Raw genomic sequence first — 115,343 nt, forward strand, 5'->3', positions numbered from 1 at the left:
ACTCCATGTCCAAAAAGTCATGAGACATGACAAAACGCAGCTAGACGATCAGGGGCGCGTTTGCCTCACGGTTGTTACGGGTTAAGCGACAAAAAGAAAGCCGCTGGGCGCGACTGCACCTAGCGGACATTCTCTTAATTACCGGATTTTAACCCGTCTTGTAAGAATCAACTGTATATATAGTTTTGTGCAGAAGCAAACTACATATTCGATTACGCGCGCTCTTTCTGACCCTCGCTTCAAAACTTACATACAGGCAGCCGGGGGCTCAGAAAAACAAGCACTTCTGCTCTACCTTTGGAATATCGAGATGGCGGGAGCTGTCGCTGCGACCACAGGTATGGTCGAAGTACAACTCAGAAACAGCATCAATTCACGCCTTCAAACTTGGAATGCATCCCAACCGGTTAATGATCCAAACCGTACTTGTGCGTACACAAGGGACTGGCTAAAGGATCCTGCACCTCGACTTCGCCAGATTATTTCGCCACCACGCAAAAGGCCACTTTGGCAAAAAGCGGAACCAGCCCTACGAGACGAACTTGGCAATTGTGCAAAGCCGAATCCTTCTCATGACGACCTTGTCGCGGCTTTGCCTTTCGGTTCATGGCTTTTCATCTTGCCTCAACCCCAGGTTTCTTCTCCTCAAAATCCCCGGATGCGGATTTGGGACGAGACTCTCAAGCATGCATTTACTGCTCGGAACGCTTCCGAATTCCAGAGCGCTAATCCCGCTGTCATTTACCAGTGGGCAAATGCAGTACGGCACGCACGAAATCGTGCAAGCCATCTAGAACCGCTGCTTGACCCTGGGCAATTGATCCGTGTTCATCGAATATCCGCACGCCTTATGCATTCAATGAACCCCGCTGCCGCATCCTGGCTAGCGGGGCAGCAATACATCCATTCAGTGCTTAAAAGGAAACCCGTGTAGCTACTCCCGCGCCGGGGAGGCGCTGCGGTCGTCGTTACGCACGGGCACCCACTTGAGCACGTAGGCGAGCACGACCACGCCCACGGCGACGGCGAAGGACACCCAGCCGAAGCCGGTGGTGAAGCCGGCGATGACGGCGATCGGTGCGAGGATGGTCATGCCGATCTCGAAGGGGGCGAAGCCGACGTAGGCCACGCCGTACTCGTTGAGGGTGCCGGACTTGAGTTTCGGGTCGACCATCTTGAGCAGCGCGATGCCGGTGGCCACGGCGGCGGTGGCCCAGCCCCAGCCGAACAGGCCACGCTCGAGCCACTTTTCGCCAAAGAAGGTCGGGCCGGCCCACAGCATCCAGACCACGCAGAACACGGTACCCAGGACGAACATGACAACCAGTGCCTGCCAGTAGCCGGCGAGTGCGGCGGGGACGATAGACGCGATGCCGAAGGCGATCATGTAGTCGGTGGCAGCGCCGGAGATGGAGTTGATGGTGGAGCCGTCGAGGTAGTTCGGGCGCCCGGCGAGTCGCAAGGCAAGACGGCCGACCAGACCGACCACGAACGACATGGCGAACAGCGGGATGGACACGTTTGGCCACTGCCCCTTGATCAGCGTGTTCAGCAGGTACGCGATGAGCACGGTGAACACGATGAAGCCGGCGTGCAGTGCGAGCGGTTCGATGGACGACGGGTTGGTGGTGGCTTTGCCGATGGAGGGGCGTTCTTCCTCGTTGCGGATGTAGCCGGTGCGCAGGTCGTCGGGAAGATCGCCCGCGAGCTGGGAGGCCTTTCCTTTGCGGATGCCCCAGTTGGCCATGATCACGCCGCCGACAATCGCCACGAGGGTGCCCACGGTGGCGGAGGTGAAGCCGAGGGAGGATGCGCCCTCGACACCGATCTCTTCAAGCGCGGAGCCGACGGCCGCTGCGGTGCCAAAGCCACCAACGAAGCCGACGGGCAGCATCATGCCGAACCAGGGTTCGGTGCCGAATACCGGTGCGAAGAGGTAGATGCCAAGCAGGATAAATAGGCCCCACTGGCCCATGAACATTGCGGTGGAGTAACCCCACATGTTGCGCGCACCGGTGGCCACGGAGCCGCCGAATTGCATCGAGTACGCCATCGACGCGAACACCACCGCGATGAGCAGCGTGGTGTACGTGCCCACCTGGTCGGACCAGTTAATCAGGCCGAGGACTTCCGGCCCGAGGATGAGCCCGATAAGGCCCGCGGTGATCGGTGCAGGCAGCAGCAATGCTTGCAGTACGCGCAGTCGGTTGCGCAGGACGTTGCCGACGATGAGGAGGAGGGAGATCCATCCGATGTCGGTAAGCAGCGTGTATGGGGTGAATTCCATCGCAGCACCTTCCTTTATCCACTTATCGCATATAAAACAGTCTGTACTCTAACCCAGTACGCTGTTTTCATGACTTTTCCGGAGTCCGTTGAGTTGTTGCGCACCCACGGATCGCGCGTGAGTGAGGTGTGGCGCGCGAAGTTCGTGGAGGCGTATCCACATGCGTCGATGATGCTTGCTCCTGGTGAGCGCATGCCGCAGATGCTTATCGACGCCACCACGTTCCTCCTCAGCCACTCCCCCACCGAAACCACCGACCGCCTGCGCGCGATCGCGCTGGACCTGCGCCGCACGGGCTTCCCCGCCGAGGAGTACCCCAACGCGATGCAGTTGCTTGGCGACGCCATCCGCACCGTCGCCGAAGAAACCGGCGCCGAGGTCGGTGCCGGTGCTGGCGGTGGCACCGAGGACCCCACTCCGGCGCTCGTGGCAGCGGGTGAGGTGATGCGCAAGGCAGCATCCCAAGCCGACTACGCGGGCGTGCCGGCGGCCTCAGCGGCGCAGGTCACCAGCGTGGACGTTCGAGACGGGGTGCAGATCGTGCGCCTCGAGGCAGGCACGCGCATCATCTATGCCCCCGGTGAAACGCTGCCCGTGATGTCGCCGGAAGCCCCCGGTGTGTGGACCGGGCTGATCCCGGCGCTGCCGTCGAACCCATTCGGACAAATGGAGTTTCACATCGGCGCGGGCACCGATCTTGCGGTTGCGCCCGGCGCGTGGTTGACATTGGGTGTGGCGCGCGGGGGTCTGCAGGGGTTCGTCGATAAGCAAGTGCTCTTGGTGGCCGCGGGGACGGGGTTGGCTGCGGCGAAGGCCCTGGTTTTTCACTGGTTGGAATGCGAGGAGCACCCCGATGTGCACCTGGTTTCGGATGTGACGTACGACCGGGCGGCGCTGGACGCGTTGGCTGGCGCGCAGGACTGGCTGGACGTGAGTTGGGTGGTGGAGTCGCGGCTGGGTGCGTCGCTGGAGCAGGTGGTGTCGGGCCCGGGAATGTGGTGGGGCCGCGACGTGATCGTGTGTGCGGACCAGGCGCGCGCGGCCGCGATCACGGCAGCGCTTCAGGAGGCCGGGGCCGAGGGCGTGCAGGTCATCGCCCACGACGCGACGCCGGAGTGGTTTAGCGCATCGTAGTGTCCGCGCGGATCTGGCCGAGCGGAAGGCGTTTGCGCTGCTTGGCGGCCTCTTCGGGGTCGATGTCCACGACCAACGTTTCGGGGCCGTAGCCGGCTTCGGCGATGCGCACGCCGGAAGGGTCGACCACGGTTGAGTGGCCCGCGCCGGTGGGACCGGACGGCTCGCCCGCTTTGGTTTCAAAATCCGGGCGCGACTGGCCAGCGGCCGCGATGAACACCCCGGCGTCGAGGGCGCGCGCGGCGGTTAAGATGCGCCACTGCTCCACCTTGCCGGGCCCGTCGGCCCAGCTTGTGGGTACGACAATGACTTGGGCGCCGCGGTCCGCAAGGGCCTGGAACTGCTCGGGGAAGCGAATGTCGAAGCAGGTGGCCACGCCCACCGTCACGCCGTCGTGTTCGAAGGTGACCAGGCGTTCGCCGGGGCGCACGGTGTCGGACTCGCGGTAGTTAAACGCGTCGTACGTGTGGATCTTGTCGTAGCCCTCATGCAGGCCATTTCCTGTGATCAGGGCGGTGTTGTAGACGCGGTTGATGGTTTTCTCGCCACGCTGAACGGTATCGGCGGGCCGGAACATGCCAGCCACGATGGTCACGCCGAGCTCGCCTGCAAGGTCGCGCATGTTGGTGGCAAACGCACCGTCGAAACCCTCCGCCTGGGTGTCCAGTCTGCCCTGCTCAAAGGCTTGACTGGACCCCTCTGGCAGCACGATCAGGCTCGCGCCTTGGGCGGCGGCGTCGCGCACCAAGGGCGCAAGGTGGGCAAAATTGTCCATTGTGTCACTGCCTGTGACGGTTTGCACCAACGCGATCTTCATGTGGATAACTTTAGGTGGATTTCGGGGCAGTTATCCACAGATTTTTCTTCGCCCCTTGTGGTTGCGTGTTGGTGCGCAGAGGATTCGGCGCATGACACTTGAAATCTCAACACGCACCGCACCCGTTGCCCGCGGCCTCACCCGAACGTTCACACCGTTACCGTTTGCGCAGGTGGGGGTGTCGCGGACGGCGGAAGCGTTGTCGTCGATACGCAACAGCACGCACATGCTTATCGACGACACCACCGCCCACCTCAACACCCACCTCGATTCCATCGCGCGCTTTGCCCGCGCGGTGGAGGGCGTGGATGCTGACCTGGAAGCGAGGCTTGCGCCATGAGTGTTGCCACGTACCGTCCGGCGCTGGACGCGGCGGAACTCTCGGCGGCAGCGGCCGCGTTGCGCCTCGCCTCTGATGCCGCCCGGGAGCGCGCCGAGCATGTGCCAACCTCACGCGAGGCGTTAGCGTCCACCGGGTTTCGGGGTGTGGCGGCGGATGCGGCGTACGCGCGGTTAGATGCGTTCGGGTCTATGTTTGCGCGCGGTGCCGACGACTTGGCCACGGCGGCGTCGTTGGTCGCCGCTGCGGCGGGTTTGCAACGGCAGTTGGACGAGGCCGCCATGTTTGCCACCCGCTACCTGCACTCGCGCACCGTGTTGTGGCTCAACGCGATGTCGATGGCGCTGGACCTGGAACTCGCACGGTCCTTGTTGCGCCTTGGCGGGCACGAGCAGGACTACGACCCGCTGTTCGCCCACCCGGATGAGTCGTTTCAGGACCTGCACGCGCGTCATGTGCCGACCTTGCCCGCGGCAACCCGCGAGGTGGTGGAGTCCGCCGGCGGGACCGTTCTCGAGGCCGGACCTGCTTCGACCACCGTTGTCGTCGGTGATGTTGTGGACCCGGCGCGGGTGATCACCATGGTGGCCGGCGCGACCACGGGCGCTCCTGCGAAGTTGGAGGGTGAGTTGGCAAAGGCGTCGCGGTTGGCCCAACAGACCGGTGCTGCGGTGGTGGTGTGGCAGGGCTATGCGCCGCCACGCTCGGTGCCGCGGGCGGTCTCTCCCCTGCGTGCTTCGGCCGGTGCGGATGATCTGGCGATGTTCCAGGCAGCACTTGAGGAGCGTTTCCCCAACGCGCAGAAGACCGTCGTCTCCCATAGTTACGGCACGCTGCTGGCCACCACGGCGGCGCGCGACCATGGACTTATAGCGGATGACTTATGGGTCCTCGGCAGCGCCGGCGTCGCAGGCCAGCACGTCTCCGAGCTCACACTTGCGGATGAGCACGCCACCGTTCACGTCGTCGATTCACCCCAGGACCCCATCCTGTTGCTGCGCTCTGGGCCGTCGGCGGTGCTCGGCGCGTCGCCGTCGTATGTAGGGTGGGGCGCACAGCGCGTGGAGGGCGTGCGCGGCGGGCACTCCGACTACTTCACAGACCCGGCCTTTGTGTCTGCTTTGCAACAGCGCGCAAGCACAACTTAAGAAATGGCGTTACCATGGCGAACGTTTAAAGAAACTACCTTTAGGAGTCTGATAAACCATGGCAAACTTTGCAGAGCAAGTCGTCGAGCGCCTCGAGGCCCTCGGCATTAAACGCATTTATGGTCTGGTGGGCGACTCGCTCAACCCGCTTTCGGACGCGGTGCGCGAAAGCGACATCGAGTGGGTCCACGTCCGCAACGAGGAAGCCGCAGCGTTTGCTGCCGGTGCAGACTCGCTAGCCACCGACGAACTCGCCGTCTGCGGCGCGTCCTGCGGCCCGGGCAACACCCACTTCGTCCAGGGTCTGTTCGAGTCCCACCGCAACGGCGCGAAGGTACTCGCCATTGCATCGCATATCCCGACGGCCGAGATCGGTTCCTCCTTCTTCCAGGAAACCCACCCGGAGATGCTGTTCCAGGAGTGCTCCTCCTACTGCGAGGTCGTCCACACCGCCGACCAGGGCATGCGCGTGCTGCACAACGCCCTGCAGAACACACTCGCCGGCAACGGCGTGTCCGTGATGGTCGTGCCTGGCGACGTGTTCGCCGCCGACGTTGCCGACGGTCCTCACACCGCCGACTCCGTCTACGCCACCGGCAAGGACAAGCGCGTCTACCCCGACCCCGCTGAGGCCGCACGGCTTGTCGAGGCCATCAACAACGCCGACAAGGTCACCCTGTTCTGCGGCTACGGTGCACGCGACGCCCGCGACGAAGTCTTCGCTTTGGCCGAGAAGATCAAGTCCCCGATCGGCCACTCCTTCCGCGGCAAGATGTACTTCGAGTACGACAACCCTTACGACGTCGGCATGTCCGGCCTCCTTGGCTACGGCGCCTGCCTCGACGCCATGGAAGAGTCCGACCTGTTCATCATGGTCGGCACCGACTTCCCCTACACCGACTGGCTCCCCGAGGAAAACGTCGCCCAGATCGACATCAACGGCACCCACATCGGCCGCCGCACCAAGGTCGACTACCCCGTCGTCGGCGACGTGAAGAGCGTCATCGAAAACATCCTCCCCCACGTCGAGGAGAAGAAGGACCGCAAGTTCCTGGACAAGATGCTCAAGCGCCACTACCAGCTGCTGGACCACGTGGTGAAGAGCTACACCGAGGAAGCCTTCGAATCGAAGAAGCCGATCCATCCCGAACTCGCAGCCTCCGTGCTGGACAAACTTGCCGACGACGACGCCTACTTCACCGTCGACACCGGCATGTGCAACGTGTGGTCCTCGCGCTACCTCACCCCGAACGGCAAGCGCGACGAAGGCGCATCCTTCCTCCACGGCACCATGGCCAATGCCCTACCCATGGCCATCGGCGTCCAGGCTGCACAGCCGGACCGCCAGGTCATCTCCTGGTCCGGCGACGGCGGCCTGGGCATGCTCATGGGCGAACTGCTCACCATCAAACTGCACCAACTGCCGGTGAAGGTGATCTGCTTCAACAACTCCTCCCTCGGCATGGTCAAACTCGAAATGATGGTCGCTGGCATGCCCTACTTCGGCACCGACCACGAACAGGTCAACTTCGCCGAGATCGCCAAGGGTGTCGGCATCAAGTCCTTCCGCATCGAGGAGCCAGAAGACCTCGAGCCGATGCTCGAGGAAGCACTTGCTTACGACGGCCCGGTGGTCGTCGACATCGTCACCGACCCCGAGGCTCTCTCCCTCCCACCGGGAATCACCTGGGACATGATGAAGGGCTTTGCCAAGTCCGGCGCCCGCACCGCCTTCCTCGAAGGTGGCGTCGGCCGACTGTTCAACCTGGCCAAGTCCAACCTCCGCCATATCGGTGGTGCTGCCGCCATCGAGTTCGGCGGGTAGGTCGCTGTAGTTTGCGACGAAGCGTTCGCCGTTACGGGTGTTAGAATCAAAACCGAAGGCGGGTGATTCAGAATGACACACGGAGAGATGTCAATCGGCGAACGCATCATCGCAGCTCGACATGCAGTTGGGATGACACAACGCGACCTTGCAGAGGTAAGCGGGCTTTCTCAACCAACAATTCAAAGGGTTGAGACAGGTGCAAGGGAGCCATCCCCGCTTCAACTCTCTGCTCTAGCGTTCGGATGCGGGGTCTCGCCAGAGGCACTTCGAGATTCAGATTCGGCCCGCGTGAGTGCATTAGTCGCCGGACGAACTGATGATGCTGGTTCTGAAGAGTTAGCCGACTACCTCCTCTTCGCACTGGAGATGGCGTGCGAGCTCGACAAACTAGGAGTTCCCGACCAACCATGAGCAACGAGTCAATTGGAAAGCGTGCAGCAGAGCACTGTCGCAATGAGTGGGGCCTAGGGGTCTCACCAGTCAGCAATCTCCCCAAGCTCATCGAAGAGAACACCGGGGTCGGAGTCGCACTTATCCGAAGCAAAGCACCCGGCCACGGTATGACCATGCGTCTATCCCGACACACCATCATGGCTGCTGCATGCACAGAACATCCGATGAGACTTCGGTCGACCCTTGCTCACGAACTCGGACACTTCCGGTTGGGCAGCGTGAATAGAAGGCTCAACGAAGGCAATTGGAACGACCGTTCGCCGGAGGAGATCCAAGCAGATGTTTTTGCCCGCCATTTCCTCCTTCCTTTGGGAGCCCTACAAGACACCGCATCGTCCTACGATCCAGGCCACTATGTGTCGCACCTTGTCCAAACTTTTGGGGTTTCACCGGCAATCGCAGCGATCCAGCTAAAAGAGGCCGGGTTCATCGACGATGACGCGTGTGCAAAATTCATGCAGCGAACGACCAAATCGATGGCCCTCCAATATGGGTGGCTGTCCGAGTACCGAACACTTGTCATTGGCTCGTCGACTCCTCGTGCGCCTCAAGCGCTCATGACTCGAGCGACAGAAGCGTACAGATGGCGCCAACTGAGCTATCCAGCCCTCGCACGTTTGCAAAGCGAGGAAAGCGCACCACGCTTTGCCGACCTCCTTTCAAAACAAGGCATTACACCTATTGACGACGACGAAGCTCCCGCTCGCCCAGTGCCCAAAAACGGAGGCCTTACCGCTGAGGAACTCCACGTTCTTATGAATGGGTAGGCTGCGTGCACATTCTGGATACTGGACCGATCTTTAAGTTTCTTGCCACTGATTCCGTTCCGCAACTGATCGCAGCCTTGGGAAACCATGCAATCCACGTACCAGAAGCGGTCGAGTACGAAATCATGGACACCCCGACGCGCAGGCCACAGTTTGCGAGGGCTGCAGAACTCTGGCCACGCTTACCCGAGCGTTTTAAGATCACCCTCCCCGACACACCGACCGACGAGTTACGGCAGCTTTGTCAGTCCATTCTGCGCCTTGGTTTCGATGAAATGTACAAGCAAACTCGTGACCGTGGAGAAAACATGGCCATCCTGCATGCCGTAGCACTCGCCCGAAGAGGTGAGCATGTCATCGTGGTGTGCGACGAAGAAGAAGGCACCGCGAGGATTCGTCGCGAATCCAACGCATTAAAAATGCAGCAGACGTTTGGGCGCCACACACCTGGTGGCCGAATCCAGCATGCAGACACTCTTACTTTGCTGCGCTGGGCTATCGAGGCCAATGCCTTCGACTCCCACGAGGCGTTCTTGAAGAAGTACCAGGCCATGGCGAACCTTGATGAAGCACTTCCAAAGGATGTAAAGGCGACCGGACTCACCGGTCGCCCACCATGGCCACCTCTCGACTAGAGGTTACAAACCAACCAACCCGACTAGTTGTCGGGGGTGAGGTTGCGGCGACGGCGTCGTCGTGAAGCAGCTGGCTCCCATGCAACGACCGCGGTGGAACGGGGCACGTGCACCAACTCGCCACCACGGCGAGAACCGTTGCGGAGTTTCTGGCGCAGCTCTTCGTTGTGACCGCGCTGGGCATCCAACTCGTCCTGCAGTTCCTCGATCTGCGCGGAGAGCTCAATGATCGTCTTGATGCCCGCCAGGTTCACGCCTTCCTCCTGGGAGAGGTACTGGATGCGGCGCAGCATCGAGATGTCGCGGCTGGAGTAGCGGCGACCGCCCCCCTTGGTACGCATCGGGGTGACCAGGCCGAGCCTGTCGTAGGTGCGCAGGGTCTGGGCGTGCATGCCGGTGAGCTCGGCGGCGACAGAGATGACGAAGTATTCCTTCTCTTCTGCCATGGTTACACCTCCTTTCGCCGTCTAGCGCTCGGACCAGCCGGCGCGCGGGTCGAAACCAGAATCCTTCTCGGCCTGGGCGTATGCGCGCAGCGCACTGGTCGCGGACGGGTCGAGATCCTTCGGCACCTTCACCTCAACCGTGACCAACAGGTCGCCGGCGTTGCCGGACTTCTTCGGGATACCACGGCCACGCACGCGCAAGGTGCGGCCGTTCGGGGTGCCAGCGGGGACCTTGACCTTCACCGGGTTGTCCAGAGTCGGCACCGCGATGGTGGCGCCGAGGGCGACCTCAGCAAAGGAGACGGGGACCGTGACTTCGAGGTCGTCGCCGGAGCGGGTGAAGGTGTCGTCGCTACGCACATGCACCATGACGAACAAGTCGCCGGCGGGAGTGCCGTTGGGACCTGCTTCGCCTTGGCCTGCAAGGCGCACCTTCTGACCATCGATGACGCCTGCGGGGATGCGGACCGTGATCGAACGGGTACGGCGGACGGTGCCTGTGCCGTTGCATGTGGTGCACGGATCCTCAATGACCTCGCCGGTGCCGCCGCAGTTCGTGCAGGGACGAGCCATGCCGAACGCGCCGGAGTTCTCCCGGATGTAACCGGAGCCGGAGCAGACCTCACACGTGTGCGTCTTGCCAGACTTCGAACCGGAACCGTGGCAGGTGGTGCACGGTGCGTCGCCGGTGAGCTCGACAGGGAACGTCGTGCCCTTGGCGGCTTCGCGGAAGTCGAGGGTTATTTCCGTTTCGACGTCGGCCCCCCGCGACGGCCGAGCGTTCCTGCCAGCACCGCCGCGGCCGCCAAAGAAGCCACCGAAGATATCACCAAGGCCGCCGTCTCCAGCTTGTCCACTAGCGGCTGATCCGAAGATGTCCGAGAGGTCGAATTCCGTTTCCGTGCCGCGAAACCCGCCCGGAAAACCGGACGCTCCTCCCCGCCCGAACCGGCCAAAGCCGCCCGAGCCGATCATGGACTTCAACTGGTCGTATTCTTTGCGCTTCTGCTCGTCGCCAATAACGTCGTAGGCTTCCGCGACCCGCTTGAACTTCTCCTCGGCCTTCTTGTTGCCGGGGTTCGAATCCGGGTGGTTTTCGCGTGCGAGCTTGCGGTACGCCTTCTTAATATCGGCCTGGCTTGCCGTCGACGACACACCTAAGTCGCCGTAATAATCCTTGTCGGCCCATTCCTGTTGCATAGCCATCTCGCACCCTCCTTTCGCTGTAAATCGGTGTGGAGTTGTTGTCTTCTAAATTTCGTTCACTAAATAATCTAAGTAAAAAGGCCGGGGATCAGGCCGCTTCTTGTTTGCGTGTACCCATTCCCCGGCCCTGCCACCAAGTTGTTGTTACTCGGTGGTATCGGCACTTTCGGCCGGATCGGCGATGATCACCATGGCGTTTCGCACCAAGCGGTCACCCACCGTGTAGCCCTTGCGCAGCACCGTTCCCAGAACCTTTTCATCGCCCTGGGACAGATCCTGCACGGCCTCGTGGACCTCCGGGTTGAACTCGTCGCCTTCGGCACCGAACTCCTTCACACCCTGGCCAGCGACGATGGAACGGAACTTATCCGCGAAAGCCTTCAGCGGGCCTTCTTCCAGGTCGCCGTGCTGCTGGGCGAGATCGAGATCGTCCAGCAGCGGCAGCAGTTCAGTGGCAAACTTTGCCTTCGCCGTGGTGGCAATTTCGCCACGCTCACGCTCGGTACGACGGCGGTAGTTGGCGTACTCGGCGCTCACACGCTGCAGGGACTCGGTGCGCTCTGCGAGCTGCAACTCGACGTCGCTGACCGTGCCGTCGCCATCGGCGTCCGGGTCTACCTCGCCCTCTGCAATCTGCGCTGCGCCTTCCAAGTCCTTCAACTCAGCTTCCGCGGCAACAAGGGGGTCCTCGTCCGTGGACAGTGCCTCGGACTCAGCCGCCTCGTCGGCCAGGGCTTCCGCCTGATCCGGGGAGACGTACTGTTCGTCCGTCGCCTCCGGATTACCCGGGTTGTCGGGCATCTGCTCGTTGTTCGGGTTCGTCATCAGACGTCGCCTCCTTACACGTACTGGGTTGGATTACTTGTTGTCGGCGTCGGTGTCGTCGTCCTCGACAACCTCGGCGTCCACAACGTTGTCGTCGCCAGCATCAGCCTGGGTAGCACCCTCGTTGGCCTGAGCCTCGTAGAGCGCGGTGCCCATTGCCTGGGACTCGGTGGTCAGCTTCTCCACTGCGGACTTGATGGCATCCAGGTCCTCGCCCTTGAGGGCCTCGTCGACAGCATCGGCAGCCTCGGTGACGCGGGTCTTGATGTCCTCGGAGAGCTTCTCGCCGTTCTCGTCCATGAACTTGCGGGTCTGGTACGCCATGGTCTCCGCGTTGTTGCGGGTCTCCTGCTCCTCGCGACGCTTCTTGTCCTCATCAGCGTGAGCCTCGGCGTCCTTGATCATGCGATCGATCTCTTCATCAGACAGACCAGAGCCGTCCTGGATCTTGATCGTGTTCTCCTTGCCGGTGGCCTTATCCTTCGCGGACACGGACACGATGCCGTTGGCGTCGATGTCGAAGGTGACCTCGATCTGCGGAACACCACGCGGTGCCGGAGCGATACCTGCCAGTTCGAAGGAGCCGAGCAGCTTGTTCGCGGAAGCAATCTCGCGCTCACCCTGGAAGACCTGGATCTGCACGGACGGCTGGTTGTCTTCAGCCGTGGTGAAGGTCTCCGAACGCTTCGTCGGGATGGTGGTGTTGCGCTCGATGAGCTTGGTCATCACACCACCCTTGGTTTCAATACCGAGGGACAGCGGGGTGACGTCCAGCAGGAGCACATCCTTGACGTCGCCACGCAGCACACCAGCCTGAAGCGCAGCACCCAGAGCCACAACCTCGTCCGGGTTCACGGACTTGTTCGGCTCCTTGCCAGTGAGCTCCTTGACCAGTTCGGTCACAGCCGGCATACGGGTCGAGCCACCAACCAGCACAACGTGATCGATGTCGCCGACAGACATGCCAGCATCCTTAATCACCTGGTTGAACGGAGTCTTGGTGCGATCCAGCAGGTCGGAGGTGATCTTCTGGAACTCGGTGCGGGTCAGGGTCTCGTCGAGGAACAGCGGGTTCTTCTCGGAGTCAACCGTGATGTACGGCAGGTTGATGGAAGCCTGCTGTGCAGACGAGAGCTCAATCTTGGCCTTCTCCGCAGCCTCGCGCAGACGCTGCATAGCCATCTTGTCCTTGGACAGGTCAACGCCGTTCTGGGACTTGAACTTGTCCACGAGCCACTCGACTACGCGGTTATCCCAGTCGTCGCCACCGAGCTCGTTGTCACCAGCGGTAGCCAGGACCTCAACGACACCGTCGCCGATCTCCAGCAGGGACACGTCGAAGGTGCCGCCACCGAGGTCGAAGACCAGGATGGTCTCTTCCTTCTCAGCCTTATCCAGGCCGTAAGCCAGAGCCGCAGCGGTCGGCTCGTTCACGATACGCAGGACGTTCAGGCCTGCGATCTGGCCAGCCTCCTTGGTGGCCTGACGCTGAGCGTCCTCGAAGTAAGCCGGGACAGTAATAACAGCCTCAGTGACCTCATCACCCAGGTAAGCCTCCGCGTCGCGCTTCAGCTTCTGCAGCGTACGAGCGGAAATCTCCTGCGGGGTGTACTTCTTGCCATCGATATCTACGGTCCAGTCCTCGCCCATGTGACGCTTCACGGAGCGGATCGTGCGATCGACGTTGGTCACCGCCTGGTTCTTTGCAGACTGACCAACAAGCACCTCGCCGTTCTTCGCAAACGCGACGACCGACGGGGTGGTGCGGGAACCCTCAGCGTTAGCGATAACTACCGGCTCGCCGCCCTCGAGGACGGAGACAACCGAGTTCGTGGTGCCAAGGTCAATACCAACTGCGCGTGCCATAAGAGTAATTCCTCCTGTTGAAATGTGGTTTATCAGTAAGTTGATGCGCTTCGACTCAACTTGACGGCCACCACTATAACACCGGCGGACACATCCTTGAGCCTGTTGCACTCAATCTATGTAACGGCACTGTACCCAAAGTTGTTCCCACTCGACGCAACTTTATTTATTTCCGCAGGTAGAAGCACGCAAAAACACCCTCACCGACCGGGAACATAAGTGGGCGGTGAGGGTGTCGTCGCTAAGCAAATGCTCTTAGAACAGGCCGGTTTCCTTCTCGGAGTAGGACCAGAGGAGGTTCTTAGTCTGCTGGTAGTGGTCGAGCATCATCAGGTGGGTTTCGCGGCCGATGCCGGACTTCTTGTAACCACCGAACGCCGCGTGAGCCGGGTAGGAGTGGTACTGGTTCACCCACACACGACCCGCTTGGATCGCGCGACCCGCCTTGTATGCGGTGGTGCCGGAGCGCGCCCAGACACCGGCGCCGAGACCATAGATGGTGTCGTTGGCAATGCGGATGGCCTCGTCGAAGTCCTTGAACGTGGTGACGGACATGACCGGGCCGAAGATCTCCTCCTGGAAGATACGCATGTCGTTGGTGCCCTTGAACACGGTCGGCTCGATGTACATGCCGTTTTCCAGGCCCTCAATCTTGTTCACGCCGCCGCCGGTGAGCACCTCAGCACCTTCCTGGGGCCCAAGCTCGAGGTAGGACTTAATCTTGTCCATCTGCTCGGTGGAGGCCTGCGCACCCATCATCGTTTCGGTGTCCAGCGGGTTGCCGGTCTTGATCTGCTTGACGCGCTGCACACCCAGCTCAAGGAACTCGTCCGCAATGGACTCATGCACCAGCGCACGGGACGGACAGGTGCAGACCTCCCCCTGGTTCAGAGCGAACATAGCGAAGCCCTCGATGGCCTTCTTCTTAAAGTCATCATCCTTGGCAAAGATGTCCTCGAAGAACAGTGCCGGGGACTTGCCACCAAGCTCGAGGGTGACCGGGATGATCTTGTCGGCCGCGGCCTTGTTAATGATCTTGCCCACCTCAGTCGAGCCGGTGAACGCAATCTTGGCAATGCGGTCAGAACCAGACAGTGCCGCGCCGGCCTCGTCGCCCATACCGTTGACAATGTTCAGCACACCCGCCGGAATGAGGTCGCCGATCAGATCCATCAGATACAGGATCGACGCCGGGGTCTGCTCCGCCGGCTTGAGCACGATCGCGTTACCTGCAGCCAGCGCCGGAGCAAGCTTCCAGGCCGCCATGAGCAGCGGGAAGTTCCACGGAATGATCTGTCCGACAACGCCGAGCGGCTCGTGGAAGTGGTAAGCGACGGTGTCGTCGTCAATCTGGCTCAAACGACCTTCCTGTGCACGCAGCGCGCCTGCGTAGTAACGGAAGTGGTCAATGGCCAGCGGGATATCGGCGGCGAGCGTCTCACGCACAGCCTTGCCGTTCTCCCACGTTTCCGCAACGGCGAGCTCCTCAAGGTGCTCCTCCATACGGTCCGCGATCTTCAGCAGGACGCCGGAACGCTCCTGCGGGGAGGTCTTGCCCCACGCGGGTGCGGCCTTGTGTGCAGCATCGAGTGCCAAGTTGATGTCGGCTTCCTTACCGCGCGCAACCTCGCAGAACACCTCGCCGGTGACCGGGGTGATGTTCTCGAAGTACTCGCCATCTACCGGCGGAACCCAGTCGCCACCGATGTAGTTGTCGTAGCGCTTACGGAACTTGACGTTCGAGCCCTCGGTACCAGGGTAGGGATACACTGTCATCGTCGTGGCCTTTCTCGGTCGTGGAATGAATTGTGGGCCACACTACACCCAAATCCCTTTGTGGTCTAGGACAACTTCCCCTTGCGCGCACTTTTCGACGACCCCACGCCCCTTCCCCTTATGCATAACCACACATCTCTGACACAATGACCACGTGAGTGAACGTAAAAAACCAAAATATGTGGGAGCTCTGGACACGGCTGTAGACCCGATCCAGACACTGCCCACCACGGCCGACGCCGCCCAAGACCTCTCCCGCGAGCCGGTTGACCGCGGCGAGGTCATCGCCTCCGACGGCCGCACCGCCGCCGCGTGGGCACTGCGCTTCATCATCGTTGTCGCAGCCACGGCCATCCTTCTCTACCTGCTCAAATGGGTCTGGATGGGCCTTCTGCCGATTCTTCTAGCACTGATTGTGTCCACCGTCCTGTGGCCACCGGTGCGCTGGATGCGCGACCACAAGGTCCCCGCATCCCTGGCCACGTTCATCACCCTGATCGGCTTCTTCGGCATCATCGGCGGCATCTTCGCCGCCATGGCCCCAACCGTGAAAAGCCAAGGCAGCGAGCTCGTACGTCAGACTGAGCAGGGCCTCAATCAGATCGTCGATTGGCTGAAACAGCGCGACCTGGCATTCCTTGAGCCGGAAAAGATCCAAGAAACCGTCGATCAAGTCACCGCCTTTGCCAAGGGCCAGGCCTCCAACATTGCGTCGGGAGTGTTCTCGGGCCTGGGCGCGATTGCGTCGGTAGGCACCACGCTCGCACTGACCCTGGTGCTCACCTTCTTCTTCCTCAAAGACGGCGACCGCTTCCTGCCATGGGTGCGCAAGTACACCGGCGTGCGCGCTGGTTGGCACCTCACCGAAGTGTGCAGCCGCTCCTGGAACACCCTGTCCGGATTCATCCGCACCCAGGCCATCGTGTCCGGTGTTGACGCCATCTTCATCGGTCTCGGCCTACTGTTCCTCGGCGTGCCACTGTGGCCGGTGCTCGCGGTGATCACGTTCTTCGCCGGCTTCATCCCGATCGTCGGTGCGATTTCTGCAGGCGCTCTGGCGGTGATCATCGCGTTGGTGTCCAACGGGTTCATGAACGCCGTGTTCGTGCTCATCCTCATCATCGCCGTACAGCAGCTGGAGAGCAACGTTCTCTCGCCGATCCTGCAGTCCCAGGCGATGGGCCTACACGCCGCCGTGGTCCTGCTCGCCGTCGCTGTCGGCGGCACCCTGTTCGGCATCGTCGGCGCGTTCCTCGCGGTTCCGGTTGCCGCTGTCGCCGCCGTGTGGCTGCGTTACTGGGCTGAAATGGTCTCGCTGCGCTCCGGCGAGATCACCGCCGACGAGATAGCCATGGCCACCCAACAAACTCAGACCATGGATTCCAAGGAATCCTTCCTCGCCGTGCGCGACCACATGATGCGCCTGGCCAAACGCGAGAAGGAGCCCGTGAAAGAGGGGCTTGGCTCCACGCGCGTCCCGCTTGACGACGACACCCCGTCCGACATCGACACCAACCCACCCGGACGCCTCCCCGGCGTGAACGACGAAGACTAGGTACGGTGGTGTGCCGCAATTGGTTATCGACGAAAGGAAATACCAATGGCCGATCTGAATAACAAGACCATCGCAATCCTCGCGACCGACGGCTTTGAAGATTCCGAACTGACCTCCCCGAAGGAGGCCGTCGAACAAGCCGGCGCAACCACCAAGGTCGTCTCCACCGAAACCGGTGAGATCGAGGGCAAGAAGGGCGCCAAGGTCGCCGTCGACGTCACCACCGCCGACGCCAAGGCTGCCGACTACGACGCCCTCATCCTCCCGGGGGGCACCCTCAACGCGGATGCCATCCGCGTTGATTCCGACGCCGTCGCCCTGGTCAAGGCGTTCAAGGACGCAGGCAAGCCGATCGGCGTGATCTGCCACGGTGGCTGGATCATGACGGATGCCGACATCTTGAAGGACGTGAAGATCACCTCCGTTGCCAACGTCAAGACCGACCTGGTCAACGCCGGTGCCGAGTGGGTCGACGAGGAAGTTGTCATCGACTCCGGCGTCATCTCGTCGCGCACCCCGGACGACCTGCCGGCCTTCAACGCCGCACTCGTCGAGGAGTTTGCAAAGTAACTTCTGCGAGGTAGCTGCTTTTAGCCCGCTGGCGCGTTTACGCCGGCGGGCTTTCTGCATGTCTGGGAGCTGTTCGGAGCGGATCGTCTAGCTCGCTTCTGACGCTGCTAGACGATTCGCCCCTAAATGAAAACCAGTTGCAACTTCACCTGGGGAAATTCAGCGCGGAATGCTTGATCGTCTAGTCCGGCAGAAGGTCTAGCTAGACGATCCGCCTGCCACGACCGATCATTCAACGCCGAGAGCCACTTTGACTAGGTGGGCAGCGAAAGCGGGCAAGGCAACACCCTCGGACCGGGCGTGCGATTCGAGCTCCTGCGCATCTTCCGGCAGTCCCAACTTCGCGGCCCCCTGCAGTGCCTTCTTGTCGAAGACCGGCGCCAACTCCGGCCACACCCCCTGCGCCTCGCGGGCGAACATGGTCGCGCAGGCGTAGCCGGCGGCGCCGAAGATGCGGATCAATTGCGAGCGCGGCGCTTCAACCAGTGCAGATGGTGAGGTCAGGCCGGCGTCGAACAGTCCGCGTGCGGCGTCGACGGCGGCGGTGGCGCGTATGGGCTTCGCTTGCAGCATGCACAGGACGAGGAGCTGGAAGAGGGACGTGGGGTCGTCGTCAAGCGAAATGCCCGCGTCTTCAGCGAAGGTGCTCACGCAGCGCCTGCTCGAGCTCCACGCGGGCGCGCTCGAGGGCGGCCTCCCAAACAGCGGAGGCGCCTTCGTCGGCGGAGTCCGAAACCTGCTTGAGCAGGGTCAGCGGGACGCCAAAGGTGGAGCATACGGCGGCAAGCGCGTAGCCCTCCATGTCGACGAGTTGGCACTCTTTGGCGAGCTCGTCGCGAAGATCGGAGCGGTTCACAAATGCGTCACCGGTGGCCAGCTTCGCCTTCGGCAGGTCGGTGAGGGGTTCGAAGTTGAACCAGCGTGGGTAGACAAAGTCGGTGATGTCGGAGGTGCCGCCGACTTTGAAGTCGTGCTTGACGGCGTCGGAAATTTCGTAGACGCCGGACTCGAGGTCGACGAGCGCGCCGGCGGTACCGACGTTGATGACGCGTGACGGCAGCGGGCCTTCGGAGAGGCGGCGGGTCAAGGCGATTGCGGCGGGCAGGGTGCCGATGCCGGTGATGAGTACCTCATGGTCGCCTCCGGACATGATGTCGGCGGCTTCTTCTTTCATGGCTGCAACGATGAGCAAATCAGACATAGTTGCTTATCGTATGCGGGCAGGCTGCGGCTCCACCACTGTTGCGCCTTCGCGCTCGGATGCGGCGCGGGAGTTGGCGCGGGCGCGTTGGATGCCTCGCCAGGAGAGGGCGGCTCCGATTGCAACGATAAGCAAGCGGACGACCCAGAGTCCGCTGGTCATGCCGGCATACGACAAGACGACGGGCAGGTTCAGCAACACGACCAGGGTGCCGACGACGCCGCCGAGCGCGATGGGGTTCATACGGCTGACCATCCACGCTCCGATGGGTGCTGCGATCACGCCGCCGATGAGCAGGGCCAGCACGCCCGCGAGATTTGCGACGAGGTCACGCCACATCCCAACCGCGAACCCGAGTGTTGCGGCGAGGGTGACCAAAAACTCGGCGGTGTTGACGGTGCCGACGATGCGGCGCGGCTCGGCACGCCCTGCGGTAAGCAACGTGGAGGTGGTCACGGGTCCCCAGCCTCCGCCGCCGGTAGCGTCGATAAACCCGCCGAAGAGCCCGAGGCCTGCGAGAAAGCCGCGCGAGTGAGGCTTCGCGGCGAGTTTGCGTTGGGTGAGCCCCCGGGCGAAGCGCAGCATGAGGTTCAGCCCGATTAGCGCGAGGATCAGCGACATCACCGGACGTGCCGCTTCGGTGGAAAGCCGCACGAGCACGGTTGCACCGAGGAAAGCGCCGATGGCGCCGGGGATGCCGATGGCGCAGGCGGTGCGCCAGTCCACGTTGCCGAAGCGCGTGTGCGCCACGCCGGAGGCCAGTGTCGTGCCCAGTTCCGCGGTGTGGACGACGGCGGACGCAGCGGCCGGGGTGATACCGGCGAGCGCGATAAGCATGGTGGATGAGGTGGCGCCGAAGCCCATGCCTAGGCCGCCATCGACAAGTTGTGCGGCGAGCCCGGCAACTGCGATGAGCAGCAGTGTTTCGAGTTTGTACATGTCAGGCGCCTTTCTCGGCGGCGCGGTATCGATTGGCGACGACCCGCGCGAGATCTGTAGTTAGCGGCCCGGATGCCGGCAGGTCGTCGGGGATCCGGTCGAGCAGGGTTCCGTGGGTGACAAACAGTGGGAGCACATGTGTATTGCCGAAGCGGCGCTGGCCTCGCGTCGCCGACACCACCGCCGTTTCCACCCCGGCGCGCCCGCCAACTTCGGCGGCGAGGCGGTCGTAGTTGGCGGCTTGTTCAGGGTTGGAGGTGCCGACTGGGAAGAGGGTTGCGTGGGTGGCGGTGGGGTCGTCGATACGCAAGCGGCGCGCGAGGACATCCGCGATGTCGCCGCCGGTGCCGAGCGGCTCGGCGAGCACGAGGTCGCAGTGCTGGCGGGCTTCGGCGAGGTGGCGCGGCACGTCGATTTTGGCGTGGAATGCGCGGGTGAACAGCAGCGGGACCACAATCGCGCGCGACGAGGATAAGCAGGCAGCTGCCTCTGCGAGTGTGGGTGTATCGAACTCCAGGTGGGCGTCGGCCCACTCCACGCCGAGTTGCGCGGCCGCGGCTTGGGTGAGCGCGCGGATGCCTTCTTTGGCGCGGGGGTGCCGCGAGCCGTGGGAGAGGGTGATCAGCGCGGTCATGGTGGTTACCGCAGGCGCTTTCCGACGAACCCAGCCGCCAACGTGTTCCCACTTGCCTGGTCGACGAGCAAGAAGTTGCCCACCGCACCGCGGGCTGCGTACTGCTCGACGGGCAGTTCGTCGGCGGTGTGGATGGTCACGTGCGCGATGTCGTTGAGCGCAACCGCTTCGGGTGCGGTGTTGTCGCCTTCGGCGCCGTCGATGTCTAAGACACGCTCGACGCTGGCCACGCGGGCGCGGACGAACGCGGTGCCGATGCGGAGCTTCACGGCCTGGCCTGCGCGCAGGTCCTTCTCGTTGAGGCCGACGACGGTGGCATCGAACTCGCGCACATCCTCGGGGCGTGAGCCGGAGGCCAGCAGGTCACCGCGGGTCAGGTCGATATCGTCGGTCAGTCGCAGCGCTACGGAGTCGCCGGCATGGGCGGTGTCCACGGGGCCGTCGGCGGTGTCGATGCCGGCAACGGTGGTGGTGCGGCCGTAGGGGGCGAGGATCTCGTCGCCAACCGTGATCGATCCGGCGTTGACGCGGCCCGCGTAGGCACGGTAGTCGGAGGCGTGTTCACGCAGCACGACCTGGATGTTGAAACGGAAGTCCAGGTCATCGGCGCGGCCGCGCTGTACCGGGATGCTCTCCAGCAGTTCGAGCACGGTCGGGCCGGTGTACCAGGGCGTCGCGTCGCTGCGCTCCGCGACGTTATCGCCGCGCAGCGCGGAAATCGGCACGACGTGCGGCTCCTCGATGCCGAGTTCGCCGGCCTTGGCGTCGAATTCGGCCTTGATCTCGTCGAAACGCTGCTGCGAGTAGTCAACGAGGTCGATCTTGTTCACCGCCAAGATCACGGTGCGCACGCCGAGGAGTTTGGCCACGGTGAGGTGGCGGATGGTTTGTTCGACGACGCCGTTGCGGGCGTCGACAAGCAGCACCACCACTTGCGACGTGGACATGCCGGTCACGGTGTTGCGCGTGTACTGCACGTGGCCTGGGGTATCGGCGAGGATGAACGTGCGCTTGTCGGTGGCGAAGTAGCGGTAGGCCACGTCGATAGTGATGCCCTGCTCACGCTCGGCGCGCAGGCCGTCGACCAGCAGCGACAGGTCGAGGCCCTCGAAACCGCGGTCGGCGGAGGTGCGCTCCACGGAGGCGAGCTGGTCGGCGAGCACCGACTTGGTGTCATGCAGCAGGCGGCCGACGAAGGTGGATTTGCCGTCGTCGACGGAGCCGGCGGTGCACAGGCGCAGCGTCTCGCGGGCGGACAGCGCGGCGGTGGCAGTTTCGGCAGCGCCGGTTTCAGGGGCGTTTTCGGAGGTAGTAGTGGGGACGATGGTTGGGGCGGTCATCAGAAGTAGCCTTCCTTCTTGCGGTCTTCCATGGCGGATTCGCTCAGGCGGTCGTCGGCACGAGTTGCGCCGCGTTCGGTCAGAGTGGAGTTGGCGATCTCGACGAGGACCTCGTCGATCGTTTCTGCGTCGGAGTCGACGGCGCCGGTGCAGGACATGTCGCCGACGGTGCGGTAGCGCACCCGGCGCGTTTGAAGCTGTTCGCCCTCGCGAGGGCCTCCCCATTCGCCGGGGGTGAGCCACATGCCGTCGCGGCCGAACACTTCGCGGTCGTGGGCGTAGTAGATGGATGGCAGTTCGATGCCTCGCGCGCCGATGTACTCCCACACGTCGGCTTCAGTCCAGTTGGAGATTGGGAAGACGCGGACGTTTTCGCCGGGCAGGGTTGCGCCGTTGTAGAGGTCCCACAGTTCGGGGCGTTGGCGGCGCGGATCCCATCCGCCGAAGGAGTCGCGGACGGAGAAGACGCGTTCTTTGGCGCGGGCACGTTCTTCGTCGCGACGCGCCCCGCCCAGCACGGCGTTGTATCCGACCTCGGCGATGGTTTCCACCAGCGGCACGGTTTGCAGCGGATTACGGGTGCCGTCGGGGCGTTCTTGCAGGTCACCGCGGTCGATCCAATCCTGCACGTGGGCGACTCGCAGACGGAACCCATGCTTATCGACGGCACCATCCCGGAACTCAATCACCTCCAGGAAGTTATGCCCCGTATCCACGTGCAGCAGCTCAATCGGCGGCTTGGCCGGGTAGAACGCGCGACGCGCGAGTTCCAGCACCACGCAGGAATCCTTCCCGCCGGAAAACAGCAGACCAATCTTGTCGAACTGCCCCGCCACCTCACGGATGATGTGGATCGACTCGTTTTCTAAATCCTTCAAGTGCGGCGACAGTTGCGTTGCCGTTGCCGTTGCTTGCGTCATTGTGTTGCTCCTTGTTGTCCGGTTGTTGCGCTTCTCGGCTATTCGTGCAGGCCGCACTCTGTCTTGGTGGCAAACGCCCAGCGCCCGGCGCGTGGGTCCTCCCCTTCTGCCACGGGCAGGGTGCAGGTGGCGCAGCCGATGGAGGGATAACCCTTCCGGGTCAGTGGGTGGATAATCAGGTCGTTGTCGCGCTCGAAGGCGGCGGTGTCCTCCAAGGACCAGGTGACCAGCGGGGAGATCTTCAACCGTCCGGTCGCATCGAGGCTGAGCGCGGGCGCGTCGGCGCGGGTGGGTCCGTCGGCGCGGCGCAGCCCCGTGATCCAGCCGGCGTACGGGCTCATATGCACCGCCAGCGGCTCGACCTTGCGCATGCGGCAGCACGCACCCGGGGCGCGCAGGTACAGGTTGGGCCCGTACGTCTCGTCCTGCTGTGCGCGGGTCAGTTGCGCCTTCGCCCGCACCAAGCGGTGCGAGGGGTAGCGCGCCTCCACCTGGTCGGCCACCTCCAGGGTTTCCGGGAAGTGGTACTCGGTGTCCAGGAACAGAAAGTCCGCGCCGGGAAGGTGGCGCTCGGCCAGTTCGGCGAGCACCGTGTTTTCCATAGACAGGGTCACGACGAGTGGGCCCGGCGCGTACTCGTTCGCCCACTGAAGAATCTCGGAGGCGGGGGCGTTGTGGAGTTTTGCGGCCCAGTCGTCGACAAGCAATGCGTTTTGCTGCGCCACCTCTTCGGACAACGGCGATGTCGTTGTCGGGCCGTCGGGGCTGATATCGGGGTCGCGGAAGTCGCTGGGCTGGTTGAGCAGGTTGATCATTGGTTGCCTTTCAATGCGCCGGTGTGGCCGTGGCGTGCGAGCGAGGCCTGCAGCGCTTCCTCCGTGGATGGCGCCTTCGACGGCGCACCTTGTGGGTCGTCCTGGCCGTGGAACTTCACTTCGAAGACGCGGAGGCATTCGCAGCACTTCCACGCGAATTCGGTCTGTTCGTTCGGCCACAGATCCTCGCCGCCGCAGTACGGGCAGAAGGTGGGAAAGTTGCGGTTCGGGTTTGGTTCGCGGCGAAAGCTCATCGCAGGTCCTCCTCGTCGGCGCGCGCGACCCAGTCGCGGAAGGTCTCAGCGCCTTCACGCTTATCGACGAAGCGCTGCACCACCCGGGCCACATACTCCGTCAACTCACTGGACAACACCTTGTGACCACGCAGCTTCCGGCCAAAGTTCGCGCCCTCGCCGATCGTGCCGCCAAGGTGTACCTGGAAGCCTTCGACCTTTTCGCCGTGGCCGTTATCCACCATCTGGCCCTTCAAACCGATGTCGGAGACTTGGTGGCGGGCGCAGGCGTTCGGGCAACCGTTGAGCGAAATGGTGATCGGCGAGTCGAGGTCCCCGAAGCGCTCCTCCAACTCATCGGCCAGCTCAATGGCGCGGGACTTGGTGGTCACGTGCGCCAACTTGCAGTACTCCAGGCCGGTGCACGACAGCAGGCCGCGGCGGAACTCGCTCGGCTTGGAGTACAGGCCCATCTCCTCCAGATCCGCCTGAAGGTTTTCCACGGCACCCGGCTCGACCCCAAGCAGCAACACCTCTTTGAACGGGGTGAAACGCAGATCCGTCACGCCGTACTTCTCCGCCAGGTCAGCCAGGGCGATGAGTTGCTCGCCCGACATGTGGCCAAGCGTCGGCTTCACACCGATGTACAGGTTGCCGTCCTTCTGCTCATGCACACCAATGTGGTCGCGGTCTACCAGGTTGTTCGGGGCGTGCGGGCCGTCCGGGAGCCTGTACCCCAAGTAGTCCTCCTCGAGGATCTGGCGGAACTTCTCCACACCCCACTCCGCAACCAGGAACTTCAGACGTGCACGGTTGCGCAGGCGACGGTAACCGTAATCGCGGAAGATGCGCACCACGTTCGCCCACACGTCCGGGACCTGCTCGAGGGTGACAAAGGCGCCGAGGGATTGTGCCAGCATCGGGTTCGTCGACAAGCCTCCGCCCACGTAGCACTCGAAGCCGGGGCCGAGTTCAGGGTGCTCGACGCCGATGAATGCGAGATCGTTGATCTCGTGGACCACGTCCTGGCGTGCGTTGCCGGAGATCGCGGACTTGAACTTGCGCGGCAGGTTTTGGAACTCCTCTGCGGTAACGATCTCCTGGATCTGCCGAATCGCGGGCGTGGCGTCGATGATCTCATCCTTGGCAATGCCGGCCACCGGCGAGCCTAGGATCACGCGCGGCACATCCCCGCAGGCATCCCAGGTGTTCAGGCCGTTCGCCTCCAGCTTCTCCCAGATCGCCGGGACGTCCTCGATGCGCACCCAGTGGAACTGGATGTTCTGCCGATCCGTCAGGTCCACCGTGGAGCGGGCGTAATCGCGGGACAACTCCCCGACGGCGCGGGCTTGCGCGGTGGAGCAGATGCCTCCGTCGAAACGGATGCGCATCATGAAGTACTTGTCCTCAAGCACCTTGTTGTCCTCGCCGGTGAACTCGCCACCCAGGTTCTGTTTGCGCTGGGTGTACAGGCCAAGCCACTTGAAGCGCGGGTACAGGTCCTCGCGATCGATCGAGTCGAAGCCGCCCTTGGAATAGGTATCGATCACACGCTGCTTCACGTCGAGGACCGGGGACGCCTGCTTGATTTCTTCATCGTGGTTGAGCGGCGCGGTGCCGTCGATAAGCCATTGCCCCTGCGGCTTCTTTGCGCGCGGTTTCGCGGTTTTCGTTGGTGCGGTCACGGGCCCTCCAAAAAGTAGACCGATCGGTTCGGCTATGCGGTTAGTTCTGGCGTTGGTGAGCAAGCATGCCGTACCACCCTGTCTAGCACAACCAAATCCACGAAACTGCCGGTTAATTGCGTGAATGCAATAGGTTGACCGTGTCTATCAAGGTCCGTTTTACTTGTCCCGCGAAACACGAATGTAAATCACTGAAACTTTAAGACCGCTCTGTCTATGCGCTATAGTGTCGGTCATCGAAAAAATTCCCCTTTTGCGAAAGGACCATCACCCATGAGCTTGCGCGTCGCCGTCATCGGCGCCGGCCCCGCCGGCATTTACGCCTCTGACCTGCTCATCCGCAACGAAGAGCACGATATTCACGTCGACCTTTTCGAGCAGATGCCCGCCCCGTTCGGCCTCATCCGCTACGGTGTTGCGCCCGACCACCCGCGCATCAAGGGCATTGTGAAATCCCTGCACAACGTGCTGGACAAGGACAAGCTGCGCCTCATCGCCAACGTGACCGTCGGCCGCGACATCACCATCGACGAGCTGCGCGACTACTACGACGCCGTCGTCCTCTCCACCGGCGCTGTACGCGACCGTGAACTGCTCATCCCGGGCGGCGATAAGTCCATCGGCGCTGGCGAGTTCGTCGGTTTCTACGACGGCAACCCGCGCTTCGAGCGCGATTGGAACCTCGAGGCCAAGGAAGTCGCCGTTATCGGCGTGGGCAACGTGGCCCTGGATATCTCCCGCGTGCTGGCCAAGACCGCCGACGAGCTCGCCGTCACCGAGATCCCGGACAACGTCTACGAGTCCCTGAAGAAGAACCAGGCCGAGACGGTCCACATGTTCGGCCGCCGCGGCCCCGCCCAGGCGAAGTTCACCCCGAAGGAACTGCGCGAACTCGACGAGTCCGACACCATCCAGGTGCTCGTCGACCCGGAGGACATCGACTACGACCAGCTCTCCGAAGAGGTCCGTCGCGCCGACAAATCCATCGACCTCAACTGCCAAGTGCTTGAGCAGTACGCCATGCGCGAGCCGGACGACTCCCCGCACAAGATCTACATCCACTTCTTCGAGGAACCGGTCGAGGTGCTTACCGACGACGCCGGCAACATCACCGGCCTACGCACCGAGCGCCAGGAACTCGACGGCGAAGGCGGCATCCGCGGCACCGGCAAGTTCACCGACTGGCCAGTCCAGCAGGTCTACCACGCCGTCGGCTACCGCTCCGAGCCTGTCGAGGGCGTGCCGTTCGACCTCGAGCGCCACGTCATTCCTAACGACGGCGGCCGCGTCCTCGTCACCGCCGAAGAGGGTGCCGCACCGGAGGAGAAGCTGTACGTCACCGGCTGGATCAAGCGTGGCCCGGTCGGCCTGATCGGCAACACCAAGTCGGACGCGAAGGAAACCACCGACATGCTCATCGCCGACGCCGACGCCGGCAAGCTCGCCGCACCGACCCACACCGGCAAGGACGAGATCCTCGACCTGCTTCGCGAGCGCGGCATCGACTACGCCACCTGGGCCGGCTGGTACAAGCTCGACGAGGCCGAGCGCGCCCTCGGCGCCGCCGACCCGACCTTCCCGCGCGAGCGCAAGAAGATCGTCGAGTGGGAAGACATGCTGGGTCACTCCCGCGCCGGCGAGTAACGCCGGCGCCCCGGCGCTCCGGCGCCCCCGTGGCGTGCGCCAGAAGCGCGCCTCGTCATGTACACCGAATCGACACGTCCACGCGACGTGTCGATTTTTTGTCGCACAATCGACATGACGCACCCCGCGCACCGTAGCGGCCCCCACAGCCAAAAAGGCGATATCGTCTTTTGCACCGATCGGCGAGACGCGACCTGGGGTTTTGCAACGGCGCACCCTGTAAAAGACGATATCGTCTTTTGGGCAGTCGCGGTGCCACAGCAGCACGGCAGGTCACAGCAGCGCAGCAGCACGCCACAGCAGCGCGAACCCGATATCGGGGTTTAGCGTCGGGTCAGTACCTCGAGCGCTGCCGTGTTCAGAAACACCTTCGACCGCCCCGCCTTCTGTTCTTCGAGGATGCCGGCCTCGACCAGCTGCGACAGCCACATCGATGCTGTCTGCCGCTTCGCCAGTCCCGCATCGATCACGTCCGTGATGCGGACATACGGCTGAACGAACAGCAGCTCCGCCAGTTCGGCTGCTGGCGAGATGCCGGCTTCGCGGACACGGGCGGTGGTGGTGTCCTGGAGGGTGCAGAGGTCGTCGATAAGCAAGCTTGTGCTCCGGGCCGACTCAGTCACCGCGTTGACCATGAACAGGATCCACTGCTCCCACCCACCGTCTGCGGTGACCGCGCGCAGCAGCCGGTAATACTCCGCTTTCCTATCGACGATCGTCCCTGACAGATACAGCACCGGCAGTGACAACACCTTCTCTTGCAGCAACAACAAGATGTTGAGGATGCGGCCGGTGCGGCCGTTGCCGTCGTAAAACGGGTGGATAGCTTCGAACTGGTAATGCGTCACCGCCATCAACACCAGCGGATCCAACCCGTGGTCCGAGTAGATGTAGCGTTCCCACGCCGAAAGGTGGCGTTGCAGCACGTCGAGGCCTTCGGGTGGGGTGTATGCGCGCGTGCCCGTGACCGGGTCGCCGATGTAGGTACCCGGTGTTGAGCGGAGCGTGGCCTGCCCACCCTGCAGGGTCGAGCACACCTCAACCGCAACCTTCTCCGACACCGGCCTATCCGCGATCAGGTCCACGCCGCGCCGCAGAGCATCGCGGTAGCGCAGCGCTTCCTTGGTTGCCGGCGTAGGCTCCAGATCGATGCTCCACTGAGCCCGGAACAGCTCATCGTTCGTGGTCACAATGTTTTCGATCTCTGTCGATGCCTGCGCCTCACGCAACGGGATAGTGGAGGTGATGATCTCCGGGTTCGGGACCAACCGGCATGCGGTGTTGAGGGCGGCCAGTTCGCTGCGAGCGTCGATAACAGCCTTGAGCACCTTTGCGGTCTCAAGCGTGTGCTGTGGTGGCAGCGGCGGAAGATCGTTGTACGGCTTCGCAGGGTCGAACGCCGCTGTGTTTCCAGTCATGTCGAAAGAATAAACACGTCCGCGCAATGTGTCGATTTTTTGTTACAAAATCGACATGACGCACCCCGCGGACCGCTGCTACAACCACAGCCCAAACGGCGATATCGTCTTTTACACCAACCACCGGACCGCGACCTGGGGTTTTGCAACGGCGCACCCTGTAAAAGGCGATATCGTCTTTTAGGCAGCAGCACGCCAGAAACGTCTACACTTGCCCGGTTACCTACAGAAAGGGCACCCACGTGGATCTCATCCGCTTAACCACGCGATTTGGAAAACGCTACGCGCCGACGATTGCGCTGGTTATCGTGCTGCAGCTGGTCACGACCCCGGCCACGCTGTACCTGCCGGATTTGAACGCGGACATCATCAACAACGGTGTCGCACAGGCTGACGTGCCGTACATCTGGCGGGTCGGCCGCACGATGCTGGTGGTGGCGCTGGTGCAGGTCGTGGCGGCTATCGGGGCGACGTGGTTCACATCCAAGGCCGCGATGGAAACGGGCCGCGATGTCCGCGCGGCGGTGTACGAGCGCGTGACGGGCTTTGACCACGAGGACATGTCACACTTCGGCACCGCCACCTTGGTCACGCGCGGGACGAACGACGTGCAGCAGGTGCAGATGACGTTCCTGCTGTTCATGAACTTTATGGTGGCAGCGCCGATCATGGCTATCGGCGGCATCATTATGGCGTTGCGCCAGGATGCGGGTATGTCGTGGCTGGTGGTCACGGCAGTGCTGGTGCTCACCGTGGTTGTCGGTATCACTGCAGCGCTGCCGACCCGACCTTCCCGCGTGAGCGCAAGAAGATCGTCGAGTGGGAAGACATGCTGGGTCACTCCACGCACAAGCGCGAGGGTTAATCAAGACGGCACCTTCTAGATCGACAACTCGTGGTCGGGGCGACGTCATTTCGAATCAACAGACATTTCGTTGCCTTCATGTCGATTTTTACGGTGAAAATCGACATGTCAGCTTCTGCGATCACGATTCGGGTAATAGGCATCCCAGCCCGCGTCGGGAATTCTGCTACTAGCTGCGCCCTTCTCAGGATCGGTTTTCGGATCTCAAACCCGAGGTCAGCTACGATAACCCAACCTGGGGGACCTGCACAAAGTAGCAGAAGTCCAGAGGCCGAGGAATGTGGATAGGGCCGCACTTCAGATAAGCTCAGCTTCCCTCACCAAGAGTGCCAGTTGAACGCGGTTACCGATTCCGAGTTCATCAAAAATCTTCGTCAAGTGGGTTTTGACCGTAGCGGTTGATAACAACATCGCTCTCGCGATCTCCTGATTAGTTAAGCTCTGTGCAACTAAGATCGCTATTTCCGTTTCCCTTTCGCTAAGGCCCGCTAGGGCCTGTTGAGCTTCAACCCGCCGATTAACCTGGCCGTCCCGGGTGTACGCGTCAAGCAGGATGCGAGTATGACGAGGGGAAAGAGTGACCTTGCCAGCGGAGGTGTCCCTAATTGCTTGGATTACGGATTCAGGAGGCGCGTCTTTCAATAGGAACCCGATAGCACCGGCCTCAAGGACCTCCATGACGGTCGATTCATTATCGAATGCAGTCATCATCAATATTGCTTGGCTATGCCCAGCCTTGAGAATCGATTCGGCAACTTGAAGGCCTCCAACGTTTGGCATCCGGACGTCCAGAACAACCACGTCGGGACGCAGACTCGGAAGCTGATCAATAGCCTCAGCACCGCTTCCTGCTTCGCCGACAACTTCGATATCGTCGGTCGCTTGGAGTATGAACTTCAAGCCCCGGCGAACCATCGGATCATCATCCACTAGGTACACACGTATCATCCGATGGTCTCCCTATGCGATCACCGATTTGGGCCAAGGGACTATAACGTGTAGTTCAAAGCGACCGGACCGCTCTCCAAACCGCACAACGCCACCGAACTTGCTTACTCGCCGTTCTACCCGTTTCAAACCCGTCCCACGGCGCTTCTTAACTAGATCTCCCGATTCAACCTCACGCACGGAGTTCTGGATATAGATTTGTAATTCGCCTCCTTCGCTGCCACTCAGTTCAATAGAAATCGGGCTTTGTGGAGCATGAACGCTGGCATTGGCTAGAGCCTCTTGAACTACTTGCGAGACGAGCTGGCGCATTTCCTGTGGCATTGCATCCAACTGGCGAAGCGATCTAGTGTTTAGCGTAATGTCGGCCCCGCTTCTCCGATTTTCAGCCACGATCGCAGCTAAATCTTCGGGGGCCTGGAAAGCCGACGCATCGTCCAAGCGGTCAATAAGAACTCTGAGGTCCGCTAACGTCTCTACCGCGGTCTCTCGTATCAATTGGGCGTTCTCCTTGATCACGTCGGGGCCAGCGTCGGCGTTGACCTCGAGGCCACCCGCTTGCAGTGACAACAGCGCTAACTTATGGCCAACATGATCGTGCGCTTCGTTGGCGATCCGGGCTCGCTCCCTGAGGACGGCCTCTGTAGCCACTCTTTGCCGCTCCAGCTCTTTATGCTGCGCAATCACCCGGTACGACTCAACCAGATTTCTATTGTAGGAAATAACCAGCCCAGCCAGGAACGGCGCAATGACGAGAACCGTGCCTTCAACCAGCCAGGCAATAGTTGGATCATTGGTTTCCCTCTCACCCGCCTGAACAGTGACGATCGTTTCCTTATCCGACCACCCGACTCGGCAGAGGACGAAAGCAGCGACCACAGCCGCGAAACTGCCCCATCCTCGCTTACGCAGTGCCAAGTTGAACACGGTCGGAAGAAAGAAGACGTTAGTTACAAAAAGAGCACAAACTGCTGGCGGAAAAAGAACCAGAAAAGGATATCGTTTGCGTTGAAATTGCAGCGCGATCATCAATGCGATTAGCGCTATTAACGCCACCCGACTTTGCTCGCTAGCTCCGCTCAGTGAGACGAAACCGATCAAGCAGATTGACGCAGGGTAGATGAGGTCGCTCCACGTCCGACCCCTAAAGGGATCGTCACCCGAATCTGAGACTACGCGCTCCAAAGTGACACCCCGTTTAGTCACAAAATCCTTGACCAGCAAAAAACAGGCGGAACATTGCGCAATTCTAGCTCGTCAACACACCCTCGGGCAACTGAGGATTCATAGCTACTTGGCCAAATTTAAATGTCCAGTTGGCTGATACCCGGATCGGACCCGGTAATTCAAACTGAGGATGGCGGTCAAACGGTCGCCCTCCCCACTGAAGTCATCGGAAATAGAAAGGAGTACACATTGGACAAGGAAAACGTTGCCCCGTTCGAAATGGAGCGGATCGACTACCCGGTAATCGAGGAAGACGCTCCAATGCCCCCATTGAGCCAGGAGATGGTCCGACAGGAAGCAAAACAGGGGCTTCTCGAGATCAGAGATTTTGTGACCGGGGACGAGTTTGTCGCGATGCTGCAAGAACTGTATGCGCTACCGGTTCAGGAACGAGACGAGTTCGTTCGAGGCACGATCCTCGACGAAGATGAGTTAGAAGATCGAGGTATCCATGTGCCCGAGGGCCTGAAGATCCAACGTTCACGGTTTGGCGACGGCCGACCCACTCTGTTTTGCGTGGCGAAACTCTTGTCAGACGGGGTCAGGAAAGTGACCTACACGTTCGACAGTGAGACGGCACTGGCTTAAGAGGTGCACCTGTGGAAGCGACTAAGAAATTCACGGATAGAGCCAGTTTTCACGGCGCAACTAAAACTGAGCTCGAGTCGAATGATGCTGGTCGACGACTGTTCGGGCTTGCGAATCAGGCGGCTCTTTTTCCGCACCAAGGCGAAATCTTTCTCAACGAGCAGGAATTGGTCCTTGGTGACTGGCTGACTCTGCGGCCCACTGATATCCAGGATGTTGACGTCGAGTTCACACCCGAGTATGGACGCTTCACAGCGGGCGGTAGCCGAGGCGGATTTCCCTCTCTCGGATTCGTTAGGGATCTTGGTAAGCCCCTGAACCTCTATCTCACTAACGGAGACAGAATCTCGCTTCTAGTGAACTTCAGACTGGTCAGTGGAACTAACGACAATAAGTCCTGGCTCGAGAAAATTCGCTCGTTCGCCAACATCGGATGACTCCCTTTGTTCACCCCAAGCAAATCATTGCAATACCAGAAAGGATTCACCATGTCCGTAAATACCACGTTCAACAAGATCGACAGCGAGATCGCCGAGGTAGAGCTTCGCATCAACAAGGAAACGATCACGAAGCAAATCGATGACTTCATCGAAGTTATCGCTTCTGATGGGTTCATCGGCTACATCAACGATGTCGCTCAGCTCCCCACCCCATGCGAAAAGGAAGGAGCTTACTACAAAGACCGCCAATCTCGAGACTTTGCGAGAGCGCGGAGTGCCAGTTCCTGACGGACTGCGATTCACAACGCGCGAATTCGAGCTACCCGAAGATGGTCGTGAGGCTGAGGGTCCCCTGCTCAAGGTTCGACCGGAACCTGATCCGCGAATGGGAGGCTGCATCAGCATCGGTTTCTACGTCTGCGCCAGCTACGGCAACTAGCTAAAGTTGCGCCCTAACCCTAGGTGGCAGGCTGGTTGTGGGCCAGAACCCGAAGGAGGTCCGCACCCATGTCCCCACACGATATTCCCCCGCTGATCCCCAAGCCACCAGAGAAGGATTGGGCCGATTACAACACCAACCCCGACCCCGGCAGGACTCGTAAACGTCGGCGTGCAAGCATGCTTTCTGCACGCGATGTGCTGGCGTTGCCGACTGTCACCCTTGCACCCGGTGCCACGCTTTCCGATAGTGAGTTGGTCATGCCGGATGCTGCGGCAGTCGTGTTTATCCCCAACACTGAATGCTCATGTACGGTAAAGAAGCAAGCAACCGAAAACAATAGATAGACCGCCAGCACTACACTATTCCGAACCAAAGACCAAAAGATAAGCATTTTGAGAAAATCTAAACTTTTGGATTTTCCTACAATGCCGACTACGGCGGAATCCCTCCCACTCCTTATATATTTCTTTCTGTATACATTGAATTTGTATTTAGTAAAATGCAGACAACACCACGGATCGGCTTTTGGCTGGACAATTCCAACCAAACACCGCAGCAGACAGTAGAAACCATTCTGAACGTTAGGAAGCCGGTATGATTGTTACATATAAGGGGAAGAAAAATTCCTTTTAGATACTTGTTTTCCTAAAACTGATGTGATATAATAATTCAATTCCAGAAAAGGAGTAAAAAATATGCGGCAAGGTATTCTTAAATAAAACTATAATCAAATAGTGGGAACAAAGGATTATGATAGTCCCTTTTGTAGGGGCTTAGTTTTTTGTACCCAATTTAAGAATACTTTTGCCTTATCAATTTTGACATATCCCCAAAAACAGCACTCACAAACAGGTGTATGCTGTATATGTGTATGTCCGCAAATTATCATCCCCAGTGGTAAAAGTATTTTACTGCTGGGGATTTTTATGCCCTTCGGGGCAGTAAAGGCAGGACAATCACATGAAAATAATCAATATTGGAATTCTTGCCCATGTAGACGCTGGAAAGACGACCTTGACGGAGAGCCTGCTATATGCCAGCGGAGCCATTTCAGAACCGGGGAGCGTCGAAAAAGGGACAACGAGGACGGACACCATGTTTTTGGAGCGGCAGCGTGGGATTACCATTCAAGCGGCAGTCACTTCCTTCCAGTGGCACAGATGTAAAGTCAACATTGTGGATACGCCCGGCCACATGGATTTTTTGGCGGAGGTGTACCGCTCTTTGGCTGTTTTAGATGGGGCCATCTTGGTGATCTCCGCTAAAGATGGCGTGCAGGCCCAGACCCGTATTCTGTTCCATGCCCTGCGGAAAATGAACATTCCCACCGTTATCTTTATCAACAAGATCGACCAGGCTGGCGTTGATTTGCAGAGCGTGGTTCAGTCTGTTCGGGATAAGCTCTCCGCCGATATTATCATCAAGCAGACGGTGTCGCTGTCCCCGGAAATAGTCCTGGAGGAAAATACCGACATAGAAGCATGGGATGCGGTCATCGAAAATAACGATAAATTATTGGAAAAGTATATCGCAGGAGAACCAATCAGCCGGGAAAAACTTGTGCGGGAGGAACAGCGGCGGGTTCAAGACGCCTCCCTGTTCCCGGTCTATTATGGCAGCGCCAAAAAGGGCCTTGGCATTCAACCGTTGATGGATGCGGTGACAGGGCTGTTCCAACCGATTGGGGAACAGGGGAGCGCCGCCCTATGCGGCAGCGTTTTCAAGGTGGAGTATACAGATTGCGGCCAGCGGCGTGTCTATCTACGGCTATACAGCGGAACGCTGCGCCTGCGGGATACGGTGGCCCTGGCCGGGAGAGAAAAGCTGAAAATCACAGAGATGCGTATTCCATCCAAAGGGGAAATTGTTCGGACAGACACCGCTTATCCGGGTGAAATTGTTATCCTTCCCAGCGACAGCGTGAGGTTAAACGATGTATTAGGGGACCCAACCCGGCTCCCTCGTAAAAGGTGGCGTGAGGACCCCCTCCCCATGCTGCGGACGTCGATTGCGCCGAAAACGGCAGCGCAAAGAGAACGGCTGCTGGACGCTCTTACGCAACTTGCGGATACTGACCCGCTTTTGCGCTGCGAGGTGGATTCCATCACCCATGAGATCATTCTTTCTTTTTTGGGCCGGGTGCAGTTGGAGGTTGTTTCCGCTTTGCTGTCGGAAAAATACAAGCTTGAAACAGTGGTAAAGGAACCCACCGTCATTTATATGGAGCGGCCGCTCAAAGCAGCCAGCCACACCATCCATATCGAGGTGCCGCCCAACCCGTTTTGGGCATCCATCGGACTGTCTGTTACACCACTCCCGCTTGGCTCCGGTGTACAATACGAGAGCCGGGTTTCGCTGGGATACTTGAACCAGAGTTTTCAAAACGCTGTCAGGGATGGTATCCGTTACGGGCTGGAGCAGGGCTTGTTCGGCTGGAACGTAACGGACTGTAAGATTTGCTTTGAATACGGGCTTTATTACAGTCCGGTCAGCACGCCGGCGGACTTCCGCTCATTGGCCCCGATTGTATTGGAACAGGCATTGAAGGAATCAGGGACGCAACTGCTGGAACCTTATCTCTCCTTCACCCTCTATGCGCCCCGGGAATATCTTTCCAGGGCTTATCATGATGCACCGAAATACTGTGCCACCATCGAAACGGTCCAGGTAAAAAAGGATGAAGTTGTCTTTACTGGCGAGATTCCCGCCCGCTGTATACAGGCATACCGTACTGATCTGGCCTTTTACACCAACGGGCAGAGCGTATGCCTTACAGAACTGAAAGGGTATCAGGCCGCTGTCGGCAAGCCAGTCATCCAGCCCCGCCGTCCAAACAGCCGCCTGGACAAGGTGCGCTATATGTTTCAGAAGATAATGTAACGTCTTGCGCAATGCAAGCGTTCATTGCTGGCTATTGCGAAATATCATTGCGTAACCACCTACGAAGTAGCCCCGATTACAAGCGGGGCTACTTGCCTACGAATGGTACTTAGATGAAAACACCTCAAGTCGCTGTAAAACTTTCTAATCTTAGCAAGAGGTATGGTTCGACTCTCGCACTCGATGACATCAATGTAGAGGTCCCCGCAGGGGACAGTAGTGGGTCTTGTGGGGTCGAACGGTAGCGGAAAGTCCACACTTCTACGCCTTATTGCCGGAGTCGAACGCCCTTCCCACGGGGAAATCGAGTTCTTCGGGAAAAACCTCGCCTCCAGCGAAACTATAGGGAGCGGGACTGGAGCTGCAATCGACGCAATGGCGCTTTGGCCGCGCTGGTCAGTCAAACGAACTTTGACATACCTTGGTCAACTGACTGGGCGAACGGACGAGGAAGTCAAGGACGTGATTAAATCCCTGTCGTTGGGTGAGTATTCGTCGAGAAAAGTTCGGACGCTATCGTTTGGAAACCGTCAACGGGTGCAAATTGGTGCCGCTTTGATTAATGGTTCACTCCTTACCATTCTTGACGAACCAATGAACGGTTTAGATCCCCAGGGGCGCCTGCTTATGCGAAACCTCATAGAGCAGTTACCAACTGACGAACGCACTGTCTTAATCTCAAGCCACGACCTCAATGAAATTCAAACCCTTTGCTCCCACATCATCCACCTGGAACGCGGAAGAATGATTTTTGCTGGTGAGCTCGCTAGCTACGTGGGGGAAGCGAAAACTTTCTTAGTACATTATCCGCCGGAACTGAGTGAGGCGATCAGTTCCATCATTGATCATCGACTTGTCCGAACTGGCTCACACAACCCTGGCGTGCTGGAGGTGGACGATCAGAATATCGAAACCCTACGGACCCTAATGGAGGAGCACTCCATTCCGGTCTTGAATCTGGAGACGAAGAAGCACACTTTGGAGGATCAGTTTCATGCACACGGCAGACCGTAAGACGGTGGTCAAAGTCGAAACCAGAAGGTGGTTACTTCATCCGGGAGTCTTTGCTCTACTCGTAGTTGTGTCGTTACTAACCGCACTGTTGTCATACGCCGCAGTCATGGCATCAAGCGGGGCCTCCTCAGATGCCGGTGCGGTCTCGATCGACACCACGGCAGCACTCGGGCCCGACTCAGAAGATCCGGAGAAGCTGGATCTCGCCGCAACCTCGATCTATCTACTAGCGCCACTTGCGGCTTCACTCCACGGCGTTCTTTTCGCTGGAAGCGAGCTCTCATCGGGCGCTCTGCTCAATATTGCGGTCGCGGCGCGGCGTTTGAGAACGATCTTCGCCGTTCGGGCGCTATCTCTAGTACTTTTGTCGTTAATAACCGGAGCAATCCTAACCGCATTATCGATCGCTGGGTTGACGGCAGGTTTGAGGCAAGCCGAAGTACCAAGCCTCACCCCCGAAGCGCCCCTTGGTACCGTCATCCTGGGCGGATCCATTCTCTACGCCACCGTTGCCGTGATCGCATTTGCGGCAGCAACACTGCTAAGACGGTGGGTCGTCGTTTTGGTTGCACTCGTAGCTTATTTCGTCGTTGCAGAACCCCTGTTAGCTTCAATGCTGTCCGAACATGCTTCGAAGTGGTTGCCTCACGTTTCGCTTGGAAAGTGGGTGGACTTTGAGCCCGAGAGACGATTCGCTTTCCCAACTATGGTTCTGGCACTTTTGGCTCTGGTCACTGCCGTGGTTGGCACGCAGCGTGATCGAGCTGCGAGGTAAGACCGTTTTTGTGAATTCAGGAGACTAGATGGATCTCATCCGCCTCACCGCGCGCTTTGGCAAGCGGTACAGCGGCAAGATCGCGCTGGTGATCGTGCTGCAGCTGGTCACGACGCTGGCAACGCTGTACTTGCCGGATTTGAACGCGGACATCATCAATAACGGTGTCGCGCAGGCCGACGTGCCGTATATCTGGCGGGTCGGCCGCACGATGCTGGTGGTGGCACTGGTGCAGATCGCCGCGGCGATCGCGGCGGTGTGGTTCGCCTCCCAGGTGGCCATGGACACCGGCCGTGACATCCGCGCGGCGGTGTACGAGCGCGTAACGGGCTTTGACCACGAGGACATGTCGCACTTCGGCACCGCCACCCTGGTCACGCGAGGCACGAACGACGTGCAGCAGGTACAGATGACGTTCCTGCTGTTCATGAACTTTATGGTGGCAGCGCCGATCATGGCTATCGGCGGCATCATTATGGCGTTGCGCCAGGATGCGGGTATGTCGTGGCTGGTGGTCACGGCAGTGCTGGTGCTCACCGTGGTTGTCGGTATCACTGCGGCGCTGTTGATGCCGATGTTCCGCAAGATGCAGTCGAAGCTGGACAACATCAACGGTCTGCTGCGTGAGCAGATCGCCGGCATCCGTGTGGTGCGTGCGTTCAGCCGCGAGGACTACGAGGCCGAGCGGTTCACGGAGGCGAACGAGGACATCTCCAAGCTGAGCCTGAACATCGGGCGGGTGTTTGTGACGATGTTCCCGGCGATCATGTTGATCCTGAACCTGGCCACGGCCGCGGTGCTGTGGTTTGGCGGGCATCGTGTGGACGAGGGCCTGGTGGAGGTCGGCTCGCTCACCGCGTTCATGCAGTACCTGATGCAGATCCTCATGGCGGTGATGATGGGTGTGTTCATGCTGATGATGCTGCCGCGCGCGATCGTGTGTGCCACCCGCATCGAAGAGGTGCTTGGGCATGAGGTGAAGGCGCCGGCGACGGTGGGGTCGTCGATAAGCAATGGCGTCGTGCGCTTCGAGGATGTCTCGTACACCTACCCCGGCGCGGAAAAGCCGGTGCTGGAGGAGATTTCGTTTGAGGCGCGTCCGGGCACGACCACGGCAATCATCGGCGCGATCGGCAGTGGCAAAACCACGCTGGTGGGGTTGCTGCCGCGGTTGTATTCGCCCACGTCAGGGCGTGTGCTTATCGACGACACCCCGGTGACCACCATGCCTCGCGCGGATCTCGTGCGGGCGGTGGCGATGGTGCCGCAGAAACCGTGGCTGTTTTCGGGAACGGTGGCCTCGAACCTGCGCATGGGCAACCCGGAGGCGACCGATGCGGAACTGTGGGCGGCGCTGCGGACCGCGCAGGCGTCGTTCGTGGAGGATCTGGACATGCCGATCTCCCAGGGAGGCACGAACGTTTCCGGTGGTCAGCGCCAGCGTCTGTGCATTGCGCGGATGCTGGTGGCGGATCCGAAGGTGTATGTGTTCGACGACTCGTTTAGCGCACTGGATGCCACCACCGAGGCAAACCTGAACGCCGCGATGCGCGAGACGGTTCAGGAGCGGACGGTGATTGTGGTGGCGCAGAAGGTGGCGTCGATACGCAATGCGGATCAGATCTTGGTCATGGAGGCCGGGCGCATCGTCGCCCGCGGCACGCATGAAGAACTGCTGGCGCAGTCCGAGACCTACCGTCAGATCGAACGTAGCCAGGCGGAGGTGGACGCATGAGTGAGATGACCGAGTTGTCTGACGAGCAACTCGCCGAATACGAAGCGAAAATGGCCGGCGACGACTACTCCGGCAAGGCGCCGCGCAAGGCGAAGAACTTCTGGCCGTCCGCGAAACGCCTCCTTGGGCTGCTCGCCCCCTACAAGGCGGCGCTGACGGCGGTGTTTGTCATGAACGCCCTGTCTGTCCTGTTGGGCGTGCTTGCACCTCGCGTGATGGGTCGTGCCATGGACGTGATCTTCTCCGGCGTGGTGTCCAAGCAACTCCCGCCCGGCTCCACCAAGGAACAAGCCGTCGAAGCGATGCGAGCGGCCGGGCAGGATCGGTTCGCGGACATGGCCGGCGCGATGGACCTCACCCCGGGCAGCGGCATCGACTTCGATCGTCTCCGCGACCTGATCTTGCTGGTCCTGGCGCTGTACTTGGCGTCTGCGGTGCTGATGTGGGCGCAGGGCGCGATCCTGAACAAACTATCCATCCGGGCGGTGTTCAGCCTGCGCGAACGGGTTGAAGCGAAGATCAACCGTCTGCCACTGTCCTACTTTGATACCCGTCAGCGTGGCGACGTCATGTCGCGCACAACCAACGACGTAGACAACGTCCAGCAAGCCCTACAGCAGTCGTTGTCCTCGCTGTTCAACGCGATCCTGACCGTCGTTGGCATCCTGGTCATGATGTTCGCCATCTCCTGGCAGTTGGCACTCGTCGCCCTGCTTGCCATTCCGCTGACCGGCCTGGCCATGGCGGTGGTAGGCACGCGAAGCCAGAAGCAGTTCACCACCCAGTGGAAGGCCACCGGCGACGTCAACGGGCATGTCGAGGAGTCCTTCTCCGGCCATGACGTGGCGGTCATCTTCGGCCGTACCGACCAGCTGCGCGCCCAGTTCGACGAACGCAACGAGGAACTCGCAGGTGCTGCCCAGAAGGCGCAGTTCCTAGCCAACTCGATGCACCCGATCATGCAGTTCGTCTCCTACCTGTCGTACGTGGCCATCGCGGTGCTCGGTGGTGTGAAGGTCGCCTCCGGCAGGCTCACGCTTGGCGATGCCCCCGCGTTCATCCAATACTCCCGCCAGTTCAACCAGCCGCTCGGCGAAATCGCCGGCATGATGCAGATGCTGCAATCCGGCGTCGCGTCCGCTGAGCGCGTCTTCGAGCTACTCGACGCAGAGGAGGAACCCGAAGACCAGGCCCCGGACCGCAAGGGCAAGCGCGTCGAAGGCCTGGTGGAGTTCGACGACGTCTCCTTTGGTTACGGGACGGATCGCAGCGACGCTCCCCCGCTCATCGAGCACCTGAACCTCCGCGTCGAGCCGGGCCAGACCGCCGCGATCGTCGGACCGACCGGCGCCGGCAAGACCACGCTGGTGAACCTGATCATGCGGTTCTACGACGTCGACGCGGGTGCGATCACCATCGACGGCACCGACATCCGAGACATGCCTCGCGCCGAGCTGCGTAGCCAGATCGGCATGGTGCTGCAAGACGCCGTGCTGTTCAAGGGCACGATCATGGAAAACATCCGCTACGGCCGCCTCGACGCCACCGACGAAGAGGTCATCGCCGCTGCGAAGGCCACCTACGTGGACCGTTTCGTGCGCGCGCTGCCAGAGGGCTACGACACCATCGTTGACCAAGACGGCGGCTCCATCTCCGCAGGTGAGCGCCAGCTGATCACCATCGCGCGTGCGTTCCTCTCCCAGCCCGCGCTGCTGATTCTCGACGAAGCCACCTCCTCCGTGGACACCCGCACCGAGGTCCTGGTCCAGCAGGCAATGAACGCGCTGCGCTCCAACCGCACCTCGTTCGTTATCGCGCACCGCTTGTCGACGATCCGCGGCGCCGACACCATCCTCGTCATGGAACACGGAACGATTGTGGAGCAGGGCAGCCACGCTGAGCTCGTCGCAAAGCAAGGCGCATATTGGAAACTGCACCAATCGCAATTCGGGGAGGACTAGGAAAGTTCTCCCAGCGTTCACCCAGATTTCACTCTGCGTGTGTACGGTCAGCGCGAACGACTGCCGTACACGAGTGATTGGGCGAGCATGAACACACACGCAGCGGGCGGGGGCACCGCGCTTAAGGAAGCAGCACCGGAAAACCCGGAGAACACCGCCACCCGGGAGGATGACGCTCCCAAGGATCCACTGGGCTTTTTGCCTCTCGACGGCGCCGCCAAGCAGGCCGCGAACTGGATCGCCGTAGCGCTCGGTGTTTGGCTGCTGCTCAACGGCGTGGGCATGATCGGCGACGGCTTCAAAATGGTTGCCGGCGACCAGGCCAAGGAACTGTTCTCGTTTGCTGAGAACCCGTTCGTTGGCCTTGCGATTGGTGTGGTGGCCACGGCGATTATTCAGTCGTCGTCGACAACCACCTCGATTGTGGTCGGCATGATCGCCGGTGGCCTACCGCTGAGCATTGCGGTGCCGATGCTGTTCGGCGCCAACATGGGTACCTCGGTGACCTCCACCCTGGTCGCGCTCGGCCTGGCGGGTAACAAGACCCAGTTCAAAAACGGTTTCTCCATGGCGACCGTGCACGACTTCTTCAACCTCATCGCCATCTTGATCTTCTTCCCGCTGGAGATCTTCACCGGGTTCCTGTCGCGCACCGCGTCGGCGATCGCGCCGTCGCTGAGTGGCCAGGGCGAAGGTGTTGTCGCCGGTGCCTTCGAGGCCATCGGCGACGGGCTGGATACCATCACTGAACCGCTCGTTGCCCTGGCCGGCAACCTGGTCGAACCGCTTGGCGACATGTGGGGCGGCTTCGTCCTGTCCATCATCGGCATCGCGCTGATCCTGTGGTCCATCCAGTTCATCGGCAACCTGCTCAACGCCCTGCTGGTGGGCAAGGCCCAGGAGATCCTCTACGCCGCGCTGGGTAAGAACTCGTTTGTTGGTCTGCTCTCCGGCGCGGTAATCACCACCCTGGTGCAGTCCTCCTCCACCACCACCGCACTGACGGTGCCGCTGGCGGCCTCCGGCAAGTTCGAGGTCCGCACGCTGTTCCCGTTCGTGGTCGGCGCGAACATCGGCACCACCGTCACCGGCCTGATCGCCGCGTTCGCTGTCTCCGGCGCGGACGCCGAAGCCGCCATGGCAGGCGCGCTGGTGCACACCCTATTCAACGTGTGCGCCGCAGCCGTCATCCTTGGCATCCCGTTCATGAGCAAACTGCCGCCGGCCGGTTCTGACTGGCTCGCCGGCCTCGCCGTAAAGAACAAGCTCTACGTCTTCCTCTGGATCGGCGGAGTGTTCTTCGCCATCCCGATCCTCGCCGTTTTCATCTCCAACGCGCTCACCTAAGGAGCAGCACCATGACCGACGCGAACCAGACGCCAGACCTGTCGCCCATGGCGCAGGAACTTATCCAGAACGAAGCCCCCGACAACGCGCTTGTGGCCCTGCTCAACGAGCTCGAGGAAACCGCCGCAGAACTTCGCGACGAGCTCGCCGCCCGCCACGCCACCAACCAAGCACTACTTAACGACGACACCGACGCCGACACCGACCACGTGCGCTACAAGAAGGTCAACCCGAACGTCACTCCGGAGCAGGAAGAAGAGTTGGAGAACTTCCCCGAGTACTGGGCCAACGCGAAGGGCTCCTGGTCGAGCTTGTTCAAACTGCTTCGCGAGTTCCGCGTCGAGATGCGAAAGGGCCACAACGATGCCAACGATGCGTAAAACCCTCACCGCCGCGCTCGCGGCCGCGACGGCGCTGACGCTGGGCGCTTGCGCCGGTTCCGGCTCTGGCACTGGCTCCGGTTCCGGTGCCGGCGAGGCGTTCACCATCACGGGCTCGTCGACAGTCGAGCCCATCACGCGCTACATGCTCAACCGCTACGACTTCGACGCCGAGGTCGAGGCAGTCGGTTCGACCGATGGCTTTGACAAGTTCTGCGCCGGCGACGCCGACATCAACGACGCCTCCGTCGCCATCCCCGGCAGCGAATCCTCCATCGACTACCAGGCACAATGCGCCGAGGCCGGCGTGGACTTCTTCGAGTTGCCGATAGGTCTGGACGCCATCACCATCGTTAAACACGCCGACAACGACTGGGCCGCCGACCTGACCGTCGAGCAACTCCACGACATCTGGGCGAAGGACTCCACCGTCACCACCTGGTCCGACATCGACCCATCTTGGCCGAACGAGAAAATCAACCTCTACGGGCGCCCCACCGGCTCCGGCACCCTCGGCGTGTTCGAGGACATGGTGCTTGGCAACGACACCATCCGCGACGACTACCAATCCACCGACGACATCCAAGAACTGTCCACGTGGGTCTCCGAAGACGTCAACGGCCTGAGCTTCATGGGCATCGGCAACTACCTAGCCACCGAGGGCACGGTGCGCAACAAGATCGACAACGTACTCGTCGACGGCATCGCCCCCACCGCCGACGAAGCCAAGAGCGGCAACTACCCCCTGTCGCGCCCGCTGTTCATCTACGTCAACGCGGAATCGGCGAAGAAGGACAACGTCGGCGAGTTTGTCACCACCTACCTCGACAACGCCGAAGCAGTCATGCCGCGCGTGTACTTCTACCAGCTGCCCGAGGAGGTCTACGACGCCACGAAGCAGCGCTTCGCCGACGGCACCACAGGTATCGACGAACAGTGGCACGCATTGAACTAACATCACGTCCATGAGCACCCCCTACGGCAACTTCCGCATCGGCGACCAAGAACGCATGGACGCCATGGACATCCTCGGCCGCGCGCTCGGCGAAGGCCGGTTGGACATGGCCGAGTTTGATAACCGGTGCCAAGCCGTCGCCGAGGCCCAAACGCAGCAGGACCTGCAGCCGATCTTGGGGGATTTGCCGACGGGCCGGGGCGGTGGGGTCGTCGATAAGCAAGTGTCCGACGATGCGGTCCTGTACAGCCAAGCCGAAATCATGCAGGCACGCCGCTCCGGGCGCCGCACCCGCGCCGGCGTGTTCTGGCTCGGCACCATCGGCTCCATCGGCCTGGTGAGCATCTTCGGAGCCGCGGGATCAACTGCGCTGTCCGGCCTGTCGCTACTGATCATCCCCACCCTGTTCATCCTGCTCTACGTAATGAAGGTTGGGCCCGACTCCTGGTACACCCCCAGCCTGCGCCAACTCGAACAACAGCGCCGCCAAGAAATCAAACGCCGCCAACTCGAAATCGAAGCCGCCCAGGTCCACCAGCAGGCCCTCATGCGCGCACAACGCAAAGACCAAATCAACCAAATGACCAACGACGCACTCAACATCGCGCAAGACACCGTCAATCGCTTCCGCCGGAAGTAGACCCGGCCTACAGTGGTAACCCATGAGCGAGCCACTGAAACCGCACCGCCACTTCGACCAGGCGGAAAAACTCAAGAACGTCTTCTACGACATCCGCGGCCCCGTCACCGCCACCGCCGAGCAGATGGAACGTGACGGGCACACCATTTTGAAACTCAACACCGGCAACCCCGCCGTGTTCGGTTTCGAGGCGCCCGACGTGATCATGCGCGACATGATCGCCAACCTGCCCACCTCCCAGGGCTACACCACCTCCAAAGGCATCACCTCCGCCCGCCGCGCAGTGGTCACCCGCTACGAAATGATCGAAGACTTCCCGCACTTCGACATCGACGACGTCTACCTCGGCAACGGTGTGTCCGAACTGATCAGCATGGTCACCCAAGCCCTGCTCAACGACGGCGACGAAATCCTTATCCCCGCCCCCGACTACCCGCTGTGGACCGCCGCCTCCACGCTCGCCGGCGGCAACGTCGTCCACTACCGCTGCGACGAAGAGGACAACTGGAACCCGTCCCTGGAAGACATTCGGGAGAAGGTCACGCCGCGCACCAAAGCGATCGTGGTCATCAACCCCAACAACCCCACCGGCGCCGTCTACTCCCGCGAGATCCTAGAAGGCATCGCCGACATCGCCCGCGAGCACGAGCTCATGGTCCTTGCCGACGAAATCTACGACCGCGTACTTTACGACGACGCCCAACACATCTCCATGGCCGAAGTCGCCCCCGACCTCCTCTGCATCACCTTCAACGGCCTGTCCAAAGCGTACCGCGTCTGCGGGTACCGCGCCGGATGGATGGTCGTAACCGGCCCGCGCCGCCGCGCCAAGGGATTCATCGAAGGGCTTGATCTATTGTCGGGTACCCGTCTGTGCGCCAACGTGCCCGGCCAACACGCCATCCAGGTCGCCTTGGGCGGCCGCCAGTCCATCTACGAACTCACCGGCGTCGGCGGCCGCCTGCGCAAACAGCGCGACATCGCCGTCCGGAAATTGCGAGAGATCCCCGGCATCTCCGTCGTCGAACCCAAGGGTGCGTTGTACTGCTTCCCCAAAATCGACGCCGAAATGTACAACATCCACGACGACGAACGATTCATGCTCGACCTCCTCAAATCCGAGAAGATCCTCATGGTCCAAGGCACCGGCTTCAACTACCCCACCCCCGACCACTTCCGCGTGGTCACCCTGCCGTGGGCGTCCCAGTTGGAAAACGCCATCGAGCGACTGGGCAACTTCCTGGTGGACTACCACCAGCACTAGGGGTTGTTGGCGGTTGGCGGTTGGCGGTTGGGCGCCGCTTCCTGCCGGTGCCTCCCCTTCCGGCGCCCCTGCGCGAAAATAGTTCCCGGCCGGGGAACTATTTGGGGGTTTCGACCCTTTCTCGCCGGCATTCCCCCAGGTCGGCACCTCGGAAAGGCAAAATAGTTCCCGGTTTCGCGCTGATGCTGGGAACTATTTTGCACGCCCGCCTGCTACGGGTGTTAAGGCCTCCTCCCTGACACATTCCACAAAATCTGTCAGGGCCAATTTCTGACCAGGCGCGATGCCGGTCGCTGACACATTCCGCCGCAATCTGTCAGCCACGAGGGGTTGTGAGTGGCCGACACCTACCCCGACTCACAGCAGCGCAAACCCCTTGACCCCCAACAGGCACTGCCATAGTATCGACGAGGAATTGTCCCCGGAGGAAGGAGTAGGCCGTGCTCATGTTCCGTGTTTCCGCCTAACACGAAACAGAAAGTTGAATGAGCATGCCTATTTCCCTAAATAACGTCTCCCTCGAGTGGCCTAACGGAACCTCCTGCTTCTCGGACTTGAATGCCATATTTTCAAGTCACCTGACCGGCTTAATCGGCGATAACGGTTCCGGAAAAACGACTCTGATCAGGGTCATTCTCGGCGAGCTACAGCCGAGCACGGGTTCGGTCGAACGCCCGTCGAAAGTCGCTTACCTACCTCAGGATCTTGGGCTGCAACCGGACACTACGGTTTCGGACGTCTTTGGGGTTACCGAAATCATCGAGGCAATCAACGCCGTCGAAGGTGGCCAGTTCAATCCCGAATTGTTCGAGCTCATTGGTGACCGGTGGGATGCTGCTGAAGAGACTCAGGCTGTGCTGTCCGCTCACGGCCTCCCGCTCAACTTGGACAGGCCGCTGTCCACCATGTCCGGTGGAGAGGCTGTTCGTGTTGCACTAGCTGCGCTCATGTCTGACAACCCCGATTTCATCGTGATGGACGAGCCAACAAACAACCTCGATTCGGAAGCAAAAGCCCAGCTGATCCATTCTCTTTCCAAATCCACTGTTCCTGCAATTGTGGTGAGCCACGATCGCGACTTGTTGGATTCCGTGGACGAAATTGCAGAACTTCACGACGGGAAGCTACGTCTTTTCCCCGGCAACTACTCCGCCTACCGCGAAACTCTGGCCAGCGAACAGGACGCAGCGATGCGGGAGGTGCGGGACAAGAAGGCGGTTCACAGTAGGCAGGTTCGGGAGCGTGAGGCGATGCAAACTCGCATTGCCCGGGACGCTCGTCGCGGAAAGAAGTTCGCGGCTAACAAACGCAAACCTGGCATGGCGATGGGGCTGGACAAGGATCGGTCGGAGAAGACTGCTGCTCGGCGTGGTGCGGCTCATGCCGAGTCTGTGGAGTCGTCTCTCGCTGCGTATCGTCACGCACAAGACAAGGTTCGCGACGATCAACATGTGTTCATTGAGCTTCCCGGTACGGCGCTTCCGAACGGAACCCGTGTTATGGAAATCCCAGGGCTCACTGTTGTGGGCCCCGAGCGTGTCCGGATCACTGGGCCGAACGGCAGCGGAAAGACGACCCTGCTCAACTCTGTTGCAGACGGTAGCGCCGGGTATGTGATTAGGAATGTGGGGTACCTCCGGCAACGCATTGTTCTTGACCCCAACCGGTCAGTTTTGGAGTTGGTCTCGGAGGCCAACGCGTCTGCTGACCCGCAGTATATTCGGGACCAACTCGCGCAACTGTTGTTTCAGAATGAGACTGTGCACGCGCCTATTGGAACGCTTTCGGGTGGTGAGCGTTTCCGCGTTGAGTTTGCCCGCGTTCTTCTTTCGTCGCCTGCTCCGCAGCTATTGCTTCTCGACGAGCCCACCAACAACATCGATATCTCAACCGTGAACTGGCTTGTCTCCGCTCTTGAGAGTTATGCAGGTGCGGTTCTTCTCGTCAGCCACGACGAAGACTTCTGTGAGCGTATGAACCTTGACAGGGAAGTTTCCATCGATGATCTGACCTGATGGCCCCTGCAGCTCCCGCAAAATAGTTCCCGGCCGGGGAACTTTTTGGGCGTTTGCACCCCACCGCGGCGGTGTTTCCCCAGGTCGGCATCCCGGCGGGGTAAGAAAGTTCCCGGTTTCGCACTGAACCCGGGAACTATTTTGCACGCCCGCCTGCTACGGGCGTAGCACCCCACCTACACCGGGCGGAAGGTATCCGGCGACGCGGCCTTCCACTCCTGTGCCCAGGATGACGGCGGGTCTTCGAGCAGCTGGCCCGGGCGCAGCCATTCGTAGATGGAGGCGTAGGAGCGGGACTCGGTTGGGGAGATGTTGCGGCGCAGCATCTCGGGGGTGAGATCCGCCGGGTCGGTGACTCCCATGGAGGCCATGAGGCGCACGGCGGTGTTGACGGTGGTCTTGTGGTAGTTGTACACCGCCTGGGACTTGTCCTTGACCACAACGGCGCGGTTGCGGCGCGGGTCTTGGGTGGCGACGCCAGTGGGGCATTCGCCGGTGTGGCAGCGTTGTGCCTGGATGCAGCCGACGGCCATCATCATGGCGCGGGCGGAGTTGGTGTAGTCGGCGCCTTGGATCATGCGCATGACGATGTCGGAGCCGCCGGCGACTTTGCCGGACGCGCCGAGTTTGATTTGGTCGCGCAGGCCGGTGCCGACGAGTGCGTTGTGCACGGTCATCAAGCCGTGGGTCAGTGGCATGCCCATGTGGTCTTCGAAGTCGATGGGGGCGGCACCGGTGCCGCCTTCGGATCCGTCGACGACGATGAAGTCGGGTGCGGTGCCGACCTCGCGGATGGCCTTGCAAATGGCAAGTACTTCTCGACGACTCGACACACACAACTTGAACCCCGCCGGTTTACCGCCGGCGAGTTCGCGCATCTTCGCGATGAACTCGATCAACTCGACAGGGGTGCTGAACACGCGGTGGGCTGCGGGGCTGATGCAGTCCTTGCCCATGGGCACGTCGCGGATTTCGGAGACTTCTTTGGTGATCTTGTCGGCTGGCAGCACGCCACCGATGCCTGGCTTGGCGCCCTGGCTGACTTTCAGTTCGACCATCTTGACCTGGTCGTCGGCGGCGCGGTCGCGGAACTTAGCGGGGTCGAAGTCGCCGTCGTGGGTGCGGGCGCCGAAGTAGCCGGTACCCATCTGCCAGACGAGGTCGCCGCCGAATTCCTTGTGGTACGGGGAGACGCCGCCTTCGCCGGTGTTGTGGGCGAAGCCGCCCATGGCCGCACCCTTGTTCAGTGCGCGCACGGCGTTTTTGGACAGGGAGCCGAAGCTCATGGAGGACACGTTCAGCATGGAGATGGAGTACGGCTGGGTGCAGTCCTTGCCGCCGATGAGGGTGCGGGGCGGTTCGGAGGGTTCGTCGACAGGCGCGAGCGTATGTACGAGGTGTTCGTGGTTGGTGGCGTAGACGTCCTGGACGGTGCCGAAGGACGTTTCGCTTTGCATGCCCTTTGCGCGTTCGTAAATTGCGTTGCGCTGATCGCGGTTGAAGGGGCGGCCGTCCCAGTCGCGTTCGATGAAGTATTGGCGCAGTTCGGGGCCGATGTCGGTGAGCAGGGTGCGCATGTGCCCGAGTACGGGGTAGTTGCGCAGGACCGGGTTTTTGGTCTGAGTGAGGTCGTGGATGGCCACGCCGCCCAACGCCGCTGCGACGCTGCCGAGGGCGACCTTGGCAAAGTTTCCTGACTTGTCCTTAGGCATGCGCCCCATCATGCCTTAATAATCTGTAGTTGTTGTCAGGCACGCGGTTTCGTCGACTAGAGGGTGCGTCCGAGCGCCCGCATTTCCCATCCGGCGTTGCGCCATTGTTGTACGTCCAGGACGTTTCGGGCGTCGATAAGCAATTGCTTTTCGACGACCCCAGCAACCCACTCCGGATCCATCTCCCTAAACTGCCCCCATTCGGTAGCCAGGATGGTCAGCTCCGCGCCGCGCAGCGCCTCTTCGAGCGTGTCGGCGTAGTCCAGGGTTGGGAAGACCTTGCGGGCGTTGTCCATCGCCTGCGGGTCGAAGACGGTGACGTTCGCGCCGGCCAGGGAGAGTTGGCCCGCGACGGCGAGGGCTGGCGAGTCGCGCACGTCGTCCGAGTTCGGCTTAAACGCCGCACCCAGCACTGTGATGTTGCGGCCGATCAGGCTGCCGAGTTCCTCGCGTGCCATGTCGACCACGCGCTGGCGGCGTCGCATGTTGATCGCGTCTACCTCGCGCAGGAAGGTCAGCGCCTGGTCCGCCCCGACCTCGCCGGCGCGCGCCATGAACGCACGGATGTCCTTCGGCAGGCAGCCCCCGCCGAAGCCGAGGCCGGCGCCGAGGAATTTACGGCCGATGCGGTCGTCGTAACCAATCGCGTCTGCGAGTTGGGTCACGTCTGCGCCGACGATCTCGCAGACCTCGCTCACCGCGTTGATAAACGAGATCTTCGTGGCCAAAAACGCGTTCGCCGACACCTTCACCAACTCCGCCGTCTGCAGGTCGGTGACGATATACGGGGTGCCGTTGGCCAGCGGCGTCGCGTACACCTCGCGGGCGATTTCCTCCGCGTGGGAGTTCTCGCTGCGGTGTCCTACTACGATCCGGTCGGGCTCGATGGTGTCCTTGACGGCGTATCCCTCGCGCAGGAACTCTGGGTTCCAGGCGATCTCCACGGTCGCGCCTCGGCCGGCGCGACGAGTCAGATCGTCGGCACGTTCCTGCAGTGCCGCTGCAGTGCCAACCGGGACCGTGGACTTGCCCAGGATGACGTGGTGGCCGTGCAGTTTGGGCACGAGGTCGTCGATAACCGCCTCAACGTAGCGGGTATCCGCGGCATACGACCCGCGCTGCTGCGGGGTGCCCACCCCGATGAAGTGCACGTTGGCGAAGGCGGCAGCCTCGTCGTAATTCGTCGTAAAGCTGAGGCGACCTGCGTCGATGTTGCGCTCCAGCACTTCGGGAAGGCCCGGCTCGTAGAACGGCACCGTGGAGTTCTTCAGCGCCTCAATCTTGTGCTCGTCCACGTCGACGCCAAGCACCTCGTGGCCCAACTCCGCCATGCACGCCGCGTGCGTCGCGCCAAGATAACCAGTGCCGATCACAGTCAGTCGCATGGTGGCCATTATGCCGTGGCGGTGTTGGCACTGCAGGGTGAGCGCGGTGGTGGGGTTGATCGTCTAGTTCCCTCGGCAGGCTGCTAGACGATTCACACCTTATTGCAAACCATCTTCAACATGACCTGGGGAAACGCAGACAAGGCGGGTGGATCGTCTAGCAGTTCGGACCGTCTAGCTAGACGATGCACCACCAGCCCTACTGAAAGTTCAGATACGCCTTCGACGGTGTCGGGCCGCGCTGGCCCTGGTACTTCGAGCCGAGCGCACCCGAGCCGTACGGAGTGTCAGCCGGGGAGGTCATCTTGAACAGCGCGAGTTGGCCGACCTTCATGCCGGGCCACAGCATGATCGGCAGGTTGGCCACGTTGGACAGTTCCAGCGTGATGTGCCCAGAGAAGCCCGGATCGATGAAACCCGCGGTGGAGTGGGTCAGCAATCCCAGACGGCCCAGCGAGGACTTGCCCTCGAGGCGACCGGCCAGGTCCGCGGGCAGCGTGAAGCACTCCAGGGTGGAGGCGAGGACGAACTCGCCGGGGTGAAGGACGAAGGCGTCGTCGTCGGAAACCTCGACGAGCGTTGTCAGGTCCGGCATCTCCTGCTTCGGATCAATGTGCGTGTACTTCGAGTTATTAAAGACTCGGAAGAACTTATCCAGGCGCACGTCAACCGAACTCGGTTGGACCATCGACGGATCGAAGGGGTCGATGCCGAGGTGGCCGGAGTCAATGGATTCGCGAATGTCGTGATCTGAAAGCAGCACGACACAGAGTGTACTTCCCCACCCCTTGCCCGGTTTTTGGAGCCGGTTCCTGCAGTGCTAAAGTCGTAAAAGCTGCCGGCGTAGTTTAGTGGTAGAACATCAGCTTCCCAAGCTGAGAGTGCGGGTTCGATTCCCGTCGCCGGCTCCAAGGCCAAACAGTATTTTCGGGGGATTCTGTCAAGCGGGCGCTGCACAAATGCATGCACTCGGACAAGGGGGACGATAAACCCCGCAGACAACCATGTCGAGCGGGGGTAAACCCCGTTGAGTGGGGAACATGCAGGGTTACACAGCGCACCACTCGGCTGTTTGAACTCCGTCACGGTCGGAGTGGTGTCGGCGCCGCCCGGCGGTAGGGGGTAAGGCTACTAGTCGGTCGGCCTTAAGGTCATGGACAAGAAGGGCGAGCCTTAGCGTTGCATTGTGCATCTTGCCAAATTCAGCTGAGACAGCGTAGCGGTTCTCCTGTTCTCATTAACTGACAGCAGAGTTATCCACAATCAACCTGTGGATAACTGGAAATAGCCGTGTCCTATCCAGCATCAACACGTCTTACTGCCATGTAATTCCACTTTTGTAGGCATCCATCAAAGCGGCTGGTAAGTTTATCGGCGACGGAGATCTTCGGATCGAAGTCACTTCCTCTCCTAGCGGTACGAAGTCCTTACCGCTAGTGCGGTGGGGACATGAACCGTTAGGGGAATGTCCACTCCGAGCTTCGAGAGGAGGATGGGACCATGCCTAGACCGATGCACGGCGACAAGCCAAGCAAGGGAAAGGCCCGGACGTTGATTGAACAAATCGTTGTCCGGGCCTTAGGTGACGTTGTAGGCGATTGGCTCCTCGAAGTGCTGCAACACTTCCGAGAGCACCTACAAGGTTAGTCCTGGAAGCCCTCGCGCTGCTTTTACGGCTCGCGGGGGTTTCCCTTTATTGGCGGACATGAAAGTGGTGGCTCCATGTCGTCCTTCACTTTAGTGTGGTTTGCAGTTTCTGCAAACACTTTGAGCGGCATGTCCCCCCGCAATTCCCCTGAATCGCCCGCATTTCCTCGAAGTTTTAACCGGACTCGCTACCCTCAACCCTGACTAAGGCTGAGGTGAAGAGTTTGGTTATGCGCCTAGCAACGAACGGGTGCAGTTCGAAGTGTGCCCCGCCGTCTTTGCGATTGCGGAAGTCGATTCGCACGATGTCGGCTGCGTCACCACTGAGGGTTGCGCTATCAGTACTGACCTCGATGCCAAAGATATCCCCTTCCGGCGTTCACTGGCGGACATGGGGTTGAGCAGCGCCACGACGGCTTAACGGAAGTACATCTGCGAGTAGTCGATGGCTCGGCCTGGATGACTCAAGCGGAAATTGCCGCGCTCTTCGATGTAACTACGGCTACTGTGAGCACTCACCTGAAGAACATTTACGCCGAAGGCGAGTTGAGCGGGGACCGAACTATTAAAGAAATTCAAACAGTTCGTTCAGAAGGGGGACCGTGACGTTCACCGGACACTACTTCACTACAACCTTGACGCGATTATCGCCGTCGGCTACCGGGTAAAGGGTCCGAGAGGCAACCAGTTCCGGAGATGGGCAAACGAAGTACTCCAGGAATACGTGCTAAAGGGCTTCGCACTCAACGCCGAAAAGCTTAAAGATCCTCGCGGTACGGACTACTTCATATGGCGGAGTGGCTGGAGAAGACCGATGCGTTCATCGAGTTCAACGGCTTCCTGCCGCTTGAAGACCGAGGGAGGATCACCCGCAAGGAGGCTAACCGCTTAGCCAAAGAACGGTACGAACGAGGAGTAACACACCAATCCTCAATTTTTACGCTTTCGTCGTGCACGCCGTGACGGGCTTATCCGACAGCAGGATGGCGCGGTAGCCGCCACCATCAACCGTGTAGCGCAGGATCTTCCAGTCTGGGTTGTATTCCTGCGCGAGTGCGAGGTCTTCGGGGTTGTGGTTGTGGGCGGTGATGGTGTCGTCGCCAAGTGGTGTGCTCACGCGGAATGTGAGCGTGGTGCCGTCGTGGGCGAGGATGTCGATGGGGAACCAGCCGTATTTTTGGTTCATGGCGCGCAGCACGGGAATGTAGTGCTGGTTGTGGCCGCGGGTGCGTTGGTCGCATTCGCGGTAGGTGCAGGTGCGGCGGGTGGCGGGGCGTTTGGGGAGTGGGACGGTGGCGTCGCCAACGCGTACGGCGGCGGCGCTTGGCGAGTAGTCGAATGTCGCGCCGGTGTTGGCGACGAATTCGTGGCCTTCTACAGCGCTATCAAACTTTGCGACGACCACCTCACCCGTCTCATCAAGCGTAAACGCAAAGGTCAGCCCGTCCATGCTGCTGAGGGTGGCTGGGGTCCAGTCGGTGGGCATGCCAAAAGACATGGTGCTCCTTGAAATATCGCTCTTCCGGCGCGGCGGTTGCGCGTGCCGGCGGATCTTCCCTCGGGAGCACCGTGCGCGATGAGCGCGGTTGCTAATCGACGAGCCGAGGGGCCTTATCCGTCAGATTTCTTGATCCAAAACGACACAATATAGACCAAGCGGTCTAGTGTCAAGTGGTGCGGCACCCGCTCCCCTACCCGCAGCGGACGATGGGCTGCGGGTCGTAGACGGTGGTCTGGGTTTCACGGGAGAGTTCGTTGCCGGCGAGGTCGTAGATAATGCGGGTATCCGAGGTGGTGAACCCGGGTGCGCCGCCGGACGGCGAGCAGTTCGGGCCGGACACGTTGACCGGCTGCGGGCTGGTCTGGGCCCAGCGGCCGCCGTTGATGGACTGCACGTTGACCGTATTCACGCCCATGAGGCTGACGGTGAGTTGGCCGCCGCCGACGTTGGTGGCGATGCGCACCGGGTAGGGGCTGTCGTTGCGGAACTGCAGGTCGATGGCGCCTTCGTACACGGTGGCTTCGCGGCCGGCCGGGTAGCGGGAGATGTAGTAGGAGTGCGGGGTGTGGGCGACGTCAGTCATGCCGGCGAAGTAGGCCGCGTTGTACAGGGTGGTGGCGAACTGGGAGATGCCGCCGCCGACGGCGGTGTCGGCACGCCCGTTGAGGATGATGCCGGATTCGACGTAGCCCTGGGCGGTGCCGCGGGGGCCGGTGTAGCCGTTGAGGGAGAACGTCTCCCCTGGGTTCACAATCGCGCCGTTGACCGTGTTGGCCACCAGGGCGATGTTGGTGCCGGAAGCACCCGAGTAGCCGCCGGTGGTAAACGAGCCGACCACTTCGTTGAAGGTGGCGTTGTTTGCCTCTTCGGTGGTGAAGTCCGCGGGCACCGGCTTGTAGTCGGCGTCCCAGGAACGCCCCTTGGATCCGAGGACGCGGTCGTTGAAGCCGGCGAGGGTTTTCTCCCAGTCCACAGCGGTGCCGTCGACGGAGGGTTCGACGCCGCCGCCGGTGAGCACGCGGGCGTTTTGCATCTCCACTTCGGTCTCGGCGAGCTGCTCGGCCAGGATGGCTTGCGCGGCTTCGACGTTCACTTTCGGGGCGATCTTGCCGTCGACGTTGGGGAAGCTAACCACCTCGCCAAGCCGCTCCTGTGGGATGGCGGCCTTGTGGTTGTCGGTGCCGGTGACGGTCAGCGGGCCGTCCAAGGCGGCGCGCACGGGGCCGTCCATGGCGGCGCTCATCACAGCGTCGTCGATGGCGGGCGGCACGGAGGTCGGATCCACATCGATGCCGTCCGGGTTGAGCCAGCCGGTGGTGGTCTCCTCGCGCAGCAGGTCGCGCTCCACCTTCTGGCCGTTGATCGGCTTGGTGGTCTCGGCCTTGCCGGCTTCGACGCGGATGGTGCCGTCGGTGGGGTCGAAGTGCAGTTCGTCGCTGATGCGGTCGAGGGTGCGGTTCAGGGCGGTGTCGTCGATACGCGGAACCGCGTCGACCTCGTGGGTGGTGAACAGGCCGCGCAGGCGCGTAATCGGGTTGGCGGTTTCGATGCCGGCGGCGTCCACGGTGGCCTGGTAGTCGATGTCCAGGCCGGACTTCGCGGGCACGAACGTGGCGGTCTTGTCGCCGGCGCGAACCTCGACGGTCTTGTCAGCAGCGCTGCCGAGTTCACCCTCGAGCTTCGCGCGAGCCTCGTCCGGCTTCATCGCACCGATGTTCACGCCGCCGACGGTGGTCCCGCGCGGGACGTTGCCGCGGTGCATCGCCAGATCCGCCAGGTACACAGCAAGCGCGATGGCGAGGATGCCGAGCAGCACACCGAGCGCGATCTTGCCGCCGCGTCCCTTGCTGCTCGCCTTGTGCGAGGTTGCCTTCACCGTAGTCACCCAAACAAGGGTAATGCAGATGTTTGAAAAAGCGGGTTAGAGGTTGTCGTCGATAAGCAATTGCTGCACGCGGGTGGCTGCCTCATCGATGCGGTCTTCGGCGATGTAGCCGTTGCGTACGCACCACACGACGTGGTCGATGATGGCGGGCAGATCCTTACCCGTGGACCACAGCGCCTGGTCGGCGCCGGAGGCGATGGCGCGGGCGACGGCGTCGCGGGTGGGCGCGTAATCGAGGATGCCGCGCATGCCGGATAAGTCATCGGTGACCACGACCCCGTTGAAGGGCACTCCGCCGGGGTAGTCGCCCTCGCGCAGCACGCGGTAGGCCTCGGGGTTCATGGAGCTGGGCACGCCGTCGGGGCCAAGGCCCGGCACGATCATGTGGCCCATCATGACGCTAGAGCGCGGGAACTGCTTCAGCAGCGGGCCGTAGGGGCGCATGTCTAGGTCGCGGACCTGGTTCAGCGGCGGAGTGACCGCGAGTTGGTGGTGCGTGTCGCCGGAGGCGCGCCCGTGGCCGGGGAAGTGTTTGAAGGTGGGGGTGACCTGGGCGTCGGTGAGCCCCTGGGAGAACAGCGTGGCCACCCGCACAACTTCGGCCGGGTCGCCGTGGAAGGCACGATCGCCCACAACGTCCAGGTCGGCCACGTCGAGGTCGAGCAGCGGCGCGTAGTCCACGTTGATGCCGTGCGCGCGCAGAGACCGGCCGATGTCCCAACCGGTGCCGCGGATGACCTCCGGCGGGGTGCCGGCCAGCGCGCGCGGCGGCATGAACTCGCCGAGCACGTTGGTGTGGCGCTGCACCCGGCCGCCCTCAAAATCGATGGCGACGGAAAACGGCCTCTCGTACTGTTCCCGCAGCGCATTGATGTTGCGGCCCGGTTCAGTGAGCAGCCGCGGGTCCGCCCAACTCGGAATGATCAGCCCGCCGACACCCTGGTCGAGCGCCACCCGCGCCTGCTCATAGTTCGCCACGCCAACCACCATCAGCGACGCCACCCGCGCCCGCAGATCCTCGGGCACGCGCTGTTGCGCGGGGCTTAACAGTGCAGGAGCTTCTTGCTTATCGACGACCCCACCCTCCCGCACCGTCGACGGCTCCGTCACCGCTTCTGGGGTCGGGGTGGCTTCCTCCGCGGGCTCGGGGGCGCTACACGCGGCAAGCGCAACGCACGCCGCGAGCGCAACGGCGCGCGTGGCGTGCGCTGCGCGTGCGCCGAAGGCTCGATTCCGCATGTGACTGACCCCTTTGTGGCCCCTTTGTGGCGTGTAAAAACGCCCCTACTCTACTCGCTGCTGGTAGCCTTTTCCGACATGTCCCATACCGTTGACCTCCCCGAGCCGCTGAAGCGCCACGCCGCGTCCCCTGTCGTGGCGAGCGCCGTCGTTGGCATTGTGCTCGGTGTGGTTGGTGTGCTGGGTATCGCGGCGGCGTCGGGCCAGTCGACGGTGCCGGAGAATACGGCTGTTTCCGCTGATGATGCGGTGCTTGGCGGGCCGGAGTACGGCTCGCGGAAGTAGGGCTGGGTGGGGTCGTCGAGAAGCGCCCATGTTCTTGGGTGGCTGGTCCTGACCCTGCTTGCGCTGGCGCAGCCGCCGGGACAGGTCGCGGCCGACACCAAGTTTGATCTCGTTGCCAACCCGGCGCGGTTTTTGGCGCGGGCGACGCAGGCGTACACGGATGAGTTTCCGCTAGGCCAGGTGCAAAACCAGGCGTACGGGTACCTGTTTCCGCAGGGCGCGTTTTTCTGGTTGTTTGGGTGGTTGCCGGACTGGTTGACGCAGCGTGCGTGGTGGGCGTTGTTGCTGGGTGTGGCGTATTCGGGCACGTTGGTGCTGGCGCGTCGCATCGGGATCACGGGTACGTGGCCGCCGGTGCTCGCGGCGTTGCTGTACGCGTTGAGCCCAAGGATTTTGACCACGCTGACGGCGATTTCTTCGGAGGCCTGGCCGGTGGCGTTGGTGCCGTGGACGTTGGTGCCGCTGGTGCAGCGTCGTCCCCAGGTGGCGCCGGCTGTGGTGGCGGTGGCGTGCATGGGTGCGGTCAACGCGACGGCGACCATCGCGGCGTGCCTGCCGGCGTTTGTGCTGCTGGTGGCGCTGCGCCGCTTCCGCGAGGCCGCACGCTTCACGCTGAGTGCGGTGTTGGTGTCGGCGTGGTGGATCGGCCCGCTTCTGGTGCTGGGCATGTATTCGCCGCCGTTTACAGACTTCATCGAGTCCGCGCATGTGACCACCGCGTGGCTCAACCCGGTGGAGATCCTGCGCGGCACCACCAGCTGGACCCCGTTCGTGGACACGGAGCGCGCCTCCGGCCACCTGTTGGTTGCGGAGCCGGTGTTCATCATCGCCACCTGCCTGATCGCCGCGTTCGGCCTGGCCGGCCTGGCCCGCCGCGACATGCCGTGGCGCGGGCCGCTCGTTGCGGTGTTTGTGGTGGGGTTTGTGGTGCTGGGGTCCTCGCCAATGCTTGCACCGCTTTACGACGACACCCTCGCCCCGCTGCGCAATCTCCACAAGTTCGACCCGCTGGTCCGGCTTCCGTTAGTGCTCGGGGTGGGGTTTGTGGCTTCGCACGTGCGTCGCCCGCAGGCGGTTGGGGTGGCGGTGGCGGCTGCGGTGGCGCTCGCGCCCGCCTGGTCGTTGCGCCTGCTGCCGGAGGGCACCTGGTCGGAGGTCTCCGAAGACTGGGTGGCGGCAGGTTCGTGGTTGGAGGAGCACGCTGCGGGCACGCGCACATTGGTGGTGCCTGCCTCGTCCTTTGCGCGCCAGCATTGGGGGTGGACGCGCGACGAGCCGATCCAGGCCCTGACCAGCACGCGCTTTGCCTTCCGCGATGCGGTGCCGCTGGTGGATCCGGAGGCGATTCGTGGGCTAGACGGGCAGGTGGCGGTCGCAGATCAGCAGGCGCTGCGCTCTATCGGCGTGGGCGCGGTGGTGGTGCGCCGCGACCTGGAGCGCCAGCCCGTCACGCCGAACCTGGGCGAGCCGGACGCGAGCTTTGGGGAGGTGGATATCTTCCTGCTGGACCCACACGCGGACATCATGGACACCGACCGCGCGCCGATTGCCGTCGACGGCGGCGGCGAGGTCCTCGCGCTGTTGTGGCGCGAACTCGGCTACTTCCCGGCGCGCCTGACCAGCGGGGACGCAAGCGCCCCCGCCGATATTGTTACGGATACCCCGGCGCTGGCGGTGCGCAACTACGGCACCATCCACGGGCAATCGGGCCACCTTGCCGACGAATCCGAGGACACCACCGTGCGCAACCGCGTGAAGGACTACCCGTCCGCCGGCACGCGTGTTGGGGTGGGCATGGACGGCTTCGCCCGCGCGTCGTCGTCGGCCGCGGACGCCGGTGCTTTCGGTGGGCCGGACCCTGCGAAGTCGATCACCGCCGCCTTCGACGGCTTGGATGAGACAGCCTGGTGGCCTGCGCCCGGCGACCGCGACGCCTGGATCGAATTTCAATCTCAGCAGGAGCACGTCACCATCACTTCCACCGCGGACACCACCGTGCAACTCTGCGACGGGCACGACAATTGCCGCGACGTCACCCTGGTCAAGGACCAGCCGCGCCGCCTGACCCGCGGCGACGCCACCCGCCTGGAACTGACCGAACCGGTGGGCATCCGCGAACTCGACGCCGGCATCCGTCGCATCGTGGAGGTCCCCGGCACCGCCGACCGCTACTTCTTCCAGCGCCGCTTCCCCGACACCGATGTCATCCAGCGCCGCTTCACTACCGCCGTGGACAGCGAGTGGGTGCTCTCTCAACCCGCGACGATCAACGGCGAGCGCCACGTCGGCCGCGTGTTCCTCGAGGCCGGCACGCATGAGATTGTCACCCGCGCCGAAACCGTGATGCTCTCGCGCGCGCCGCTGCCCAACCACACCGGCGAGCGCATGATCCTGACCACCCGCGCGTTCAACGAAGGCCTGCGCGCCACCCTCGGCGGCGTCCCACTGGAGCCAATGCGTATCGACGCCAACGCTCAGGCCTTCCGCGTCCCCGACAGCATTCCCGCCGACGTGTCCGCCGACGAGTTTGAAATGTTCTTCACCGGCGACGGCGCCTACCGGTACTCGCTCGTCGCCGGCACCCTGCTGAGCCTGCTGGTCACCGCCCGGTGCCTGTGGGTGCCGTGGCGCCGCTTCGAACGCTTCACGCCCCCGCCCGGCGCGAACTGGCTGCCGGGCCTGGCTGTCATCGCCGCCGCTCCCCTGCCCGGCGCGGCCGCCGTCGTACTCGCGTGGCTGGTGCGCCGCTTCACCGTGATCCCGATGCCGCACCTGGCCGCCGCCACCATGACCGTGTGTGGGCTCGTGCTTGCACGTGCGCCCTGGCCGGCGGCGAACTACGCCGGCTCGTCGACCTTCCTCATACTCGCCGCCTGCTTCGCCGTGGCCTGCCTGATCAGCCGCGCGCCGGGTACCTCCACCAGTTCGTAAGAGATGTAGGAAACGGCGGTGCTCAGCAGGGTGGTCGTCGCAAAGATCAGCAAGAAGTGCCCCGAAAACATGGGCACGCCGAGTATGGGGAACACGAAGTACAGCACCGCCATGTGCCACAAAAACACCGAGTAGGACCAGTGGCCGAGTGTGCGCATACTTTTCGACGACAACACCGTCCCCTCAAACCTCTGCCCCAGCGCAAAGGGCGCCACGAGCAGGGCGGCGAACACCGCGCCGAGTACCACCCGCACGTTAAATTCCAGCGGGCTCGGGTGCTCCAGGCCGCGCGGGCCGATCACGCCCGCCACCCACGCCACCGGCAGTGCCAACACCACGAACGGCCAGCGGGGTCCTGCGTAGCGCACCCCGGCGCGCTCCAGCTCGGCGAGCACCAACCCGACCCCGAACCACAGCGCGTAGGACGGCGGCCAGATCTGCAGGTTCAGCACCGCCGGGTCCGCTATACCCGAGACTGCCCACGGCCACACGAACCCGACCGCCGCGGCCAGCACCAGCGCCACGCGCCGCCCACGGGTGCCCAGCCGCAGGTACAGCGGCAACACGATGTAGAAGGCGACTTCGATGCACAGGGACCACATTTGGGTGAGGCCGTCGATAAGCGCATGCGGCACATAGACCTGCACCAACAGCACATTCGCCACCACCTGCGTTGCGCTGACCCCCGCGAGCGGCGGCAGCGCAAGCAGCACCACCGCCACGCACACCACATACGCCGGCACCAGGCGAGCAACACGCCGCGAGTAGTAGCCCGGCCGCATCCCACCGCGCGCCAGCAAAAACGCCGACAGCGCAAAGAACACCGCCACGAAGTAGTCAAAGCGCTCCAACACCGCCGAGCCAGTCCCCGTCTGAAAGGCGACGTGCGTGGCCACAATGCCGTACGCGGCCACGGCGCGCAGGCCGTCGAGCTCGGGCAACACAGCGGGTCTTGGATTCACGATGGGCAAAGTCTAGTCGCCCGGTAGGGTTAGGCGGGTGAACCTGCGTCGTCGATTAGCCATCTGCCTGGGCATCATTGTCGTCTGCGCCGCGCTCAACATCGCCTCCCCCATCTTGATTGCAAAGCAGCGCACCCTGCAGCCCGGCGAGAGCATCATGCTTTTCGACGACGCCCGCTCCCGCACCGTCACCCTGACCAAACAGCCCAAATCCTTGCTGGCCGAGGTGGCCATCGACGGCGATGTCGTAGACAGTTTTCTTATCGACCCCTCCACGACCTTCCCCGCCAAAGGCCGCGCCGGGCTCGGCCCGCTGCTGCCCTACCAGCCGGAACGGCGCACCTACCCACTGTTCGACACCACCTCCGGCCAAGACGTGCCGATGGATTATGTCGGCCCCGGCAACGTGCGTGGCATCCAGACCTATAAGTACACCGCTGCCCTGTCCAACGATTGCGTGCGCACCGTCGACGTCGAGCGCCGCACCGGGCGCATCCTGGATGAGGTCTGGGATTGTCCGCCTGAGCAGTGGGTGCTTGCGGAGGAGACCAAGGCCGCCGCAGTCGACGCCGCGCGCCGCGACGTGGCCTGGCTGCGCGGCCTGCAAGTCATGGCGGTGCTGACCCGGTTCATCGCGGCCGCAGCGTTCATCGTTGGCCTGGTGGCCTATGCGCGCCGCCGCTAGCAGGTGGTGGGCGCTTTTTTACGGCGCCCTTTTGGTTCTGGCGCTGACCTGGCCGTTTCTGGTCCCGGGGGAGGCATTCGCGCTGCGGGACATGATGGTCTTCGACTCGATGTCGCTGACCCGCGCGTCGTTGGGGTGGGGTGACCTGCCCGCCCGCAACGTCCCCCAAGACGCGTTGCTGGGCATCCTGCCCTACCCGGTGCTGTTCCTGCGCGTGGTTATGGTTTCCGCCGCCGCTGCCGCCGCGTGGTCGGGGTGGAAACTCGGCCACACCCCGCTCGGCCAAGCGGCGGCGATGACGGTAGCGGTGTGGAACCCGTTCGTCGTGGAACGGCTGCTGCAGGGCCAGTGGTCGCTCGCCGCCGCGGCCTGGCTGCTGCCACTGGTGGCGCTGGGCGTGCACCCACTGTCGGGGCTTGCGCACTGGTTGGCGTCACTGACACCGACCGGTGCGATCGCCGCCGCGTGCGTGGCCCGCAGCCCCCTGACCACCGTGCTGACCTGTGCTCCCTGGGTGGTCGCCGGCATCTTCGCCGGGACGGGCGGCACCTCCTCGGCTCTCTCCGCGGAGGTATTCGCCCCGCGCGCCGAAGGGCACACTGGCACCCTCGGCGCGATGCTGGGCCTTGGCGGGATCTGGAACGCCCACGCCGTGCCCGCCTCCCGCGAGGCCGGCTTCGCCCTGTTCGGCATCGCCCTGTTCGTGCTGCTTGTGCTGGCGTGGCGCGAGGTACCCCGCCGCCTCCTCGTGCTCGCCGGGATCGGCTTCTGCATCGCGCTCGCATCCTGGGCGGGCCTGCTGGGGCCGGTGGTCACGCACGTCCCCGGGGCCGGCCTGCTTCGCGACGGCCAAAAGTGGCTCATCCTCACCATCCCCGCCTTCGTCGCCGCCGCCGGCGCATTAAGCGCCCGCCGCGCCCTCGCCGGTCTCACCTTCGCGCTCCTGCAGGTCCCCGACGCGCCCGTCGCCGTCGTCGCGCTCACCCCCACCACCGTCGAGGTCCCCGCCATCAACCACCACGGCCGCGACGTCCTCTTTGAATCCCGCCCGACGCTGATGCTTATCGACGACCACCCCACCGTCGACCCCGCCCCCAAAGCCATGAACGTGGTCGAATCCGGCGCGCTTACCGTCGACGGCGTCGTCGTAGACCCTCCGTCACCGCGCTGGATCGCGGCCCAAGCGGCCATCGACGACACCGATGCGCTGCACGAGATGGGTATCGGGGTGGTTGTGCATTCGGATGGGCGGGTCGTCGATACGCAAGCGCCCGCGAACCCGCTGCCACCTGCGGGGATCGCACTGTTCGCGCTGTGGCTCGCGGTGCCAGCAACGCTGCGCCGCAACCGATAGTTGGAACCTCCCATGATTGAAAGCTTGCATGAATTGTGTTGTGCGGTTAAAGTGAACTCCAGATGAACAAAAGGTTACGCACCGCAGAATCAAGGAGGTATAGCCGTGGCCAACAACAACATCGATTTCAGCATCATCCGCGAGCGCGCCCTGCGTAACATCCGCGAGGACCTGCTCGTCGAGTTCGCCGGACAGTACGACGCACTCGAGATCAACGACGCCTTCGACGCCGTCGTCCGCGCACACAAGCGCACCGCAACCGTCGAAGACTTCATCCCCGTCCTCGTCGAAGCAGAAATGCGCGACCGACTCCGCGACGGCGAACTCTTCCCACAGGCCGCCGCATAACTCACAGCAAACCCCAACGCCCAACCCCTTTGCAGCGGTTGGGCATTTTGCTATGTTCGACACCTAACACTGTCGGTAGCGAAAGCACACCGGCACCCAGCGAACGTCAACCCCACGCGCCCGGGGAAAAGGGAGCACACACCGGCGCCTTGTGGCCGTATCAAGGCTGAAGCGGTTCGATTCCGCTCACACGCACAACGCATGCGGCCTGCACGACGCACACGGGCACAACCCCCACCACAGGGTTGCACCGAGCACCATTTACTACCGCGACGTTGGGGGTGACCCGGACACTTTCGTGAGGGTTGGGAACGGGGACAGAACTTTCAAGGAGGCACCCATGCTGCTCGCAGAAGCACTCGCACGCCGCGCCGAGGCGCAAGACCGCCTGAACAAACTGCAGGAACGCCTCGTCCAGGGCGCGATGATCCAAGAAGGCGACACGCCCGTCGAGGACCCCGCCGAACTGCTCAAAGAAGCCGCCGGGCTGCTCCAAGAGATTGAGACGCTAGTGCGCCGCATCAACCACACCAACGCGCAGACCGCCTTCGAAGGCGCCACGCTTACCGACGCCATCGCGCGCCGCGACGCCCTCCTGCGCTCCCGCCGCCTCTACGCCGCAGTTGCCGACGCCGGCACCATGACCAACGCCCGCTACTCCCGCTCCGAGGTGCGCTTCGTGCCCACCATCGACGTGAAATCGCTCCGCGAGATGGCCGACAACGCCTCCAAGGCCTACCGCGAACTGGACACCAAGATCCAACAGCTGAACTGGACCACCCAGCTCATCTAAGTTCTGCCAGTAACTCCCGCGAGCACGGCCGCGAACCTACGGCCGGTCTCCTCCCACGAAAAGCGCTGCGCCCACCGCCTGGCATTGCCCGCCAGCTCGGCGCGGCGCTCAAGTGTTTCTCGGGTTGCCTCGGCGAAGTCGTCCCCATCCTGGACGAGCCGGCCGGTTTCGCCGTCGCGGATCGAATCCGCCACCCCACCCGCCGACGCGTACGCCACCGTGGGCACACCATGCTGCGCGGCCTCAATCACCGCAATACCCCAGCCTTCCTTCCGCGACGGCAACAGATGCACGTCCGCGCGCTCCAGCAACGCGTGCTTGTACGGCTCAGACACATGCCCGTGGAACACCACGTCGCCACGCCCCTGCGCGTAGGCCCGCAGCTCGTCTTCCCACCAGCCCGAACCGACCACATCCAGCACCGCGCCCGGGATGCGCGCCGCCGCGTCGATCGCCTCCTCGATCCGCTTGTGCGGCACCAGCCGAGAGAGGGTGAGCAGGTGGGTGCGGTGGTCGTCGTAAAGCGAGGGCACATGCGCAGGCACCGGATCCACGCCATTCTCCACGATCTCGATGTCACCCTCGCGCACGCCAAGCGCCACCAAATCGCTTCTCGACGCCTCCGACACCGTCACATACCGCGCCCCCCGATACACCCGCGGCGCCACCTTCGACTCCAAAAACCACCCCAACCGGCCAATGACCGGACCCGCCACCGGCCACTGCTCCTTATGACAATGATGCGTCAGCAACACCACCGGCCTGCGCGTAAACAAGCGGGCGAAAAACGGAATGCCGTTCTGCGTATCCACCACCACATCCGGCCGGTTGCGCCAGATAGACAACGGCGCCGCCAGGTACACACTGAACTTCCCGCCGGCACGCTCGTAGCGCACCCCGTTTCGGCGTGACCGCCGCGGCGCATCCGTATGCTTCGCCGTCCGATACACCACCTCGTGGCCCTGGGCCGCCAAGTACTCCCCAACGCGCTCCAGATAGCGCTCCGAGCCGCCGCCCTGCGGGTGGGTGGAGTCGCGCCAACACAACAACAACACCTTCACGGCGCAATGACCTCGAGCCCAACTTCACGGGCGGCCTCGGCGAGCCTGTCGTCGTACGTCAACACCGCATCCGCCTCCACATCCAACGCAGCCTGTAAGTGAATCGCATCCAACGTACGCAAATACGGCATCGGCAACATACTCGCAGCCCGCAGCGTCCCTCGGCCAAGTTCCGCGATCGAAATTCCCCGCAAGATCATCGTGGCCTCCCCCTGCGGCCGGCCGAGGCGCACCGCCAAGCGCCGCAGCTCAATCTCCAACAAGTCCGACGACACCACCTCGTATTCGCCTGCCTCGAGCCACAGCCGCATCGCGTGCGTGTGCGGCTCCAACTTGAGCAGACAGCCCATCGCCGACGTGTCGGCGTACACCCTGCGCATGTCAGTACCTGTCCGCGCGCATATCGTCGAGCGCATCCGCCAGCGACTCGCCCTCCACCTGCGGTACCGGAAGGTCGAGCCAACCACCCACCCGGGTCGCCGGACGGGTAATGGCCAGGCGTGGCTGCGGGTCGTCGAGAGGCATCAGGCGCCCGACCGGCTCGCCGTTGTTCGTCACCACGAAACTGCGCCCTGCACGCACCTCACGCAGGATCTTCGCCGAATCATTGCGCAGCTCGCGCTGGGAGATCCTGCGCTCCACCAGCGATTCGTCCCATTCCGGATGTGCCATACGCCGGAGCGTAGCACGGTTGCTACAGTGCTAACATTGCGCGAATGCACCACACCCGCCGGATGGCCACGCTCCGCCGCTCACTGCGGCTGCTGCGCTCGTTCCCCTACGAGCAGTTCCGCCCGCGCGTGTTCTACTCCTCCCTCGCGCGCGATACGCGCATGCTTATCGACGCCCTCGCCAACGACCTTTCCCTACCTCCCATCACCAACCAATCCGTCCTCGACGTCGGCGGGGGACCCGGCTACTTCGCCGAAGCATTCGCAGACTGCTTCTACGTCGGTCTAGAGCCCAGCGTGTCCGAGCTGTCCGCCGCCGGCCTGTCCGGGTTTGGCTCCGTACGCGGCGACGGCGCAGCCCTGCCATTTGCCGACGACTCCTTCGACGTCGTGTACTCCTCCAACGTCGCCGAGCACATCCCGAACTGGCAGACCATGGGCGAAGAAATGCTACGCGTAGCCAAACCCGGCGGGCTTGTGGTGCTCAGCTACACGGTGTGGCTCGGGCCATTCGGCGGGCACGAAACGGGGCTTTGGCAGCATTATGTGGGAGGTCGGTGGGCGCGTCGTCGATACGCAAAAGTGCACGGGCACGAACCGAAGAACCGCTTCGGCGAAACACTCTTCTCCGTCTCCGCACGCGAAGGCCTCGAATGGGCCGAAGCCACCGGACGCCTCGCCGCCGCCTTCCCCCGCTACCACCCAGCGTGGGCGTGGTGGGTCACCCGCGTGCCGGTGCTGCGCGAGTTCGCCGTCTCAAACCTCGTCCTCGTCCTGCGCGGCTAATACTGGGGCCTCAACAGCAGAGTGCGCTGTATTCGATCCATCTTCTTCATCACACCGAGTGTTTGGGGAGACATTGCATGCGCCAAGGCATACATGTCCGCCAACCGTTCCTGGTGGTCAACGTTAAGAATCTGTTCCTGGTGGCTTACACGGTTCCGGAGCCGACGCAACTGTTCTAAAGCAACCGCCACCGCATACCCATCCTCAACTTGGGCGGGAACTGGAGGTGAAATGCTCGAGCGGTGCCTTTCAACAAGCTTCGATGTCAACCCTGGGAAACCACTCACCAGTGCATGAATCCAAAGATTCTCTTTTGCTGAAAATCCTGTCGCGAAATCCGCACGATTGGCCGGCGGATGCAACGGGAAAAGAGCACTTAGATTCCCAAACGAGAGCTGCGAAACCCTGTCATCCAATGTCACCGGAGCCTTAAATCGGGGATGATTCCGAGGTCTGCGCCGAGCGCTACGTTCCGCTGCATTCCGTGCGTCCGTTGCCATGCGCTCCACTACTTTTCTAAGTGGACGAGCCGGGTTCTCAAACCAATCTTCAGTACTGCTTTGCGCTTGGTTCCACGACCTTAAAGATGCGTCAATACGATTTCTCAGCACAGGCTCGAAGACCGAAAGCGCCTCATACCAAGCCGAAGCAATTGCACTTTGCCACAGATACAAGGATTGAACTGAGCGATCAGAGATGCTGTCTGCGCTTCTCCCAGTCTCCCCCACGATAACCATGCGATATGACCGAACACGAGCGTCACTCAATCCCCCAAGCATTTCACCCACCATGCCGTGAGCATAACAAAATGCCCGCCTCGCGGCGGGCATCCTGCAAAATTAACAACAGATCTTGTCTGAAGTTTTCCACGGGCGATGTTACAGCATCACCCCGTGGGCGGGCAAGGGGTTACTTCGCGGCGTGGATGCGCTCGTCGAGCTTCTTCAACTGGTCGAAGATCTCCTCCGGAATGCGGGAGCCGAGGCTCTCGAGGTAACGGCGGGAATCCGCGACGTCTTCCTTCCACAGCTCCGGATCGGCGGTGAGTGCCTCGCGGACGTCCTCGATCGGGGTGTCCAGGCCGTCGAGGTCCAGGTCCTCGGCGCGGGCGGTGTAGCCAACGACGGACTCTTCGGCCTCGACGTTGCCCTCAATGCGGTCGATGACCCACTTGAGCACACGGGAGTTCTCGCCGAAGCCCGGCCACAGGAAGCGGCCGTCTTCGCCGCGGCGGAACCAGTTGACCAGGAAGATCGACGGCATGCGGTCGCCGCCCTTCTTACCCATGTCGAGCCAGTGCTGGAAGTAGTCGCCCACGTTGTAGCCCATGAACGGCAGCATTGCCATCGGGTCGTGGCGCAGGGAGCCGACGTTCGCCTCGGCAGAGGCTGCGGTCTGGCCGGAGGAGAGCATCGCGCCGATCATGGTGCCATGCTCCCAGTCGTGCGCCTGGGTGACCAGCGGGACGGTGTCGGGGCGGCGGCCACCGAAGAGGATGGCATCGATCTTCACACCCTGCCAGTCCTCGAACTCCGGCGCTGCGGTCGGGCACTGCTCGATGGCCACGCAGTAGCGGGAGTTCGGGTGGGCGGCCTTGCTGGTGGAGTCCGGGTTCCAGTCCTCGCCGCGCCAGTCGATCAGGTGCGCCGGCTTTTCGCCGTCCATGCCTTCCCACCAGACGTCGCCGTCGTCGGTAAGAGCAACGTTGGTGAACAGCACATTGCCCGGCTCCATGCTCTTCATGGCGATCGGGTTAGAGGCGTAGTTGGTGCCCGGCGCGACGCCGAAGAAACCGTTCTCCGGGTTGACGGCGTATAGGCCGTCTTCGCGCAGCTTCATCCACGCAATGTCGTCGCCAACAACCTCTGCCTCCCAGCCCGGCAGGGTCGGGGTGAGCATGGCCAGGTTGGTCTTGCCGCAAGCGGACGGGAATGCAGCGGCAACGTGGTACTTCTTACCCTCCGGGTTGGTGAGCTTCAGGATAAGCATGTGCTCAGCCATCCAGCCCTCTTCCTTCCCCATCACAGAGGCGATGCGCAGGGCGTAGCACTTCTTGGCCAGGATGGCGTTGCCGCCGTAGCCGGAGCCGTAGGACCAGATTTCCTTGGTCTCTGGGAACTGGGAAATGTACTTCGTGTCGTTGCACGGCCACGCCACGTCTTCCTGACCCGGCTCGAGCGGGGCGCCGACGGAGTGGAGGCAGTGGACGAAGTTGTCACCCTGGATCTTGTCCAGCGCCTGGGTGCCCATGCGGGTCATGATGCGCATGGACATAACCACGTAAGCGGAGTCGGTGAGCTGCACGCCGAGCTTCGGGTCCGGGTCGGAGATCGGGCCCATGCAGAACGGGACAACGTACATGGTGCGGCCACGCATGGATCCGGCGAAGTGCTCGAGCATTTCTTCCTTGAGCGCTTCGGGCTTCATCCAGTTGTTGGTCGGGCCGGCATCTTCTTCGTTTTCGGTGGCGATGAAGGTGCGGGACTCGACGCGGGCGACGTCGGAGGGGTTGGAGCGCGCCAAGTAGGAGTTGGGGCGCTTTTCCTCATTGAGTTTGATGAGCGTGCCGGCGGTGACGAGTTCGTCGGCCAGGCGGTTCCATTCCTCGTCGGAGCCGTCTGCGAAGACCACCTTCTCCGGCTCGAACAGGTCGACGGCTTCGTTAATCCAGTCGATGAGGTGTTCGTTGTCGGTGGGCGCTTGGCCCTCCAGTCGCTTGACTTCGGCGGTCATGTGCACTCCTTGTGTAACTGGTTATTGCCAGTGCGTGGCGCACGGCAACCCCAATAATCGTTGCGTTTTGTCCCAAGAGTATCGAAATGTGTGTTCTTCAAGCCAAACCTTGGGCACTTCCACAGCATAGTGGATATAACCAGTACGCCCGAGCACTCATAATACTTTGGGCGGGGGTAACGCGCTACCCCCGACAGGGGTGCATGCGTATCGACGACACGGGGGTGACAACCCGGCCCCTCACCCCTCGCCGGGACACTTGCGTTTGACCTGTTCATATGGACAATAAACACGATGAATAATTCTGAAAACACGCGGTCGGGCACGGGCGAGTTGCCCGCTGGCCGCCCATTGCAAACTGATTTTGAAACCGGCCTGGATTACCCGCGTTTGGGGTCCGTGACGTTTCGTCGCGGCACGCTGACCGATAACCAGGAGGCTCTGTTCAACGAGCATTGGCCGCGCCTGGGCAAGGTGCTGGCGGAGGGGTCGGACGAGCGCATTGATATCGACGACTGGTTTGGCCGCACCGGCCACCCCACCATCGTGGAGATCGGCTCCGGCACCGGCACGTCCACCGCGGCGATGGCTCCGCTGGAGGCGGACACCAACGTGGTTGCCGTGGAGCTGTACAAGCCGGGTCTGGCGAAGTTGCTGGGCGCGGTGGTGCGCGGCGACATCGATAACATTCGCATGGTGCGCGGCGACGGCGTGGAGGTCCTGGCCCGCATGTTCGGCGAGGAATCCCTCGACGGTGTGCGCATCTTCTTCCCGGACCCGTGGCCGAAGGCGCGCCACCACAAGCGCCGCATCATCCAGTCCGGCACCCTCAACCTCATCGCTACGCGTCTGAAGCCGGGCGGCGTGCTGCACGTGGCCACCGACCACGCGGGTTACGCCGAGTGGATCGACGAACTAGTCAATGTGGAGCCCATGCTGGAGTACAAGGGCTGGCCGTGGGACGAGGCGCCGATGCTGACGGACCGCCAGGTGATCACCAAGTTCGAAGGCAAGGGTCTGGACAAGGATCACGTGATCCGCGAGTACCTGTGGGAGAAGAAGTAATGGACCTGCAGGCAATGACCCACCCCTACACCCCGGGCGCGCCGGCCGGGCCGGAGAGCTACCTGCTGGTGTGGGACGCCCCGAACCTGGACATGGGCCTCGGCGCGATCCTGGGTGGCCGCCCGACTGCGGCGCACCGTCCGCGTTTCGACGCCATCGGCCGCTGGCTCATCGACCTCGCCGCCGACCGCTCCGACGAACTCGGCTACGACGTCGAGCCGGAAGCCACCGTGTTCACCAACGTCTCCCCCGCCGGCGCAGACTCGATCCGCCCGTGGGTGGAGGCGCTGCGCAACGTCGGTTTCGCCGTCTTTGCTAAGCCGAAGAGCGAGGAAGACTCGGATGTGGACGGTGACATGATCGACCACATAGAGCGTCGTCGAGAAGAAGGCGTGCTCCAAGGCGTTGTCGTCGCATCCGCAGACGGGCAGAACTTCCAAGAACTCCTGCAAGAACTTATCGACGACAACATCCCCGTCACCGTCCTCGGCTTCCACGAACACGCCTCCTGGGCCGTGAACTCCCCCGACGTCACCTTCGTGGACCTCGAAGACATCCCGGGCGTGTTCCAAAACCCGCTACCGCGCGTCCACCTGGACAAACTGCCGGAGGAAGGCGCCTGGCTGCAGCCGTTCCGCCCGCTCAAGGCGCTTTTGCACAACCCGAAAGACTAGGAGCCCGCCGTGTTTTACAAGTGGGGCCACTTCGCCTACCGCCACCGCCGCATCATCCCGGTCATCGTCATCGCGCTGATCCTGCTGATGCAAGTGCTGTTCGGATCCAAACTCGCCGACCGCCTCTCCCAAGAAGGCTGGGAAGACCCGGGCGCGGATTCGACGACGGCGGCGCAGATCGAATACGACACGTTCGGCCGCGACAACTCCGGCGATGTGATCCTGCTGGTGACGGCGCCGGATGGGGTGGACAGGCCGGAGGTCGTCGATAAGGTGAATGCGCAGTTGGGGGAGCTCAAGGCGCAGCACCCTAACCAGATCGCGCACATCACCAGTTACTTCGAGCGTCCCAACCCGCAACTGGTCAACGCCGATCACACCAAGGCGTTCGCCGCGATCGGGCTGAAGGGCGACGGCGAGCAGACGCTGAAGGACTTCCGCACCATCCAGCCCGCGCTCGAGGCGCTGGAGGTCCCTGGCGGCACCGCCCAGATCGCCGGCGCCACCGCCGTGGCCGACGCGTTGGACACCGGCATGGCCGACGACATCGCACGTGCCGAAAAGATCGGCCTGGTGTTCGTTGCCATCATCCTGCTGTTTGTGTTCGGCGGCGTGGTGGCCGCTGCGATGCCGTTGATCGTGGGCATCCTGTCCATCATCGGCTCCCTGTCACTGTTGGCGGTGCTGGCGCAGTTCCAGCAGGTCAATATTTTCTCCCAGTCGATCATTACGCTGCTCGGCCTGGGCCTGGCCATCGACTACGGGCTGTTCATGGTGTCGCGCTTCCGCGAGGAACTCGACCGCGGCCTGGACACCGAAGAGGCCGTCGCCGTGACCACCAACACGGCCGGCAAGACGGTGTTCTTCTCCGCCCTCATGGTCGGCGTCGCGCTGTCCGGCCTGCTTATGTTCCCGCAGGCCTTCCTCAAATCGGTGGCCTACGGCGCGATCAGCGCGGTGGTGCTCGCCGCGGTGATTTCGGTGGCGGTGCTGCCGGCGCTATTTAGCATGCTGGGGCCCAGGATCGACCTGTTGTCCGTGCGTCGTCGCAAAGAGCGCAGCATGGAAGATACGGTCTGGTACAAGATCCCCGCCTGGGCGATGCGCCACGCCCGCCCCGTTGTCGTCGGGGTGGCGGCGCTACTCATCGCCCTAACCGTGCCGATTGTCGGCATCGCGTTCGGCGGCATCAACGAAACCTACCTGCCGCCCAACCAGGTCACCCGCCAAGCGCAGGACGAGTTCAACGAAGAGTTCCCCGCCTTCCGCACCGACCCGGTGAAACTCGTGGTCCAGGGCGCCGACAACGCGCAGCTCGGCCAGATCGTCATGCAGACCCGCGAGATCGACGGCTTCACCCGCCCGCTCAAGCCCGACTACCCCACCGAAGGCGACATCACGGTGCTGTCGGCGCCGTTGGAGAACAGGGACGGTGGGGCGGACGTCGTCAAGCAATTGCGTCAGATTGACGTGCCGGAGGGCGTAACCACCTACGTCGGCGGCACCCCCGCCATGGAAGTCGAATCCATCGAAGCGCTGCTGGAGCGCCTGCCGTGGATGGGCGTTTACATGGTGCTCGCGACGTTCCTGCTCATGGCGCTCGTGTTCGGGTCGCTGATCCTGCCAGCAAAGGCCGTGATCATGAACATCCTCGGCATCGGCGCCACCCTCGGCTTCCTCACCGCCGTGTTCGTCGACGGGCTCGGCGCCGGGCTGCTCAACTTCACGCCGGGTCCGCTGATGAGCCCGATCCTGGTGCTCATCGTCGCCATCCTCTACGGCCTATCCACCGACTACGAAGTGTTCCTGGTCTCCCGCATGGTGGAGGCACGCCAGGACGGTGCACGTACCGACGACGCCATCAAGGACGGCACCGCCCATACCGGTGGCATCATCACCGCTGCGGCCGCCATCATGATCGTGGTCGCCGCCGCGTTCGCCCTGTCGGACATTGTGATGATGAAGTACATCGCCTACGGCATGATCTTCTCGCTCGCCCTCGACGCGACAATCATCCGCCTCCTGCTCGTGCCGGGTGTCATGCACCTGCTGCGCGAGGACAACTGGTGGACGCCGCGCTGGGTCAAACGTGCCGCGGGTGCGCTCGGCGAGGGCTCTGGCGTATCGACGACACCACCCACCGAAACCCCCATCGAGCACATGGTCGTTGACACCCTGCCCGGCCGCGCCGGCGTCTCCGTCGAAGAGGACGCGACGCTGGTGCCGTTTAGCGAACTCATGCGCGACATCGAGCAGCGCCGCGCCCTCGAGCAGCTGAAGAAGAAAGAACTTGAACGCTAGGACCTGGCTGCGCTGGCTCGCCCCGGTCGTTCTGGTTGTGGTGGTGCTGGTAGTACTCCGCGACCAGATACCGTTCTTCGGCGACGCCTGGCGCGCCGTCCGGTCTGCTTCGCCGCCGCCGCTGTTGGGCACGGTGGTCACCGCCTTGCTGGCGCTGGTGGCGATGGCCGGGGTGATGCAGATCCTGCTCAACGTCGAAGGGCGCATCACGGGGGTGGCGGGCACCAACGCGATCGTGTTCGCCTCCAACGCGTGGTCCACCACCGTGCCCGGCGGTCCGGCGTTGTCGGCGTGGCTGACGTACCGGGTGCAGCGCTCGTGGGGTGCGTCGAGGGGCCTGTGCGGGTGGTTCTTCGTGGTCTCCGGTGCGCTGTCCACGGTGTGGCTGGTGCTCATCGGCATCGTCGCCGTGGTGCTGCTGGGTGCCGACCTGTCGGTGACGTCGCTCGTGCTGTCGCTGGTGGCGGCCGCGCTGACCATCGCCGCAGTGTTCTGGGCGACGCTCAACCCTGCGGTGCTCAAACGCTGGGTGCGCTTCCTGCCCTCGCGCGTGCACGAGCGCGCCGTGGCGGTGATCGACCAGGTTGCCGCCATCCGTATCTCCGCCCCCGCCTTCGCGGGTGCGGCCGGGTTGTCGCTGTGTAACCGGCTGCTGGACCTTGCGACGATGGTGTGTGCGGTGTGGGCGGTGGGGTCGTCGTCAAGTATTTCGCTGTCGGGGATTTGCTTGGCGTTCATCATGACCAAACTCGCGGGATCCGCCCAGGTCACGCCCGGCGGCTTGGGCACGGTGGAGCCCGTTGCGGTGGGCATGCTCGTCGCCGGAGGCCTTTCGCTTGCCGACGCCACCGCAGCCACCGTCATCTACCGCGCCATCTCGTTTGCGCTCGTGACCGCCATCGGCTGGATCGTCTATTCCGCCGTCTACCTGGGGCGTGTGGATAAACCAACGGCATAATCTCGAGTTATCCACAGGGCCGTTGCGCAAGTTTGGCCGGCGCTTTAGGTTGAAATGCATGACTTCATTTACTGCTCTCGTGGACACGCTGGCCAGCGCCGTTGATGCGCTCGCCGGTTTCGACGAGCAGTACGCCCTCCAGGCAGGCCTCGACCCGGCGCAGGTGTCCGCGTGGGCGGGGCTGCGCGAGGTGTACTTCGGCCGAACCGCCTACACCCGCAAACAGGCCGTGGCGCTGGAGCGGGCGCGGGGGTTCTCGCTGCACCAGTTGGTGGCCATCGAGCGCCGCCTGAAGCGCCTGCCAGTCAACGAGCGTTGGGCGCCGCGGCTGGCGCTGCTCGAGGTGCGCGGCGACTACCGGGCGGTACAGAAGGCCGCGCGCGAACTGCTTCCCGACGACGACCACACGCCCGAAGACGCCTTCCGCTTCTCCGCCTCGCGGGGTGGCAAACGGAAGTTCTCCGGCTGCGGCGACGAGCACGTACTGGCTGCGCTGGAACAGCAGTTGCGCTCCGGGCTGGACGCGTCGAAGCCGGCGGGCCCGCAGATGTTCGCCCGGTTCGCCGACATGCTCGCCGGGGGTGGCGGGGTGCAGGTGCAGGCGCCGCGCCCGATCGTGGCGGTGCCGGCGGACCAGCACGTGACAATCCTCGCCGACCACGGCGACGACGTCCTGCTCGCACTTTCCGACGGCACCACCATCACCGGCGCCGAATACGTCGCGGCATTGTTAGGCGAGACGTTTCCGACCGAGGTCGCGCTCGTGCACCCGGAGGCCGGGCCGGTGAACCTGTATCGCACGCAACGCGTGGCCAATGCGAAACAGCGCGACCTGGCCCGCATGGCCACCCCGATGTGCCCCGTACCCGGATGTCGGGTGGCGGCGGATATGTGCGAGTTCCACCACATCACGGCGTGGTCGCAAGGCGGGCAGACCAACCTGGCCAACCTGGTGCCGCTGTGCAGGTACCACAACCGGGTCAACCACGACGACCCCCGCCACACCAACCGGCGCGGAAGGATCGAACGGATCCGGGGCCGGCCGGTGTGGGTTTCGCCGCGCGGGTACCCGGTGTTTAGGCCCGGCGGAATCATGGACGCGCTGTTCGGGCGCTACCATCTGCGAGTATGACGAAACGAATCACACGCCCCACCGCGATCGCGGCCGACTACGTCGCCATCGCGGTATTCGCGCTGCTCGCGCGCGCTGCCCACCAGTCCGACGACATGCCGTTCAACTTCACCGGCTGGCTGTCCACCCTGTGGCCGTTCGCCCTCGGTGTAACGCTGGGGTGGCTGATCTCCCGCGACAACAAGGGCGGCATCATTTGGCCGGTCACCGTGATCACCGGCCTGGTGATCTGGGGCATCCGCAACGGTTCGATCCCCCACTGGTCGTTCATCATCGTGGCGACGACCATGTCCGCGCTGCTCATGCTCGGCTGGCGCGGAATCGCAAAACTCTGGGCGAAGAAAGCCTAGAAGCTAGAGCCGAAGTTCCAGAGCGGATCACCCGTCTGGATGCCGTTGATGAACCAGATGATCATGCTGACAAGGTCGCCGAACAGGTCGAGGGTGGAGGAAAGCATAGAAGAAGGGCCTTTCTTACAGGGGGCTGATGGTGTGCTTCTTAGGAAGGTCGAATTCTTGTTTGGTGGCCAGTTGGCGAAGGGCTCGTCGTAAAGCAATGCGTGTTTGCGACGGCTCGATCATCTGGTCGATGTACCCACGCTCCGCAGCCACGTACGGGGAAGTCATCTCCTGGTCATAGAAGTCCATGAACATCTTCTTCATGGCCTCGCGCTGATCAGGGTCCTCGATGGCGGCGAGCTGCTTGCCCTGCAGCATCACCACCGCCGCCGCCGAACCCATCACGGCGATCTGGGCGGTGGGCCAGGCGAGGTTGATGTCGCCGTTGAGGTTCTTCGACCCCATCACCGCATACGCGCCGCCGTAGGCTTTGCGCACGACCAGCGTCACCTTAGGCACGGTGGCCTCCACGCCGGCGAAGGCGAACTTCGCGCCACGGTGGATCAGGCCTTCGCGCTCCTGCTCCACGCCGGGCAGGTAGCCGGGGGTGTCCACGACGTAGACGATCGGAATGTTGTAGGCGTCGCAGGTGCGGATGAAGCGCGCGCCCTTGTCGGCGGCGTCCGCGTCGATGCAGCCAGCGGCGTACATCGGGTTATTGGCGACGAAGCCGACCGCCTTGCCGTCGATGCGGCCGAAGGCACAGATGAGGTTTTCGGCGTAGCCGCCTTGGATTTCGACGAGGTCTTCGTCGTCGCCAAGTTGCACGAGCAGATCCATCATGTCGTAGCCGGCGTTGGTGTCGTCGGGCATGAAGGAATCGAGTGCGGAGTCGTCCAACTCCTCGTCCGCGGGGGCCGTCACGACGGGGGCCGCGTCGAAGGTGGAGGTGGGCAGGTGGGCCAGCAGGTCCTTGACGTAGTCGAAGGCGTCCTCCTCCGTAGCCACCACGGCCTGGATGTTGCCGGCCTGCTCCTGTACGCGCGCACCGCCGAGTTCGGCGGACGTGATGTCTTCGCCGGTGACCTCGCGGATCACGTTCGGGCCGGTGACGTACATTTCGGACTCGCCGTCAACGGCGATGACAAAGTCCGTGGTCACCGGGGCGTAGACGGCGCCGCCGGCGGACTTGCCCAGCATGATCGAGATCTGCGGGACGCGGCCCGACAGCGGCAGCTGGCGCTTGGCAATCTCGGAGTACATGGCCAGCGACGTCACCGCGTCCTGGATGCGGGCGCCGCCGGAGTCCTGGATGCCGATCACGGGACACGAGATCTTGATGGCGAACTCCATGACCTCGGTGACCTTGCGACCGAACGTCACGCCGACGGAGCCGCCGTAGACGGTTTTGTCGTGGGCGTAGACGGCGACGGGGCGGCCGTCGATGCGCCCGTAGCCGGTGACCACACCGTCGGAGTAGACGGCGTCCGGGTCGCCGGGGGTGCGGGCGAGCGCGCCGATTTCGACGAAGGATCCCTCGTCGAGCAGGGCGTCGATGCGTTGGCGCGGGGTGGTGCGGCCGGCGTCGTCGCGACGCTTGCGCGAGCGTTCCGAGCCCGGGTCCTGCGCTTTGTCTAGCCGTTCGCGCAGGTCGGCGAGTTTGTCGGCGGTACTCATCGCTTCCCTTCGATCCATGCGTTCATGTGCTTACCGACGATGCCCACCGCCGGCTCGTCCACAACCGCCAAGTGGTCACCGGGCAGGTGGACGATGGTCAAGTCGCTCACGATAGCGCCCCAGCCGCCGTCCTCGTCAATGTGGGCGTAGTTCGGCTCGAGCTGGATGGCGCCGTCGTGCATGCGCTCGGCGCGGAACAGCAGCACCGGCACGTCGACGTCGGCCCAGCGGGTGAAGTCGAGGTGGTTGAGGATCTGGTTGTCCACAAACGACGCCCGCTGGTGCTCCAGGACACCGGCGGCCAGGCCGTGTTCGGAGGCGTCGGTGCTGGCCAGGAACTCAGTGAGCATTTGCAGCAGCGCTTCTTCGCCGGCGGTTTCGAGCAGCTCGTAAGGCACCTCGAAGTCCAGGCCGTAGGTTTCCTTGGCAAAGGCGGCGTAGCGGCCCCAGCGTGCCTTGGTCTCCTCAAGGGTGTCGGGAATCGGCTCGGACGGCTGGGTGGTGTCCAGCAGTGCGATGTAGTCGATTTTGTCGTTGCCCAACTGGGATGCGACCTCGTAGGCCAGGGCGCCGCCGAAGGACCAGCCGGCGAGGATGACCTTGCGCTCGCCTGCGATGCGCTCGATGTCCTTGACGTACTCGGCAGCACGCTCCTGGAGGGAGCCCTCCAGGCGCTCGACGCCGTAGACCGGGACGTCCTTATTCAGGCGGCGGGCCAGCGGCGCGTACACCGACGACGACCCGCCGGCCGGGTGGAAGACAAACACAGGGGTGCCGGTTCCCTCGCGGAAGACGCGGATGTTGCCGTCGACCGGGGTCTCCAGGCCCTCGCGGACCTTGTTCGCAAGCGGTTCGAGCGTCTCGGCGCCCAGCACATCCTCGGCGGTGACCTCGATGCCGGAGCGCTCGGTCAGGTGCGCGGCGATCTCGCCCGCCTGCTCCTTACTAATCTCCGGCAAATCCGACGTCACACCAGCAGCCGCCGCACCGGCGTACTTCGCCCAGGCACCGAACACCATGCGTTCGGACGCGTCGCGCGGGGCGACGCCCACGCCCTGGGTCTTTTCGGCAGCTGCGGCCGGGTCTCGAGACTCGTTGTTCACGGCCATCGGCTGAGGCGCATCGGTGCGGCCTGCGACGGCGTCTTCGACGATGCGGATGACATCGGCGACGGAGGCGTCGCGAAGCGTTTGCACCTGCAGCGGCGGGATCTGGAAGTCGTTTTCCACCCGGTTTTTGATGCGCATGCCCATCAGGGAGTCGAGGCCGAGGTCGATGAGCGGCAGTTCGTCGGGCAGGTCCTCGGGGTCGTAGCCCATGGATTCGGACACGATGCCACGCAGGCGCTCGGCAACGGTCTCGCCGGAGGTGGGGTCCCAGCGCACGGCGTCGATGTCGTCGTCCTGGTCCTCGTCGGAGGCGGCGGCCGGGGTGTCGTCGATACGCGTGGGCTCCATGACGCCCTGAACCGGAGCGCGGTCGATGGTGGAGGCGAAACCCTCCGCAACCAGCACGGAACCGTCGTACACCTTGACGGACACGCCGCCGAGCGAGGACGCCACCACAGTGGTCACCTCACCGTCTGCGGGCAGGTAGCCGTGCTCTTCCGTAGCGACGACACGCGCGCCCTCGGCCACCTCAGCCGCGGCGGCCTCGATGAGCTGGTGCGGGCTGAAGACCTGGTCGGCGGCGGTCGCGAACGCAACCTCGCCGCTCGGCAGCGTCACACGGGAGCCCAAAAGCGACGTGCTTGCCGACGACGGCCTCGCCGGCGTCCAGTGATCCACCTGCTTAAACGCCATCTTCGGCGCGTCGATGACCTTGCCTGCGCCGTAGAAGGCGCCGAAGTCCACCGGCACGCCGCCGGCGTAGAGCTTCGCGGCGAGGTCCACAAGCGACTCGAGCTCGTCGACCTTGCGCTTGGTGGTGAACAGCAGCTGCGCATCCAGCTGGCCGGCGGCGAACGCGGTGTTCATCATGCCCATCAGTGCAACCGGGTTCGGGGTGATCTCCACAAGCGTGGTGTGGCCGGCGGCAAACGCGGCTTCGGTGGCGTCCTGGAAGTAGACCGGCTGGCGGGTCATGCGCAGGAAGTAGGCGTCGTCGTGGATGGTCTGGCCGGGCTGGTAGACCTCGCCGCGGTCGACGGAGGTAAACAGCGGCACCGTGAGCGGGCGCGGGGTGATGCCTGCGATTTCGCCAGCGAGCTCGCCCATGATCGGGTCGAGCGCGCTGGTGTGGCCGGCGCCGCGCACGTTGAGTTTGCGGGCGAACTTCTCCTCAGCGGTGAGTGCCTCGACGATGTAGTCGACGGCCTTCGACGGCCCGCCGACGGTGGTCATGCCGGGGCCCGCGTAGACGGCTGGCTCAACGCCTGCAGCCTGCTCATGCTTATCGACGAACTCTGCCAGCTCCTCGCGCGACAACTCCACAACCGCCATCGCACCTTCTTGGTCGGTGCCGGCGATCATTTCTTCACCCTCGCCCATGAGGCGGGCGCGGGCGGTGGCGATGAGGATGCAGTCCTCGTCGCTCAGCCCGCCGGCACCGTAGGCTGCGGCAATCTCACCCATGGACATGCCCATGGTCGCGGCTGGGGTGATGCCGGCGGAGGCCAGCAGGTCGGTCTGGGCGATCTGGATGGCGGTGATGGTGACCTGGCCGGTTTCGGTGTCGTAGGTCAGCTCGTCGTTATCAATGATCTCGAGCATGGACCAGCCGGCCTGGAACTTGACCATCTCGTCGAGTTCGCGCATGCGGCGGGCGAACAGCGGCGAGCGGGCGATGAGTTCCTTGGCCATCTTGCGGTGCTGGGAGCCGAAGCCGGAGTAGACGAAGACGGGGCCCATGGGGGTCGGTGCGTCGGCGGATGCGATGCCGGGGCCGATCTTGCCGGCAGCGACCTGGCGCAGGCGCTTGACGGCGTCTTCGGTGGTAGTGGCCTGGACGACGGCGGCGGAGCGGCCGTGGTTGCGCTTGGCCAGGGAGCGCGCCACCGGGATGAGGTCGGTGTCGGGGCGGCCTTCGAGGAAGTCGGCGAGCGCGCCGGCAGCTTCCTTGCGACGAGATGGCAGCAGGCCCGACACCGGCAACGCCGCCGCAGCCACGCCCTCGAAGGAGGGCTCGGTTTCGGGTGCCTGGGTGTCGTAGTCGGCCGGGTCGAAGTCTGCGACGACCACGTGCGCGTTGGTGCCGCCGAAGCCGAAGCCGGACACGCCGGCGATGCGGCGGCCGGAGTAGCGCGGCCACTCGCGCGGGTCCTGGACGACCTCGATGCGCTCGGTGTCGAAGTCGACGTAGCGGTTTGGGGCGGTGAAGTTAATGGACTCCGGAATCGTGTCGTGCTTGAGCGCCTCGATCACCTTGATCAGCGCGACGACGCCGGCGGCGGATTCGGAGTGACCGATGTTGGACTTCGCGGAGCCCAGCAGTAGCGGCGAGCCAGCGTCGCGGCCACGGCCGAGGACCTCGCCGAGTGCGGTGGCCTCGATCGGGTCGCCGAGGATGGTGCCGGTGCCGTGGGCTTCGACCACGTCGACCTGCAGCGGATCCACGCCGGCGTCGTCGTAGGCGCGGCGCAGCACGTCTACCTGGGCGTCCGGGTTGGGGGCGGTCAGGCCGTTGGAGTGGCCGTCGGAGTTGGTGGCCGAGCCCTTGATCACGGCGATGATGTTGTCGCCGTCGGCGATGGCGTCGTCGACACGCTTGAGCACGATGAAGCCTGCGGCGTCGGCGCGGACGATGCCGTCGGCGTCGTCGGAAAACGCGTGGATGCGCCCGGTCGGCGAGATCACGCCCAACTCCGAAAACGCAAGCGAGGCAAACGGGTTGGCCAGGATGTTCACGCCGCCGGCTAGGGCGACGTCGGCTTCGCCGTCGCGAAGCGCGCGCACCGCGTGGTGCACCGACACCAGCGACGAGGAGCAGGCGGTGTCCACGTTCATGGACGGGCCGCGGAAGTCGTAGGCATAAGAGATGCGGTTCGGGATGACCGCGGAGGATGCGCCGGTCAGCGCGTACGGGTGCGCCTCGGCTGGGTCGGCGACGATGAGCATGCCGTAGTCGTTGTTGGACGAGCCGACGAACACGCCGACGGGTTCGCCGCGCAGCTTGCTGGGTGCGAGGCCTGCGTCTTCGAGGGCTTCCCACGCAACTTCGAGCATGATGCGTTGCTGCGGGTCCATGTTTTGGGCCTCGAGTGGGGAGACGCCGAAGAATTCGTGGTCGAAGGAGGCGATGCCGTCCATGTAGCCGCCGTCGGTGTTTTCTTCCGACATTTTGGTGCGGACGACGGGGTCGCCGAGGTATTCGTTCCAGCGTGGTGCGGGAAGTGGGCCGGTGGCGGAGCGGCCTTCGATGAGCATTTGCCAGAATTCGGCGTTGTTTTTGGCGCCTGGGAAGCGGCCGGCGGAGCCGATGATGGCAATGTCGTGGGTGCCAGGGGTCGCAGTTGCTTGACGACGACGCCTCACCGGCCCCTCCCCCTTCACCGCCGTCAGCGCCGCGGCGATCGCAGCGACGGTCGGGTACTGGTAGGCGATGGTCGGGTCGACGCGGCGGCCGAGGAGCGTTTCCAGTTCGCCGGAGAGGATCACGGCGTCGCGGGATGCGAGGCCGTAGGTCTCCAGCGGCGTGGTCGGGTCGACGTTATCTACGCCGGTGGCGCGCTCAACCCAGCTGGTGAGCCACTGAATCAGATCATGCTCGTTCATAACAGCTCAGACTATCGCCCACCGGCGGGGTTTTGTTACTGCGTTGCAGCGTGTTCGCGATCGGTGAATCGCTTCGCGTTGACACGGCGGGCGATCTTGCCTGCCGAGGAGCGTGCGATCTCGCCCGGACCGTAGAACTCGACGACCTCCGGGGCGATGCCGTGCTTGGCGGTGACGGCGGAGCGGATGGCGTCGATGGCGGCTGCGTCGCCGTCGGCGGAGGCGTTGTCGGCGCGTTCGACCATGATGATGAGGCGCTCGACGTCGTCGCCAGGCACTGCGAATGCGGCGACGGAGTCCTTGCGCACGTGGTCGGTGGACTCCATGACGGTGGCTTCGATGTCCTGCGGGTAGTGGTTGCGTCCCGCCACGACCACGAGGTCCTTGACGCGGCCGGTGATGTACAGGTGGCCGTCGAGCATGGTGCCCAGGTCGCCGGTGGCGCACCAGTTGTCCTTCGGCATGCCGTCCTGGATGGTTTCGCCGATGGTGTTGTGGAACGTCGCGGCGGTCTCCTCCGGGCGGTCCAGGTAGCCGGCGGCGACGTTCTTGCCGTGGACCCAGATTTCACCGATGGTGCCGTCTTCGACCTCGTTGCGGGTCTCCGGGTCGACGATGGCGAAGTGCATCCAGTTCACCGGCTGGCCGTTCGACGCGGTAGCCACGCCGCCTTCCGCCGGGACGGCCTTGCCCTCTGCGAGTGCGTCGCGGTCGAACTCGATGAACTTCGGGCGCTCATCGGTGCGGTCGGTGGACACCAGCAGGGTGGTCTCGGCCAGGCCGTAGGACGGGCGCAGCACGGAGCGGTCGAGCCCGGAGGCGCTGAACGCGTCGATAAACGCGGTCACGCCCGCGCGGGTAACCGGCTCGGAGCCAATGATGATGCACTCCACGGCGGAGAAGTCGTACTGGTTCGCAGATTCCGGCGCGGCGTAGCGGGCGGCGAGGTCCAGCGCGAAGTTGGGGATCACGGTGTAGACGTGGATGTCGGCGAGGTCGTCGTCGCGACGCGACAGGCGCTCCACCCAACGCTTCGGCTGCTGGATGAAGTCGCGCGGGGCGAAGATCTCAATCTCCTGGCCCAGCACGACGCCGATCATGGCCACGATCATGCCCATGTCGTGGTGCAGCGGCAGCCAGGTCGGGATGCGCATCGGTGTTTCGAACTTCACCGCGTCGTTGATCTGCAGGACGTCGGTGACCAGCGCCTCGTTGGTGATCATCACGCCTGCCGGGTTGCGGGTGGAGCCGGAGGTGTACTGCAGGAAGCAGATCTGGTTCGCGGTGTCCTCGCCCGGCACCGGCGGGATTGGCTGGTAGGACTCGGCGAGCGTGTCCGGCAGGGAGTCCACGGCGATGACGCGGGGACGCTCGGTGCCGGGCAGGTCGGCGAAGTAGCGGCGCACAGCGGGGGCGGCGGCGGAGTTGGTGAGCACGATCTGGACGCCGGCGTCGCCAAGCACTGCGCGCAGGTGGCCCTCGTGGCCCGGCTCGGTCGGGTCGTACAGCGGCACCGGCACCTGGCCCGCGTAGAGCGCACCCATGAAGCCGAAGACGTACTCGGCGGAGTTCGGCGCCATCAGCGCGACGCGTGCGCCCGGCTCGCCGACCTGGGCGAGGCGTGCTGCGACGGCCTTGATGCGGGTGTTGACCTCGGAGCGGGTGAACGTTGTTTCCACACCAGCTGGGTCGGTGGAAAAGTCCCACGCGCGGACGTTGATCGCGTCGCCGCCGCCGGCCTGCAGTTGGGCCTGGTGGATCATTTCGGCGAGTCGGGGCAGGGTGAAGTGTTCTGGCAGGGCGATGTCGCCGTCGGGGCCGATGAATTGGGCGGTCAGTTGCTGAAGATCCATCGAAAAACTCCTTGTTTTACACCTGTATTCGAGTTACAAACTCTCTACCACGTCACGGACCCAATTGACAGCCCACTCGGGCACTGTCGAGCCCGGAATCACGTCCGGATTTGTGGCATATAGTGCATGATTGCCGTTTGCCGAAATGAGTGCGTTTGCGCGTTCGATCGCGTTGCCTACACCCAGTGGGGCGTCGCAAACGGTGTCGTTCGGCGCGCAGATTTCGTAGGCACGATCCTCCACGAGACCGAAGCCGCCGGGGCGTGGTCCGGTCATGGTGGCGCCGGGGGTGACGGCGTCGGCGACGCGCTGCAGCGGCTGCAGGACGATCTCCGCGCCGGTGCCGTGGACCTCCGCGCCGGGGTTGATGCCCACGCCGTTTTCGCGGCGTCCGTCGGCGATCATCATCGCGCCGAGCAGCCGGTCCGGGTTGATCGGACCCTCGCTATTGCCTATCGACGACGCCACGTCCCCCACAATCACCGCACCCTGCGAAAAGCCCGCAATGATGAACTTCGTCGACTCGCAGGTGCGCGCCACGAAGTCCAACTCGCCTCGCAGTTTCGCGGTGCCCTCGGCGCGGGAGTCGTCGTAAGACATTTCGGCGCGGCCGTGGGCGGTCTGGATGTTGCGGAACTGGGCGGTGTACGGGACGGTGAACACGCGCACGTGGTTGATGTCGTACATCTCCTGCAGCGGGCGCGTGATGGACAGCATGAAGCTGGCCGGGTTGGCCTGGGGGTTGAACGGGTCGTCGTCTGCCGCGGATTCCCAGGTGCCCGGTACGGAGATGACTTCGACGGCGGGGCACCAGTCGGGCTCGTCGACACGCTCGGGCGCGCTCGACTCTGGCGGCTTGCTCGCCGACGGCAGGTCGCTGTCGGTGGTGGTGCGCCACTGGTAGATACCTAGGCCGATAAGCGCAAGCACCACAATCACGGCAGCGACGACGACAACGTTGCGCGATCGGCGCATGAAAACTCCTTACACGTGCGGGGTTAGCCGCACAGGTTGGCGCGAGCGGTGTCGCTGAGCAGGGTCGCTACGGTGCCTGCGTCCATGTCGGTGCGGCGTTGTTCGACCAGTTGCCCGGCGACGGCGTCGCGGGTGATCGTATCGTCGTCGCACACGGTAAACCCGGTTGCTGTGAGTTGGTCTTCAAGACCGTCGACGTTCACCCCGTTTTGCCTGAGGTGATCCAGAAACGCCTGCTCCTCCGGCGCGTATGAAGGCACCTGGGTGGGCACGGTTTCCACTTCCCGTGCGGGTTGGTCGCCGGCGCCATTGCGTGACGACGACCCCGGCGCCGCAGCCGACGACGCCGTCGCGGATTCCGTCGCGGACGCGGTACCCGACTCAGTGGCCGAGGTGGCCGTTTCCGTGGCTGAGGTGGCCGCAGTTTCGGTGACGTCCTCGGAGTCCACGGTGGCCCCACCGCAGGCGGTGAGGGCGGCGGTGCAGGTGATCGTCGTCAAGCAAAGGGCGAATTTGCGCATTACTTCTTCCTTACGTTGACCACACCGTTGATCTGCTCAACCGTGCCGCGCTGGAAGTCGATGGTCAGACCGCCAGCCGGAATCTTCGCCATGTCCTTCACCGGCCAGCCGAGCTCGCCCTGCTCGTAGCCACGCTTGCCCCACTCGTTGAAGATGTCGCCCTTGAGAATCGTGTGGGCGCCGGTGCCAGCGGACCAGTAGATGTTGCCGTGCTCAAACTCCTGGAAGAAGCCGCCCTTGATGGCGATCTCGTTGGACTTCGGGTAGCCCAGCGCCGAGGTGGCAGTGCCGATCTCGCCGTACTTCTCGCCGATCGCACCGTGGACGATGTAGTGCTTGCCGTCCGGGTTGCGGGTGAGGTAGCCGCCCTGGAACTTCTGCACGTAGCCGTCGCCAACCTTGTTGGCCTCGGCAACCGGGTACTTCAGGTCGCCGGTCTCGTAGCCGTTGGCACCCCATGCCTTGAACATGTCGCCCGGGATGGCGTAGGCGCCGGTGTTCGCGGTCCAGTAGACGGAGCCGTTTTCGAAGTGGACGAAGCGGCCCTGTCCGTCTGGTGCCTGGAGCTCGCCGGTGGTGGGGAAGCCGAGCCAGCCAGCGGCGCCGCCGAGCGCGTTGTACTTGGCCAGGATTGCGCCGTACAGGGCGTGCGCGCCGGTGTTCGGGGACCAGAACGCAGTACCGCCGCGGAAGTCCTGGGCCTTGCCCTTGCCGTCCTTGCCCGCGTTGTACTCGTCGTTGACACAGGTGCCGATGACGCCGGACTTGGTCTCTTCTGCGATCGCACCGATCGGGTTGCACTTGGAGCCACGGTCAGCCTCCGGCACGTCGAGGGCGTTAGCGATGTACGGCCATGCCTGTGCCATCTCGAACTGCCAGTACTCCCACGAGTGCACGCCAGAGGGGCGGAAGCGCACGATCGGCTTGACGGAGGTGCGCGAGGCGTAGTCCACGAACGTCTGGGTGGACAGGCGCGAGATGACCTCCAAGCCCATGCCGGCAGCGTTCGCGCGGCCCTTGGCCACGGATTCGGCGTTGCCGTAGTCGTCGCGGCCCGAACCGGAGGAGACGTAGACCGTCATGTCCTTCAGGTTCTCAATGCCCAGCTTCGGGTCGTGGTCGATCCAGTCCTGGGAGCCCAGCGGGCCCCACATGGCCTCGGCGCTGTAGCCGCCGGCATCCAGCTGCGCGGCCTTGATCGCGGACGGCATGCCGGTGGTCGTGGTGTCCAGGTAGCCGGAGAACGAGCCGACGAAGTTAAACAGGTGCGGGTTGCGCTCAGCCAGGTTGACTGCGGCGGTGCCACCCATGGACAGGCCGACAACGGCGCGCTTGCCGTTGGAGCGGAACTCGTTGTTCAGCACCGGGACGAGCTCCTTGGTCAGGAACGTCTCCCACTTGTAGTGCTTGCCGTTGTTCTCCCGCTGCCAGTCGGAGTAGAAGGAGGACTCGCCGCCGACCGGGAGGATGACGTTGACGTTCTTGTCGGCGTAGAACTGCTCGATGTTGGTTTCGATGGTCCAGCCGTTTTCGTCGTCACGCGCGCGCAGGCCGTCGAGCGCCCACACTTCCGGGAACTTCGCGGTCGGGTTGGAGTGCCAGTCCCGTGCCAGCAGGATCTGCACCTGGATGAGTTCCTTCGGCATGGCCGCGGACTTGATAAACACGGCTACGCGACGGCTGGTAATCCACTCGATGCGGTCCACCTTCACGCCCTCCGGCAGGCCGGGGATCTCGGGGTTCTTCTCCACCTCGATCGGAGTGCGCTTTGGCGGGTCGGACGGGCGCAGACCGTCGGAGATGCCGCGGTTCGACGACAGCGACGAAAGGTCCGAGGACTGTGCTTGGGCGGTGACTGCGGCCGACGGCGCCAGCGTGAGAGCCAGCGCGGCAGGCAGCAGGGCTGCGGTGAGCCTGGTGGGGGTGATCCGGTTGTCTCGCATGAGTCTCCTACCTCGTCGGGCTACTTGTGTCACAAGAGTATCGCCCTAAATCTTAAGTTTCACTTGAGGGTTTAATCGAGCGCGACACGCGGGGCGTTACTGCAAACACTTCCGCAAACACCTCTACAAACAACAAAAGGCGCGTGCGGAACACATCCGCACGCGCCCTCACCTGGCTGGAAATCCGGGAACTACCAGGCGTTCATCACATTCAGGATGCGCGGCTTGGTGGCCTCGAGCTGGCTGCCAAACTGATCCCAGTTGTGCAGGCCGGTCGGGGTGAACACGGCAGTGTGCTTCACGCCGGTCACGGTGGCCTTGGCGGACCAGGCGCGCGTCGTCGCGTTGGCAACGCCCTCGAGCGCGATGCCGGAGGCGCGGTGCTGCGGCAGGTACTTCTCGTCGGCCGGGCCCGGCACGGCGGAGCCTGCGGAGACGTACACGTCCTTGCCGCGCAGGTTGCCCATGTTCAGGAACGGGTCGTTTTCAAAGCGGCGCGGGTTCAGCGAGGAGCCCCACATGGCGTTGACGTTGTACATGCCGCCGTCGAGAAGCGCGGCGCGCAGCGCGGTCTGACCACCCGGGATGGTGGTGGCCAGGTAGCCCGAGTAGGACAGCACCTGACGGAACTGGTTCGGGTGCAGCGCAGCCAGGTTGACCGCGGCGGTGCCACCCATGGACAGGCCGAGGATGGAGTTGTTCGTCGGCGACACGCCGAAGTGCTGCTGCAGGTACGGCGGCAGCTCCTTGGTCAGGAACGTGTCCCACTTGTAGGTCACCGGGTTGTTGAAGTCGTAGGTCGCCGGGGCGTTCCAGTCGGTGTAGAACGACGACTGTCCACCCACCGGCAGCACGAGGGTGATGTTGTGGTTAACAAAGGTGCGTGCCGCGTTGACGTCGTTGAGCCACGCGTTGGTGCGCTCCGTCGCACGCAGGCCGTCGAGCATGTAGAGGCCCGCGTTGCCGCCGCGCTGGGCGGGCTGGATCTGTACCGGGATGTGGCGGTTCATTGCGGCCGACCACACGTTGCAGCGCTGGACCCAGTAGCCGACCCGGTCCCAGGTGCAGCCGGGGCGCAGCCAGTCACGGTTGGCCGCGGCGGCCTGTGGCGCGCTCACGATGGAGATCGCGCTGAGGATCGCGACCAGCACCGCGGTGAGTTTGCGGCGCACGGAGGTTCGAGTGTTCATGCATTCCCCTCGAGACGTGTTTCAGGCAAAAGACACGTTCACGTTACCAACCCGAAACATAGTCCGCTATTCACTCACTCGGCCAGGCGATTTGTCGGGTGGGGCTGGTGTGACTGAGGTAGTGCGTGGGGTCGTCGTCAAGCGTGAGCGTGCGGCCCGGGCCCAACGAGTAGCGGACGTTGGCCCAGAAGCGGTCCCAGCTCATGGGTTCGCGGGAGGTGGCCAGCAGGTCGGCGATGTCGTCGCTACGCAATGCTTCGCGCGCGTCCTGCGCTTTTTGCTTATCGACGAACTGCGGCAACTTGTCCAGATCCGCATCCGTGTCCGCCACCTGCCACTCCAGGCCCAGTTCCTTGTCGTGGCCGATGCGCCCGTCCGGCACCCGCGGCATGCGCGCGGCAATCGGGGTGGCCAGACCGACCGTGTCCAGGATGCGCGTGTTCAGCGGCGAGTTCATGCTGGTCATGCCAAGGTTGACCATGTAGGCGGTCAGTTCCAGATCGCGCTGGTCGGTTGCGTCGGGCTGGCGCTCGCGCACGAACCACTTGTAGCGCTCCGGCTCGGCGGTGACGATAGCGAGGCTGATCTGGGCGGCGTCCTCGTCGAGGCCTTGCTCGATGGCCTCGTTCCAGTCCCACATGAGTTTCGAGCCGAGGAAGTCTTCGGCGTACAGGGGTGGGTCGCCGGCGTCGCGGCCGACGGCCATGGTCCAGAAGTCGCGCTCGTCGACAATGCCGAGTTCCTTTTCGCCGTTGTTGTACGGCTCCCAGTCGATGGGATGCGCGCGCAGGACGATCACGCTGGCCCACACGACCAGCGCGGTACCGACGGCGGCGGTGACCTTGGTGTACGGCACCGCCATCATCGGCAGCAACAGCGCGAACAGGGGCAGCAGCCACATGCGGCCGTGCATGAAGTCGCCGCCGACGCGCAGTACGTACAGCATGTGCGCGAGTGCAACGCCGGTGGTCAAACACACAATTGCTAATCGACGCCCCCTCGCACCCCACAACAACCACACCGCCACCGCAGCAGCGCCGAGGAGAGGCAGGGCCAGCCAGTAGTAGCCGAAAAAGTCGGCGAAGTACTCCCAGCCACGGGCCCATTCAGAGCCGCTGGCCGACTTGGCCACAGCGGTGTGCGGGGTGATCAGGCCGTAGTAGCCCATGCGGAACAGTTGGTAGCCGGCGGGAACCGGCAGCGCTACGGCGAGGATGCCTAGCGTTTTGCGGGGGCTAAACGCGATGAGCATGATGCCTGCCACCCCGCCGTAGAGCGCGAGTTCGGGGCGGACCAGCCAGGACAGGCCGGACCAGAACGCGAGGAAGTAGCCGGCGTAGGGCGCGCGGCGCTTGACCGGGTCCTCGGCCCAGGCGACGAGTGCCGCCCACCAGATGGCGATCCACAGCAGCGACATGCCCCACTCCAGCCCGGAGGTGGCAAAGTCGCGCGCGGGCGGCAGCGCAATATAGATGATGATGCCGAACGGGATGACGGGGCCGACCCTGCCCCAGAACTTGCCGGAGGCGTACGCGGCGGTAGCAGCGGCTGCGGCGGTGCACAGCAGCGCCAGCCACATGGCGATGCTTTCCAGGCGGGCATCGGTGAGCCACCCGAACAGCGTGATCAGGTACTGCCACAGGGTGGAGGTGTTGGCCTCGACGCGCTCGCCGGCGTTGAACACGGGACCGTTGCCGGCCAACAGGTTGCGCACGGTGCGCAGGACGATCAGACCGTCGTCGGACATCCAGCGGCGGGTCCAACCGCCCCAGAATGCGGCAACGCCCGCCACCACGGCTGCGGCGAGCGCGGAGATGCGGGCGTTTTTAGTCATTGCGCAGATGTTACTGCGTTTTGTCCTACCAACCTAAGTTCGGCACAACGTAGACCGCCATGACGATGCAGAAGATCCAAGCTGCGGCGAGAAGCTGCAGCACTCGGTCCTCGAGGGCGATCTCGTCGGGTGCACCACCCTGACCACCGTCGACGACGGAGGCGTAGCGCAGGATCGCGATCACGAACGGCACCATGGACACCTGGTACCAGATGGCGGCGGTGCCCTCGACGGAGTTGGAAAGCTGGAAGCCCCACAGTGCGTAGGACATGACCACGGCGGTGGCGGACAGGGTCCAGACGAAGCGCAGGTAGGTTTCGGTGTAGCCCTGCAGCGAGCGGCGGATCTCCGCGCCGGTTTCCTTGACCAGCAGCAGTTCTGCATAGCGCTTGCCGGAAGCCATGAACAAGGAACCGAACGCGGCGACCAGCAGGAACCACTGCGACAGCTCGATGTCGGCAGCGACACCGCCGGCCATGGTGCGCAGCATGAAGCCGGAGGACACCAGGGCGATGTCAATCACCGGGATGTGCTTCCAGCCGAAGCAGTAGCCCAGCTGCAGCGCAATATAAATACCGATGACCCAGGCCAGTGCAGCGCCGTCGGTGGCCAGCAGCGACAGGCCAAGCGCTGCGGCGATGAGCACCGCCGCCATGATGTATGCCAGGTTGATCGGCAGCATGCCGGAGGCGATCGGGCGGAAACGCTTCGTCGGGTGGCGGCGGTCCGATTCGACGTCGCGGGCGTCGTTGATCAGGTAGATCGAGGACGCACCGAAGCAAAACACGATGAACGCCAGCAGGATGTCCACCACGGTGTGGCGGGTGAACGCTTCCGCGCCGGCAGCCAACGGTGCCGCCAGCACGAGGACGTTTTTCACCCACTGCTTGGGGCGCAGCCCCTTGATCATCGCGTCGACGAGGTTCTTCGGTGGGGTTTTCTTCATCACCTGGTCCACACCTGAGGTGTGGGGTTCAGACTTCAGCAGCGGCTCGTCGATAGGTTCTTGCGTGTGTGCCACTTAAATCCTCTTCTCCGCTTCAATCACGGCCTTCGCCGTCCCCGCGCCGAGCAGTGCGCCGGCGAGGGTGTCGGTCGGGTAATGGACGCCGAGCACGTTACGCGACAGCATCATCACAGGCACCAGCAGCCACGGCCACTTCTTGCCGGTGATGTTAGCCAGGTGCGCGGCGGCGGCGCCCGTGTTCGCGGCGTGCGAGGACGGGAACGACAGTTGCGAGGGCGTTCCCACCCCGATCTTCACCCGCGGGTCGTTCGGGCGTGGGCGTCGCACGATGCGTTTGAGCACCACGGTTGCGGCGTGCGCGGCGAAGGTGCCAACGCCGAGTGCGAGCCACTTTGAGCGCCGTTGCTTATCGACGTCCCCGATGCTCGTTGCGATGGCGCCAGCCATCGCAACGCCTAGCCAGCCCAGGTCGTGCTCACCGAAGTATGAGAGCACACGGGCGCCTTTGGCGGTGGCGGGAGAATACAGCGCGTCCTGGATGGCGACGAGCAGGTCTGTTTCCTTACTGGGCATCGAACACCTTCCCCCAGTTGTCGTGGTTGGTCAGGTCTTCGCGCGCGTCGCGGTAGATGCGCTTGAGTTCCGGCCAGCGCTGCTTGATGTCGGCGCGCAGCTGCTTTTGTTCCTCGACGAGTTTGTCGGCGAGGGCCTTGTCGCGCTTGCGGAAGGCCACGCCGGTGCCGCCGGCGGTGGACACGGTTGCCGAGTCCACGCGTGCCAGGGTGTACCAGCGGGCTTCCTCCGCGGTGAGGTTCAGCTGCGGGGCATCCCAGTGGGCGCGGTCTTCGTCCTTACGCAGGTGCAGCAGCGCCTTGACGGCCCACGGGATCTTCTTCACCTTGGCCAGGCGGCCGCCCATTTTGTTGGTCGGCACACCCGGCGCGCCGGTGGGTGCGGGCAGTTCGGTCGCGGACGGCAGGACCTGCGCGTCGGAGTACTCGCTGCGGATCTTCTGGATGCGCGGCAACGAGGATTCGAGGATGTCGAAGAGTTGGTCCGGGCCCTTCAGGAAGTCACGCATTGCTTCGTTCTGGATGGCGATGGTGGAGTACTCCATGCAGAAGTAGTGCTTCGCGGTGGACTTTTGCATGTTCTTCAGCATCGCCTCGGGGTTGTCCGGTCCGTAGATGGAGGCGACGATGAGGCGGTTGCGCATGTGGAAGTAGGCCTGCCAGTCGATGGCGTCGTCCTTGTCGGCCCAGGCCATGTGCCAGATGGCAACGCCCGGCCAGGTGACGGTTGGGAAGCCTGCTTCCTTGGCGCGCAGGGCGTATTCGTTGTCGTCCCACTTAATAAACAGTGGCAGCGGCAGGCCCATTTTCTCTGCGACGACGCGCGGGAAGAGGTTCATCCACCAGCCGTTGTAGTCCACGTCGATGCGGCGGTGCAGCGGGCGCGAGGTGGTCTTGCGCGGATCCAGATCCTCTTCCTCGGTGCCCACGTAGCCGAGTGGGTACTTGGCAAAGTCGTGGTCGTACACGGCGTGCTTGGCTGCGGAGAACATGAAGATGTTCGGGTCGACGGTCTCGCCGGTGGTGCGCAGCTGGCTCCGGTCCTGCAGGTTCAGCATCTGGCCGCCGACCAGGATCGGCTGCTTGGCGTAGCGCGCGGCCTGCACGGAGCGCACGATGGAGTCCGGCTCGATGGCGATGTCGTCGTCCATGTACAGGATGAACGGAGCGTCGGTGCTGTTGAGCGCCTCGTACATGATGCGCGAGTAGCCGCCGGAGCCGCCCAGGTTGCCCTGGTGGAAGATTTTCAATTTTCCACCGAGATTCTTCTCTGCCTCGGCGAAGTCCGGCTCGTCCGCCGGGTGCTGGTTGCCCTGGTCGGGCATGAGCACATTGCTAATCGACGCCTCCACGTACGGATCCTCAGCCAACGCATGCAACGCGTTGACCGCATCCCGGGGACGGTTAAACGTGGGGATGCCAACGGCGACTTGTTTGGGTTGGGGTGGGACCACGGTGCCGTCGTCAAGCACTTGCTCTTGCGGCTCCTGCGGGGAGCACCACGCCGCATCGCTGATGCGCGTGTCCTCCTCGGCGGTGATGTCGAACCACAGCCAGCCGCCGTCCTCGAAATTGCTGAGTTTCAGCGGGATCTCCGTGTAGCCGGTCGCGTCCGCATTGGTCACGCTGATGCGGGTGCCGTCGTACTTCGAGCGGTACACCGAAATCGTCGCACGACCCTGAACCGTCATCGCCAGGACGACGGTGTCCAGCTGCGACCAGCGGCGCCAGTAGCTCGCCGGGAACGCATTGAAGTAGGTCTCGAAGGAAACCTCGTTGCCCGCAGGAACCTCAAAACTCGTCCGGTCCGACCAGCGCAGGCGCTGCTTGTTCTGCTCCTGCTCGATCAGGTACAGCATGCGCACGTCGTGCGGCTCGCCCTTCTTCGGCATCAGCACACGCGCAAGCGTGTCTACCGCGAGGTTGTTGCTCGTTTCCACAGCTCTCACTTTCTATTGTGGGCAGTCGGAGTTAAGCGTAATCGCTGGACGACGAATCTCCCGCTGTGGCTCGCGGGGTGTCGGCCGATGTCGGCGCCGTGGGCTACGGTTGCCACGGTTGTCACAACGTTTTTGAACGGAAAGCGAACGGAAAGCACAGGCATGTCTACATCTCTCGAGCACGCCCCGACCGGGGTGGTTGCGTCGTTTCGTTATGCGTTTTCTTCGGGGACGCGGCTTCGTCGTGAAGTACTTGCCGGGCTCACCGTCGCACTCGCCCTGATCCCCGAGGCCATCGCGTTTTCGATCCTGGCCGGCGTCGACCCCGCCGTCGGCCTGTTCGCCTCCGTCACCATGGCTGTGACCATCGCGTTTACCGGCGGGCGGCCGGCGATGATCTCCGCCGCAACCGGCGCAGTCGCCCTCGTCATCGCACCCGTCTCGCGCGAGTACGGCATGGACTACTTCATCGCCACCGTGCTGCTTGCCGGCGTGTTCCAGATCATCCTGGCGGCACTCGGCGTGGCGAAACTGCAGCGCTTCATCCCGCGCTCAGTCATGGTTGGTTTTGTCAACGCCCTCGGCATCCTCATCTTCGCTGCGCAGATGCAGCACCTTATCGACGTCGCCTGGCCCGTCTACGCGCTCACCGCCGCCGGCCTGCTCATCATGGTGTTCTGGCCGAAAATCACCAACGCGGTCCCCGCCCCGCTGGTTACCATCGCGGTGCTGACCACCGTGGTCGTCATCGCTGACATCACCGTGCCCACCGTCTCCGACATGGGCGAACTACCCCGCTCCTTCCCCGCCATGATGATCCCGCACGTGCCGCTGACGTGGGAGACGTTCCAGATCATCGCGCCGTACGCGCTGGCTATGGCAATCGTGGGCCTGTTGGAATCGCTCATGACCGCAAAACTTGTCGACGACATCACCGACACCCACTCCGACAAAACCCGCGAATCCTGGGGCCAGGGCGTGGCCAACATCGTCACCGGCCTCTTCGGCGGCATGGGTGGCTGCGCCATGATCGGCCAAACCCTGATCAACTCTCGCGAAGCCGGCGCCCGCACCCGCCTGTCCACCCTGCTGGCCGGCGTGTTCCTGTTGGTTCTCCTGCTGGCGTTCGGCGACGTTGTGGGCATCATCCCGATGGCCGCGCTCGTCGCCATCATGATCGTCGTCTCCCTTGGCACGATCGACTGGCACTCCATCCACCCGCGCACCCTCAAACTCATGCCGGTGTCCGAAACCATCGTCATGGTGGTCACCGTTGCCGCCACCTTGATCACCAGCAACCTCGCCGTCGGCGTGGTGCTCGGCGTGGTCACCGCCATGATCATGTTTGCCCGCCGCGTCGCCCACCTCGCGTCGGTAGAGAAGGTGGCGGAGCTCGACACTGATGGCGACGGCCGCATCGACACCCGCACCTACCGCATCCACGGCCAACTCTTCTGGGCATCCAGCAACGACCTGGTCTACGCCTTCGACTACGCCGACGACGCCGACCACATCATCATCGACCTCAGCCACGCCGAAATCTGGGACGCCTCCACCGTGGCCACCCTCGACTCCATTACCCAGAAGTTCCACAACCGCGGCAAAACCGTCACCATCACTGGCCTCGACGGCCCCAGCAAAGACCGACTCGACCGCCTCACCGGCCAACTCCCGTAGGCTCTTCGCCATGAAGCCTTACAACTACAACGGCGATTACGACGCCGACGGCCTCCCCATCGGGGGATCTGGAGACCGGAGTGGAACTGGCGGCGGACAGGGTGGCGGATTTCTCGGGGGAAACTCGGTTGATCGCTCGCCACTCGGCGCCCCCAATGAACACCGCACCCCCGGCACGCCCGCCCGCAACTACACCATCGGCGCAATCCTCATCGCCATCTGCGTGCTGTCCTTTTCGTTCCTTTCCGGCGCAACCGCCGTGTTTGTCGGCATCTTCGGTGCCATCGCCGGCGCCGTCTTCCTCATCATGGGTGTTCAAGGCAGCAACGACGCACCCAACCTGGAGCAGCACTACTTCGACTCCCAACCCGACGTGGACTGGGACGACAACTTCAAGCGCGAGTTCGGCGACGGGCGGTAAGTGGTTCGGCTACGGGCCTAGCGCCCCGATCGGCACAACCACCACACCGTCCGCTCGACGGTGTGCAGGCCCACCAGAGGTGACAACGAGCAACACGGTGTCCTGTTCAAGCTGTTCGTCAAACCTCTTAAGGGTGTCTGCCGCGTGATCGAGAATTTCCGGCGTGTACCCAAGTTTGACCTCAACCAGGATGTCGACGCCTTCGTAGTTCACCACCGCATCAACCTCAAGCTTCGTGTTTAGCCGAGCGTGGTACACCGTCTTGCTGGTCAGCGCTCGAAGCTCGTGGAAAACGAGCGACTCGAAAAGCTGCCCAAAGTAACGCGGATCCTGCAACAGTTGCTGAGGGCCGCGTTCAAGTGCAGCCATCGCAAAGGACGGGTCCGCGAGGTGACGCCTGGGTGACTTGCGCAAGGTTGCTTTCGACCGCAGGTGCGTAGACCACGCTGGCTGATCCACCGAAATAAAGATCCGCGATAACGCGTCGAGATAATCACGTGCGGTTTCACGATGCATGTCGATATCAGTCGCAATTGTTTGCAGATCAATTTCTGTAGCAACCGCGCGAGAGATGGACTGCATCATTCTGCGCACACGCTCCGAGTCTCGCGAGACTTCACCCACAGTGTGGATATCCACATCGGCGACCGTCTGCACGTAATCACGGACGTTTTGCATCGCGTCATCCAAGGAAAGGTTCGCGTTGTAAGGAAGGCCTCCGCGACACATTCGCTCAGCAAGTTCCGCCAGCGTCAAGGCGGGGGTTACAAAATCAGGCGCATTGCCCGCAGCAATCTCACTGAGGGATGCAGAACCGTCCGACTCTCCCGACTCGAACAGGGTCATCGTCGACATCGTTAGGCGCGCAAATCTTCCAGCACCGGAATGGCGGGTTGCGTCCACTCCCGGAGCGGTGGAACCCGTGAAGATGAACTGTCCCTTCGCCTTACGAGAATCAATCTCGTGCCGCGCAAAATCCCAAAGACGCGGTTGCAATTGCCACTCGTCGACGAGGCGAGGGGTGCCACCTTCGAGCAGTACGCGCGGGTCGGTCGCCATCGCCAGCGGGACGCTCGGATCAGTTTCAACATTCAAGACACTCCCCGCTTGCCGGCTCGCGGTTTCCGTTTTCCCGCAGCCCTTCGGCCCTTGAATGAGCACTCCACCTTGGCGACGAAGAGCGCTTTCGAGTTGGCCATCTGCAAGCCTTGGAATGTATGAGTTTGACATGCCAAAACTATACCTCCCACCAGCATATTCGACACTTTGAAACGGTTTTGTTCGACATTTTGAAACGATTTCGTTCCGCACTTTGAAATTCTGCGAGATAGTCGGCGGAAACATGTCTCACCGAAACGAAATAACCACTCCGTAGACTCAGGGGCATGCCGAAGATTACTGAGGACACCGTCGCCGAGCACCGCGCCGTACAACACCGCGCGGTGCTTGACGCCGCCGAGCGCCTCATCGTCGAAAACCACGGCAAGGTGCCCACCCTGGCGGAGGTGGCTGCCGCGGTCGGTCTCGCGCGACCCAGCGTGTACCGGTATGCAAAATCCCAACACGACCTGCTGGTCCAGCTCCTCATCGCGGCCACCGACGAGTGGAACGCCGAACTCGAGGCCAAGATTAAAAACGCCCCTCCGGAACCCCACCAGCGCATGCGTGCCTACGTGGACGCCACCCTGGACCTCTTCGCGCATGGTGGCCACGGCCCACTCATGGCGGCGGCGAAGAACTTCCCGGAGGCGTTTGCCGACGACAACGTGCAACGCTCCCACGCCGGATTCCGCACCATCGTGGCGGACTTTTGCCCTGGCGTATCAGCCGTGGATATCGCGCTGCTCAACTCCGCCATTGCGCGTGCAGCCGAGTTCGCCGCCACACCGGAGGCGTTCAAGGCGGCGCGGGAGACGTTATATGCGATGGCGGATGTGGTCGTCGATTAGCAACTAGGACTCCCACTTCACCATCTGGCTTGGGCGTGCGAGCACGTTGCGCTTGCTGGCCACGATAAGACGGTCCAGGTCAGCCTGCACCGCGTCCACATCCGCCGGGTTGTACTGGCGCTCCCTGCGCGCCCGGTGCAACTCGGAGCTCGCCGCCTTAAGCGCAACCTTCTGCATTTCAATCGCGCTTTCGCGAGCGCGCTCGAAAGCTGCCATGCGCTCGTCAGTGCTTTCCGGATCCTGCAGGCGCTGCTCCGTAATCGAGTTCAACCACTCCTGCACCATCGTGTACGCCTCCGGCGCATGCTCCTCGCCGTGTTCGCGCACCGCCTTGTGCGCCGCCGCGTACGCCCGCTGGTTCAATTCTTCAATTGCCCGGTCTGCTTCTGGGCCTTTTTGCAGGTCCATCTTCCGCACCAGCCATGGCAGCATGAGGCCGGGGATCACCATCGTGCAGGTCAGCACCGTCAACGCAATGACGGACAGTTCGTGGTGGTACTCGGTTGCCGACGGCGGGATAGCCAACACCAGCGCCAACGTGACCAAACCGCGCATGCCAGACCACGCCATCAGGAGCACCTCCTGCAGGCGCAGTGGCGACACGTGCGTGCGACCCTTGCGCACGTTCAACTTGTACAGCACCCACATCCAGGCCAGACGCACCACAAATGCGACGACGGAGAGCACCACGCCGACTTGTACGGCGGGCCAAATGTAGGTGCCGGCGGTGTCGATAGCATCACGCACGCTCATGCCGATCAACCCGAACGCCACGCCCGTGAACAGCAGCTCCACTGTTTCCCAGAACGAGTGACCGGTCAGGCGGTCCTCCGCTGTCATCGTGGAGCGCGACGACAACTCCACCGCGGCGATCACGATCGCGATCACGCCCGAAGCATGGATCGCCTCACAACCCGCATAGATGGCGAACGGCAGCACCCACGTAAACGCGGTACGGATCACGGAATCTGGCACCGAGTTTGCAAACAGCGCAGCTAGCCTGCCGACGATCAACCCCACCACCACAGCAACCGCCGCGGCATAAAGGAACTCAACGAATCCCTTGGTGAAGTCCACTTCACCCTCTGCAATCACCGCAGCCATGGCGATGTTGAAGGTGACAATCGAGGCGGCGTCGTTAAACAGCCCCTCCGTCTGCAACGTTCCGGTGATGCGCTTCGGAATGCCAGCCGGTCCCGCCACCGCGTCGACCGCGACTGGGTCCGGCGGGGCGATCGCCGCCGCCAACACCATCGCGGTAGCCAGACTCACACCCGGCAGGATCCACATCGCCGTCGCCGTCAGCGCCGCGATAGTAAGGAACACCAGGATGACCGACATGGTCAGCACCACGTTGAGCTGCGAGCCGATCTGACCCCAACTCGTGCGCCTGGCCAGCGACCACAGCAGTGGCGGCAGGAAGATCGGCAAGATCAGGTGTGTGTCAATGGACACCGTGTCAATGCCTGGAATGAAAATCACCGGCGCCACCACGATGGTCAGCAGCGCCGGCCACGGAATGCCCGTGCGCTCACCAACCGCAGCGACAATGACGGTGGCCAGCAACAATCCGATTAGCGCAATAAACGTTCCCACGCTGGCTCAGCTTACGACGCTGACGCTGGTTCCTCGCCCATCTGCTGAATTCACAGAAATCCGATATCGGCTTCCGCCGGCGACGTGTTGGACGTCATCGGCGACTCCGACATCAACCGGTACCTCGTCTCGACGTTCGTCGCCCCGGTCCCGAGCGCCCAGACAAGGATTGTCACTTAGGCAAGGCATGCCTTAGAGTAATCACGTTAGGTCAGGGAGACCTAACGTGAAACTTTTTGACCACCTACGAAAGGTGCAACCTTGGCACTCTTTACCTCTCGCGCCCTGAAGGGGATCGCAGCCACGTTCACTGCGGCGCTCATGCTTGCCAGCTGCTCCAGCGGATCAAGCGATTCAACAACCGCTCCCGAAACTTCCGATGCCAACGGGTCAGAGGAGCGCATTGTGACAATGGGCCTCGGCGACGTCGATACGGTCCTTGCCCTGGGCGAACAACCGGTTGGTTACGCCACCTGGCAACAGGAAGGTACGGGGGACCCTTCCGGACTTGGACCGTGGGCCAAGGACAAGCTCACAGTCGAACCAAACCCGCTCCGGGACACGACCACCGAGTTCAGTACTGACACTGCCGAACAAGTTGCCTCGCTCAACCCGACAAAGATCATTGCAGTGAATAGCGGCCTCGAAGCCGATAAGAGGGCATTACTCGAGCAGATTGCACCAACCACCTTCCACTCGGATGAGTACCAAGATTGGCAGGTGCCATGGGACGAACAGATTAAGGAAATCTCCAAGGCGTTGAATAAGGAGGCCGAAGGCGAAAAGCTCATCGCCGACTCCGAGAAGGCCTTCCAGGATTTCCGTGAAGCGCACCCCGAGTTGCAAGGCAAAACAGCGGTAATCGGCATGCCTTACGACGGAAAGTTTGGCGTCTACACCTCGGGCGACGGCCGCGGCTCCTTCATCGAAAAACTAGGGTTCAAGATCCCGGAGAAGTTCAACGGCGATGGCTCCAGCTTCTTCCTTGACTGGTCCCCCGAGAACTACGCCGACTTCAACGACGTGGATTACCTCTTCGTGCTGGACTATTACGGCGCAATCGATGCTCTGAAGAACGACGCCACCTTCATGGACCTCGATGTGAATAAGCGTGGCGGGGTCTACTGGTTAGACACAGATACCGCCAACGCAATGAGCATGCCGAACCCCCTTACGATCCCGTACGCAATCGATCAATTCAAAAAGCAGCTCTAGAACACCAGGCAGAAGTGGTGCTTACCGGGGTACAACCAGTGGCCCCCCGTTTACCGGGTCTGTTGCCACGACAGCAGGCAGATGAAAAACACGGTCCAGTAAGGACTCGGTGAGCACCTCGGCGGGCGCACCGACCGCTTCCACCTCGCCACGCTGCATCACGATGAGTTGATCTGAGTAGCGTGCAGCGAGGTTCAAGTCATGCAGCACCATAAGCACGGTTCTCCCCTCCTGATCAGCGAGACGACGTACGAGCGACAAGACTTCGACAGAGTGAGACAAGTCTAGGTAAGTCGTCGGCTCGTCCAAGAACACGAGCGGAGTCTCCTGAGCTAAGACCATCGCAATCCAAGCGCGCTGACGCTGACCACCAGAAAGTCGCTCGAGCGGACGGTTTGCAAACTCCGTGATATTGGTCAGTTCCATCACCTCATCGACCACACGTGAATCCTCAGCCGAGCTCTGTCGCAACCAAGATCGATGTGGGTGGCGTCCACGGCCAACCAAATCATGCACTGTCAGCCCCTCGGGAGCCACCGGAGTCTGTGGCAACACTGCAAGCTGACGCGCAATCTCGCGGCGCTTCAGATTCGCCATGTCCACGCCGTTCAGCGTTACCGTGCCGCAGTCACGTGTAAGAAGCCCTGCCACAGCACGCAACAGCGTTGACTTGCCACAACCGTTTGGGCCGATGATTGTGGTGATTCCGCCTTTGGACACGTCGAAATCAATGCCCTTGAGGATGACGGAAGCGCCATAACTTACCTTAAGATTTCGGACCTGAAGCATCATATGGACACCTTTCGTGTTGCACGCAACAGCGTGTAAAGCAGCACTGCGCCACCAATTGCAGTTGTGGCTATTCCCACCGGCAGATTCCCCGGCACCAGGGTTCGCACCGCCAAGTCAGCGACGGATACGATCGCCGCGCCAGTAAGCATCGCGGTTCCTAATGGCGGCGTTGCTGCATGTGTGATCTTGCGTCCGATCTGTGGTGCGACAAACGCCACGAAGGCTATCGGCCCAGATGCCGCAATGCCCATCGATGCCAGCATTACAGCCATTAGCATGAGGATCAGCTGGGTACGTCGGGGCTCTACCCCGAGACCAGCAGCAGTGTCCTCCCCCAAAGAGAGTGCCTCAAGCTTGAAGGCTACCCACCGCAATAGTGGAATGACGACCGCCAGTGCAATGAGTACCGCGATGGCGTCGTGCCAACTAGAAGAACCCACCGAACCGGTCACCCACGCCTGCGCCTTGCCTACATCTCGATAGTCAGCACGAACAAGCAGGAACGAGTTGTAGGCCATCGCCAGCGCATTGATGATGATGCCGGCGAAGACAAGCTGGAAAGACCCTAGTCCAGCACCACGACTCAGCCACCAGATTGCCGCAGATACGGTCAGTCCCCCGAGGAATGCACTGAGCGGCACGCCCAATACACGCAGCATCATCCCGGCACTTCCACCAGCGAGTAGCGCGGTCAACGCGAAAGCGGAGGCACCCGAGGTGACCCCCAAGATGTCCGGACTCGCCAGTGGGTTCCTTGTAATGGTCTGGAAAATTGCCCCGGCAAAGCCCAGCGCAGCACCTACACCCAGCGCCGTGACCACTCGTGGCAGGCGCCACTCGAGAACTACAGTCCGGGTCAGCTCTGCCGTTTGGCCCATGAGAGCGGAAACTACGTCTCGAACCGATAGCTCGAAATCTCCAACCATCACGCCCCCGAGGGCAGCGGCTAGGGCCAGCACCGCAAGAGCAGTGTTTATCGCGAAAACCCGCATCAGAGTTTCGTCCCCTTCCGCAAGATATGCAGTGCAAATGGGGCCCCAACGAAGGCGAGTGTGATGCCCACCTGTAATTCTCCAGGGCGCGCGATGACGCGACCAATAACGTCAGCAAGCAAGAGCAACGTCGCCCCAGCCAGCGCGGAACACGGCAGCACCCAGCGGTAGTCCGGGCCGGTGAGGCTACGCACGAGGTGCGGAACAACCAGGCCAACGAACCCGATCGGTCCGGCTCCAGCCACTGCTGCGCCAGTAAGCAATGCAACCAGGACGATACCCAAGGTCCGCGCGATAGAAACTCGGACGCCAAGTGCATTTGCAACGTCATCCCCCAAGTTCAGGAGGTTTAGCTGATTCGCTGAAGCAAAGGCGCCCACGAGCCCAAGAACAATCACGGGAGCAAGGACCGTGACCACCTGCATATCGCGTCCGGCGATAGCACCCGCTGTCCAAAACCGCATCTCATTAAGGCTTCGCGTATGCGTCAGTACGATGCCGCTCGTCAGCGCAGAACAAACCGCACCCAACGCGGAACCACCAAGCACCACCGTGATCGGCGTAGATCCCAGGCTTCTCATGCTGAGCACGAACACAAGCGCTACCGCAAGTATCGCCCCGAGAAATCCCACCCCGACAGTGCCCAATACCGTCATTGACCCATGAAAGGAAATGGCTGCTGCCACAGCAAGCGCCGCGCCAGGCCCGACGCCCAGCAGGTTTGTGTCTGCTAACGGGTTTCGGGTGTGTCCCTGCAGCAGTGCGCCCGCAGTGCCCAGCGCTGCCCCCACCAACAGACCAAGTAGGGTGCGCGGAACACGGAGTTGCGCGATGATCTTCGCCTCATCACTGGACGTCTCAAGTTGTTCAGCTGCGCCCGAGAACGCCAGCATGAGTCCATTACGAACCGCGCTCACCGTTGCCTCGAAACCCATTTCGCGCGCCCCGATCAACAGCGACACCAGCGCTGCACACACAGTGGAAACCACAAGGAAGGCGACAAGCCCAACACGTTTAGTCACGCTGTAACTCCGTTACCGCCAGTACCCCATGAACGACACGTGATGACGAGGCACTCCCGCCTCCCCCACCAGAAGCCGCCGCATGGCCGTCACAGCCGTATTCTTCCCAGCGATCCAGTAATAGGTATGTCCCACGGTATCCGGCGTGGAAGCTATGGACTCACCACTGCTGGAATACGTGGGTGTCTCCCAGACTTCATCGAGCTGGGCTTCATCCACAAAACCAGGCTTTCCAGTTTCCAACGAAGCGGAGACACAACGGGATCCAACTTCCTGTTTCAGCTGCGCGAGAAGCAAGCCTCCGTAGTCGAAGTCACCCTCTTCACGAAAGTGCCAACGGATATCAACCTGTGAAGGGGAGTCGATGGGCAGATGATTGCCGGCGGGCACCTCAATATCAACCGAACCGGCGAGTCCCTCGGGCCAATCCCCCAAGATACGAGCCATTGCAGGCAACGCGGTTTCATCGCCGTAAAGACGCACAATCGCAGCAGATCCGGGGTCAAACTCAATACCAACACCGGAATCATCGTCGCGGGTTGGTCCAATAATCAGCAGCTGCTGCCCAGGGTGTGCGTCCTGAGCCCACGCCGAGGCGGGACCGGGACTATCGCTGTGCAAAACAAAATCCACATCCAATTCGTCAGGACCTTCAGCACTTCGCCGGAACTCCCGAATGGAATAGGTACGCAGGTGTCCGCGCATATGCTCCGGCATCGCACGCCACGTCTCCCACCACCCCTCTTCCGGAAGCTCGAACAGACCACTGACAGGCGGGATCAGTAGCTTGATACGCAAATCCCTGATAGGAACGGCGGGTCCCATGTCGTCGACCCCGGTGAACGTCACCCGCTGGAAACTCGGCGCAATGCGTTCACTGCGGACGACGGTTGCAAGGAAAGGTCTAAAACTCACCCCGCAAACTATATAGGCTTGCCTATCCTAAGGAAAGCATTGAGGTGAGCAGTCCCGGCGCCCGTGTAGCCGGCCAAACGGCTAGTCGCCTTTAAGACCGGTGACGGCACGGGCGCGGGCATCATCAACCGCCCTGACATCAACCGGTACCTCGTGTCCGCCTTCGTCGCCCCGGTCCCGAGCGCCTAGCCACCCGGTTGCGGAGTTGTTTGAAACAACTCCGAAACAACTCTTCGCAAAACTCACCCGAAATTAAACCATCGACGCAGGTCACAATAGTTGTTTCGAGTTGTTTTGAGTTGTTTATACCGAAACCCAACGGACACTCGGGCCTCGCGTTGGGCTCCCGTCGGCGATTTTCGCTTTCCCTAGGTCCCGAAGGTGGCGAAGGATTCGGCTCACTGATTCACGCTCGACGCCGAGTTCATTCGCAACCTCACGAGCGTTCAGGGACTTCCCCTCGCGCAACTGAGCAACGATCCAGTCCTCGGTAGTCACGGATGCAATCGCAGTAGATTCGTTCCCCCCAAAAGCCGTCCGTGCTCGAGCAGACAATATCCACTCGGGGGCATCCCGCAAAGGTTCTAGGAAGCCCTGACTTGCGTACCACCCCAAGTATTCTTGGGCCTGCGCTTCCGGGACTTGCATGAGTCGGGCCGCCGTGGACGTCATCAAAATCTGGTTGTTCGCCAGATGACGCGCCACTAAGAGCCCATTTACGCTATTGAATATCGCCTCTCCGAACTCAGCACGCAGCAGGTACAGCGACTTAATAAACGCCGAATCGACGTTTCCGGCGGGCAACGTGACCTCCACAAACGGTCCATCGGCATTCAGACTAGGCGCTTGTCTACCACTGGCGAGCATGGAGACCCACATGCGATCGAAGCCTCGCGAAGACTCTTCAGCGAGGCCCAACCGCCGCAATGCACCCATCAGAATCGGGTTACGCGGGATCGATTGGGTGGTCAGAATCCTTTCCTCAGGCACGCCGACAGGGAGACCACCAGGAGACCAAACGGTCAGACTGGTCGGAGACTGATCAACAACGATTGCAGTGGTCGCTCCCCAGTCGCGGTGCGCGAATGCGTTGGAAACAATTTCGTCTACAGCAGCCGCAGGAAACGCCGGAATGGGAAACTCTTGCCCGTTCGGGAGTTGCACTCGCGCAATTTCCTGCGACGTGTGAGCCTTAATCAACGCACGAAGCTGTTCTGATGCAGTAATCAACGGTGCGGAGATCTCGGTGACTTTCGGATCGCCACTGGGCACGTCGCGAAGCAAGTGTCGCACGACCGTCCGGTTGCGCAGCGGCTGCATGAAGAGAATTTCTGCCGCAAAGGTCAGCGCGCCATGGGGCGTAAACAATCCCAACTCACTGCAGAGTTCAAGACTCGTCTGGGGTACAGGAGAGTCATCACCCAAGGCATGCTTCCGGTTGGCAAGGAGTGCTTTAGCCTGCTCGATTGCCTTAGGATCGAGATCTTCAGGGCTTCGTCGAGACGCAGTAGCGCTCAGGTCAGGGTTCGAACGGGACAGGTGAATACTGCGACGCTCATCCTCGCCCAGAGGGACGCAGTTTTTCCCGACACGTTTACTGGCTTGGCCTTTGGAACGCTGATACAGCGCCATCCCCCGTGGGATGCGCAATGCAATCAAACGCTTGCCGCAGCGCTCGATTTCAGAAGCTTCGACCTGAATATGAGGCTGCGTCTTGCTGTAAATCTTTTCCACCAACCAGTCGCATGAGCGATCGGTGCCAGTGAACGCAGCAGGGCCTGCCTTCTTGTCATTGACGCCAAGGACGATGTAGGCGACACCGCCGTCGGCGTTGGAGAAACAAATGACCTCGTCGACAAGAAACTCCACAAGCCCCGCATCGGGGTTCTTGTTCATCGGGTGGACAGCAGGATCTTCCTTGAAATCCAGTACCTGGGATTCCCAGCTCCCAGCGCTATCTCCGGCCTCAATTGCCGACAGCGCTTCCTCCACACCCTCAAAACCCGAATCGAGCATGGGCTCAGAATAACAAAAGTTGTTTCAAAGTTGTTTGAAACAACTCCGAAACAACTTACCGCAAAACTCGCCCGAAATCAGCCCATCCGAGCAGGTCAGCATAGTTGTTTGGAGTTGTTTTGGGTTGTTTATAACTCGACCGTCGTGCCGTCGATCACCTTGGACGGCACACCGATCTTGCCGGCGGCGCGCACGTCAGCGAACCCGTCAAGCGAGTCGCGCAGGGTGAGGAAGCGTTTGAGGTTGCGCAGGTTGGTGACGTCGAGAAGTTCGGCGTCGCCGAAGGCCTGCGGGTCTGCCTTAAACTGCGCGATCACGTCCGTGCAGTCGGGGCAGTCGGGGTGAACGAAAATCTCAGCGCTCACAAGTACCTCCTAGTGCCCGCGCGGCTGGCTCAACGGCTCGCCGGACTCGAAGAACGGGCGCAGCTGGTTGTCAAACAGGGTCAGCGCGGAAGCAATCGCCATGTGCATGTCCAGGTATTGGTAGGTGCCCAGACGGCCACCGAACAGCACGTTGTGTTGTTCGGATTCTTCCGCGGCGAGTCGTCGATACGCCTCGAGCTTCGCGCGGTCCTCCGGGGTGTTGATTGGGTAGTAGACCTCGTCGTCGCCTTCGGCGAAGCGGGAGTACTCCTTGACAATGACCGTTCGATCAGAGGGGTACTCAGACCGCTCCGGGTGGAAGTGGCGGAACTCGTGGATGCGGGTGTAAGGGACGTCGGCGTCGTTGTAGTTCATCACCGGAGTGCCCTGGAAATCGCCGGTGTCCAGCACTTCCTGCTCGAAGTCGAGGGTGCGCCAGCCGAGGTGGCCTTCGGCGTAGTCGAAGTACTGGTCCAGCGGCCCGGTGTATACCACTGGTGCGTCGGGGTTTTCGGCGCGGATGTCGTCGCGGACGGTGAACCAGTCGGTGTCGGTGCGGACGTCGATAAGCTCATGCTCCGCCATCTTCTCCAGCCAGGCGGCGTAGCCGTCGACGGGGAGGCCTTCGTACTTGTCGTTGAAGTAACGGTTGTTAAAGGTGTAGCGCACCGGCAGTCGGGAGATGATTTCCGGCGGCAGGTCGGTCGGGTCGGTCTGCCATTGCTTGGCGGTGTAGTGCTTGACAAACGCCTCGTAGAGCGGCTTGCCGATCAGCGCGATGCCGCGCTCTTCCAGGTTGGTCGCCTCGGCTGGGTCGAGGCCTTCGCGCTGCTGCTCGATTAACTCACGCGCCTCGTCCGGCGAGTAGTACTTGCCGAAGAACTGATTGATCAGGCCGAGGCCCATGGGGAATTGGTAGGCGGTGCCGTCGTGCATCGCAAACACGCGGTGCTGGTAGTCGGTGAACGAGGTGAAGCGGTTGACGTATTCCCACACGCGCTCGTTCGACGTGTGGAAGAGGTGCGCGCCGTATTTGTGCACCTCGATGCCGGTTTCCGGCTCCTGCTCCGAGTAGGCGTTGCCGCCGATGTGGTTGCGCTTTTCCACCACCAGCACGCGTTTGCCCAGCTCGCTCGCCGCTTGCTCGGCCACGGTGAGGCCGAAGAACCCTGATCCAACAACAATGAGGTCGTATGCCATGCGGTCTATTTTCGCACAGTTGCTTATCGACGACACCACGCCGCGACACGCCACAAAAGCCTCAAGTCTTTCTTGAGACTTTAAATTGCACTACACTGCGTTCCAGTCACAATTGCCACTATTTTCACAAGAAGTGTCAGGAGTTTTACCGTGCAACAACGCCGTAGTCTTCAGGGCGGTGCGGTCCGACCACGCCGGGCCGCCATCCTGCCTGCCGTGGTGTCCGTTCTCCTCGTGGTGGCTCTCGTCGCTACGCAAGTGTTCAGCGGCAACCGCATCCTCCACGTCCAATCCCTCGGCGCCGGCGCACCCGAGGTGTACACCGCGTCCGAGTCCTTCGCGTCCGGCGCGAACATCACTGTCGACGACGCCGCCATCCGCACCCAAGGCGGCGAAGAAGGCGAAGTACGCCGCGTGGTCAAGGAGTTCACCAACGACCGCGACTTCTCCATCGTCGGCCTGACCTGGACCGGCGACCGCGACATTGCCGCATTCGTCCGCTCCCAGCAGGCCGACGGCACCTGGTCAGAATGGTTCGAAATGGACCCGATCGACCCGCCGAAGGGCAGCGACAAGTTCGGCACCGAACCGATCTTCGTGGGCAAAACCAAGCGCGTCCAGGTCTCCACCGGCGGCGTTGATCTTCTCGACGGCGGCCGCACCGACTCCGGCGCACCCACCACCGCCAAGGACCTCCAGGCCGTCTTCCTCGACGGCGGCGAAGGCCAAACCCAAGGCGGCATCAACCCGGTCGCGGACTCCTACACCTGGGGCATGCCCAAGGTGATCACCCGCGCACAGTGGGGTGCAGGGTCCAGCCAGGCCCCGTACTACTCCGAACCAACCACCGCAGCGACCGTGCACCACACCGCCGGCTCCAACAACTACACCGAGGCCCAGGCACCCGGCATCGTCCGCGGCATCTGGAACTACCACGCCCGCACCCTGGGCTGGGGTGACATTGGCTACCACGCGCTCGTGGATAAGTACGGCAACATCTACGAAGGCCGCGCAGGCGGCATGGACCGCAGCCCACAAGGCGCACACGTCGGCGGATTCAACCAAAACACCTGGGGTGTCTCCATGCTTGGCGATTACCAAAGCGCCCAGCCCACCACCGCAGCACTGCGCGCCATGGGCGAAATCATCGGCTGGAAGGCAGCCGTCGCCGACTTCAACCCAATGGGCTACAGCTACCACCAGGCAGAATTCAGCTTCAAGGGCTCCAAGTACTCGGCTGGCCAGGGTGCATCGTTTAGCAACATCAACGCTCACCGTGACTTCCACTACAGCACCTGCCCAGGCGACAACCTGTACTCCAAACTGCCCATGATCCGCGCCACCGCCGCAGCGAAGTACCGCACGCTCAAGGCCGGCAACCGCGCAGGCCTGGGCAACCGCGGCACCGAGTCGACCGCTGTCACCACCACGGCGCAGTCCCCGGCATTGCCAGGCGACACCGGCAATCAGGGCAACACCGGCAACAACGCCACAGGCGTTCTCACCGGCCTGACCTCCGGCGACCCGATCGCCATCGCCACCGCGGCCGGCACCGTCATCGGCGCAATCCTGCTGTTCCTGGCGGCACGCGACATGCTCCCCGGTGTCAGCGAGCGCCAAGGCGTCGAAGTCTTCCAGGGGCTCAACCTCACCCAAGTCGCAGAACTGGCACGCAAGGTCGGCCCAGCTGTCGGCCCAGCACTGAACGCCTTCGGCGCCACCGAGGCCGCCGCCGTCTGGACCGCTCTTGAGCCCACCCTGGGCAAACTCATCGCAGGCGTTGGTGGACCGACCGGCCCGGCGATCACCTTCTACTCCAACGGCATCGCCGCGCGTAATGACCAGGGCGAGATCATCTCGCTCGTCGGCAAGATTGCGGAGACCTGGCTGCAGCAAGGCCTCGACGCAGGCCCACTCGGCATGCCGATCACCCGCGAGTACTACCCGACCAGCGACGTCGTCCGCATCGACTTCGAAGGCGGCTCCATCACCTACAACCCGGTCACCAACGCGGTGGACATCTCCACCCGCTAGGCCCTCGCAGGCTCGGGCCTAGACAAGATCCAAACTGCGCTCCACCGCGTCTTCCCACGCGGTAACCAGCCGGTCCCGTTCGGGGCCGGCCATTTCGCTTTCCCAGGTGGTGGAGGTGCCGAGGGATAAGGGTTCGTCGATAAGCGAAATACCCATCGCAGCCGCCGACGCCGCCCCCATCACCGTCGTCTCCGTATTCGCGGGCCGCTCCACCGTCACGCCCAGGATGTCGGCCTGCATCTGCATCAACAGGTTGTTCTCCGTCATACCGCCGTCGACCTTTAGCGTCGTCGGGTCGCCGCCCATCGCACACACCACCTCGCGCGCCTGCAGGCACGTCGCCTCCAGCGCAGCCCGAGCAATGTGCCGCTTATCGACGAACCGCGTCAACCCCACAATCACACCCCGCGCATCCGGACGCCACCGCGGCGCGAACAGGCCGGAAAACGCAGGCACAATCACCACTCCTCCACTGTCCTCGACCTGCTCCGCGAGGGTTTCCGATTCAGCGGCGGTGCTCAGGATGCCGAGCTGGTCGCGCAGCCACTGAATCAACGACCCGCCCACGGCCACCGAGCCCTCCTGCGCGTACACCGGCGGCTGGCCCTGCACCTGGTAGGCGACGGTGGTCAGCAGGCCACGGTCGCTAAACTTCGGCTCGACACCCGTGTTGAGCAGCATGAACAGGCCGGTGCCGTACGTCATCTTCGCGTCGTTCTCATGCAGGCCGCCTTGGCCGAACAGTGCGGCCTGCTGGTCGCCGAGCACGCCCGTGATCGGCACGCCCGCCAGCGGACCCCGCGGACGGATCTTGCCAAAGTTGCCCACAGACGGCCGGATCTCGGGAAGGATTCGGGGAGGGATGCGGAGGTCGTCGCAAAGCTGCTCGTCCCAATCGAGGGTCTCCAAATCCATGAGCAACGTGCGCGACGCATTGGTCACATCCGTCAGATGCAACGCCTTGTCCTTGTCCTTCGCCCCGCCCGTGAGGTTCCAGATCAGCCACGTATCCATCGTGCCCGCCAGGAGTTCGCCCTTTTCGGCGCGCTCGCGAGCGCCTTCGACATTGTCCAGAATCCACGCCCACTTCGGCGCCGCAGGATACGAATTGTGCAAAAGCCCGGTCTTACTCAGGTACTTCGTGGCGTCCCCGTCGTGGTTCGTGCGGGTGTCCTGCCACACGATCGCGTTGTAGATCGGCTTGCCGGTTGCTTTGTCCCAAATCACGGCAGTCTCGCGCTGGTTGGTCAGCCCGAGAGCGTAAATGTCCTGCTCAGCGATGTCCTTGTCAGCAAGTGCTTCGCTGAGCGCCCGGCGTGTGTTACGCCAGATCTCCATCGGGTCGTGCTCCACCCACCCCTTGCGCGGCATGATCTGCTCGTGCTCAAACTGCGCCTGGGTGATGACCTTCCCGTCCGTGCGCGTGATGCACACGCGTGTCGACGTCGTACCCTGGTCAATCGCCGCAATCAAAGCCATGCGCGTGATTCTACGGTGGGCGGTGGTGCCGGTTGGGTTGTTGTGGCGCTTTCTGGCTCGTTTCCGGTGCTTTCCTGGCGCTTTCTGGCTCGTTTCCACTGCTTATCGTCTAGTTTCCGCTGATCGTCTAGCTGCATTTTTGTCGAACCAGACGATCAGCTAATTACTGAAAACCGTGTTCATCATCACCTGGGGAAATACCCGGTCCTCCCCGAGGCCGTCTAGCTGGATTCGAGGCGGAGCTAGACGATGAGCCGAAATAGACGATCAGCGCGCCCCCCAGTTCCCTCAAAATGCACAATATATTGTGCAAAGACCCCCTTTACAGCACGACAGTCGGGTGCAATATTGCCTACATGGGGGATTTACAGAAGAAACGCGAAGCAGAACTCGAACTCATCCAAGACGTCGCAGCAAGGTCCAGATCTGCAGTGATCACAGGTCCAGCCGCGGCCAGGTGGCTAGGACTCTCGACATACAACTGGGTCACCACAGTCGACCTCGCACTACCAGGAGAAACGAGGCCGTGGAAGCGCGGCGATGCCCATCGCATCTACAGAAGTGGAATCCTCACCGACCAGGAGTACCTCGTACACAAGGGGGTTCGCACGGCGACGGCGATCAGGGCGATGTTCGACTCGTTCAGGTACCACGGGCGCACTGAAGCGCTGGTGCAGATCGAGTCGGCGAGGTGGAAGCACCGCCACCTGACCACGGAATACCTACTGGATAAAACGGGAGCGCTGCCGAAAGCACGCGGGATCGCGGGGTTCCGGAAACTCATCGAATACGCGACGGATACGTCAGCGAGTGCGTTGGAGACGATTGTGCGCGACGCAATCCTGCGTGCGATCGCAGACGGAACGCTTACCGGGGTGGTCACGCTCGAGTTCCAGGTTGGCCTGCAGATCCGGGAACGTGACGGCCGCCCGATGATGGCCTGGGCGGACATACTGATCAATGGGTTTCTCGTTGTGGAGGCCGACGGTCTCGAGAAGACGAGCGGGGTAATGGGAGATGCAGCGAGCATGCTTCGCGACGAACGCGAGCGCGAAACCCAGCTTCAAAACCAGGGCGCAGTTGTCAGGCGGGTGAGGTGGGATCGTGCAACGTCCACCGAGTTCATCGCGTCGCTGCAGACTGTGATCGACAGCAGCCCCGGCGTGAGAGAGTTGCCGAATCGGGTGGACGTGAACTATCGCGACTGGTTGGAGGAGTTAGAACAACGCGCGGCATAATCTGCTCGTGCTCAAACCGCGCACGCCACCGCCTATGTATGCTCTACGTCACACTCATAACCTAGGAGGACACTATGTGGTTTGACGGATATCTACGGCAATTCGGAAACCGGCTGGAGGACTTCCTTTCAGTAGCAGTCCCCGAAGCGCTCGCAGAATTGACGCCTTCCCAACGGGAGCAAGTTACCAATGGCGTAGACGAGTTTCCCTTTGAAATCGTGCTCGAAATTCTCAACGCTAAACACAGCCATGAAGACACCGTCTCCCGCATCCTGGCCATAACCGGAACATGGATGAATGCCGCATCAGGGAGCCAGTGGACTGTTGGTCCTCTCAGCAGCACTGCTTACTCTGAGCGAGTAGGTGTAGGTGTTAGGTGGGGCGAGCTCGCATTTTCACCGTTGTTAGGTATCTCGGAGAACTTTGTCGATACATTTCCCACCTGGCCGGGCGTACTCATGGAATTTGCTCGCATGCAAGAGGACGATCGCGACTATTTCCGCCAGAGAATGCAGGAAATCCTCGAAGAGACCTAGTACCAGCGCTCGAGGACGGCGGCGACGCCGTGTTCGTCGTTGGTGGCGGTGACGTGGTCGGCGGCGTCTTTGAGTTCGGGTTTGGCGTTAGCCATGGCCACGCCGGTGCCCGCCCACTGGAGCATCTCCAGGTCGTTGGGCATGTCGCCGAACGCGATTGTCTCGGCGGCGGTAAGCCCGTAGCGGTCGGCGAGGTATTGGGCGCCGGTGGCTTTGTTGGCGCCGGGTCGGGAGATTTCGATGAGGCCTTCGTCCATGGAGTAGGTGACGTGGGCGACGGTGTCGTCGATAAGCGGTGCGATGATGTCGTACATCTCGGCGGAGGTCATGTCGGGGCAGCGGACCAGCAGTTTCGCGGCGGGCACTTCGATGAGCGTTTGCTTATCGACGACACCAAACCGACTATCCCACGCATCCGGGTTGTACTCCGGCGTGATCAGGAAGCATTCGTCCTCCGGGTCGAGGGCTGAGGAGCCGACGCGTTCGACGCCGTAGCCGTGGTAAACGCCAGCAAGTGCGCGTTCGACGTCGTGGAGGATTTCGCCCATGGTGTCGGGGGTGAGTTCGTGGGTGTGGAGGACGCGGTCCTCGGTGGGGTCGTAAACCACGGCACCGTTGGCGCACACGCATACGGGTGCGACCGGGAGCTGCTCGAGCACCGGGATGAGCCAACGGTGGGGACGGCCGGTGGCCAGGCCGAAATGAGCGCCGCTGGAAATCGCACGGGTTACCACGTTGCGCAGGCGCGGGGTGACGCGGCCGGCGGAGGTGATGAAGGTGCCGTCGATGTCAGAGATGATCAGGCGGGGTGCGGTGTCCGGCAGCGAGGTGGTCATGGTTTCCGGCCCTTCTTCGCGGCTTTCTCGGCGCGTTCCTCGGCGTGGATCCGGTCGGCCTCCTCAATAGTGGGTGCGGTGCCGCCGAGGGCGGCGGGCAGCCAGGGCTCACCTGTGCCGGGGCCGGCGAGTGCGGTGTATTCGGTGCGGGATTCGTCGAGAAGCAATTGCATCTGGCGCTTGAGTTCCGCGGTGTCGGCCTCGGCGTCACCGGTGAGTTCGACGGGTGCGCCGTAGCGGACGATGACCGGTACGTTGCGGAAGTGTTTCGGCAGGTCCTTGGTCCAAATGCGTTGCGAGCCCCAGATCACGCACGGGATGAGCGGCACCCCGGCTTGGTGTGCGATGCGTGCGGCGCCGGTCTTGAAACTGGCAAGTTCGAACGAGCGGGAGATGGTCGCTTCCGGGAAGATACCCACCAAGTTGCCGCTGCGAAGTCGCTCCACGGCGGGCGCGATGGCAGTGCTGCCGT

Annotated in this window: 99 protein-coding genes, 1 tRNA gene, 2 pseudogenes and 1 riboswitch (1 of these 103 running past the window's edge); of the genes and pseudogenes, 48 read left to right on the forward strand and 54 right to left on the reverse strand. The window is 62.6% G+C overall.

Annotated elements, in window-relative coordinates; translation table 11 throughout:
• Nucleotides 1-934 precede the first annotated feature (934 nt).
• Nucleotides 935-2,287 carry a sodium/glutamate symporter gene (locus HMPREF2736_RS06870; protein WP_070829230.1) on the reverse strand — a complete coding sequence of 451 codons (1,353 nt, stop codon included), beginning with the start codon at nt 2,285-2,287 and terminating at the stop codon, nt 935-937.
• Between the two features lie 69 nt (nt 2,288-2,356).
• Between HMPREF2736_RS06870 and HMPREF2736_RS06875 the strand changes: the two genes are divergently transcribed.
• The gene (locus tag HMPREF2736_RS06875) at nt 2,357-3,421 is read left to right on the forward strand and encodes a ferredoxin reductase domain-containing protein (protein ID WP_070829231.1); all 1,065 of its coding nucleotides are present in this window, start codon (nt 2,357-2,359) and stop codon (nt 3,419-3,421) included.
• Here the strand turns inward: HMPREF2736_RS06875 and HMPREF2736_RS06880 are convergent.
• Nucleotides 3,408-4,238 carry a carbon-nitrogen hydrolase family protein gene (locus HMPREF2736_RS06880; protein ID WP_070829232.1) on the reverse strand — a complete coding sequence of 277 codons (831 nt, stop codon included), beginning with the start codon at nt 4,236-4,238 and terminating at the stop codon, nt 3,408-3,410. The two genes, HMPREF2736_RS06875 and HMPREF2736_RS06880, sit on opposite strands and share 14 nt — an antisense overlap.
• 91 nt (nt 4,239-4,329) lie before the next feature.
• On the opposite strand from HMPREF2736_RS06880, the gene HMPREF2736_RS06885 reads away from it, so the two are divergent.
• From HMPREF2736_RS06885 to HMPREF2736_RS06905, 6 genes are all read left to right on the forward strand, one after another.
• The gene (locus tag HMPREF2736_RS06885) at nt 4,330-4,578 is read left to right on the forward strand and encodes a hypothetical protein (protein WP_070423272.1); all 249 of its coding nucleotides are present in this window, start codon (nt 4,330-4,332) and stop codon (nt 4,576-4,578) included.
• Nucleotides 4,575-5,726 carry an alpha/beta hydrolase gene (locus HMPREF2736_RS06890; RefSeq protein ID WP_070829233.1) on the forward strand — a complete coding sequence of 384 codons (1,152 nt, stop codon included), beginning with the start codon at nt 4,575-4,577 and terminating at the stop codon, nt 5,724-5,726. The genes HMPREF2736_RS06885 and HMPREF2736_RS06890 overlap by 4 nt, the downstream gene beginning before the upstream one ends.
• A gap of 58 nt (nt 5,727-5,784) precedes the next feature.
• Nucleotides 5,785-7,551, forward strand: coding sequence for a pyruvate dehydrogenase (locus HMPREF2736_RS06895; protein ID WP_070829234.1), 1,767 nt, complete (start codon nt 5,785-5,787; stop codon nt 7,549-7,551).
• 87 nt (nt 7,552-7,638) lie between these two features.
• The gene (locus HMPREF2736_RS12865) at nt 7,639-7,965 is read left to right on the forward strand and encodes a helix-turn-helix domain-containing protein (RefSeq protein WP_371326414.1); all 327 of its coding nucleotides are present in this window, start codon (nt 7,639-7,641) and stop codon (nt 7,963-7,965) included.
• Nucleotides 7,962-8,774 (forward strand): ImmA/IrrE family metallo-endopeptidase, encoded by an 813-nt coding sequence (locus HMPREF2736_RS06900; protein WP_083323013.1) that lies wholly within the window; start codon nt 7,962-7,964, stop codon nt 8,772-8,774. Before HMPREF2736_RS12865 ends, HMPREF2736_RS06900 begins: the two co-directional genes overlap by 4 nt.
• 5 nt (nt 8,775-8,779) lie before the next feature.
• Nucleotides 8,780-9,409, forward strand: a complete 630-nt coding sequence (locus HMPREF2736_RS06905; RefSeq protein ID WP_070829236.1) for a PIN domain-containing protein — start codon at nt 8,780-8,782, stop codon at nt 9,407-9,409.
• A 23-nt stretch (nt 9,410-9,432) separates the two neighbouring features.
• Here the strand turns inward: HMPREF2736_RS06905 and HMPREF2736_RS06910 are convergent, their stop codons facing one another.
• From HMPREF2736_RS06910 to HMPREF2736_RS06930, 5 genes are all read right to left on the reverse strand, one after another.
• A complete protein-coding gene (locus HMPREF2736_RS06910) occupies nt 9,433-9,855 on the reverse strand; it encodes a heat shock protein transcriptional repressor HspR (protein WP_070829237.1) in 423 nt (140 codons plus the stop codon).
• A 21-nt stretch (nt 9,856-9,876) separates the two neighbouring features.
• Nucleotides 9,877-11,061: a molecular chaperone DnaJ gene (dnaJ, locus tag HMPREF2736_RS06915; RefSeq protein WP_070829238.1), complete on the reverse strand. Its 1,185-nt coding sequence runs from the start codon at nt 11,059-11,061 to the stop codon at nt 9,877-9,879.
• 144 nt (nt 11,062-11,205) lie between these two features.
• Nucleotides 11,206-11,886 (reverse strand): nucleotide exchange factor GrpE, encoded by a 681-nt coding sequence (gene grpE / locus HMPREF2736_RS06920; RefSeq protein ID WP_070829239.1) that lies wholly within the window; start codon nt 11,884-11,886, stop codon nt 11,206-11,208.
• 33 nt (nt 11,887-11,919) lie between these two features.
• Nucleotides 11,920-13,752, reverse strand: coding sequence for a molecular chaperone DnaK (dnaK, locus tag HMPREF2736_RS06925; protein WP_070423280.1), 1,833 nt, complete (start codon nt 13,750-13,752; stop codon nt 11,920-11,922).
• Between the two features lie 255 nt (nt 13,753-14,007).
• The gene (locus tag HMPREF2736_RS06930) at nt 14,008-15,528 is read right to left on the reverse strand and encodes an acetaldehyde dehydrogenase ExaC (protein ID WP_070829240.1); all 1,521 of its coding nucleotides are present in this window, start codon (nt 15,526-15,528) and stop codon (nt 14,008-14,010) included.
• Nucleotides 15,529-15,682: 154 nt separating this feature from the next.
• Between HMPREF2736_RS06930 and HMPREF2736_RS06935 the strand changes: the two genes are divergently transcribed.
• Together HMPREF2736_RS06935 and HMPREF2736_RS06940 are read left to right on the forward strand one after the other, a co-directional pair.
• A complete protein-coding gene (locus tag HMPREF2736_RS06935) occupies nt 15,683-17,083 on the forward strand; it encodes an AI-2E family transporter (protein ID WP_101741022.1) in 1,401 nt (466 codons plus the stop codon).
• 45 nt (nt 17,084-17,128) lie between these two features.
• Complete coding sequence (locus HMPREF2736_RS06940; protein WP_070423283.1) at nt 17,129-17,653, forward strand: type 1 glutamine amidotransferase domain-containing protein; 525 nt, start codon at nt 17,129-17,131, stop codon at nt 17,651-17,653.
• A 228-nt stretch (nt 17,654-17,881) separates the two neighbouring features.
• Here the strand turns inward: HMPREF2736_RS06940 and HMPREF2736_RS06945 are convergent, their stop codons facing one another.
• The 9 genes from HMPREF2736_RS06945 to HMPREF2736_RS06985 are packed head-to-tail and all read right to left on the reverse strand — an operon-like array spanning nt 17,882 to nt 25,420.
• On the reverse strand, nt 17,882-18,304 hold the full coding sequence (locus HMPREF2736_RS06945) for a hypothetical protein (RefSeq protein WP_070829241.1): 423 nt from the start codon (nt 18,302-18,304) through the stop codon (nt 17,882-17,884).
• Nucleotides 18,288-18,854 (reverse strand): nucleosidase, encoded by a 567-nt coding sequence (locus HMPREF2736_RS06950; protein WP_070829242.1) that lies wholly within the window; start codon nt 18,852-18,854, stop codon nt 18,288-18,290. The genes HMPREF2736_RS06945 and HMPREF2736_RS06950 overlap by 17 nt, the downstream gene beginning before the upstream one ends.
• Before the next feature lie 6 nt (nt 18,855-18,860).
• The gene (locus HMPREF2736_RS06955) at nt 18,861-19,793 is read right to left on the reverse strand and encodes a sulfite exporter TauE/SafE family protein (protein WP_070829243.1); all 933 of its coding nucleotides are present in this window, start codon (nt 19,791-19,793) and stop codon (nt 18,861-18,863) included.
• Nucleotide 19,794: 1 nt separating this feature from the next.
• On the reverse strand, nt 19,795-20,427 hold the full coding sequence (locus tag HMPREF2736_RS06960) for a sirohydrochlorin chelatase (protein WP_070829244.1): 633 nt from the start codon (nt 20,425-20,427) through the stop codon (nt 19,795-19,797).
• Between the two features lie 5 nt (nt 20,428-20,432).
• Nucleotides 20,433-21,767, reverse strand: coding sequence for a sulfate adenylyltransferase subunit 1 (locus HMPREF2736_RS06965; RefSeq protein ID WP_070829245.1), 1,335 nt, complete (start codon nt 21,765-21,767; stop codon nt 20,433-20,435).
• Complete coding sequence (gene cysD / locus HMPREF2736_RS06970) at nt 21,767-22,687, reverse strand: sulfate adenylyltransferase subunit CysD (RefSeq protein WP_070829246.1); 921 nt, start codon at nt 22,685-22,687, stop codon at nt 21,767-21,769. The genes HMPREF2736_RS06965 and cysD overlap by 1 nt, the downstream gene beginning before the upstream one ends.
• Nucleotides 22,688-22,725: 38 nt before the next feature.
• Nucleotides 22,726-23,502, reverse strand: a complete 777-nt coding sequence (locus tag HMPREF2736_RS06975) for a phosphoadenylyl-sulfate reductase (RefSeq protein WP_070829247.1) — start codon at nt 23,500-23,502, stop codon at nt 22,726-22,728.
• Nucleotides 23,499-23,756 carry a hypothetical protein gene (locus tag HMPREF2736_RS06980; RefSeq protein WP_070423289.1) on the reverse strand — a complete coding sequence of 86 codons (258 nt, stop codon included), beginning with the start codon at nt 23,754-23,756 and terminating at the stop codon, nt 23,499-23,501. Before HMPREF2736_RS06980 ends, HMPREF2736_RS06975 begins: the two co-directional genes overlap by 4 nt.
• Nucleotides 23,753-25,420, reverse strand: coding sequence for a nitrite/sulfite reductase (locus HMPREF2736_RS06985; protein WP_070829248.1), 1,668 nt, complete (start codon nt 25,418-25,420; stop codon nt 23,753-23,755). Before HMPREF2736_RS06985 ends, HMPREF2736_RS06980 begins: the two co-directional genes overlap by 4 nt.
• 273 nt (nt 25,421-25,693) lie before the next feature.
• On the opposite strand from HMPREF2736_RS06985, the gene HMPREF2736_RS06990 reads away from it, so the two are divergent.
• A complete protein-coding gene (locus HMPREF2736_RS06990; RefSeq protein WP_070570695.1) occupies nt 25,694-27,064 on the forward strand; it encodes an FAD-dependent oxidoreductase in 1,371 nt (456 codons plus the stop codon).
• Nucleotides 27,065-27,387: 323 nt separating this feature from the next.
• On the opposite strand, the gene HMPREF2736_RS06995 is transcribed toward HMPREF2736_RS06990, so the two are convergent.
• A complete protein-coding gene (locus HMPREF2736_RS06995; protein ID WP_070829249.1) occupies nt 27,388-28,482 on the reverse strand; it encodes a Fic family protein in 1,095 nt (364 codons plus the stop codon).
• Nucleotides 28,483-28,724: 242 nt separating this feature from the next.
• Here HMPREF2736_RS06995 and HMPREF2736_RS07000 point away from each other — a divergent pair, with 242 nt between their 5' ends.
• The gene (locus HMPREF2736_RS07000; RefSeq protein WP_070829250.1) at nt 28,725-29,366 is read left to right on the forward strand and encodes an ABC transporter transmembrane domain-containing protein; all 642 of its coding nucleotides are present in this window, start codon (nt 28,725-28,727) and stop codon (nt 29,364-29,366) included.
• A 278-nt stretch (nt 29,367-29,644) separates the two neighbouring features.
• Here HMPREF2736_RS07000 and HMPREF2736_RS07005 read toward each other — a convergent pair whose 3' ends face one another.
• Nucleotides 29,645-30,295, reverse strand: coding sequence for a response regulator (locus HMPREF2736_RS07005; protein WP_070815738.1), 651 nt, complete (start codon nt 30,293-30,295; stop codon nt 29,645-29,647).
• Nucleotides 30,296-30,307: 12 nt separating this feature from the next.
• Entirely contained in the window at nt 30,308-31,396 is a 1,089-nt protein-coding gene (locus HMPREF2736_RS07010) for a sensor histidine kinase (protein ID WP_141761605.1), read from the reverse strand.
• A gap of 315 nt (nt 31,397-31,711) precedes the next feature.
• Between HMPREF2736_RS07010 and HMPREF2736_RS07015 the strand changes: the two genes are divergently transcribed.
• The 15 genes and pseudogenes from HMPREF2736_RS07015 (at nt 31,712) to HMPREF2736_RS07085 (ending at nt 47,958) form a co-directional block, all read left to right on the forward strand.
• On the forward strand, nt 31,712-32,110 hold the full coding sequence (locus HMPREF2736_RS07015) for a hypothetical protein (protein WP_141760973.1): 399 nt from the start codon (nt 31,712-31,714) through the stop codon (nt 32,108-32,110).
• 11 nt (nt 32,111-32,121) lie between these two features.
• A complete protein-coding gene (locus HMPREF2736_RS07020; RefSeq protein ID WP_070484661.1) occupies nt 32,122-32,547 on the forward strand; it encodes a hypothetical protein in 426 nt (141 codons plus the stop codon).
• A gap of 51 nt (nt 32,548-32,598) precedes the next feature.
• Nucleotides 32,599-32,838: a hypothetical protein gene (locus HMPREF2736_RS07025; protein WP_070570685.1), complete on the forward strand. Its 240-nt coding sequence runs from the start codon at nt 32,599-32,601 to the stop codon at nt 32,836-32,838.
• Nucleotides 32,839-33,057: 219 nt separating this feature from the next.
• The gene (locus HMPREF2736_RS07030) at nt 33,058-33,336 is read left to right on the forward strand and encodes a hypothetical protein (RefSeq protein WP_005391230.1); all 279 of its coding nucleotides are present in this window, start codon (nt 33,058-33,060) and stop codon (nt 33,334-33,336) included.
• Between the two features lie 616 nt (nt 33,337-33,952).
• Nucleotides 33,953-35,872 (forward strand): tetracycline resistance ribosomal protection protein Tet(W), encoded by a 1,920-nt coding sequence (tet(W), locus tag HMPREF2736_RS07035; protein WP_000691721.1) that lies wholly within the window; start codon nt 33,953-33,955, stop codon nt 35,870-35,872.
• A gap of 216 nt (nt 35,873-36,088) precedes the next feature.
• Nucleotides 36,089-36,886, forward strand: a pseudogene (locus HMPREF2736_RS07040) (ABC transporter ATP-binding protein); the annotation flags it as partial.
• Complete coding sequence (locus tag HMPREF2736_RS07045; protein ID WP_070829253.1) at nt 36,867-37,661, forward strand: hypothetical protein; 795 nt, start codon at nt 36,867-36,869, stop codon at nt 37,659-37,661. The pseudogene HMPREF2736_RS07040 and the gene HMPREF2736_RS07045, both read left to right, overlap by 20 nt.
• Before the next feature lie 28 nt (nt 37,662-37,689).
• On the forward strand, nt 37,690-39,396 hold the full coding sequence (locus HMPREF2736_RS07050; RefSeq protein ID WP_070829254.1) for an ABC transporter ATP-binding protein: 1,707 nt from the start codon (nt 37,690-37,692) through the stop codon (nt 39,394-39,396).
• A 5-nt stretch (nt 39,397-39,401) separates the two neighbouring features.
• Entirely contained in the window at nt 39,402-41,357 is a 1,956-nt protein-coding gene (locus HMPREF2736_RS07055; protein WP_070829307.1) for an ABC transporter ATP-binding protein, read from the forward strand.
• Between the two features lie 87 nt (nt 41,358-41,444).
• Entirely contained in the window at nt 41,445-42,704 is a 1,260-nt protein-coding gene (locus HMPREF2736_RS07060) for a Na/Pi symporter (protein WP_070829255.1), read from the forward strand.
• A gap of 11 nt (nt 42,705-42,715) precedes the next feature.
• A complete protein-coding gene (locus HMPREF2736_RS07065; RefSeq protein ID WP_070829256.1) occupies nt 42,716-43,084 on the forward strand; it encodes a hypothetical protein in 369 nt (122 codons plus the stop codon).
• Nucleotides 43,077-44,039 carry a substrate-binding domain-containing protein gene (locus tag HMPREF2736_RS07070; protein ID WP_070829257.1) on the forward strand — a complete coding sequence of 321 codons (963 nt, stop codon included), beginning with the start codon at nt 43,077-43,079 and terminating at the stop codon, nt 44,037-44,039. Before HMPREF2736_RS07065 ends, HMPREF2736_RS07070 begins: the two co-directional genes overlap by 8 nt.
• Nucleotides 44,040-44,049: 10 nt before the next feature.
• Nucleotides 44,050-44,679 carry a DUF1707 SHOCT-like domain-containing protein gene (locus HMPREF2736_RS07075; RefSeq protein WP_070815728.1) on the forward strand — a complete coding sequence of 210 codons (630 nt, stop codon included), beginning with the start codon at nt 44,050-44,052 and terminating at the stop codon, nt 44,677-44,679.
• A 22-nt stretch (nt 44,680-44,701) separates the two neighbouring features.
• Nucleotides 44,702-45,943: a pyridoxal phosphate-dependent aminotransferase gene (locus HMPREF2736_RS07080; RefSeq protein WP_070829258.1), complete on the forward strand. Its 1,242-nt coding sequence runs from the start codon at nt 44,702-44,704 to the stop codon at nt 45,941-45,943.
• Between the two features lie 491 nt (nt 45,944-46,434).
• Entirely contained in the window at nt 46,435-47,958 is a 1,524-nt protein-coding gene (locus HMPREF2736_RS07085; RefSeq protein WP_070482270.1) for an ABC-F family ATP-binding cassette domain-containing protein, read from the forward strand.
• A 176-nt stretch (nt 47,959-48,134) separates the two neighbouring features.
• Here the strand turns inward: HMPREF2736_RS07085 and HMPREF2736_RS07090 are convergent, their stop codons facing one another.
• The 3 genes from HMPREF2736_RS07090 to dcd form a co-directional block, all read right to left on the reverse strand.
• On the reverse strand, nt 48,135-49,670 hold the full coding sequence (locus HMPREF2736_RS07090; RefSeq protein ID WP_246822098.1) for an FMN-binding glutamate synthase family protein: 1,536 nt from the start codon (nt 49,668-49,670) through the stop codon (nt 48,135-48,137).
• A 56-nt stretch (nt 49,671-49,726) separates the two neighbouring features.
• Nucleotides 49,727-51,055 carry a UDP-glucose dehydrogenase family protein gene (locus HMPREF2736_RS07095; protein WP_070829308.1) on the reverse strand — a complete coding sequence of 443 codons (1,329 nt, stop codon included), beginning with the start codon at nt 51,053-51,055 and terminating at the stop codon, nt 49,727-49,729.
• 199 nt (nt 51,056-51,254) lie between these two features.
• Nucleotides 51,255-51,818 carry a dCTP deaminase gene (dcd, locus tag HMPREF2736_RS07100; protein WP_070815726.1) on the reverse strand — a complete coding sequence of 188 codons (564 nt, stop codon included), beginning with the start codon at nt 51,816-51,818 and terminating at the stop codon, nt 51,255-51,257.
• Nucleotides 51,819-51,892: 74 nt separating this feature from the next.
• Here dcd and HMPREF2736_RS07105 point away from each other — a divergent pair.
• Nucleotides 51,893-51,966 (forward strand) — tRNA-Gly (locus HMPREF2736_RS07105).
• A gap of 1,361 nt (nt 51,967-53,327) precedes the next feature.
• Nucleotides 53,328-53,594: pseudogene (rhuM, locus tag HMPREF2736_RS12675) on the forward strand (RhuM family protein); the annotation flags it as partial.
• Nucleotides 53,595-53,639: 45 nt separating this feature from the next.
• Here rhuM and HMPREF2736_RS07110 read toward each other — a convergent pair.
• The 3 genes from HMPREF2736_RS07110 to HMPREF2736_RS07120 all read right to left on the reverse strand — a co-directional run bounded on the left by HMPREF2736_RS07110 (nt 53,640) and on the right by HMPREF2736_RS07120 (nt 57,327).
• On the reverse strand, nt 53,640-54,200 hold the full coding sequence (locus tag HMPREF2736_RS07110; protein WP_070829260.1) for a hypothetical protein: 561 nt from the start codon (nt 54,198-54,200) through the stop codon (nt 53,640-53,642).
• A 13-nt stretch (nt 54,201-54,213) separates the two neighbouring features.
• A riboswitch (SAM riboswitch) is annotated at nt 54,214-54,335 on the reverse strand.
• A gap of 58 nt (nt 54,336-54,393) precedes the next feature.
• The gene (locus HMPREF2736_RS07115) at nt 54,394-55,965 is read right to left on the reverse strand and encodes a VanW family protein (RefSeq protein WP_083323020.1); all 1,572 of its coding nucleotides are present in this window, start codon (nt 55,963-55,965) and stop codon (nt 54,394-54,396) included.
• A 159-nt stretch (nt 55,966-56,124) separates the two neighbouring features.
• Nucleotides 56,125-57,327, reverse strand: coding sequence for a glycoside hydrolase family 3 N-terminal domain-containing protein (locus HMPREF2736_RS07120; protein ID WP_070829261.1), 1,203 nt, complete (start codon nt 57,325-57,327; stop codon nt 56,125-56,127).
• Between the two features lie 78 nt (nt 57,328-57,405).
• On the opposite strand from HMPREF2736_RS07120, the gene HMPREF2736_RS07125 reads away from it, so the two are divergent.
• Complete coding sequence (locus HMPREF2736_RS07125; RefSeq protein ID WP_070482275.1) at nt 57,406-57,612, forward strand: DUF2613 domain-containing protein; 207 nt, start codon at nt 57,406-57,408, stop codon at nt 57,610-57,612.
• A gap of 6 nt (nt 57,613-57,618) precedes the next feature.
• The gene (locus HMPREF2736_RS07130) at nt 57,619-60,543 is read left to right on the forward strand and encodes an alpha-(1->3)-arabinofuranosyltransferase domain-containing protein (RefSeq protein WP_070829262.1); all 2,925 of its coding nucleotides are present in this window, start codon (nt 57,619-57,621) and stop codon (nt 60,541-60,543) included.
• Here the strand turns inward: HMPREF2736_RS07130 and HMPREF2736_RS11975 are convergent.
• The gene (locus tag HMPREF2736_RS11975) at nt 60,450-61,505 is read right to left on the reverse strand and encodes an acyltransferase family protein (RefSeq protein WP_246822100.1); all 1,056 of its coding nucleotides are present in this window, start codon (nt 61,503-61,505) and stop codon (nt 60,450-60,452) included. The two genes, HMPREF2736_RS07130 and HMPREF2736_RS11975, sit on opposite strands and share 94 nt — an antisense overlap.
• A 37-nt stretch (nt 61,506-61,542) precedes the next feature.
• Between HMPREF2736_RS11975 and HMPREF2736_RS07135 the strand changes: the two genes are divergently transcribed.
• The 4 genes from HMPREF2736_RS07135 (at nt 61,543) to HMPREF2736_RS07150 (ending at nt 64,685) form a co-directional block, all read left to right on the forward strand.
• Entirely contained in the window at nt 61,543-62,190 is a 648-nt protein-coding gene (locus HMPREF2736_RS07135) for a porin PorA family protein (RefSeq protein ID WP_070829263.1), read from the forward strand.
• Nucleotides 62,174-63,544 carry an MmpA family trehalose lipid delivery protein gene (locus HMPREF2736_RS07140; RefSeq protein ID WP_070829264.1) on the forward strand — a complete coding sequence of 457 codons (1,371 nt, stop codon included), beginning with the start codon at nt 62,174-62,176 and terminating at the stop codon, nt 63,542-63,544. Before HMPREF2736_RS07135 ends, HMPREF2736_RS07140 begins: the two co-directional genes overlap by 17 nt.
• Nucleotides 63,545-63,649: 105 nt before the next feature.
• Nucleotides 63,650-63,892 carry a three-helix bundle dimerization domain-containing protein gene (locus tag HMPREF2736_RS07145; protein WP_244268645.1) on the forward strand — a complete coding sequence of 81 codons (243 nt, stop codon included), beginning with the start codon at nt 63,650-63,652 and terminating at the stop codon, nt 63,890-63,892.
• A 340-nt stretch (nt 63,893-64,232) separates the two neighbouring features.
• Complete coding sequence (locus HMPREF2736_RS07150) at nt 64,233-64,685, forward strand: DIP1984 family protein (RefSeq protein WP_070829265.1); 453 nt, start codon at nt 64,233-64,235, stop codon at nt 64,683-64,685.
• Here the strand turns inward: HMPREF2736_RS07150 and HMPREF2736_RS07155 are convergent.
• From HMPREF2736_RS07155 to HMPREF2736_RS07165, 3 genes are read right to left on the reverse strand one after another with little or no spacing between them, the layout of a single operon-like run.
• Nucleotides 64,682-65,746: a glycosyltransferase family 4 protein gene (locus HMPREF2736_RS07155; protein WP_070829266.1), complete on the reverse strand. Its 1,065-nt coding sequence runs from the start codon at nt 65,744-65,746 to the stop codon at nt 64,682-64,684. The genes HMPREF2736_RS07150 and HMPREF2736_RS07155 overlap by 4 nt on opposite strands.
• Complete coding sequence (locus tag HMPREF2736_RS07160; protein ID WP_070423308.1) at nt 65,743-66,126, reverse strand: type II toxin-antitoxin system VapC family toxin; 384 nt, start codon at nt 66,124-66,126, stop codon at nt 65,743-65,745. The genes HMPREF2736_RS07155 and HMPREF2736_RS07160 overlap by 4 nt, the downstream gene beginning before the upstream one ends.
• A gap of 1 nt (nt 66,127) precedes the next feature.
• Nucleotides 66,128-66,418 (reverse strand): type II toxin-antitoxin system Phd/YefM family antitoxin, encoded by a 291-nt coding sequence (locus HMPREF2736_RS07165; RefSeq protein WP_070453229.1) that lies wholly within the window; start codon nt 66,416-66,418, stop codon nt 66,128-66,130.
• Between the two features lie 44 nt (nt 66,419-66,462).
• On the opposite strand from HMPREF2736_RS07165, the gene HMPREF2736_RS07170 reads away from it, so the two are divergent.
• Nucleotides 66,463-67,203: a class I SAM-dependent methyltransferase gene (locus tag HMPREF2736_RS07170; RefSeq protein ID WP_070829267.1), complete on the forward strand. Its 741-nt coding sequence runs from the start codon at nt 66,463-66,465 to the stop codon at nt 67,201-67,203.
• Here the strand turns inward: HMPREF2736_RS07170 and HMPREF2736_RS12225 are convergent.
• Together HMPREF2736_RS12225 and HMPREF2736_RS07180 are read right to left on the reverse strand one after the other, a co-directional pair.
• The gene (locus tag HMPREF2736_RS12225; protein WP_168167627.1) at nt 67,200-67,994 is read right to left on the reverse strand and encodes an Abi family protein; all 795 of its coding nucleotides are present in this window, start codon (nt 67,992-67,994) and stop codon (nt 67,200-67,202) included. The genes HMPREF2736_RS07170 and HMPREF2736_RS12225 overlap by 4 nt on opposite strands.
• 118 nt (nt 67,995-68,112) lie before the next feature.
• A complete protein-coding gene (locus HMPREF2736_RS07180) occupies nt 68,113-69,936 on the reverse strand; it encodes a phosphoenolpyruvate carboxykinase (GTP) (RefSeq protein ID WP_070829269.1) in 1,824 nt (607 codons plus the stop codon).
• 294 nt (nt 69,937-70,230) lie between these two features.
• Between HMPREF2736_RS07180 and trmB the strand changes: the two genes are divergently transcribed.
• From trmB to HMPREF2736_RS07210, 6 genes are read left to right on the forward strand one after another with little or no spacing between them, the layout of a single operon-like run.
• Nucleotides 70,231-71,001, forward strand: a complete 771-nt coding sequence (gene trmB, locus HMPREF2736_RS07185) for a tRNA (guanosine(46)-N7)-methyltransferase TrmB (RefSeq protein WP_070453243.1) — start codon at nt 70,231-70,233, stop codon at nt 70,999-71,001.
• Entirely contained in the window at nt 71,001-71,675 is a 675-nt protein-coding gene (locus HMPREF2736_RS07190) for an NYN domain-containing protein (protein WP_070829270.1), read from the forward strand. The genes trmB and HMPREF2736_RS07190 overlap by 1 nt, the downstream gene beginning before the upstream one ends.
• 9 nt (nt 71,676-71,684) lie before the next feature.
• Entirely contained in the window at nt 71,685-73,976 is a 2,292-nt protein-coding gene (locus HMPREF2736_RS07195; protein ID WP_070829271.1) for an MMPL family transporter, read from the forward strand.
• Nucleotides 73,966-74,934, forward strand: coding sequence for a lysylphosphatidylglycerol synthase transmembrane domain-containing protein (locus HMPREF2736_RS07200; protein WP_070829272.1), 969 nt, complete (start codon nt 73,966-73,968; stop codon nt 74,932-74,934). Before HMPREF2736_RS07195 ends, HMPREF2736_RS07200 begins: the two co-directional genes overlap by 11 nt.
• Nucleotides 74,935-74,992: 58 nt before the next feature.
• Entirely contained in the window at nt 74,993-76,066 is a 1,074-nt protein-coding gene (locus HMPREF2736_RS07205) for an HNH endonuclease signature motif containing protein (protein WP_070829273.1), read from the forward strand.
• The gene (locus HMPREF2736_RS07210; protein WP_246822101.1) at nt 76,063-76,416 is read left to right on the forward strand and encodes a DUF3054 domain-containing protein; all 354 of its coding nucleotides are present in this window, start codon (nt 76,063-76,065) and stop codon (nt 76,414-76,416) included. The genes HMPREF2736_RS07205 and HMPREF2736_RS07210 overlap by 4 nt, the downstream gene beginning before the upstream one ends.
• A 123-nt stretch (nt 76,417-76,539) precedes the next feature.
• On the opposite strand, the gene HMPREF2736_RS07215 is transcribed toward HMPREF2736_RS07210, so the two are convergent.
• From HMPREF2736_RS07215 to HMPREF2736_RS07265, 11 genes are all read right to left on the reverse strand, one after another.
• A complete protein-coding gene (locus HMPREF2736_RS07215) occupies nt 76,540-78,081 on the reverse strand; it encodes an acyl-CoA carboxylase subunit beta (protein ID WP_070829274.1) in 1,542 nt (513 codons plus the stop codon).
• Entirely contained in the window at nt 78,078-82,793 is a 4,716-nt protein-coding gene (gene pks13 / locus HMPREF2736_RS07220) for a polyketide synthase Pks13 (protein ID WP_070829275.1), read from the reverse strand. Before pks13 ends, HMPREF2736_RS07215 begins: the two co-directional genes overlap by 4 nt.
• A gap of 35 nt (nt 82,794-82,828) precedes the next feature.
• Complete coding sequence (locus tag HMPREF2736_RS07225; RefSeq protein ID WP_070829276.1) at nt 82,829-84,646, reverse strand: FadD32-like long-chain-fatty-acid--AMP ligase; 1,818 nt, start codon at nt 84,644-84,646, stop codon at nt 82,829-82,831.
• Nucleotides 84,647-84,679: 33 nt separating this feature from the next.
• Nucleotides 84,680-85,621: a cutinase family protein gene (locus HMPREF2736_RS07230; RefSeq protein ID WP_070829277.1), complete on the reverse strand. Its 942-nt coding sequence runs from the start codon at nt 85,619-85,621 to the stop codon at nt 84,680-84,682.
• Between the two features lie 23 nt (nt 85,622-85,644).
• Nucleotides 85,645-86,142 carry a hypothetical protein gene (locus HMPREF2736_RS07235; RefSeq protein ID WP_070453272.1) on the reverse strand — a complete coding sequence of 166 codons (498 nt, stop codon included), beginning with the start codon at nt 86,140-86,142 and terminating at the stop codon, nt 85,645-85,647.
• Complete coding sequence (locus HMPREF2736_RS07240) at nt 86,142-88,085, reverse strand: alpha/beta hydrolase-fold protein (protein WP_070829278.1); 1,944 nt, start codon at nt 88,083-88,085, stop codon at nt 86,142-86,144. Before HMPREF2736_RS07240 ends, HMPREF2736_RS07235 begins: the two co-directional genes overlap by 1 nt.
• Before the next feature lie 191 nt (nt 88,086-88,276).
• The gene (locus HMPREF2736_RS07245) at nt 88,277-89,275 is read right to left on the reverse strand and encodes an alpha/beta hydrolase (protein ID WP_070453278.1); all 999 of its coding nucleotides are present in this window, start codon (nt 89,273-89,275) and stop codon (nt 88,277-88,279) included.
• Between the two features lie 70 nt (nt 89,276-89,345).
• A complete protein-coding gene (locus HMPREF2736_RS07250; protein WP_070829279.1) occupies nt 89,346-91,109 on the reverse strand; it encodes an arabinofuranosyltransferase AftB family protein in 1,764 nt (587 codons plus the stop codon).
• Between the two features lie 25 nt (nt 91,110-91,134).
• Nucleotides 91,135-92,130: a decaprenyl-phosphate phosphoribosyltransferase gene (locus HMPREF2736_RS07255; protein WP_070423325.1), complete on the reverse strand. Its 996-nt coding sequence runs from the start codon at nt 92,128-92,130 to the stop codon at nt 91,135-91,137.
• Nucleotides 92,131-92,649 (reverse strand): phosphatase PAP2 family protein, encoded by a 519-nt coding sequence (locus HMPREF2736_RS07260; protein ID WP_070423326.1) that lies wholly within the window; start codon nt 92,647-92,649, stop codon nt 92,131-92,133.
• Entirely contained in the window at nt 92,639-94,588 is a 1,950-nt protein-coding gene (locus HMPREF2736_RS07265; protein WP_141761607.1) for a glycosyltransferase, read from the reverse strand. Before HMPREF2736_RS07265 ends, HMPREF2736_RS07260 begins: the two co-directional genes overlap by 11 nt.
• A 162-nt stretch (nt 94,589-94,750) precedes the next feature.
• On the opposite strand from HMPREF2736_RS07265, the gene HMPREF2736_RS07270 reads away from it, so the two are divergent.
• Entirely contained in the window at nt 94,751-96,265 is a 1,515-nt protein-coding gene (locus HMPREF2736_RS07270; protein WP_070829280.1) for a SulP family inorganic anion transporter, read from the forward strand.
• A 10-nt stretch (nt 96,266-96,275) separates the two neighbouring features.
• The gene (locus HMPREF2736_RS07275) at nt 96,276-96,686 is read left to right on the forward strand and encodes a hypothetical protein (RefSeq protein WP_070423328.1); all 411 of its coding nucleotides are present in this window, start codon (nt 96,276-96,278) and stop codon (nt 96,684-96,686) included.
• Between the two features lie 9 nt (nt 96,687-96,695).
• On the opposite strand, the gene HMPREF2736_RS07280 is transcribed toward HMPREF2736_RS07275, so the two are convergent.
• A complete protein-coding gene (locus HMPREF2736_RS07280) occupies nt 96,696-97,997 on the reverse strand; it encodes an ATP-binding protein (RefSeq protein ID WP_246822103.1) in 1,302 nt (433 codons plus the stop codon).
• A gap of 74 nt (nt 97,998-98,071) precedes the next feature.
• Here HMPREF2736_RS07280 and HMPREF2736_RS07285 point away from each other — a divergent pair, with 74 nt between their 5' ends.
• The gene (locus HMPREF2736_RS07285; protein ID WP_070423330.1) at nt 98,072-98,635 is read left to right on the forward strand and encodes a TetR/AcrR family transcriptional regulator; all 564 of its coding nucleotides are present in this window, start codon (nt 98,072-98,074) and stop codon (nt 98,633-98,635) included.
• A gap of 3 nt (nt 98,636-98,638) precedes the next feature.
• Here the strand turns inward: HMPREF2736_RS07285 and HMPREF2736_RS07290 are convergent, their stop codons facing one another.
• On the reverse strand, nt 98,639-100,231 hold the full coding sequence (locus HMPREF2736_RS07290; protein ID WP_070453294.1) for a cation:proton antiporter: 1,593 nt from the start codon (nt 100,229-100,231) through the stop codon (nt 98,639-98,641).
• Between the two features lie 261 nt (nt 100,232-100,492).
• Between HMPREF2736_RS07290 and HMPREF2736_RS07295 the strand changes: the two genes are divergently transcribed.
• Complete coding sequence (locus HMPREF2736_RS07295) at nt 100,493-101,446, forward strand: iron-siderophore ABC transporter substrate-binding protein (RefSeq protein ID WP_245167960.1); 954 nt, start codon at nt 100,493-100,495, stop codon at nt 101,444-101,446.
• Between the two features lie 21 nt (nt 101,447-101,467).
• On the opposite strand, the gene HMPREF2736_RS07300 is transcribed toward HMPREF2736_RS07295, so the two are convergent.
• The 7 genes from HMPREF2736_RS07300 to glf form a co-directional block, all read right to left on the reverse strand.
• Nucleotides 101,468-102,238, reverse strand: a complete 771-nt coding sequence (locus HMPREF2736_RS07300) for an ABC transporter ATP-binding protein (RefSeq protein WP_070829282.1) — start codon at nt 102,236-102,238, stop codon at nt 101,468-101,470.
• Nucleotides 102,235-103,230 (reverse strand): FecCD family ABC transporter permease, encoded by a 996-nt coding sequence (locus HMPREF2736_RS07305; protein WP_070453303.1) that lies wholly within the window; start codon nt 103,228-103,230, stop codon nt 102,235-102,237. Before HMPREF2736_RS07305 ends, HMPREF2736_RS07300 begins: the two co-directional genes overlap by 4 nt.
• Nucleotides 103,230-104,252 carry a FecCD family ABC transporter permease gene (locus tag HMPREF2736_RS07310; protein ID WP_070829283.1) on the reverse strand — a complete coding sequence of 341 codons (1,023 nt, stop codon included), beginning with the start codon at nt 104,250-104,252 and terminating at the stop codon, nt 103,230-103,232. Before HMPREF2736_RS07310 ends, HMPREF2736_RS07305 begins: the two co-directional genes overlap by 1 nt.
• Nucleotides 104,253-104,264: 12 nt before the next feature.
• Nucleotides 104,265-105,167: a siderophore-interacting protein gene (locus HMPREF2736_RS07315; RefSeq protein WP_070829284.1), complete on the reverse strand. Its 903-nt coding sequence runs from the start codon at nt 105,165-105,167 to the stop codon at nt 104,265-104,267.
• Nucleotides 105,168-105,470: 303 nt separating this feature from the next.
• A complete protein-coding gene (locus tag HMPREF2736_RS07320) occupies nt 105,471-107,183 on the reverse strand; it encodes an RNA-binding domain-containing protein (protein WP_070829285.1) in 1,713 nt (570 codons plus the stop codon).
• A 128-nt stretch (nt 107,184-107,311) separates the two neighbouring features.
• Nucleotides 107,312-107,548, reverse strand: a complete 237-nt coding sequence (locus HMPREF2736_RS07325; protein WP_070423337.1) for a hypothetical protein — start codon at nt 107,546-107,548, stop codon at nt 107,312-107,314.
• A gap of 9 nt (nt 107,549-107,557) precedes the next feature.
• The gene (gene glf / locus HMPREF2736_RS07330; RefSeq protein ID WP_070829286.1) at nt 107,558-108,748 is read right to left on the reverse strand and encodes a UDP-galactopyranose mutase; all 1,191 of its coding nucleotides are present in this window, start codon (nt 108,746-108,748) and stop codon (nt 107,558-107,560) included.
• 150 nt (nt 108,749-108,898) lie between these two features.
• On the opposite strand from glf, the gene HMPREF2736_RS07335 reads away from it, so the two are divergent.
• A complete protein-coding gene (locus HMPREF2736_RS07335) occupies nt 108,899-110,782 on the forward strand; it encodes an N-acetylmuramoyl-L-alanine amidase (protein ID WP_083323015.1) in 1,884 nt (627 codons plus the stop codon).
• A gap of 18 nt (nt 110,783-110,800) precedes the next feature.
• Here the strand turns inward: HMPREF2736_RS07335 and glpK are convergent, their stop codons facing one another.
• The gene (glpK, locus tag HMPREF2736_RS07340; protein WP_070829287.1) at nt 110,801-112,261 is read right to left on the reverse strand and encodes a glycerol kinase GlpK; all 1,461 of its coding nucleotides are present in this window, start codon (nt 112,259-112,261) and stop codon (nt 110,801-110,803) included.
• A gap of 356 nt (nt 112,262-112,617) precedes the next feature.
• Between glpK and HMPREF2736_RS07345 the strand changes: the two genes are divergently transcribed.
• Together HMPREF2736_RS07345 and HMPREF2736_RS07350 are read left to right on the forward strand one after the other, a co-directional pair.
• Nucleotides 112,618-113,499: a hypothetical protein gene (locus HMPREF2736_RS07345; protein ID WP_141761609.1), complete on the forward strand. Its 882-nt coding sequence runs from the start codon at nt 112,618-112,620 to the stop codon at nt 113,497-113,499.
• Between the two features lie 74 nt (nt 113,500-113,573).
• Nucleotides 113,574-114,035: a hypothetical protein gene (locus tag HMPREF2736_RS07350; RefSeq protein ID WP_070829289.1), complete on the forward strand. Its 462-nt coding sequence runs from the start codon at nt 113,574-113,576 to the stop codon at nt 114,033-114,035.
• On the opposite strand, the gene HMPREF2736_RS07355 is transcribed toward HMPREF2736_RS07350, so the two are convergent.
• The gene (locus tag HMPREF2736_RS07355; protein WP_070829290.1) at nt 114,032-114,871 is read right to left on the reverse strand and encodes a Cof-type HAD-IIB family hydrolase; all 840 of its coding nucleotides are present in this window, start codon (nt 114,869-114,871) and stop codon (nt 114,032-114,034) included. The two genes, HMPREF2736_RS07350 and HMPREF2736_RS07355, sit on opposite strands and share 4 nt — an antisense overlap.
• Nucleotides 114,868-115,343, reverse strand: partial view of a lysophospholipid acyltransferase family protein gene (locus HMPREF2736_RS07360; RefSeq protein ID WP_070422638.1) — the 3' portion only. Its footprint extends 355 nt past the window's final position; only the last 476 of its 831 coding nucleotides appear in the window; the start codon falls outside the window, past its right edge; the stop codon is at nt 114,868-114,870. Before HMPREF2736_RS07360 ends, HMPREF2736_RS07355 begins: the two co-directional genes overlap by 4 nt.

Source organism: Corynebacterium sp. HMSC036E10 (assembly GCF_001836265.1).
In the GTDB taxonomy this organism is placed as follows: domain Bacteria; phylum Actinomycetota; class Actinomycetes; order Mycobacteriales; family Mycobacteriaceae; genus Corynebacterium; species Corynebacterium coyleae.

Bases quoted from the DNA above. Each gene is read 5' to 3' on its own strand.
- HMPREF2736_RS06955 (WP_070829243.1), bottom strand. From the start codon at position 19,793: ATGTACAAACTCGAAACACTGCTGCTCATCGCAGTTGCCGGGCTCGCC.
- HMPREF2736_RS07320 (WP_070829285.1), bottom strand. From the start codon at position 107,183: ATGCTCGATTCGGGTTTTGAGGGTGTGGAGGAAGCGCTGTCGGCAATT.
- HMPREF2736_RS06885 (WP_070423272.1), top strand. From the start codon at position 4,330: ATGACACTTGAAATCTCAACACGCACCGCACCCGTTGCCCGCGGCCTC.
- HMPREF2736_RS07160 (WP_070423308.1), bottom strand. From the start codon at position 66,126: ATGCGCAGGGTGTACGCCGACACGTCGGCGATGGGCTGTCTGCTCAAG.
- HMPREF2736_RS06975 (WP_070829247.1), bottom strand. From the start codon at position 23,502: ATGATCAACCTGCTCAACCAGCCCAGCGACTTCCGCGACCCCGATATC.
- dnaJ (WP_070829238.1), bottom strand. From the start codon at position 11,061: ATGGCTATGCAACAGGAATGGGCCGACAAGGATTATTACGGCGACTTA.
- HMPREF2736_RS07055 (WP_070829307.1), top strand. From the start codon at position 39,402: ATGACCGAGTTGTCTGACGAGCAACTCGCCGAATACGAAGCGAAAATG.
- HMPREF2736_RS07005 (WP_070815738.1), bottom strand. From the start codon at position 30,295: ATGATACGTGTGTACCTAGTGGATGATGATCCGATGGTTCGCCGGGGC.
- HMPREF2736_RS07060 (WP_070829255.1), top strand. From the start codon at position 41,445: ATGAACACACACGCAGCGGGCGGGGGCACCGCGCTTAAGGAAGCAGCA.
- HMPREF2736_RS06965 (WP_070829245.1), bottom strand. From the start codon at position 21,767: ATGACCGCCCCAACCATCGTCCCCACTACTACCTCCGAAAACGCCCCT.
- HMPREF2736_RS07300 (WP_070829282.1), bottom strand. From the start codon at position 102,238: ATGATGCTTCAGGTCCGAAATCTTAAGGTAAGTTATGGCGCTTCCGTC.
- HMPREF2736_RS07345 (WP_141761609.1), top strand. From the start codon at position 112,618: ATGGGGGATTTACAGAAGAAACGCGAAGCAGAACTCGAACTCATCCAA.
- HMPREF2736_RS07250 (WP_070829279.1), bottom strand. From the start codon at position 91,109: ATGACTAAAAACGCCCGCATCTCCGCGCTCGCCGCAGCCGTGGTGGCG.
- HMPREF2736_RS07025 (WP_070570685.1), top strand. From the start codon at position 32,599: ATGTCCGTAAATACCACGTTCAACAAGATCGACAGCGAGATCGCCGAG.
- HMPREF2736_RS06870 (WP_070829230.1), bottom strand. From the start codon at position 2,287: ATGGAATTCACCCCATACACGCTGCTTACCGACATCGGATGGATCTCC.
- cysD (WP_070829246.1), bottom strand. From the start codon at position 22,687: ATGACGCAAGCAACGGCAACGGCAACGCAACTGTCGCCGCACTTGAAG.
- HMPREF2736_RS06930 (WP_070829240.1), bottom strand. From the start codon at position 15,528: ATGACAGTGTATCCCTACCCTGGTACCGAGGGCTCGAACGTCAAGTTC.
- pks13 (WP_070829275.1), bottom strand. From the start codon at position 82,793: ATGAACGAGCATGATCTGATTCAGTGGCTCACCAGCTGGGTTGAGCGC.
- HMPREF2736_RS07180 (WP_070829269.1), bottom strand. From the start codon at position 69,936: ATGACCGCCGAAGTCAAGCGACTGGAGGGCCAAGCGCCCACCGACAAC.
- HMPREF2736_RS07270 (WP_070829280.1), top strand. From the start codon at position 94,751: ATGTCTACATCTCTCGAGCACGCCCCGACCGGGGTGGTTGCGTCGTTT.
- HMPREF2736_RS07120 (WP_070829261.1), bottom strand. From the start codon at position 57,327: ATGCGGAATCGAGCCTTCGGCGCACGCGCAGCGCACGCCACGCGCGCC.
- HMPREF2736_RS07080 (WP_070829258.1), top strand. From the start codon at position 44,702: ATGAGCGAGCCACTGAAACCGCACCGCCACTTCGACCAGGCGGAAAAA.
- HMPREF2736_RS07275 (WP_070423328.1), top strand. From the start codon at position 96,276: ATGAAGCCTTACAACTACAACGGCGATTACGACGCCGACGGCCTCCCC.
- HMPREF2736_RS06990 (WP_070570695.1), top strand. From the start codon at position 25,694: ATGAGCTTGCGCGTCGCCGTCATCGGCGCCGGCCCCGCCGGCATTTAC.
- HMPREF2736_RS07260 (WP_070423326.1), bottom strand. From the start codon at position 92,649: ATGCCCAGTAAGGAAACAGACCTGCTCGTCGCCATCCAGGACGCGCTG.
- HMPREF2736_RS07205 (WP_070829273.1), top strand. From the start codon at position 74,993: ATGACTTCATTTACTGCTCTCGTGGACACGCTGGCCAGCGCCGTTGAT.
- HMPREF2736_RS06880 (WP_070829232.1), bottom strand. From the start codon at position 4,238: ATGAAGATCGCGTTGGTGCAAACCGTCACAGGCAGTGACACAATGGAC.
- HMPREF2736_RS07245 (WP_070453278.1), bottom strand. From the start codon at position 89,275: ATGAACACTCGAACCTCCGTGCGCCGCAAACTCACCGCGGTGCTGGTC.
- HMPREF2736_RS07150 (WP_070829265.1), top strand. From the start codon at position 64,233: ATGCTGCTCGCAGAAGCACTCGCACGCCGCGCCGAGGCGCAAGACCGC.
- HMPREF2736_RS07240 (WP_070829278.1), bottom strand. From the start codon at position 88,085: ATGCGAGACAACCGGATCACCCCCACCAGGCTCACCGCAGCCCTGCTG.
- HMPREF2736_RS07285 (WP_070423330.1), top strand. From the start codon at position 98,072: ATGCCGAAGATTACTGAGGACACCGTCGCCGAGCACCGCGCCGTACAA.
- HMPREF2736_RS07125 (WP_070482275.1), top strand. From the start codon at position 57,406: ATGTCCCATACCGTTGACCTCCCCGAGCCGCTGAAGCGCCACGCCGCG.
- HMPREF2736_RS07170 (WP_070829267.1), top strand. From the start codon at position 66,463: ATGCACCACACCCGCCGGATGGCCACGCTCCGCCGCTCACTGCGGCTG.
- HMPREF2736_RS06950 (WP_070829242.1), bottom strand. From the start codon at position 18,854: ATGTCTGATTTGCTCATCGTTGCAGCCATGAAAGAAGAAGCCGCCGAC.
- HMPREF2736_RS12225 (WP_168167627.1), bottom strand. From the start codon at position 67,994: ATGGTGGGTGAAATGCTTGGGGGATTGAGTGACGCTCGTGTTCGGTCA.
- HMPREF2736_RS06900 (WP_083323013.1), top strand. From the start codon at position 7,962: ATGAGCAACGAGTCAATTGGAAAGCGTGCAGCAGAGCACTGTCGCAAT.
- dnaK (WP_070423280.1), bottom strand. From the start codon at position 13,752: ATGGCACGCGCAGTTGGTATTGACCTTGGCACCACGAACTCGGTTGTC.
- trmB (WP_070453243.1), top strand. From the start codon at position 70,231: ATGAATAATTCTGAAAACACGCGGTCGGGCACGGGCGAGTTGCCCGCT.
- HMPREF2736_RS06910 (WP_070829237.1), bottom strand. From the start codon at position 9,855: ATGGCAGAAGAGAAGGAATACTTCGTCATCTCTGTCGCCGCCGAGCTC.
- HMPREF2736_RS07095 (WP_070829308.1), bottom strand. From the start codon at position 51,055: ATGCGACTGACTGTGATCGGCACTGGTTATCTTGGCGCGACGCACGCG.
- HMPREF2736_RS06995 (WP_070829249.1), bottom strand. From the start codon at position 28,482: ATGACTGGAAACACAGCGGCGTTCGACCCTGCGAAGCCGTACAACGAT.
- HMPREF2736_RS07165 (WP_070453229.1), bottom strand. From the start codon at position 66,418: ATGGCACATCCGGAATGGGACGAATCGCTGGTGGAGCGCAGGATCTCC.
- glpK (WP_070829287.1), bottom strand. From the start codon at position 112,261: ATGGCTTTGATTGCGGCGATTGACCAGGGTACGACGTCGACACGCGTG.
- HMPREF2736_RS06940 (WP_070423283.1), top strand. From the start codon at position 17,129: ATGGCCGATCTGAATAACAAGACCATCGCAATCCTCGCGACCGACGGC.
- HMPREF2736_RS07230 (WP_070829277.1), bottom strand. From the start codon at position 85,621: ATGCGCCGATCGCGCAACGTTGTCGTCGTCGCTGCCGTGATTGTGGTG.
- glf (WP_070829286.1), bottom strand. From the start codon at position 108,748: ATGGCATACGACCTCATTGTTGTTGGATCAGGGTTCTTCGGCCTCACC.
- HMPREF2736_RS07235 (WP_070453272.1), bottom strand. From the start codon at position 86,142: ATGCGCAAATTCGCCCTTTGCTTGACGACGATCACCTGCACCGCCGCC.
- grpE (WP_070829239.1), bottom strand. From the start codon at position 11,886: ATGACGAACCCGAACAACGAGCAGATGCCCGACAACCCGGGTAATCCG.
- HMPREF2736_RS07090 (WP_246822098.1), bottom strand. From the start codon at position 49,670: ATGCCTAAGGACAAGTCAGGAAACTTTGCCAAGGTCGCCCTCGGCAGC.
- HMPREF2736_RS06980 (WP_070423289.1), bottom strand. From the start codon at position 23,756: ATGAGCTTTCGCCGCGAACCAAACCCGAACCGCAACTTTCCCACCTTC.
- HMPREF2736_RS07210 (WP_246822101.1), top strand. From the start codon at position 76,063: ATGACGAAACGAATCACACGCCCCACCGCGATCGCGGCCGACTACGTC.
- HMPREF2736_RS07085 (WP_070482270.1), top strand. From the start codon at position 46,435: ATGCCTATTTCCCTAAATAACGTCTCCCTCGAGTGGCCTAACGGAACC.
- HMPREF2736_RS07045 (WP_070829253.1), top strand. From the start codon at position 36,867: ATGCACACGGCAGACCGTAAGACGGTGGTCAAAGTCGAAACCAGAAGG.
- HMPREF2736_RS06960 (WP_070829244.1), bottom strand. From the start codon at position 20,427: ATGACCGCGCTGATCACCCTCTCCCACGGCTCGCGGCACCCCCGCGCC.
- HMPREF2736_RS07030 (WP_005391230.1), top strand. From the start codon at position 33,058: ATGTCCCCACACGATATTCCCCCGCTGATCCCCAAGCCACCAGAGAAG.
- HMPREF2736_RS07225 (WP_070829276.1), bottom strand. From the start codon at position 84,646: ATGGATCTTCAGCAACTGACCGCCCAATTCATCGGCCCCGACGGCGAC.
- HMPREF2736_RS07140 (WP_070829264.1), top strand. From the start codon at position 62,174: ATGCGCGCCGCCGCTAGCAGGTGGTGGGCGCTTTTTTACGGCGCCCTT.
- HMPREF2736_RS07115 (WP_083323020.1), bottom strand. From the start codon at position 55,965: ATGCACCGCGGCAACGTCCCGCGCGGGACCACCGTCGGCGGCGTGAAC.
- HMPREF2736_RS07190 (WP_070829270.1), top strand. From the start codon at position 71,001: ATGGACCTGCAGGCAATGACCCACCCCTACACCCCGGGCGCGCCGGCC.
- HMPREF2736_RS06895 (WP_070829234.1), top strand. From the start codon at position 5,785: ATGGCAAACTTTGCAGAGCAAGTCGTCGAGCGCCTCGAGGCCCTCGGC.
- HMPREF2736_RS07070 (WP_070829257.1), top strand. From the start codon at position 43,077: ATGCGTAAAACCCTCACCGCCGCGCTCGCGGCCGCGACGGCGCTGACG.
- HMPREF2736_RS07075 (WP_070815728.1), top strand. From the start codon at position 44,050: ATGAGCACCCCCTACGGCAACTTCCGCATCGGCGACCAAGAACGCATG.
- HMPREF2736_RS07065 (WP_070829256.1), top strand. From the start codon at position 42,716: ATGACCGACGCGAACCAGACGCCAGACCTGTCGCCCATGGCGCAGGAA.
- HMPREF2736_RS07355 (WP_070829290.1), bottom strand. From the start codon at position 114,871: ATGACCACCTCGCTGCCGGACACCGCACCCCGCCTGATCATCTCTGAC.
- HMPREF2736_RS07215 (WP_070829274.1), bottom strand. From the start codon at position 78,081: ATGAGTACCGCCGACAAACTCGCCGACCTGCGCGAACGGCTAGACAAA.
- HMPREF2736_RS07305 (WP_070453303.1), bottom strand. From the start codon at position 103,230: ATGCGGGTTTTCGCGATAAACACTGCTCTTGCGGTGCTGGCCCTAGCC.
- HMPREF2736_RS07050 (WP_070829254.1), top strand. From the start codon at position 37,690: ATGGATCTCATCCGCCTCACCGCGCGCTTTGGCAAGCGGTACAGCGGC.
- HMPREF2736_RS07350 (WP_070829289.1), top strand. From the start codon at position 113,574: ATGTGGTTTGACGGATATCTACGGCAATTCGGAAACCGGCTGGAGGAC.
- HMPREF2736_RS12865 (WP_371326414.1), top strand. From the start codon at position 7,639: ATGTCAATCGGCGAACGCATCATCGCAGCTCGACATGCAGTTGGGATG.
- HMPREF2736_RS07110 (WP_070829260.1), bottom strand. From the start codon at position 54,200: ATGTCTTTTGGCATGCCCACCGACTGGACCCCAGCCACCCTCAGCAGC.
- HMPREF2736_RS06890 (WP_070829233.1), top strand. From the start codon at position 4,575: ATGAGTGTTGCCACGTACCGTCCGGCGCTGGACGCGGCGGAACTCTCG.
- HMPREF2736_RS06875 (WP_070829231.1), top strand. From the start codon at position 2,357: ATGACTTTTCCGGAGTCCGTTGAGTTGTTGCGCACCCACGGATCGCGC.